At 41.1% G+C, this 109,858-nt stretch carries 103 protein-coding genes and 1 other RNA gene; 14 read left to right on the forward strand and 90 right to left on the reverse strand.

Annotation, left to right across the window (positions count from 1 at the left end; genetic code table 11):
- Positions 1-202 precede the first annotated feature (202 nt).
- Entirely contained in the window at positions 203-592 is a 390-nt protein-coding gene (locus Q3C15_RS02130; protein ID WP_064215337.1) for a CvfD/Ygs/GSP13 family RNA-binding post-transcriptional regulator, read from the reverse strand.
- 2 nt (positions 593-594) lie between these two features.
- Positions 595-1,179: a peptidylprolyl isomerase gene (locus Q3C15_RS02135; protein WP_283601343.1), complete on the reverse strand. Its 585-nt coding sequence runs from the start codon at positions 1,177-1,179 to the stop codon at positions 595-597.
- Between the two features lie 75 nt (positions 1,180-1,254).
- Between Q3C15_RS02135 and Q3C15_RS02140 the strand changes: the two genes are divergently transcribed.
- Positions 1,255-2,262: an NAD(P)/FAD-dependent oxidoreductase gene (locus Q3C15_RS02140; RefSeq protein WP_283601344.1), complete on the forward strand. Its 1,008-nt coding sequence runs from the start codon at positions 1,255-1,257 to the stop codon at positions 2,260-2,262.
- 76 nt (positions 2,263-2,338) lie between these two features.
- A complete protein-coding gene (locus Q3C15_RS02145; protein ID WP_302703935.1) occupies positions 2,339-2,986 on the forward strand; it encodes a DedA family protein in 648 nt (215 codons plus the stop codon).
- A 20-nt stretch (positions 2,987-3,006) separates the two neighbouring features.
- Here Q3C15_RS02145 and Q3C15_RS02150 read toward each other — a convergent pair whose 3' ends face one another.
- The 14 genes from Q3C15_RS02150 to ccpA form a co-directional block, all read right to left on the reverse strand.
- Entirely contained in the window at positions 3,007-3,642 is a 636-nt protein-coding gene (locus Q3C15_RS02150; protein ID WP_302703825.1) for a TIGR01906 family membrane protein, read from the reverse strand.
- Positions 3,629-4,420, reverse strand: coding sequence for a TIGR01457 family HAD-type hydrolase (locus Q3C15_RS02155; RefSeq protein WP_302703827.1), 792 nt, complete (start codon positions 4,418-4,420; stop codon positions 3,629-3,631). The genes Q3C15_RS02150 and Q3C15_RS02155 overlap by 14 nt, the downstream gene beginning before the upstream one ends.
- On the reverse strand, positions 4,410-5,009 hold the full coding sequence (locus tag Q3C15_RS02160; RefSeq protein ID WP_064208524.1) for a YutD family protein: 600 nt from the start codon (positions 5,007-5,009) through the stop codon (positions 4,410-4,412). The genes Q3C15_RS02155 and Q3C15_RS02160 overlap by 11 nt, the downstream gene beginning before the upstream one ends.
- 95 nt (positions 5,010-5,104) lie before the next feature.
- Entirely contained in the window at positions 5,105-6,109 is a 1,005-nt protein-coding gene (locus Q3C15_RS02165) for a class I SAM-dependent methyltransferase (protein WP_302703831.1), read from the reverse strand.
- Positions 6,110-6,178: 69 nt separating this feature from the next.
- Positions 6,179-6,466: a hypothetical protein gene (locus tag Q3C15_RS02170; RefSeq protein WP_283573253.1), complete on the reverse strand. Its 288-nt coding sequence runs from the start codon at positions 6,464-6,466 to the stop codon at positions 6,179-6,181.
- Entirely contained in the window at positions 6,456-6,905 is a 450-nt protein-coding gene (locus Q3C15_RS02175; RefSeq protein ID WP_204779020.1) for a competence type IV pilus minor pilin ComGF, read from the reverse strand. The genes Q3C15_RS02170 and Q3C15_RS02175 overlap by 11 nt, the downstream gene beginning before the upstream one ends.
- Entirely contained in the window at positions 6,892-7,155 is a 264-nt protein-coding gene (locus tag Q3C15_RS02180; RefSeq protein WP_064208521.1) for a hypothetical protein, read from the reverse strand. The genes Q3C15_RS02175 and Q3C15_RS02180 overlap by 14 nt, the downstream gene beginning before the upstream one ends.
- Positions 7,133-7,555, reverse strand: coding sequence for a hypothetical protein (locus tag Q3C15_RS02185; protein ID WP_204779019.1), 423 nt, complete (start codon positions 7,553-7,555; stop codon positions 7,133-7,135). Before Q3C15_RS02185 ends, Q3C15_RS02180 begins: the two co-directional genes overlap by 23 nt.
- Positions 7,545-7,859 carry a prepilin-type N-terminal cleavage/methylation domain-containing protein gene (locus Q3C15_RS02190; RefSeq protein ID WP_302703832.1) on the reverse strand — a complete coding sequence of 105 codons (315 nt, stop codon included), beginning with the start codon at positions 7,857-7,859 and terminating at the stop codon, positions 7,545-7,547. Before Q3C15_RS02190 ends, Q3C15_RS02185 begins: the two co-directional genes overlap by 11 nt.
- Positions 7,859-8,890, reverse strand: coding sequence for a competence type IV pilus assembly protein ComGB (gene comGB / locus Q3C15_RS02195; protein WP_302703833.1), 1,032 nt, complete (start codon positions 8,888-8,890; stop codon positions 7,859-7,861). The genes Q3C15_RS02190 and comGB overlap by 1 nt, the downstream gene beginning before the upstream one ends.
- Positions 8,883-9,866 carry a competence type IV pilus ATPase ComGA gene (gene comGA, locus Q3C15_RS02200; protein ID WP_278852656.1) on the reverse strand — a complete coding sequence of 328 codons (984 nt, stop codon included), beginning with the start codon at positions 9,864-9,866 and terminating at the stop codon, positions 8,883-8,885. The genes comGB and comGA overlap by 8 nt, the downstream gene beginning before the upstream one ends.
- A 107-nt stretch (positions 9,867-9,973) precedes the next feature.
- On the reverse strand, positions 9,974-10,897 hold the full coding sequence (gene rbsK, locus Q3C15_RS02205; protein ID WP_302703834.1) for a ribokinase: 924 nt from the start codon (positions 10,895-10,897) through the stop codon (positions 9,974-9,976).
- Between the two features lie 102 nt (positions 10,898-10,999).
- Positions 11,000-11,731, reverse strand: coding sequence for a YebC/PmpR family DNA-binding transcriptional regulator (locus Q3C15_RS02210; protein WP_057826895.1), 732 nt, complete (start codon positions 11,729-11,731; stop codon positions 11,000-11,002).
- A gap of 85 nt (positions 11,732-11,816) precedes the next feature.
- Positions 11,817-12,821: a catabolite control protein A gene (gene ccpA, locus Q3C15_RS02215; RefSeq protein WP_064215136.1), complete on the reverse strand. Its 1,005-nt coding sequence runs from the start codon at positions 12,819-12,821 to the stop codon at positions 11,817-11,819.
- Between the two features lie 282 nt (positions 12,822-13,103).
- Here ccpA and Q3C15_RS02220 point away from each other — a divergent pair, with 282 nt between their 5' ends.
- The gene (locus Q3C15_RS02220; RefSeq protein ID WP_302703836.1) at positions 13,104-14,207 is read left to right on the forward strand and encodes a Xaa-Pro peptidase family protein; all 1,104 of its coding nucleotides are present in this window, start codon (positions 13,104-13,106) and stop codon (positions 14,205-14,207) included.
- Positions 14,208-14,259: 52 nt separating this feature from the next.
- Here the strand turns inward: Q3C15_RS02220 and Q3C15_RS02225 are convergent, their stop codons facing one another.
- Both Q3C15_RS02225 and Q3C15_RS02230 read right to left on the reverse strand, forming a co-directional pair.
- Complete coding sequence (locus Q3C15_RS02225) at positions 14,260-14,748, reverse strand: hypothetical protein (protein ID WP_283573258.1); 489 nt, start codon at positions 14,746-14,748, stop codon at positions 14,260-14,262.
- A gap of 44 nt (positions 14,749-14,792) precedes the next feature.
- Positions 14,793-15,209, reverse strand: coding sequence for a DUF948 domain-containing protein (locus tag Q3C15_RS02230; protein WP_302703937.1), 417 nt, complete (start codon positions 15,207-15,209; stop codon positions 14,793-14,795).
- A 253-nt stretch (positions 15,210-15,462) separates the two neighbouring features.
- Between Q3C15_RS02230 and Q3C15_RS02235 the strand changes: the two genes are divergently transcribed.
- The gene (locus Q3C15_RS02235; protein WP_302703938.1) at positions 15,463-16,311 is read left to right on the forward strand and encodes a mechanosensitive ion channel family protein; all 849 of its coding nucleotides are present in this window, start codon (positions 15,463-15,465) and stop codon (positions 16,309-16,311) included.
- A 180-nt stretch (positions 16,312-16,491) separates the two neighbouring features.
- Here the strand turns inward: Q3C15_RS02235 and cbpB are convergent, their stop codons facing one another.
- From cbpB to Q3C15_RS02250, 3 genes are all read right to left on the reverse strand, one after another.
- A complete protein-coding gene (gene cbpB / locus Q3C15_RS02240) occupies positions 16,492-16,959 on the reverse strand; it encodes a cyclic-di-AMP-binding protein CbpB (RefSeq protein ID WP_057826889.1) in 468 nt (155 codons plus the stop codon).
- Positions 16,960-17,104: 145 nt separating this feature from the next.
- On the reverse strand, positions 17,105-18,457 hold the full coding sequence (locus Q3C15_RS02245) for a glucose-6-phosphate isomerase (protein ID WP_064208511.1): 1,353 nt from the start codon (positions 18,455-18,457) through the stop codon (positions 17,105-17,107).
- Positions 18,458-18,652: 195 nt separating this feature from the next.
- Complete coding sequence (locus Q3C15_RS02250; protein ID WP_302703838.1) at positions 18,653-19,522, reverse strand: GRP family sugar transporter; 870 nt, start codon at positions 19,520-19,522, stop codon at positions 18,653-18,655.
- Between the two features lie 264 nt (positions 19,523-19,786).
- On the opposite strand from Q3C15_RS02250, the gene Q3C15_RS02255 reads away from it, so the two are divergent.
- A complete protein-coding gene (locus Q3C15_RS02255) occupies positions 19,787-22,015 on the forward strand; it encodes an LTA synthase family protein (protein ID WP_302703839.1) in 2,229 nt (742 codons plus the stop codon).
- Positions 22,016-22,096: 81 nt separating this feature from the next.
- Here Q3C15_RS02255 and whiA read toward each other — a convergent pair whose 3' ends face one another.
- From whiA to Q3C15_RS02350, 19 genes are all read right to left on the reverse strand, one after another.
- The gene (gene whiA, locus Q3C15_RS02260) at positions 22,097-23,038 is read right to left on the reverse strand and encodes a DNA-binding protein WhiA (protein ID WP_057826885.1); all 942 of its coding nucleotides are present in this window, start codon (positions 23,036-23,038) and stop codon (positions 22,097-22,099) included.
- A 15-nt stretch (positions 23,039-23,053) separates the two neighbouring features.
- Positions 23,054-24,046 (reverse strand): YvcK family protein, encoded by a 993-nt coding sequence (gene yvcK / locus Q3C15_RS02265; RefSeq protein WP_064208508.1) that lies wholly within the window; start codon positions 24,044-24,046, stop codon positions 23,054-23,056.
- Positions 24,043-24,930: an RNase adapter RapZ gene (rapZ, locus tag Q3C15_RS02270; RefSeq protein ID WP_064215144.1), complete on the reverse strand. Its 888-nt coding sequence runs from the start codon at positions 24,928-24,930 to the stop codon at positions 24,043-24,045. The genes yvcK and rapZ overlap by 4 nt, the downstream gene beginning before the upstream one ends.
- Before the next feature lie 68 nt (positions 24,931-24,998).
- On the reverse strand, positions 24,999-27,827 hold the full coding sequence (gene uvrA / locus Q3C15_RS02275) for an excinuclease ABC subunit UvrA (protein ID WP_302703843.1): 2,829 nt from the start codon (positions 27,825-27,827) through the stop codon (positions 24,999-25,001).
- 15 nt (positions 27,828-27,842) lie between these two features.
- Entirely contained in the window at positions 27,843-29,846 is a 2,004-nt protein-coding gene (gene uvrB / locus Q3C15_RS02280; protein ID WP_064215146.1) for an excinuclease ABC subunit UvrB, read from the reverse strand.
- Positions 29,847-29,988: 142 nt separating this feature from the next.
- Positions 29,989-31,716 (reverse strand): phospho-sugar mutase, encoded by a 1,728-nt coding sequence (locus tag Q3C15_RS02285; protein ID WP_204779011.1) that lies wholly within the window; start codon positions 31,714-31,716, stop codon positions 29,989-29,991.
- Positions 31,717-31,790: 74 nt separating this feature from the next.
- A complete protein-coding gene (gene lgt, locus Q3C15_RS02290; protein ID WP_204779010.1) occupies positions 31,791-32,633 on the reverse strand; it encodes a prolipoprotein diacylglyceryl transferase in 843 nt (280 codons plus the stop codon).
- A 5-nt stretch (positions 32,634-32,638) separates the two neighbouring features.
- Positions 32,639-33,577: an HPr(Ser) kinase/phosphatase gene (gene hprK / locus Q3C15_RS02295; protein ID WP_057826880.1), complete on the reverse strand. Its 939-nt coding sequence runs from the start codon at positions 33,575-33,577 to the stop codon at positions 32,639-32,641.
- Between the two features lie 71 nt (positions 33,578-33,648).
- On the reverse strand, positions 33,649-33,993 hold the full coding sequence (locus tag Q3C15_RS02300; protein WP_057826879.1) for a phage holin family protein: 345 nt from the start codon (positions 33,991-33,993) through the stop codon (positions 33,649-33,651).
- Between the two features lie 14 nt (positions 33,994-34,007).
- Positions 34,008-34,334 carry a PspC domain-containing protein gene (locus tag Q3C15_RS02305; protein ID WP_302703852.1) on the reverse strand — a complete coding sequence of 109 codons (327 nt, stop codon included), beginning with the start codon at positions 34,332-34,334 and terminating at the stop codon, positions 34,008-34,010.
- A 15-nt stretch (positions 34,335-34,349) separates the two neighbouring features.
- Positions 34,350-35,450: a PDZ domain-containing protein gene (locus Q3C15_RS02310; RefSeq protein WP_302703853.1), complete on the reverse strand. Its 1,101-nt coding sequence runs from the start codon at positions 35,448-35,450 to the stop codon at positions 34,350-34,352.
- A gap of 12 nt (positions 35,451-35,462) precedes the next feature.
- A protein-coding gene (gene prfB / locus Q3C15_RS02315) for a peptide chain release factor 2 (RefSeq protein WP_283596661.1) occupies positions 35,463-36,582 on the reverse strand; the annotation gives its coding sequence in 2 pieces (ribosomal slippage) (positions 35,463-36,509 and positions 36,511-36,582; 1,119 coding nt in all).
- Between the two features lie 115 nt (positions 36,583-36,697).
- Positions 36,698-38,209, reverse strand: a complete 1,512-nt coding sequence (locus Q3C15_RS02320) for a HAMP domain-containing sensor histidine kinase (RefSeq protein WP_302703855.1) — start codon at positions 38,207-38,209, stop codon at positions 36,698-36,700.
- A gap of 1 nt (position 38,210) precedes the next feature.
- On the reverse strand, positions 38,211-38,927 hold the full coding sequence (locus Q3C15_RS02325; protein WP_057826874.1) for a response regulator transcription factor: 717 nt from the start codon (positions 38,925-38,927) through the stop codon (positions 38,211-38,213).
- Positions 38,928-39,006: 79 nt separating this feature from the next.
- Positions 39,007-39,375, reverse strand: a transfer-messenger RNA (tmRNA) gene (gene ssrA, locus Q3C15_RS02330).
- 81 nt (positions 39,376-39,456) lie between these two features.
- On the reverse strand, positions 39,457-40,854 hold the full coding sequence (locus Q3C15_RS02335) for a L,D-transpeptidase family protein (protein WP_302703857.1): 1,398 nt from the start codon (positions 40,852-40,854) through the stop codon (positions 39,457-39,459).
- 213 nt (positions 40,855-41,067) lie between these two features.
- Entirely contained in the window at positions 41,068-41,751 is a 684-nt protein-coding gene (locus Q3C15_RS02340) for a ribonuclease H family protein (RefSeq protein ID WP_302703859.1), read from the reverse strand.
- Positions 41,752-41,831: 80 nt separating this feature from the next.
- Entirely contained in the window at positions 41,832-42,167 is a 336-nt protein-coding gene (locus Q3C15_RS02345) for a metalloregulator ArsR/SmtB family transcription factor (protein WP_057826872.1), read from the reverse strand.
- A 95-nt stretch (positions 42,168-42,262) separates the two neighbouring features.
- Entirely contained in the window at positions 42,263-42,892 is a 630-nt protein-coding gene (locus tag Q3C15_RS02350) for a hemolysin III family protein (protein WP_302703869.1), read from the reverse strand.
- A gap of 168 nt (positions 42,893-43,060) precedes the next feature.
- On the opposite strand from Q3C15_RS02350, the gene Q3C15_RS02355 reads away from it, so the two are divergent.
- Positions 43,061-43,546, forward strand: coding sequence for a DUF1836 domain-containing protein (locus Q3C15_RS02355; RefSeq protein ID WP_283577343.1), 486 nt, complete (start codon positions 43,061-43,063; stop codon positions 43,544-43,546).
- Between the two features lie 88 nt (positions 43,547-43,634).
- Here the strand turns inward: Q3C15_RS02355 and Q3C15_RS02360 are convergent, their stop codons facing one another.
- The 3 genes from Q3C15_RS02360 to cdaA form a co-directional block, all read right to left on the reverse strand.
- Positions 43,635-55,916: a MucBP domain-containing protein gene (locus tag Q3C15_RS02360; RefSeq protein WP_302703872.1), complete on the reverse strand. Its 12,282-nt coding sequence runs from the start codon at positions 55,914-55,916 to the stop codon at positions 43,635-43,637.
- 158 nt (positions 55,917-56,074) lie between these two features.
- Entirely contained in the window at positions 56,075-57,112 is a 1,038-nt protein-coding gene (locus tag Q3C15_RS02365; protein WP_302703874.1) for a YbbR-like domain-containing protein, read from the reverse strand.
- On the reverse strand, positions 57,109-57,999 hold the full coding sequence (gene cdaA, locus Q3C15_RS02370) for a diadenylate cyclase CdaA (RefSeq protein WP_289554832.1): 891 nt from the start codon (positions 57,997-57,999) through the stop codon (positions 57,109-57,111). The genes Q3C15_RS02365 and cdaA overlap by 4 nt, the downstream gene beginning before the upstream one ends.
- Before the next feature lie 184 nt (positions 58,000-58,183).
- Here cdaA and Q3C15_RS02375 point away from each other — a divergent pair, with 184 nt between their 5' ends.
- Positions 58,184-58,849, forward strand: coding sequence for a DUF1361 domain-containing protein (locus Q3C15_RS02375; protein ID WP_289554833.1), 666 nt, complete (start codon positions 58,184-58,186; stop codon positions 58,847-58,849).
- A 35-nt stretch (positions 58,850-58,884) separates the two neighbouring features.
- On the opposite strand, the gene Q3C15_RS02380 is transcribed toward Q3C15_RS02375, so the two are convergent.
- The 21 genes from Q3C15_RS02380 to Q3C15_RS02480 all read right to left on the reverse strand — a co-directional run bounded on the left by Q3C15_RS02380 (position 58,885) and on the right by Q3C15_RS02480 (position 76,996).
- Positions 58,885-60,039 carry a D-alanine--D-alanine ligase family protein gene (locus Q3C15_RS02380; RefSeq protein ID WP_204778996.1) on the reverse strand — a complete coding sequence of 385 codons (1,155 nt, stop codon included), beginning with the start codon at positions 60,037-60,039 and terminating at the stop codon, positions 58,885-58,887.
- A gap of 91 nt (positions 60,040-60,130) precedes the next feature.
- On the reverse strand, positions 60,131-61,120 hold the full coding sequence (locus Q3C15_RS02385) for a DNA-processing protein DprA (RefSeq protein WP_283601319.1): 990 nt from the start codon (positions 61,118-61,120) through the stop codon (positions 60,131-60,133).
- 228 nt (positions 61,121-61,348) lie between these two features.
- Entirely contained in the window at positions 61,349-62,551 is a 1,203-nt protein-coding gene (locus Q3C15_RS02390; RefSeq protein WP_282458743.1) for an FtsW/RodA/SpoVE family cell cycle protein, read from the reverse strand.
- 26 nt (positions 62,552-62,577) lie between these two features.
- Positions 62,578-62,796, reverse strand: coding sequence for a DUF2969 domain-containing protein (locus tag Q3C15_RS02395; RefSeq protein WP_057826863.1), 219 nt, complete (start codon positions 62,794-62,796; stop codon positions 62,578-62,580).
- A gap of 18 nt (positions 62,797-62,814) precedes the next feature.
- Positions 62,815-63,111, reverse strand: coding sequence for a membrane protein insertion efficiency factor YidD (yidD, locus tag Q3C15_RS02400; RefSeq protein WP_057826862.1), 297 nt, complete (start codon positions 63,109-63,111; stop codon positions 62,815-62,817).
- Between the two features lie 5 nt (positions 63,112-63,116).
- On the reverse strand, positions 63,117-64,112 hold the full coding sequence (locus Q3C15_RS02405) for a rod shape-determining protein (RefSeq protein WP_057826861.1): 996 nt from the start codon (positions 64,110-64,112) through the stop codon (positions 63,117-63,119).
- A 156-nt stretch (positions 64,113-64,268) separates the two neighbouring features.
- Positions 64,269-65,573 (reverse strand): UDP-N-acetylglucosamine 1-carboxyvinyltransferase, encoded by a 1,305-nt coding sequence (murA, locus tag Q3C15_RS02410; protein ID WP_064207915.1) that lies wholly within the window; start codon positions 65,571-65,573, stop codon positions 64,269-64,271.
- A gap of 13 nt (positions 65,574-65,586) precedes the next feature.
- Entirely contained in the window at positions 65,587-65,817 is a 231-nt protein-coding gene (locus Q3C15_RS02415) for a DUF1146 family protein (protein WP_057826859.1), read from the reverse strand.
- Between the two features lie 225 nt (positions 65,818-66,042).
- Complete coding sequence (locus tag Q3C15_RS02420; RefSeq protein WP_064207914.1) at positions 66,043-66,462, reverse strand: F0F1 ATP synthase subunit epsilon; 420 nt, start codon at positions 66,460-66,462, stop codon at positions 66,043-66,045.
- A 14-nt stretch (positions 66,463-66,476) separates the two neighbouring features.
- Complete coding sequence (gene atpD / locus Q3C15_RS02425; RefSeq protein ID WP_057826857.1) at positions 66,477-67,883, reverse strand: F0F1 ATP synthase subunit beta; 1,407 nt, start codon at positions 67,881-67,883, stop codon at positions 66,477-66,479.
- 18 nt (positions 67,884-67,901) lie between these two features.
- Positions 67,902-68,858 carry a F0F1 ATP synthase subunit gamma gene (locus Q3C15_RS02430; protein WP_204778991.1) on the reverse strand — a complete coding sequence of 319 codons (957 nt, stop codon included), beginning with the start codon at positions 68,856-68,858 and terminating at the stop codon, positions 67,902-67,904.
- An 18-nt stretch (positions 68,859-68,876) separates the two neighbouring features.
- The gene (gene atpA / locus Q3C15_RS02435) at positions 68,877-70,388 is read right to left on the reverse strand and encodes a F0F1 ATP synthase subunit alpha (RefSeq protein WP_204778990.1); all 1,512 of its coding nucleotides are present in this window, start codon (positions 70,386-70,388) and stop codon (positions 68,877-68,879) included.
- Between the two features lie 15 nt (positions 70,389-70,403).
- Positions 70,404-70,949, reverse strand: coding sequence for an ATP synthase F1 subunit delta (gene atpH, locus Q3C15_RS02440; protein ID WP_302703886.1), 546 nt, complete (start codon positions 70,947-70,949; stop codon positions 70,404-70,406).
- The gene (atpF, locus tag Q3C15_RS02445) at positions 70,936-71,457 is read right to left on the reverse strand and encodes a F0F1 ATP synthase subunit B (RefSeq protein WP_302703892.1); all 522 of its coding nucleotides are present in this window, start codon (positions 71,455-71,457) and stop codon (positions 70,936-70,938) included. The genes atpH and atpF overlap by 14 nt, the downstream gene beginning before the upstream one ends.
- A 42-nt stretch (positions 71,458-71,499) precedes the next feature.
- A complete protein-coding gene (atpE, locus tag Q3C15_RS02450; RefSeq protein WP_057826852.1) occupies positions 71,500-71,721 on the reverse strand; it encodes a F0F1 ATP synthase subunit C in 222 nt (73 codons plus the stop codon).
- Between the two features lie 22 nt (positions 71,722-71,743).
- Positions 71,744-72,463, reverse strand: a complete 720-nt coding sequence (gene atpB / locus Q3C15_RS02455; RefSeq protein WP_302703896.1) for a F0F1 ATP synthase subunit A — start codon at positions 72,461-72,463, stop codon at positions 71,744-71,746.
- A 298-nt stretch (positions 72,464-72,761) separates the two neighbouring features.
- On the reverse strand, positions 72,762-73,391 hold the full coding sequence (gene upp / locus Q3C15_RS02460) for a uracil phosphoribosyltransferase (RefSeq protein WP_057826850.1): 630 nt from the start codon (positions 73,389-73,391) through the stop codon (positions 72,762-72,764).
- A gap of 59 nt (positions 73,392-73,450) precedes the next feature.
- Positions 73,451-74,449 carry an L-threonylcarbamoyladenylate synthase gene (locus Q3C15_RS02465; protein ID WP_057826849.1) on the reverse strand — a complete coding sequence of 333 codons (999 nt, stop codon included), beginning with the start codon at positions 74,447-74,449 and terminating at the stop codon, positions 73,451-73,453.
- A gap of 17 nt (positions 74,450-74,466) precedes the next feature.
- Positions 74,467-75,306: a peptide chain release factor N(5)-glutamine methyltransferase gene (prmC, locus tag Q3C15_RS02470; RefSeq protein WP_204778987.1), complete on the reverse strand. Its 840-nt coding sequence runs from the start codon at positions 75,304-75,306 to the stop codon at positions 74,467-74,469.
- Positions 75,299-76,384, reverse strand: coding sequence for a peptide chain release factor 1 (gene prfA, locus Q3C15_RS02475; RefSeq protein WP_057826847.1), 1,086 nt, complete (start codon positions 76,382-76,384; stop codon positions 75,299-75,301). Before prfA ends, prmC begins: the two co-directional genes overlap by 8 nt.
- Positions 76,385-76,402: 18 nt before the next feature.
- Positions 76,403-76,996: a thymidine kinase gene (locus Q3C15_RS02480; RefSeq protein WP_057826846.1), complete on the reverse strand. Its 594-nt coding sequence runs from the start codon at positions 76,994-76,996 to the stop codon at positions 76,403-76,405.
- A 220-nt stretch (positions 76,997-77,216) separates the two neighbouring features.
- Between Q3C15_RS02480 and ade the strand changes: the two genes are divergently transcribed.
- The 3 genes from ade to Q3C15_RS02495 all read left to right on the forward strand — a co-directional run bounded on the left by ade (position 77,217) and on the right by Q3C15_RS02495 (position 81,026).
- Positions 77,217-78,896 carry an adenine deaminase gene (gene ade, locus Q3C15_RS02485; protein ID WP_302703902.1) on the forward strand — a complete coding sequence of 560 codons (1,680 nt, stop codon included), beginning with the start codon at positions 77,217-77,219 and terminating at the stop codon, positions 78,894-78,896.
- Between the two features lie 73 nt (positions 78,897-78,969).
- Positions 78,970-80,322, forward strand: a complete 1,353-nt coding sequence (locus Q3C15_RS02490; protein WP_302703903.1) for a Mur ligase family protein — start codon at positions 78,970-78,972, stop codon at positions 80,320-80,322.
- Complete coding sequence (locus tag Q3C15_RS02495; protein ID WP_289554849.1) at positions 80,322-81,026, forward strand: type 1 glutamine amidotransferase; 705 nt, start codon at positions 80,322-80,324, stop codon at positions 81,024-81,026. The genes Q3C15_RS02490 and Q3C15_RS02495 overlap by 1 nt, the downstream gene beginning before the upstream one ends.
- Positions 81,027-81,195: 169 nt before the next feature.
- On the opposite strand, the gene Q3C15_RS02500 is transcribed toward Q3C15_RS02495, so the two are convergent.
- From Q3C15_RS02500 to Q3C15_RS02530, 7 genes are all read right to left on the reverse strand, one after another.
- Positions 81,196-82,056, reverse strand: a complete 861-nt coding sequence (locus Q3C15_RS02500) for a hypothetical protein (RefSeq protein ID WP_302703906.1) — start codon at positions 82,054-82,056, stop codon at positions 81,196-81,198.
- An 11-nt stretch (positions 82,057-82,067) separates the two neighbouring features.
- Positions 82,068-83,903 (reverse strand): ABC transporter ATP-binding protein, encoded by a 1,836-nt coding sequence (locus tag Q3C15_RS02505; protein WP_302703908.1) that lies wholly within the window; start codon positions 83,901-83,903, stop codon positions 82,068-82,070.
- Positions 83,896-85,635, reverse strand: a complete 1,740-nt coding sequence (locus Q3C15_RS02510; RefSeq protein ID WP_302703909.1) for an ABC transporter ATP-binding protein — start codon at positions 85,633-85,635, stop codon at positions 83,896-83,898. Before Q3C15_RS02510 ends, Q3C15_RS02505 begins: the two co-directional genes overlap by 8 nt.
- On the reverse strand, positions 85,628-86,269 hold the full coding sequence (locus Q3C15_RS02515) for a TetR/AcrR family transcriptional regulator (protein ID WP_302703910.1): 642 nt from the start codon (positions 86,267-86,269) through the stop codon (positions 85,628-85,630). The genes Q3C15_RS02510 and Q3C15_RS02515 overlap by 8 nt, the downstream gene beginning before the upstream one ends.
- 266 nt (positions 86,270-86,535) lie before the next feature.
- The gene (locus Q3C15_RS02520; RefSeq protein ID WP_057826838.1) at positions 86,536-86,763 is read right to left on the reverse strand and encodes a DUF2922 family protein; all 228 of its coding nucleotides are present in this window, start codon (positions 86,761-86,763) and stop codon (positions 86,536-86,538) included.
- A 36-nt stretch (positions 86,764-86,799) separates the two neighbouring features.
- Positions 86,800-87,024: a DUF1659 domain-containing protein gene (locus tag Q3C15_RS02525; RefSeq protein ID WP_057826837.1), complete on the reverse strand. Its 225-nt coding sequence runs from the start codon at positions 87,022-87,024 to the stop codon at positions 86,800-86,802.
- 120 nt (positions 87,025-87,144) lie between these two features.
- Positions 87,145-87,693, reverse strand: a complete 549-nt coding sequence (locus Q3C15_RS02530) for an RNA polymerase sigma factor (protein WP_302703912.1) — start codon at positions 87,691-87,693, stop codon at positions 87,145-87,147.
- Between the two features lie 254 nt (positions 87,694-87,947).
- Here Q3C15_RS02530 and Q3C15_RS02535 point away from each other — a divergent pair, with 254 nt between their 5' ends.
- Positions 87,948-88,628 carry a hypothetical protein gene (locus tag Q3C15_RS02535; protein WP_302703914.1) on the forward strand — a complete coding sequence of 227 codons (681 nt, stop codon included), beginning with the start codon at positions 87,948-87,950 and terminating at the stop codon, positions 88,626-88,628.
- A gap of 50 nt (positions 88,629-88,678) precedes the next feature.
- Here the strand turns inward: Q3C15_RS02535 and Q3C15_RS02540 are convergent, their stop codons facing one another.
- The 9 genes from Q3C15_RS02540 to murB form a co-directional block, all read right to left on the reverse strand.
- The gene (locus Q3C15_RS02540; RefSeq protein ID WP_302703915.1) at positions 88,679-89,068 is read right to left on the reverse strand and encodes a DUF805 domain-containing protein; all 390 of its coding nucleotides are present in this window, start codon (positions 89,066-89,068) and stop codon (positions 88,679-88,681) included.
- Between the two features lie 20 nt (positions 89,069-89,088).
- Entirely contained in the window at positions 89,089-89,784 is a 696-nt protein-coding gene (locus Q3C15_RS02545; RefSeq protein WP_289554858.1) for a hypothetical protein, read from the reverse strand.
- 25 nt (positions 89,785-89,809) lie between these two features.
- Positions 89,810-90,523: a DUF805 domain-containing protein gene (locus Q3C15_RS02550; protein ID WP_302703917.1), complete on the reverse strand. Its 714-nt coding sequence runs from the start codon at positions 90,521-90,523 to the stop codon at positions 89,810-89,812.
- Between the two features lie 33 nt (positions 90,524-90,556).
- A complete protein-coding gene (locus Q3C15_RS02555; protein ID WP_302703919.1) occupies positions 90,557-90,913 on the reverse strand; it encodes a hypothetical protein in 357 nt (118 codons plus the stop codon).
- Between the two features lie 171 nt (positions 90,914-91,084).
- The gene (locus tag Q3C15_RS02560) at positions 91,085-91,852 is read right to left on the reverse strand and encodes a DUF805 domain-containing protein (protein ID WP_302703921.1); all 768 of its coding nucleotides are present in this window, start codon (positions 91,850-91,852) and stop codon (positions 91,085-91,087) included.
- Between the two features lie 171 nt (positions 91,853-92,023).
- Positions 92,024-92,740, reverse strand: coding sequence for a B3/4 domain-containing protein (locus Q3C15_RS02565; protein ID WP_302703923.1), 717 nt, complete (start codon positions 92,738-92,740; stop codon positions 92,024-92,026).
- Between the two features lie 100 nt (positions 92,741-92,840).
- Positions 92,841-94,196: a phosphoglucosamine mutase gene (gene glmM / locus Q3C15_RS02570; protein WP_057826911.1), complete on the reverse strand. Its 1,356-nt coding sequence runs from the start codon at positions 94,194-94,196 to the stop codon at positions 92,841-92,843.
- A gap of 186 nt (positions 94,197-94,382) precedes the next feature.
- Positions 94,383-95,654, reverse strand: coding sequence for an ATP-binding protein (locus Q3C15_RS02575; RefSeq protein ID WP_302703925.1), 1,272 nt, complete (start codon positions 95,652-95,654; stop codon positions 94,383-94,385).
- 154 nt (positions 95,655-95,808) lie between these two features.
- Entirely contained in the window at positions 95,809-96,714 is a 906-nt protein-coding gene (gene murB, locus Q3C15_RS02580; protein WP_302703926.1) for a UDP-N-acetylmuramate dehydrogenase, read from the reverse strand.
- A gap of 149 nt (positions 96,715-96,863) precedes the next feature.
- On the opposite strand from murB, the gene Q3C15_RS02585 reads away from it, so the two are divergent.
- Positions 96,864-97,397, forward strand: coding sequence for a 3'-5' exonuclease (locus tag Q3C15_RS02585; RefSeq protein ID WP_057826828.1), 534 nt, complete (start codon positions 96,864-96,866; stop codon positions 97,395-97,397).
- 148 nt (positions 97,398-97,545) lie between these two features.
- Here the strand turns inward: Q3C15_RS02585 and tsaE are convergent, their stop codons facing one another.
- The 3 genes from tsaE to Q3C15_RS02600 are packed head-to-tail and all read right to left on the reverse strand — an operon-like array spanning position 97,546 to position 99,735.
- Entirely contained in the window at positions 97,546-98,025 is a 480-nt protein-coding gene (gene tsaE / locus Q3C15_RS02590; RefSeq protein ID WP_283573283.1) for a tRNA (adenosine(37)-N6)-threonylcarbamoyltransferase complex ATPase subunit type 1 TsaE, read from the reverse strand.
- Between the two features lie 4 nt (positions 98,026-98,029).
- Complete coding sequence (gene pta, locus Q3C15_RS02595) at positions 98,030-99,022, reverse strand: phosphate acetyltransferase (protein WP_278852321.1); 993 nt, start codon at positions 99,020-99,022, stop codon at positions 98,030-98,032.
- A gap of 17 nt (positions 99,023-99,039) precedes the next feature.
- Positions 99,040-99,735, reverse strand: coding sequence for a uracil-DNA glycosylase (locus Q3C15_RS02600; RefSeq protein ID WP_057826825.1), 696 nt, complete (start codon positions 99,733-99,735; stop codon positions 99,040-99,042).
- A 117-nt stretch (positions 99,736-99,852) separates the two neighbouring features.
- Between Q3C15_RS02600 and Q3C15_RS02605 the strand changes: the two genes are divergently transcribed.
- Complete coding sequence (locus tag Q3C15_RS02605) at positions 99,853-100,719, forward strand: Cof-type HAD-IIB family hydrolase (protein ID WP_204779641.1); 867 nt, start codon at positions 99,853-99,855, stop codon at positions 100,717-100,719.
- Positions 100,720-100,746: 27 nt separating this feature from the next.
- Positions 100,747-101,280 (forward strand): hypothetical protein, encoded by a 534-nt coding sequence (locus Q3C15_RS02610; RefSeq protein ID WP_302703927.1) that lies wholly within the window; start codon positions 100,747-100,749, stop codon positions 101,278-101,280.
- A gap of 35 nt (positions 101,281-101,315) precedes the next feature.
- Here Q3C15_RS02610 and smpB read toward each other — a convergent pair whose 3' ends face one another.
- From smpB to pgk, 7 genes are all read right to left on the reverse strand, one after another.
- The gene (gene smpB / locus Q3C15_RS02615) at positions 101,316-101,783 is read right to left on the reverse strand and encodes an SsrA-binding protein SmpB (RefSeq protein ID WP_278852326.1); all 468 of its coding nucleotides are present in this window, start codon (positions 101,781-101,783) and stop codon (positions 101,316-101,318) included.
- 27 nt (positions 101,784-101,810) lie between these two features.
- Positions 101,811-104,201 carry a ribonuclease R gene (gene rnr, locus Q3C15_RS02620; protein WP_302703929.1) on the reverse strand — a complete coding sequence of 797 codons (2,391 nt, stop codon included), beginning with the start codon at positions 104,199-104,201 and terminating at the stop codon, positions 101,811-101,813.
- Between the two features lie 86 nt (positions 104,202-104,287).
- The gene (gene secG, locus Q3C15_RS02625; RefSeq protein ID WP_064207792.1) at positions 104,288-104,524 is read right to left on the reverse strand and encodes a preprotein translocase subunit SecG; all 237 of its coding nucleotides are present in this window, start codon (positions 104,522-104,524) and stop codon (positions 104,288-104,290) included.
- Between the two features lie 60 nt (positions 104,525-104,584).
- The gene (locus Q3C15_RS02630) at positions 104,585-106,156 is read right to left on the reverse strand and encodes a ClC family H(+)/Cl(-) exchange transporter (RefSeq protein ID WP_283573285.1); all 1,572 of its coding nucleotides are present in this window, start codon (positions 106,154-106,156) and stop codon (positions 104,585-104,587) included.
- A gap of 112 nt (positions 106,157-106,268) precedes the next feature.
- The gene (gene eno, locus Q3C15_RS02635; protein ID WP_057826818.1) at positions 106,269-107,594 is read right to left on the reverse strand and encodes a phosphopyruvate hydratase; all 1,326 of its coding nucleotides are present in this window, start codon (positions 107,592-107,594) and stop codon (positions 106,269-106,271) included.
- Positions 107,595-107,697: 103 nt separating this feature from the next.
- Positions 107,698-108,453, reverse strand: a complete 756-nt coding sequence (gene tpiA, locus Q3C15_RS02640; protein WP_302703931.1) for a triose-phosphate isomerase — start codon at positions 108,451-108,453, stop codon at positions 107,698-107,700.
- 63 nt (positions 108,454-108,516) lie between these two features.
- The gene (gene pgk / locus Q3C15_RS02645) at positions 108,517-109,725 is read right to left on the reverse strand and encodes a phosphoglycerate kinase (RefSeq protein ID WP_064207794.1); all 1,209 of its coding nucleotides are present in this window, start codon (positions 109,723-109,725) and stop codon (positions 108,517-108,519) included.
- Between the last annotated feature and the right edge of the window lie 133 nt (positions 109,726-109,858).

The raw sequence follows: 109,858 nt of genomic DNA on the forward strand, positions 1-109,858 counted from the left end.
TTCATATCAATATCTTCTAACAGACAACATCTGATATTTTATCATGCAATCAGAAGATGTCAAGAACTTTTTTCTTAACAAAATCAATTGCCGACTTTTAATAGTTTATCAAAAAAATAAACATTGTCAAGAAGCGATAAGATCAAATCTCAACAACGTTTATTATATTATCTGAATTTATTCTAAAGGTCAAGAACTTTTTTTATTTTCCATTTTTTATATCTTCCAAAGCATCCTCAACCCAACCATCTAATCGCTCGGCGATTGGCTTAAATCCTTCTTCAACATGCCGATTACTCCAGTATTTTTTATACCGATGAGTGATTTCATCACGATTATATTTAAAATTAAATGGCTGTTCCAAGCACCGTAATGACAATGATATCTTTCCCGTATACTCATCAATATCAACAATCATTACCTTAACCATCTGACCAACTTTTAAATAATCGCTGACATCTGAAATAAAACCATGCTTTAACTCGGAAATATGAATCAACCCTTGAGTATTGTCATCCAATAAAACAAATGCTCCATAGGGTTGAATTCCAGTCACTCTTCCTGTCAGAACCATTCCAATTCGATAATCCATAACTATTCCTCAATTGTGATGTCTTCAATAACTACATCTTTTTCAGGCTTATCTCCAGGAAGGGTTTTTACATTTGCAATCTTATCAAGAACATCCCAACCTGAAATTAAATGACCGAAGACCGTGTGCCGGTGATCTAACCATGGGGTCCCACCTTCACGGTACTTTTCAATAATTTCATCCGGATAACTTGCAGCCTTCATTTCCTTGATCATCATCGGATCAAGATTTTCATTTTGAACAATAAAGAATTGACTTCCATTTGTTCCAGGGCCAGCATTGGCCATTGACAATGCTCCTCTTAAGTTAAAGGCTTGATTTGAAAATTCATCTTCAAATGGCTTTTCCCAGATACTGTTACCCCCCATTCCAGTTCCAGTTGGATCACCACCCTGGATCATAAAATCTTTAATGACCCGGTGAAACATTACCCCATCATAGTAGCCTTTTTTTGACAATCCAACGAAATTTTCAACTGCTTTCGGTGCAATTTCAGGAAAAAGTTGGAATTGCATCTCACCATAGTTTGTCTTGATCGTTGCCTTTGGTCCCTTTTCATTTTCAAGGTTCAACTGTGGATAATTCAATATGGACATCTCCTTCAAATTTTTCTAATATGTAGTATAACAAACTTAGAGAACAATTAAAGATGGATGGTGAGGATTTTGGAAAATGAAATTTACGACATTACAATCGTTGGCGCAGGTCCCGTCGGATTATTCACAGCAACATATGCATTAATGCGTCAGGCTAAAACTCAAGTTATTGAAAGTCTTTCTGAAGTTGGTGGCCAAGTGACTGCTTTATTTCCCGCAAAACAAATTTACGACATTCCTGGATACTTTAAAATTTCTGGAACTGATTTAATTTCAAACTTAAAAGAACAAACTGATTTCTTTAAGCCTGAAATTCACCTTAACGAAACCGTTGAAAAATTTGAAAAAGATGACGATGGAATTTTCCATATCCAAACGAATAAACGGACAACCCTTTCACGATCAATTATTCTTGCAACCGGAGTCGGCGCATTTGAACCGCGAAAACTTAAAGTTGAAAATGCCGCTGACTTTGAAAACGCTTCGCTCTTTTACAGTGTGCCTGACATCTTGATGTTTAAAGACAAAAGCGTAGTTATTGCCGGAGGTGGCGATTCAGCCGCCGACTGGACGATTGAACTAAGTAAAGTCGCTAAAAAAGTTACGCTTGTTCACCGGCGTGATCAATTCCGCGCCCTTGAAAGTTCAATCAGTAAAATCAAAGAACTCGCAAATGTTGAAATCTTAACTCCATATATGATCGATGGGCTCGAACATCAAGGTAACCAAACGCAAATTCGACTTAAGCGTTCACGGACAAAAGACGAATATCAAACGCTTCTTGCCGATGCATTGATTGTAAACTACGGTTTTAAAACGGACACTTCGGTTCAAAAAAAGTGGAATCTTGAAACGGCTCATAATCAAATTAAAGTTGACAGTACCCAGCAAACATCGATCAAGGGCGTTTATGCAATTGGTGATAACGCATATCAAGAAGGTTGCGTTGATTTAATTGCTTGTGGGTTTGGCCAAGCACCGGTCGCAATCAACCATGCCCTTGAAACAATTTATCCTGAAAAACGGCAGCCAACTCACAGTACTCAGCTAATGAAAAACTTTAACGTTGAATAAACTTAATTGTCATCCCTCCATTAAAAAGGTATACTTCTAGTATCACTAAAATTTTTGGAGGGATATTTTGCATTTAATTTCACAATTTATTGATTTTGTTTTACATATTGATTCACACCTTGTTGCCATCGTAAATCAATTTGGTGATTGGACATACTTAATTTTATTCGGAATTATCTTTATTGAAACTGGTGCAGTAATTCTCCCATTTCTTCCCGGAGATTCGCTGCTTTTTGCTGCAAGCGCTCTTGCAGCAAACCCGGAATATCACCTTAACATCTGGACATTCGTAATTTTATTCTTAATCGCTCCAATTGCAGGTGATTCGTTAAACTTTACGATTGGAAAAACAATTGGAAAACGCCTTACGAAGAATTCGTTTTTTGGCCGTTTCATTAAGGAAGACGATCTCAATCGAACCGAAGCCTTCTTTGAAAAACACGGCGGGATCGCAATTTCACTTGCCCGTTTCATGCCGATTATCCGAACATTTGCCCCATTTGTTGCTGGCGGAAGTGGAATGAAATATTCAACTTTTATTCGGTACAATGTCTTAGGTGCGATTGGCTGGGTCATCCTTTGTTGTGGTGGCGGCTACTTCTTCGGTAACTTCCCATTTGTAAAGGAACATTTCTCATTGATCGTGATTGCAGTCATTGTTGTGTCGGTTTTACCAGCAATTTTCAGTGCAATCAAAGCAAAATTATCAAAAAAGAAAGCCTAACAAAAAAGCAAGATGTTTGTTCATCTTGCTTTTTTTAATTCATGTTTACCATACCAAATTAGACCTAACCCCGCTAAAATCCAAATTAAAAATACTAAAAGAAAACACGCTTCAAAAAAGCTTTCTGGAAGAGCTTTAATAATTGGATCGGTTTGCGGGTTAAAGATCCAATCTCGATTTCGAAATAAGGCCTCATGAAACAAAATAAAAATCCGATCGAAGGCAATCACTAAAATAAATACAAATGTCCCTAATAAAGTCAGTCCCATCTTAACGGGTAAAATCAACTGCCACATCTGATGCTCTCTTACGCGGTTCCTAATTACGATTTCCGCTAAAATTCCAAAAATAATCAAAACGACATTATTAAATTCAATCAACTGTTTAACATTTGCAAAATGAGTCAATCCCTTTGAAGACGAAGGAAGACTTGTTTGCCAATGATGAATCCATCCACATTGAAGGTAATTAATTAAATGACGATAATTGATCATCAATTCATGATTGCTCAATCCTACGAGCCGTCCGAGGTGATCACGCACGACAAAGAAATGATATAATCCCGTAAAATTAACTGTTATAAAAATTGAAAGAGATATAACTGCAATTCCAATCACAATCATATCTCTTAGTAAAATCAAATTATTTTTCTTCATCAGATACTTGCCATTCATCTAACGAATCGATTTGATAAGTTGGTTGGGTCTTTTCACGGGCGACTTCTTCCTTGGTTGATAACCCAGTGTAAACGATAATTGTATCCATTCCAAAGTTGATTCCTGCCATAATATCCGTCCGGTAATTATCGCCAACCATCGCAACCTGATCCTCCGGAAGATTCATCTTTTCAAGCGCTTTTTCCATAATAATATTTTCAGGTTTCCCAACATATGTTGCCTTTTGTTGGGTAGCATATTCAATACATGCAACGATTGAGCCGGCACTTGGAATCATTCCCCGTTCACTTGGTAAATTTGAATCTGGGTTTGTCCCAATAAATTTTGCCCCATTCCGAACTGCAAGGGTTGCAAGTTCAAGTTTATGGTACGTAACATCAGTATCTAAACCAACGACAACATAGTCAGGATCCTGTTCATTAAACCGAAATCCCCGATCCAATAAGGCTTGTTGTAATCCTAATTGGCCAACTGCATAAACCTGCCGTTTGTGTTCGTCTAAATCAGCAATATAATCTGCCGTTGCAAGCGCAGAAGTATATACATTTCCCTTTTTGACATGGATATCATAGTTTTTACTTAAATTTTCAACAATCTGTTCTGGGGTCCGGGTACTATTATTTGTTACAAATAAGAATGGAATTTCGAACTTTTGCAACCGTTCAATAAACCGTTTAGCTGCCGGAATCCGTTCTTTTCCCCGATAAATTGTTCCGTCTAAATCAATCATGTATCCTTTGTATAATTTATTTGGCATTTTGATCTCTCCGCTTATTATTAGTATTATTTTTCTTCTTTCGAATTACAAAGTGACGGCTCCCCTGACGGCGATTCTTGGACTTAACCGTTTGAATCTTAGGTTTCCGATTATTATAATTCGACTTTTTATCTGAACGTTTATGATTTGTATTTGCTCGTGATCGTGAGTTTTTCCGTCGTCTTTTTTTGTGAGCTGCTGGAGCCGGAAAGCTATCATGAACCTCACAATTCTTTAAAATAAAATACGCACAACCAAAATTACAATATTCATATAGATAATCTTGCAAATGACTGATCTTTTGAGATGGTTGAACCTTACGCTTATCATCGTAAAATCCGCGTAACCGCAACTGATCATACCCCATATCACCGACAATATAATCAAACTTGGTTAAAATTGGGCTGAAACGTTCACGTAACTTATCAACCTGAAAACCTTCATGATAATTTTCAACCAATTGATACTTGCGCCCATCAATGATCACATCCGTATCATTTGGTGTAACGACCGTACTTGCATATTCTTCAATTGCCTTAGCTTTTTTTGCAAGCTGCTCTTCCATTTTTTCACGCCGTTTTTCGTTCACAATCTCACCTCCAACTTAAACTCTTCTTTTAAAATTATACACTAAAATGAATAACTAACAAAAAAGCCGTGGCACCTGCCACAACTTTTTCAAAATTATTGATTTTCTTTTACCCACGCGTTGATTTCATCAAGAAAACCGTTAAATTCTTTTTTATCCTTCAATGATGGAAAATCACCCAACAAGATTTGAGATGCTTGATGAGCCTGATCGCCCTTTTTCTGAACCATTAAAATTGCTTTGCGTGATTTTTCAAATACAAATAATTCACGCGGCAAATTCAGCAATCCTTGCAAATAACCATTCTTCTGAATCATCTTCAAGAGTGGTTGGGCTTCCTTAGTTTCAAAAATTCCACTTGGAACAACAAAAAGTCCCCAGCCGTTTTCGGCGAGCTTTTCAACTCCACGCTCAATCAATAAATAATGAGCAAATGAATGACCTTCCACAGCATGCGTCTCAAACTGCGCTGCACGATCGTCAAGCGGATAATATCCGACTGGCAGATCACTAACCACCAGATCAACTTGCGGAAGCATTAAATTATCCAGTGCATCCTGATGGAACAGCTCAACATTGCTGATTCGTTGGAGAGCAAGGGAAACATCTGCAATTGCTAATAACGTATCGTCATTATCGACCCCATACGCTTTTAAACTTTGATTTCCGAGAGACTTTAAATTGTTTAAAATTACAGCAAGCAAATTCCCCGTTCCAACTGTCAGATCTAACACCGAGTTTAATTTTTCTTTTGAGGTTATTTTTTCAATCAGAAAAGTTATCAAATATCCAATTGAATCCGGCGTCATTTGATGATTAGGCTGAACTCGTTCTTTTTTATATGACCCCAATAATAATAATTGGATAACTTGACGAATCTCTTCTGAAGAAAATTCACTCAAGTCTAAATGCCGGTATAACTTTTCCAACTCAGCAACCGTTGAAGCGTCAATTTCTTCCTTCCCATTAATCTGATTTTCAAGCAGGTCGCTTAACGCCTCAATCAATGCGTCAAAGTATGAAAGATCAAGTTGTTTTTGGAAAATTTCGATAATTTGACTCAGTGTTTGGTATGCTTGTTCAATATCTTTTAACTCCACGCTTTAACCCTCACGTTCTAATCAATATTCGTGTAACAGTTTAACGAGTTCCAATTCTGATTGCAAGCATTACTTAAAAGGTTCGAATGAATATCGATTTCCGTTTTTCAACGTAATTTCATACCGCTGTTCATGAAAACGGACTTTTCCAGTGTTAAACTTTAATTCCTGATTATCCTGAAGGTGATGAGTTTGCGCCATGTTTCGCATTGTTTGGGCTTCCTTTAAATTGATCTCTGAACGGTAAAAGCTCAAGTGGTTATTAAAAAATTCAAGTTGTCCCAAAAACAACGCACTAAAAAAGATTAAAAATAAAATTCCGCTTGCAAACAATGATCCCCTAACTTTAGTTTTCATTACTTTTCCTCTGCATTACAACTTTTCGATGATATTGATGGTTATGGACTTTGACCCAGATTTCCAAAAACGGCTCTGAATAACGGTAACGAAATCCATCAATATTCATCATTAATGGCATAAATCCCTGGCCATTTATTCCCTGTAAAATTAAATTTCGACGATTTTTTTTAAGCAAGTAATCATTATGCTGGGTTTGACAGTATAATACCGGCGTTCCATTATTTTGGCTTTCTTTCCATTGAAAACGCATTTGTTCTGATTCGAGCGTTGAAATTAATTTTTCCCATTGAATGCGTTCCTTACTTCCAAAATTCGAATTCAACTGCCGGTGAATTCCATAAACACTGCCACTGATCAGCAATAATCCCAAACTTGAAATGATTAACGCAATGATAACTTCAACCAATGAAAACGCCTTAATTCTATTTTTCAACATTGATTTGATACTCTCCCGCATCCGAATGAACTTTGATCTGGTTTAACGGCTTTCCCTGATTGATTCGCGATACGCTTTGCTGAAAAGCCTCTTGAACCTGAAGATTTTTTAAATACAATTCATCTTCATTTTTCATAAAACATGACTGGTTAAAGTAAAATGTTGCAATTGCCAATGAAATCAAGGTCAATCCAATAATCGCATCGCTAATCAAAAAGGCTGAAACTTTACCACTGCTGTTTGGTAACACGGTATACCCCTCCAAAGCTAAGTTCAAAAATTAAATTATATGAATAATGTCCTTTCTTTGAAACAAGCGGAATCGTTGTCGGACGGGTCACGCCTGAAGGTGAAATATAAACACTTTCAGCTCCGTATTTAATTAATGTTGGCGGATAATCTAGTTTCTCCGTTTTTCGCCCGACTAGAATTTGAACATCTTCCTTTCCAAAAAATGCACGCACAATTTGATGATGTTCTTTTCCTTGCATCGCCGCCTTATCAAGCTTACTTGTCAAATTCTGCATAAATTGTTCTTCTTTGAATTGAGCCGAACTTCGGGGTGCAAAGTAAAAACTTAATAATAAAAACAAGAAAGCTAATGCGAGAACGATGGTTGTTTCAAGTAACGTAAAGCCCCTACTTTTCATTTAAAACATCTTGAACCGTAATCTTTTGATCAGCTAATTTCTTTGCTTGCTGGTTCGTCAAGTAATGATCCGTTACCAGCATATTCGTCGTTAACGCTGAAGCCTCAGTATTGGGATGCTCCGACAAATATAGTTGGACCTGCGTTCGAAGTTCCGTTCGCATTGCATTTGAATTAACGTTGACCGCATTTTTACGTTGATGATTAATATTTGGAATAATAATTAAGATCAATAAACTGATAATAAATAAAACGATTGCCATTTCGATTAAAGTAAATCCTTTTACTTTCTTAACCTTGCTCATTAAGAAATCCCTCCTAAATTTGAATAAATTGGAATCAAAATTGACAGATAAATTCCGACAATGATGATTGCGATTATTAAAAATGCGATTGGCTGAATCAGATTAATTAATCGATCAACCTTCTTCAGTAATCTTTGATACATTGTATTGGCATAAATTAACAGATCTTCACTCAACTCTGCATTCGTCTGACCTTTATTTAAAAAGATATTTAATTCTGATGGAATAAATGCATAATGCTTAATAAATGTTTTGATTTCTCTGCCTGAAAGCAAATGCTGATTTAACCTCTCACCAAGTTGATAAAGTAACGTTTGCGGTTCAAACCGTAATAAAAAATTACAGATTTCATGAAATCCAAGGCCGCTTTTTAAAAGTAATGCCAAATTAAAAGATAGATAGTAATAAGCATAGCAGCGGTAAACATTTCCGATTAACGGCAACCGACTTAACCATTGATGCCGGGCAATTGCTGGCTGCTTTTTCAGCCAGTAAATTCCATATAACAAATAGATAATGATGATCAATCCCAACACCATTCCGCCAATTTTGCCACCGTCGATAAGCCATTGAGTGATTCCAGGAGATTGTTTTCCTTGTTCACTTAATGCCGTAATTGTCGGGCGCAACCATGTTAATAAAACCGTGATCATCATTATTAACAGTCCAAATAGAATACACGGATAAAATAAAGCTGCCCGGATCTTTTCACGCTGCTCGACCCGTTGCCGCATGTATTTCCCCAACTGCGAAACGCTCAATTCCAACTGACCGTGGCTTTCTGCAAGCATCAGTTGGTAGTAGATTTTTGAATTCAAAAACTGCTGAATACTTTCACTAAACGTTTTTCCGCTTTCTAGCTGTGCCAATGCCATCTCAAAATCGTTTTTTTGTACAGGATACAGGATTGCGAGGTTAATTAAACATTGTTTTAGTGAAAAACCACTTCGAAGCATGTCGGCAAGAGTTTCAAAAAATTCTGCTTGGATTTTTAATTTCCACTTTCGATTGTTGTTTATTTTTTTACCCATAAAGGTACCTTTCATAATCCTGATGTGTAATTTCTTGACGCTGGTAAATTTCCTTAAGATTTTGTTCCCATTCTGGAGTCATTCCGCGTTGCTCTAAAATCTCATAAGGGTCATTTTTCCGTAAATCCAGCTGATCAAATAATACTTTCGTTTCATGGCTGGTTGTTGGAATCAATCGCTGATAGTTAATTAACTGCAACGTTTGTTCAAGGTCTGTTAATGATATTTCAAGATTACATAACCGGGATACAACGCCATAACAGTTTGCAGCGTGGACGGTACTCAAAACTAAATGGCCACTCAATGCCGCTTGAATTGCAATTTTAGCAGTTTCCTGATCGCGAATTTCGCCAATAATTAAAATGTTCGGATGGTGCCGCAATGCAACCTTAATTAAATCTTGATAGGCCATTCCCGCCTTTTCATTTACCTGCAATTGCAAAATATCGGGATAAAAAATTTCAATTGGATCTTCAATGCTTAAGATCTGCTGATCGCCAAATTGCTCTGCAAGCTTATACATTGAAGTGGTCTTTCCTGAACCTGTTGGCCCTGAAAAAATAACTAAACCGCGCCGCCGGCATGCCGTCTTGATCACTTGCCACTGATCAGGAACAAAGTATCGCTGATGGGTAAGCTGCGCGATTGCATAAATTAACCGAACAACCAAACTTTCACTTCCCTGAAAATCACCGACACTTGATAACCGACAATCAACCACTGTCCTTTGAGATGAATACCGCCAAGCTCCCAGTTGCGGTCGTCGATGCTCACTGATATTCATATGCGCTTGAAATTTAAGGTAATTGATACATTCCAATGCAACCGTCGTTTTTAATTTTTGATAGCGAACATCCAACCCATCAACGTTAAAGTTAATTAGATATCCATCCCGGTGCGGTAAAAAATAAATATCACTCGCATGGCGCTGAATTGCATCATTCAGGACCTTAAGCACAATTTGCTGACTTTCCATTTACGATACACCTCCTTTCACTTATAAATACGCTAAAAGGAGATTTTTTTATAAAAAAACGAGGAAGTTCTAAACTTCCTCGTGATTGATAATTAGTTTTATTTAGTTTATTTTTCAACTTCTAAAGCAGCTTTAACCTGCGCTTCAGTTGGAATTGAAGGAATTGCGCCAACCTTTTGAACGGCAATTGAAGAAGCCTTGCTTGCGTAAATAATCGATTCTTCAAGATTACTGAAATCTTTGTTTAACCGTGAAACCAACGCTCCAAGGAACGTATCGCCCGCCGCAGTTGTATCAATTGCATGAACCTTGAAGGCCTTTACCAATTTTTCTTCCGTTGCAGTCTTAAAGTATGCTCCTTTACCGCCTAACGTGATAATTACATTTTTGGCACCTAACTCTTGAAGCCGGGTAGCAGCTTCATGCGCAGTGATTTGGTCAACAACCTTGATCTCCGTTAAAATTTCTGCTTCCGTTTCATTTGGCGTGATCAAATCAACGTTTTGCAATAATTCAGGATCAACATTCTTATGTGCAGGAGCAGGGTTCAAGACGGTTACAACTCCAGCTTCCTTCGCAATCTTGAACGCATGCGTTGCTTGATCAAATGGAGTTTCAAATTGAGTAACGATAAAATCAGACGATTGAATCATTTCACGGGCATTTTCAATATCTGCATCCTTGATTTCCTGATTAGCACCGCCATAAATAATAATACTATTTTCGCCGCTTTCTTGAAGCATAATAAAGGCTTGACCTGTTCCCTTGCTTGAAACGGTAACCTGTTCAGTATTAATTCCGGCATCCTTTAGGAAACTAAGCATCATTCGGCCATTCTCATCATCACCGATTTTACCGATAAATGAAGTTGCTGCTCCTGACCGGGCTGCTGAAATGGCTTGATTAGCTCCTTTGCCGCCGCCAGCACTCCGTTGGTCAGTCATTGCTAAAGTTTCACCGGGTTGCGGCAACCGGGGGATCTGAAGAATCGTATCAACGTTTAAACTTCCTAAAACAGTAACTTTGTTCAAAGTTATTTCCTCGCTTTTCCATTTAATTCTAAGTTATCAGTTAAAAATAAACTATCCTTTAATAAGAAAAAGCCGGACCAATTCCGACTTTCCATTTTCATATTAATCTTCGTCAGGGAATTCAGCTGTCGTGAAGACTTCTGAAACATCATCTTCGTCTTCAAGCTTGTCGATCAACCGTTGAAGTTGTTCAACCTTGTTAGCTGGAACTTCCGTTGTTGTTGTTGGTACCATTGTTAATTCAGCGGTATCTAAATCATAATCTTTTTGAAGTGCATCCCGAACACTGTCAAAGTCTTTTGGATCAGTATAGATTTCAAAGACTTCATCAGAAGTTTGAACGTCATCTGCACCTGCTTCGATTGCTGCTAATTCCATTGTATCTTCGTCAACATCTAAATCTTCACGTGAGATTGCAATGTAACCTTTCCGATTAAACATGAAACTAACTGAACCGGATTCACCTAAATTACCGCCATTACGGTTAAAGTCACCACGAACTGCTGAAGCTGTCCGATTCCGGTTATCAGTCAAGGCATGTACCAAAACAGCAACCCCCGCTGGGCCATAACCTTCATATGTGATTTCTTCGTAGTCTGCACCGCCAGCACCCGTTGCTTTATCAATCGCACGCTTGATGTTATCCTTCGGCATGTTAGCAGAACGAGCTTTATCCATAACTAGCCGTAATTGTGGGTTTCCGTCTGGATCAGGACCACCTGCCTTAGCAGCCATGTAAATTTCTCGTGAGATTTTTTGGAAAATTTTTCCACGCTTTGCATCCTGGGCGTTTTTCCGTCCTTGGATATTATGCCATTTTGAATGTCCTGACATTTCGAATACCTCTTTCCAGTTTTAGAATTTGACAATTACAGTCATCTTAGATGATACCAAAAAAGTTGCCACTTATCAATATCAATTAGCGAGTTGACCCGCGTTTAATGAATCCATATTGAAGTTCGATCGTCTTGTCTAAGTCTTCGTCTTCCTTATTCATCATCTTCGTTAGGCACCGCATTGCAACCGCACCAATATCGTAAAGTGGTTGGGTAATTGATGACAATTTTGGCCGAACGATTTGAGTTAATTTCGAATCATTTCCAGTGATCACTTCAAATTCAGTTGGAATTTGAGCACCGGCATCAACCGCACCGTTCAAAACCCCCGTTGCCAATTCATCATCGGCAACAAATGCAGCATCCGCGTGGGCAGCGGATAAAGCTGGCCATAACGTTTCGCCGGCCCGGTAACTGTCGTTTGTTTCAAAAACAAGATCCTGATCAAATTCGATTCCGTTCTCAGCAAGGGCTTCTTTATATCCCTTTAACCGGTATTCGCTATTGATTGGGTAATTCAGCGGTCCTGAAACAAATGCAACCCGTTTATCGCCATGCGCAAGCAAATTATTGACGGCTTCTTTAACAGCCTTTACGTAATCTACATGCACACTTACAAATTCATTTTTATGATCGATCGATCCGGCAAGGACAACCGGCGTCTTTGAACGCTTGATTTGTTCACGCAATTTTTCAGTCAAATGGGTTCCCATGTAAATAATTCCGTCAACCTGTTTAGCAAGTAATGTATTAAATACTTGGATTTCCTTTTCTTCATTTCCATCGGAGTTTGCAAGGATAATATTGTACTTGTACATTGTTGCAACGTCATCGATTCCACGCGCTAATGATGAGAAGTAGACATTCGTTACATCTGGAATAATAACCCCGACCGTTGTTGTCTTCTTACTTGCAAGTCCCCGTGCAACCGCATTTGGACGGTAATCAAGTTCATCAATGACTTCCATGACTTTTTTCCGGGTTCCCGGTTTAACATTCGGATTTCCGTTTACAACCCGTGAAACGGTTGCCATTGAAACGCCGGCCTTTTTTGCAACATCATAAATTGTAATTGATTGTTTTTCCATAACTGAATCCCTTCATTTAGTATTGTATATTTTCATTTTCAATAATCCATATATAAATCTATCAAGTTTTCATAAGAAATGCAAGCGTTTCATTTAATATTAAACCGTGGATTTGATTCCCCTCTTAGGGATTATTTTCTCCCTGAGATTTTCATTAATAACTCCTCGATTTTCTGAAAATAAGTTTAATTAAAATTTATCTTTCTTTTTTCTCATCAGATTCTTATTTTAGGCTTAAACTATGGTATACTTAAACTAATTTAAGATGAAAGGATGAGTTAAATGTCACATATTGATACTGTTCAACAATGGCTTGCTCAAAATAACTATGATATTGCGTATATCAGCAACTATAAAACAATTGCCTACTTCACCGGCTTTGAAAGTGATCCGATCGAACGGACCCTCGCCCTCTTCATTTTCCCGGATCATGAACCATTTATTTTTGCTCCTGCGCTTGAAGTCGGCTCTGTTAAGGAAGCTGGATGGAAATATCCGGTTTATGGATACCTTGATCACGAAGATCCATATGCGCTGATCAAAAATCACATTGATAAAATCAATCCTAATCCAGAAAAGTGGGCCATTGAAAAGGAAAACTTGACCGTTGAACGTTTTGAAGAAATTCAAAAACAGTATCCGAATGCTCAATTCGAAGGTGACTTAACTCCCCTTATTCAACACGAAAAGCTTTTCAAAACTCCTGAAGAAATTGAAAAATTGAACCAAGCCGGCAAATGGGCGGACTATGCATTCGAAGTTGGGTTCAACGCTTTACAAATGGGCCGAACTGAACAAGATATCGTTGCTGAAATCGAATATGCCTTGATGAAAAAAGGCATTATGCAAATGAGCTTTGACACCATTGTTCAAAGCGGGGCCAATGCAGCTGATCCCCATGGTGCTCCGAAAAAGGAAAAACTCCAACCAAACAAACTTTGCTTATTTGATCTGGGTGTGATGTATCAAAGCTTTGCTTCAGATGCTTCCCGGACAGTTGCCTTTGGAAAAATCGATGATCAACAACAAGAAATTTACAAGGTTTGCCTTGAAGCTCAATTAAAAGCTCAAGATGCCGCTAAACCTGGGGTGACCGCCGAAGAACTTGACCATATTGCCCGGAAAGTTATTAGTGATGCCGGTTATGGCGAATATTTCATTCATCGATTAGGTCACGGTCTCGGCCAAAGCGACCACGAATTTCCATCAATTATGGAAGGTAACAAGATGGAACTCCAACCTGGAATGTGCTTCTCAATTGAACCCGGAATCTATATTCCAGGCTTCGCAGGGGTCCGGATCGAAGATTGTGTCCACATTACCGAAAACGGCTGTGAACCGTTCACCCATACTTCAAAGAAATTAAAAGTTATTCCATTAAACTAAAGTAATAAAAAAAAGCTGGATTTAAAATCCAGCTTTTTTATTTATCTTCATTTTATAATTGAGGTTCGTTATTGTCATCTAAGCTCTTTTCGGGTTCTTCCCATCCTTCTGGGAAAAATGTGACCGTCTTTAATTCGTCTTCTTCACCGAAGTTCGGATCGTCAATGAAAATATCATCTTGCATTACTTCATCATGATCTTCAAATGGTCGTTCAATATCTTCTTTACTATCTTGAATGTAAGTCTTCAAATCTGAAGTTGCTTGTTTCAATGAAGAAAATGCGTCTGAAACAACTGATTCATCTTTTAAATGATTGAAACGATCAGAAATACTTTGCTTAAAGTTATTGATCGTATCCCGATTTTCGTCAAGGTAATCGTGGGCATACTTATCATACTTTACAGCTGTATCGCGTAAATTAAGCAATGTTTCGTCAATCTTCATTGCAATCCGATCTTTTTGTGATTCGGTTAACTTTTTCGAAATCACAAAAGCTGAAGCGGCTGCAGCACCTAAACCTAATAAAAAGCTCTTTTTCATTATAAGCTCCTCCATTCTTTTTCCAATTAATCAAACACTATTTCTTATCTTTTTTTTGACTTGGCTTTGCTAATTGCGTTGAATGCATGCTTGCCAACACTAAATAACGTTGAGGCCTGTTTCATCTTTGAAGTATCCTTAGCGGTTGCTGCAATTTTACTTGCCATCCCGCGACTTGCTTCATTTAAGTCAGAAACACTTTCACTTAAATCAACAATCGTATCGAATAACGGTTCTACCTTTTGTGATTTTTCATTAATATCCGCCATTAACGTATTGGTCTTATCTAATAACTGTTCGACTTGATCTGAAATATTATCAGCATCTTTTGTAAGTGAACTCATTGATTTTGTAAGTTGTGAAACCGTCTTTACAAGTCGTGATAATACCCGACACATAAACACAACTAAGACAAGGAATGCAATTGCGGCAATTATTCCAGCTAATTGTCCAAATGTCATTGTCACGCCTATCCCTCCTGTCCTAATAACTACGGTTTTAGAATAGCATTTAATAGGTTAAACCGCAATCATTATTAAATTGCCTAATAACGTTATTATACCAAATTTATCCGAAAAACGGACAGTTCTTTGATATAATACAAGCAGTTATTTAATTTTTGAAGGAGGAAATTTCGTGAACCACTTTATTCTAACTACAACTGCCGTAAGTGCCGTAAAGAATTCAAAGATTGCAAAAGAACCCGGCATTTGGATGCGGTTCATCGAAAAAATCAATTGGGATAAAATCATTTCGCTTGTGATCTCAAAAGCGATCATCTTAGTCTTGATCTGCTTTGCATTTGTGGTGATCAATTCGCTTGGTAAAAAATTGATTCGCAAATTGATCCTCCACACCACGAAAAAGGAAAAGAAAAACAGCTACATTGCTGATGGGCGGATTCGAACGATCTACACCCTTGTGAATAATATTTTTCACTACACAATGCTGTTCTTCTTGATTTACGCGTTATTATCCCTCTTTGGAATTCCGGTTGGAACGTTGATCGCTGGTGCTGGAATTGCGAGTGTTGCCCTTGGACTTGGAGCCAAAGGATTCGTTACGGACGTTGTGAACGGCTTTTTCATTTTACTTGAACAACAATTTGTGGTCGGGGATTCCGTTAAAATTGCCGGAATTGAAGGAACGGTCCACGCAATCGGGTTGCGAACAACTCAGCTGATCAGCAGCGATGGAACGCTTCATTTCATTCCTAACCGCGAAATCACAACGGTTGCTAATATGTCCCGCAACCCAATGCGGGCCGTTATCAACATTCGGATTCAACCGCAAACTGATATTCAAAAAATGACAACGATCATTGAACAGGTCAATCAAAAGCTTGACCCTGATGATAATCAAGACATCGTCAGCGGGCCGACTGTTCAAGGTCCGGTTGACGTTGGTAAAGGCGAATTAGTTTATCGCGTAGTCATCATTGCCAAGAACGGAGCCCAAGCAATTATTCAACGTGAATTCTTGCATGCTTACCTTGAAGCACTCACGAAGGCTGGAATTAAGGTTCCAACAAGTCCAATTGAATTATCAGCGGACCAAAAATAATGAAGGTGTGACAAAACATTAAAAACGAGCGTGGTGGAAGCAGAAAAACGAACGAATCGCGCCAGCATAGATTCGGAGATTTTCGAACTTCACTAGCTTCGCGTCGTAGCTCGTTTGTTTTGGAACCCGATTATGCAGATATAGCAAAGAGGCTGCGACTTATGTCACAACCTCTATTTTTTATTCACGTTTTTCAATTTGATACTGATGATCTAACTCATGAACCATATAATTGACCGCCTTCATGATCTCCCGGCGAGTAATAATTCCCTGAAAAACATTTTGCTGGTCAGTAACCACCAAAAATGGCTGGTCCACAAGCAGATGCAACAGCTCTTCAACACTTTCTGTATTCGTAACCGTTGGGACATCGCGTTGCATAACGTCCGCAACTGTTTGCTCGCTTAATCCAGTTGGATCAATTCCGTTTAATCCCAGCATTGAATCAGTAATCATTGCAAGTGAAATCAATCCCTTAAAATGCTGTTCATTATCTAAAACCGGAATTTTGGAATACCGTACTTTTGTCAAAACTAAAAAGGCATGGTTCAATGGATTACTTTCAAAAACATTTGCGACCTTATCCGCCGAAATCAGAAAATGTTCTCGTTGATTTTCAATTAGCGTTTCAGCTGCATTTGCAATCATCGCGTTTCTCCCTTCCACTCCTCTTTCTTTTATTTTACATGATTTTTCGTAACAATTACGAATTTTGTGAGGAAAAAATAAGAAACAGTTTTTACAAAAAAGGAGACGGAATCCAATTCCGTCTCCTTTTAATTTCAATTAACGATTATTTATTTAACCGTTCGTCTAATTCTTTTGTTTTTTCTTCATAACCTGGACGGCCTAAGAGAGCAAACATGTTTTGCTTGTATTCTTCAACTCCTGGTTGGTTGAATGGGTTAACCCCGTTCAAGTAACCTGAAATTGCAACGGCAATTTCGAAGAAGTACATTAAGTAACCTAATGTATATTCTGTTTGGTCAGGAATGTTGATAAGCATTTCTGGAACACCACCATCAGTGTGAGCAACGACAACCCCTTCACAAGCTTTCTTGTTAGCGTCGTCCATTGTCTTACCCTTCAAGTAGTTCAAGCCATCAAGATTCTTGTCATCCATTGGAACATCAATGTTGTGGTTTGGCTTTTCAACATTGATAACTGTTTCCATCAAAGCACGACGGCCTTCTTGGATGTATTGACCTAATGAGTGCAAGTCAGTTGTAAAGTTAGCTGATGATGGGTAAATGCCCTTGCCATCTTTACCTTCTGATTCGCCCATTAATTGCTTCCACCATTCTGTGAAGTACATCAATGATGGTTCGTAGTTTTCAAGTAATTCAATGTTGTAGCCCTTGCGGAATAAGATATTACGTAAAGCAGCGTATTGGTAAGCTTCGTTCTTTGATAAATCTGGATCTGAGTATGCTTCACGAGCATCTGCAGCACCCTTCATTAATTGATCAATGTCAACACCTGAAGCAGCGATTGGTAACAAACCAACTGGTGTTAATACTGAGAACCGACCACCAATGTCATCAGGAATGATGAATTCTTCATAACCTTCGTCGTCAGCTAATGTCTTCAATGCACCCCGAGCACGGTCTGTTGTTGCGTAGATCCGTTCACGAGCGCCTTCCTTACCATACTTTTCTTCCAACTTTTGTTTGAAGATCCGGAATGCCATGGCTGGTTCCAAAGTTGTTCCAGATTTTGAAATAACGTTAACTGAGAAGTCACGGTCGCCAATAACTTCTAATAAGTCATATAAGTATGATGATGAAAGTGAATCGCCGGCAAAGAAAATTTGAGGAGCATTACGTTTGTCAGCGCCAATTAAGTTGTAGAAGTTGTGGTTTAAGAATTCAATTGCAGCCCGAGCACCTAAGTATGAACCACCAATTCCTAAAACAACCAATACTTCTGAATCTGATTGAATCTTCTTAGCAGCTTTTTTGATTCGTTCGAATTCATCCTTATCGTAATCAACAGGTAAATTCAACCAACCTAAAAAGTCATTTCCTGCGCCTGTACCTTGACGCAATTCTTCATCTGCAGCATTAACCATTGCTTGCATTTGTCCAAGTTCATAGTCGTTAACGAACTTGCTTAAGTTTGAGCTATCAAATTTAATGTGAGCCATCGTAATATCTCCTTTTCCTAAAAATTATTACGCTTACATTATACAATATTTTTCACCGAATGACACAGAAAAAACACGATAAATTATTATTTATGCTTATAAATCCTTAAAAATAAATGATTTGATTTCAAAATCTTCTTTAATTAATTCCAAAAAAGACTGCAACCAAATTTGGCGCAGCCTTTCGATTATTTCCTATTTAAGAATTCCTAGTAAGAATCCACCTAAAATAACCATTAATGATCCAATCACAACGTAAACCCATTCACGCTTCGTCTTCTTTTCACCCAAGAAGAAGATTGAACCAAATGTTGAAATTACGATTCCCATTTGTGAGAATGAGAAACTGATTGCCAATCCAACCATTGTTGTGGCTTCAAACATGAACAGATTCCCTGTTCCCCATACTAAACCGGTAAGAATATTTTTGTAAGTTTCCTTCTTAAATGCGTTCTTTCCAAGCGCAAACATTGAAGCTCCTAAAACCATTCCGATGGCTTGCGGCAAAACCATCGCCCGGGTATCAACATTGGCCCAGTGAACAACAACGGTATAGCCTAAGTAGCCAAGCGTTGATAAGATCAATGCCCGAGCCCCGCCGTTCCAGTCTTCACTGACCCGCTCAGCATTTACGGCAGCATTCTTTTTATCATGTAAGGCAGTCAATGTTGCCCCAATAACAAGAATGATCAAGGCAAGTGAACCAATTGATAATTGACGCTTCGTTGTCCATTCATGGAACAAAATTACGCCGGCTAAAGCGTTCGTTACCAATTGAGCTCCAGTTGAAATTGGAATTGCTTTTGAAACCCCAATCGATTTCATTGCATGGAACTGTTGATTTTGTCCTAAACTCCAGAATAATCCTGAAATCAACCCAACGATCCATAATTTCCATGTACAGTTGGCCATAAAGTATCCCCAGCTGCACAGCGTCATCATAATTGCGAATAACAAGGCACCCCAAGTCATTCCAAGAGTTTGTTGGTTAGCAGTTCCTCCCAACTTTCCACTAATTAATCCAATACTCCCCCATGCTAATGCGGGAATTAAGGCAATTAACATTGTAAAAATTCCTTCCTTCTAAATGTAATCTCTTCCAGTCAGTATTTACCCAATATACACGAGTTTTAATTTTCACGCAAGGGCTTTCAAGAATTAAATATTCACTAAATCTCAAAATTCACTTAACTAAATAGTTCAATCTGGGGTATTATGTAATAAGTATGATGAGGAGAGTTAGGTATTTTTCCTATCTCTCCTCTTTATCCATTTTTAAATCTAAATTTGTATATTTGGTTTAAATTCAAAGGAAAGGACGCTTTAATCGTGCGTTTTAAAAAGTTTCATCAATTTTTAAACACTCGATGGGGTTATTTCACGTTACTTGCCTCACTATTTTGGCTAAAAACAATTTTAGTTTACCTCATTGATTTCCGTTTAGGTGTCAAAGGAATATATGAATACTTTGTTTTACTGATCAACCCGATTGCAACCACGTTGCTTCTGCTTGGATTGGCTCTTTACGTTAAACGGGGAGTTCCCGCGTATATATTCATGACGTTAATTGACATTGCCAACACCGCGTTGCTGATGTTCAACGTTATTTATTACCGTGAATTTACTGACTTTATGACGATCAATGTCATCCTCGGTTATTCTTCCGTTTCTGAAGGATTGAGTACAAGTTCGCTTGCCCTCCTGAAGCCGCAGGATCTGATCATTGTAGCCGATTTAATTTTGATTGCAATTGGATTTATCACCCGTTTCTTAAAGGTTGATCCTAATCCAATTCCGAAAAAGCAGGCCGTCGCAATGACTTCATTTTCAGTTTTCATGTTACTTTTTAACATTGTATTAGGTGAAATCAGCCGGCCGCAATTGCTTACCCGGACATTTGACCGTGAATACCTGGTTAAGTTTCTTGGGCTAGACTCATTTACTGTATATGATGCCATTAAAACAGCAAAGAACAATCACGCGCGCAATAGCGCCACGAGTTCAGATTTAAATAAGATTCTAGAATTCAATAAGGAAAACTATGCCAAACCAAATCCAAAAATGTTTGGGATTGCCAAAGGGAAAAACGTTATTATTATTCACCTGGAAAGTTTCCAACAATTCTTGATCAACTATAAATTGAACGGTCAAGAAGTTACCCCGTTCTTAAATAGTTTATATAACAGCAAGCAGTTTTATAGCTTCGCCAACTTCTTTAACCAAGTTGGTCAAGGAAAAACGTCTGACGCTGAAAACATGTTGGAAACCGGGACGTTTGGTTTACCACAAGGTTCCCTCTTCTCGGCAATTGGAACTGGAAATACCTTTGAGGCTGCTCCGGCAATCTTAAACCAAACTGAAGGATATACAAGTGCTGTTTTCCATGGAAACAACGGCTCATTCTGGAACCGAGACAACGTATACAAGAACATGGGTTACCAATATTTCTTTGATTCAAGTTATTACAACACTAATTCAAATAACTTAACTGAATATGGATTAAAGGATAAATTGATTTTCCATGATTCGATCAAATATCTTGAACATTTGCAACAGCCGTTCTATGTAAAATACATTACGCTGTCAAACCACTTCCCGTTCACGATCGACCAAAAGAATCAATCGATTCAACCGGCCAATACGGGAGATGCCTCAGTTAATAATTACTTTGTAACGGCCCATTATTTGGATCAAGCGTTGCAACAGTTCTTCGATTATCTGCATAAATCAGGATTGTACGATAATTCAGTGATCGTCCTTTATGGTGACCACTATGGAATTTCAGATACCCGGAACTTGAAGCTTGCCCCATTACTTGGAAAATCAGCTTCAACCTGGAACAACTTTGACAATGCGCAAATGCAGCGGGTTCCGTTAATGATCCACATTCCAGGTGATAATAATGGTGGCGTCCAATATCAATACGGTGGTGAAATTGATTTCTTGCCAACACTGCTTCACCTTCTTGGAATCAATACACAAAAGTACATTCAATTCGGAACGGACCTGTTCTCACCGCAACATAATCAAGTAGTTGCATTCCGGAATGATAACTTTGTAACACCAAAGTATACAGTCGTTGGAAATACAATTTACGAAAACAGTACCGGTGATGTGATCACGCATCCATCTGAAAGCGTCAAGAAACAAATCGCTAAGGATCGAAAACATGTCAATGAACAGTTGACCTTATCAGACTCATTGAATAACAAGAATCTTTTACGGTATTATGTTCCAAAAGGATTCAAACCGGTTGATCCAAAAGATTATAACTACCATAATGACTTTGCTAAGGTTTTAGCACGTGAAGCTCAGCTTGGAAACAAATCAGATAGTCTGTGGACGTTGAACCATGATAAGACAACGATCAACGATTACAATAGTGATGCTCCTGAACTTCAAACAACAGATAAGAACACGCCAAACGTTGAAAGTGCCGACTCATCTGCTTCGAAGTACTTCAGTAAAATGCACGAGTATACTGGATTAATGTCGAAGATCGAACAGGGCCAAGGATTAGATTCTTCTTCATCTTCAACATCGAATTCATCAAACTAAAAAAGAAAATCGGATTGGAAAAGTCCCAATCCGGTTTTTTGATATCAAAAAAGACCTCAGGAATCATCCTGAGGTCTTTTATTAGACCTTTTCACCTTTTTGCAGCTTAGCCGCCATTTCATTGATTTTTCGCAGCCGGTGATTAACCCCCGACTTTGAAATCGGGCCGCCGGGAACAAGTTCTCCGAGTTCTTTCAAACTTAATTCTGGGTGAGCCACCCGAACATATGCAACTTCCCGAAGCTTATCAGGCAACTTATCAAGGCCCAAATGTTCATCCAGGTACTTAATATTTTCAATCTGCCGGTTGGCTGCATCCGCAACTTTATTCAAATTTGCGGTTTCACAGTTAACGATTCGGTTAACTGAATTACGCATATCGCGAACGATTCGAATATCTTCAAACTTCAGCATTGAATTGGTTGCTCCAATCAATGAAAGAAAGTCCGCGATCTTTTCGGCTTCCTTCAAATAAGTAATATACCCGCTGCGCCGCTCAGTTTTCCGCGCATTCAAATGATACCGATTCATCATTTCACAGATCGTATCATTATGCTCTTCATAAAGCGAATAAATTTCTAAATGGTAACGCCCAGTCTCCGGGTTATTAACCGATCCGGTCGCCAAGAAGGCTCCCCGTAAGTATGAGCGCACCTTCAAATCATTATCAAGAAATTTAACCGGAACCGTTTGTTTGATTTGAAATCCATCTAAAATATTCAAATCATTCAAAACACGTTCACTATTGTTACGCAGCTTAACAATGTATAAATTGTTCTTTTTAAGTTTCATTTTTCGCCGAACGATCAATTCACTTTCAATTTGATAAAATTGTTTCAACAGTGAATAAATTCGCCGGGCCGTTGCCGGATTTTCCGTTTGAACAGCTAACACAAAATGGTGATTTTCAATGCTCAATGATCCGTTCATCCGAATCAAAGCCATTAATTCAGCTTTACCGTTCCCCTCTTCATGAATCTCAAGTGTTGTGAGTTCCTTTTTTACATCACTTGCGTAGGACAAATGAAATCATCCTTTCTAATTAATCCATGAATTTGGTCGCCCGATCAGTTGCATTAACTCTTCAACCACCTGCGTTCCATTGTGGAATACCCCATGATCGCGCAGTTCAAGGAAATTATCCGAAATTACCCGGCATCCCTGAGCACGCAATCCTTTGAAGTCATGTTTAACTTGATCCAAATATTCGTCATACTTTTGCCGGTCCATGTAATTTTGCGGCACTGGTTCCGTATTGACTAAAACCGTATTAATAAAATTATGGTGCAAATGATCATGCAATACGCGAACGTGCTGCGCATCCGTAAAGTGTTCGGTCTCACCCTTCTGCGTCATGATATTGCAAATGTAAACAACTTCAGCCTTGCTTTTAAGAACCGCTTCACCGACATTACTAATCATCAAATTCGGCAAGATACTTGTAAAAAGACTTCCTGGTCCTAAGACGATTTGATCAGCATTCAAAATTGCATCGATCACTTCAGGAACGGCTTGCGGTTCAGTATCATCAATGGCAGTGACCCAAACCTTTTCAATTGTCTTTCCAGCCGCTGAAATTTCAGACTCGCCGGCTAAGTGCGTTCCATCCTTAAACTTAGCATTCAATGTTAACGGCGTATTTGACGCCGGATAAACATGCCCATCAACTTGCATCATCTTTGAAAGTTGCTGAACAGCTTCAAAGATATCGTCATTGTCCATTTCGGATAACGCCGCAATAATCAAATTTCCAATCGCATGTCCTGAAAAAAATTGATCATCCGTTTTAAACCGATATTGAAAAATCTTTTTGTATAACTCGGGAACGTCTGACAATGCAACCATTGCATTGCGAATATCTCCCGGTGGAACCACGTTAATGTAGTTCCGAATCACTCCCGAAGAACCGCCGTCGTCCGCAACGGTTACAACCGCGGTAATATCGACATCTTTTTTACGCAATCCCTTTAAAATTACTGGTAGACCGGTCCCCCCGCCAATCATTACAATTTTTGGTTTTACCTTACTCATGAGCGGTTTACAGTCTCCTTTCTGCGATTAACATCCCGATGAGCGATCGTTACGTGATAGTCCTTTTTTAGAAATTCACCCGTACGGCGAGCTAAAGCAACTGAACGGTGTTGACCGCCAGTACAGCCAATGGCAATGACAACATTAGTCTTGCCTTCTTTAATGTATCCCGGAATGACGGTTTGCAATAGTGCTTCAAAATGGTTCACAAATTCCGTTGTCTTATCAGAATTCATAACATAGTCATAAACTTCTTGATCAAGACCGGTCTTGTCCCGAAGTTCAGGAACATAATATGGATTTGGTAAGAAACGAACGTCCATTACAATATCCGCATCAATTGGCAATCCATATTTAAACCCAAATGACATTACATCAATGTGGAATGGATACTGGCCTTCATCCGTTTGAAAACTGTGAAAAATTTCTTCCCGTAACTGCCGCGGCGAAAGTTTGCTTGTATCAACGACCAACTGCGCCTGGGTTTTAATTCCTGAAAGCAATTCCCGTTCCCGCCGGATGCCGTCTAACGGCCGGCTATCGCGTGATAACGGATGTGAGCGCCGGGTTTCCTTATACCGCGCAACCAATTCTTCGTTGGAAGCATCGAGGAATAAGATCCGAATATCAATTCCTAAATTGTGCTTTAATTCTGATAAAACCTCATTGATCTCATCATAAAAATTCCGGGCCCGCAAATCGATTACAAGAGCCACCTTATGGATTTTCCCGGTTTCCTTGATCAGTTCCCAGAATTTAGGAAGCAATTCAGGGGGCATGTTATCAACACAAAAATACCCCAAATCTTCGAAACTTTGCATTGCAACTGTTTTACCAGCCCCGCTCATTCCCGTAACAATTACCAGTTCATCTGATTCGCTCATCATGATTTCCTCCCTTGTTCATTCACCACAATCCTTAATTTAGTTATTATAATACATTTAACATTAATTTACCGCTTCTTTAAAAGATCTTTTAAATATTTTCCCGTGTAGCTTTGCGGATTAGTAGCAACTTCTTCCGGCGTTCCCGTTGCAACAACCGTTCCGCCACCTTCACCGCCTTCAGGGCCAAGATCAATCAAATAATCGGCACTCTTAATGACGTCCAAATTATGCTCGATCACTAATACCGTATTGCCCTTATCAACCAAACGTTGTAATACTTTCAACAATCGATTGATATCATCCGAATGCAACCCGGTCGTTGGTTCATCAAGAATGTAAAGCGTCTTTCCCGTGGCTTTCTTATGCAATTCTGAAGCCAACTTCATCCGTTGTGCTTCACCGCCAGAAAGCGTCGTTGCTGACTGTCCTAATTGAACGTATCCTAAACCAACATCTGAAATCGTCTGCAATTTCCGTTTGATTTTCGGAATCGCATCAAAAAATTCAAGGGCTTCGTCAACCGTCATGTTCAAAACTTCCGCAATATTCTTCCCTTTATACTCAACTTCAAGGGTTTCTGAATTAAACCGGGAGCCATGACATACCTCACAGTCAACATAAACGTCGGGAAGAAAGTTCATTTCAATCTTAATGATTCCATCGCCCTTGCACGTTTCACAACGTCCGCCCTTAACGTTAAAACTAAAGCGTCCTTTATTGTATCCGCGCATTTTAGCCTGATTTGTTTGGGCAAAAAGGCCGCGAATATCGTCAAATACTCCAGTATACGTTGCGGGGTTGCTTCGTGGCGTCCGGCCAATCGGCGACTGGTCAATGTTAATTACCTTATCAAGATTTTCAACTCCGGTAATTTTCGAGTACTTTCCTGGTTTATCGGTTGAATTATGACTGATTTTTTGAGCCAAGACCCGTTCAAAAATTTGATTGACTAATGTTGATTTTCCTGAGCCAGAAACGCCGGTTACAGCGATAAACTTTCCCAGCGGAAATTCGACGTCAATGTTCTTCAAATTATTTTCCGCAGCCCCGTATAACTTAATTGATTTTCCATTTCCTTCACGCCGGGTTTCAGGAACGGGAATATATTTCTTCCCTGATAAATATTGGCCGGTCAATGAATTTTTGACCTTCATTACCTCTTGCGGCGTTCCGGCAGCCATTACCTGACCGCCGTTTGCACCTGCACCAGGACCAATATCAATTAAGTAATCGGCCGCCCGCATTGTATCTTCATCGTGTTCAACAACGATCAGCGTATTACCGAGATCACGCATCGATTTTAACGACGCGATCAACCGATCATTGTCCCGCTGATGCAGTCCGATGGATGGTTCATCAAGCACATAGATGACTCCTGACAAGTTTGATCCGATCTGAGTTGCCAACCGGATCCGCTGCGCTTCACCTCCGGAAAGGGTTCGAGCTGACCGGCTAAGAGTCAAGTAGTCTAATCCGACATTTTTCAAAAATGTTAAGCGGTCATGCAACTCTTTCAAAATTGGCCGGGCAATCATTTCCTTTTGTTCACTGAACTTTTGCTTATCAAAAAATTCAAGGGCCTGATCAACCGGCAGATCTGAAACCTCGCCAATATGCATTCCATCGATTTTAACTGCCAATGCTTGCGGATTCAGCCGATAGCCGTGACATGCCTTACATTCTTGACTAGTCATGTAACGGCGCAAAATATTGCGGTTAAACATGCTATTTGTATCCCGGTACCGGCGTTCAATGTTCGGAATGACCCCTTCAAACGTCATATCAACATCGCGTTTGCTGCCAAAGTCATTTTCAAAGTGAAAGTGGAACTGTTTCGTTCCGGCACCATACAATAATGTCTCCTTCTGCTTGGCCGTCAACTTGCTGAATGGTTTATCCATCTTAATTTTCTTTGCTTTACAAAATTGGCTAAGCAATGAGTAATAATACTTTGAACTATCCGGAGCCCACGGTGCAATCGCCCCTTCTTCAAGGGTTTTGCTTTTGTCCGGAACAACTAAATCAGGATCAACTTCAATTTTTTCACCAAGGCCGTCACATTCTGGACAAGCTCCAAACGGCGCATTAAATGAAAATAGTCGCGGTTCAAGTTCCTTAATTGAAAAGCCACAATACGGACATGCCAACTTTTCGGAAAATTGTAATACCTGGTCGCCAATCACATCAACGGCAACATAACCATCCGTGAGTTTTAACGCCGCTTCAACCGAATCAAAAAGCCGTGACCGGATTCCGTCCTTGACAATGATCCGGTCAACAACAACTGAAATCGAATGCTTTTTATTTTTATCAAGTTCAATTTCATCACCGATTTCATGCATTTCGCCATCAATAATGACCCGCACAAAACCAGCCCGTTGAATTTTTTTCAAAACTTCCTTATGCTGGCCCTTTTTATCCTGGACGACTGGCGCCAAAATTTGAATCTTTGACCGTTCAGGGAGAGCCAAAATTTGATCAACGATTTGTTGTGGTGATTGACTGGTAATTTGATGACCGTCATTCGGGCAAATCGGTGTTCCAACCCGCGCCCACAAAAGCCGCAGGTAGTCAGTAATCTCAGTAACCGTTCCAACCGTTGACCGTGGATTTTTCGACGTTGTTTTCTGGTTAATTGAAATTGCCGGTGACAGTCCATCAATCGAATCGACATCCGGTTTCTCCATCTGACCTAAAAATTGCCGTGCGTATGATGATAAGCTTTCAACATACCGTCGTTGACCTTCAGCATACAACGTATCAAATGCCAGCGAACTCTTTCCGGAGCCAGATAAACCAGTAATAACAACTAGTTTATTTTTGGGAATTGTCACATCAATGTTTTTCAAATTATGCGCGCGTGCGCCATGAATTTCAATTTGATCCTTTGCCACGTCAATTCCTCCTTCTTACCCAATTTCAGCTTCTAATTCGAGAATCGTATCCCGAAGCGAAGCTGCTTCTTCAAATTTCAAGTCTTTGGCCGCTTGCTTCATTTGAGTCTTCAGCCGGTCGATCATTTCCTTTTGTTCTGCTTTAGTCATCTTGCTGAATTCAACTTCGTCACTTGCCAAATCTTCAGTTTCCTTATCTGGATTATCAAGCACTGAGATCTGATCCCGAATATCTTTTTTGATCGTTTTCGGTGTAATGTGGTGCTTCCGGTTATATTCTTCTTGGATGTGGCGCCGCCGTTTCGTTTCATCGATTGCCGCCTGCATTGAATCCGTAATTTCATCGGCATACATAATTACATGCCCGTTAACATTCCGGGCAGCCCGTCCGATCGTTTGGATCAATGACCGTTCATTGCGCAAAAAGCCTTCCTTATCCGCGTCCAAAATCGCAACCAATGACACTTCCGGCACATCGATTCCTTCCCGCAAAAGATTGATCCCGACAAGCACATCAAACTTTCCAAGCCGCAAGTCACGAATAATTTTCGTCCGTTCAAGCGTTTTAATGTCGGAGTGCAGGTATTTAACCTTAATTCCAAGTTCCTTGAAATAATCCGTGAGATCCTCCGCCATCTTTTTCGTCAACGTCGTCACAAAGACCCGTTCGTTTCGTTCGACCCGTTTATTAATTTCGCCAACAAGATCATCCATTTGGCCCATGACTGGGCGGACTTCGATTTCAGGATCAAGCAACCCGGTTGGCCGAATGATCTGTTCAACGACGTGATCGGTTTGTTCCTTTTCATACGGTCCCGGAGTCGCTGACATGTAAATGATTTGATGAACATGCTTTTCAAATTCTTCAAGCTTTAGCGGACGGTTGTCAAGCGCACTTGGAAGCCGAAAACCATAATCGATCAGCATTTGTTTCCGCGAAATATCCGCATGATACATTCCCCGAACCTGCGGCATTGTAACGTGTGATTCATCAACGACGATCAGAAAGTCTTTCGGGAAGAAATCCAACAACGTATATGGCGGTTCACCTGGTTTACGCCCATCCATATGCCGGGAATAATTTTCAATTCCTGACGTATAACCCATTTCCTTTAGCATTTCAATGTCATACGTTGTCCGTTGCTTTAACCGTTCTTCTTCAAGCAATTTTCCTTGAGAATGCAATTCCTTTAACCGGTCGTCAAGTTCATGCTGAATCCCGTCAATTGCTCGTTCAAGCTGGTCATCATTCGTCATGAAGTGGGTTGCTGGGAAAATTGCAACGTGATTCCGGTCACCAAAAACTTCACCAGTCAACGGATCGATTTCCCGAATTCGGTCAATTTCATCCCCGAAAAATTCAACCCGCAGTGCCCGCTCATCATGTGAAGCGGGAAAAATTTCAACGACATCACCATGAACACGGAACCGACCCCGTTGGAAGTCAATATCATTGCGTTCGTATTGAATATCAACCAACGATTGTAATAACTTGTCACGTTCGATTTCTTGGCCAACTCGAAGTGAAATCGTGTGCTTTTGATATTCAAACGGGCTCCCTAATCCAAAAATCGATGAGACTGATGCAACAACGATCACGTCGTTACGTTCCAACAAAGCACTTGTTGCCGAGTGCCGCAATTTATCAATTTCGTCATTAATGCTTGAATCCTTTTCAATATACGTGTCACTAGAGGGTACATATGCTTCTGGTTGATAAAAATCATAATAACTAACAAAGTATTCAACCGCATTATGCGGGAAAAACTCTTTTAACTCGCCGTAAAGCTGTCCCGCTAATGTTTTATTGTGAGCAAGAACCAACGTTGGCTTGTTATTATTTTTAATTACATTCGCAATCGTAAATGTTTTCCCTGTTCCAGTCGCTCCAAGCAAAATTTGAGATTTTTCACCCTTTTTCAATCCTTCTGTAAGTTCTTGGATTGCTTGCGGTTGGTCGCCAGTTGGTTTATATGGGGCAACCAAATCAAATTTTCGATCTGCTTGTCGTTCGATCATTTTCATTCTCCTTTCTCAATCAGATTGTTATCAATATTTTATCATAACGAACATATTTTCGCATTTTCAAAAACTTAATTTCGGCAAGCAAAAAGGCTGGAAATCCCCCAGCCTTAAATGCTTTTCTATTCAATTGATTCGATTAGCCTTTAACAAATGCCATCACTGTATCTTCAAATTGTTGCCGTTTAGCAAACGCTTCATCTTGTGAATCAGCTTGCGTTCCAATGTAGAACTTGATCTTCGGTTCCGTTCCTGAAGGCCGAACAGCGATCCATGTTCCATCTTCAAGCAAGTACTTCAATACGTTTGACTTTGGAATCTTGATTTCTTCAACCGTTCCGTCAGCATTCGTCTTCGTTGACTTTTCAAAGTCTTCTAAGGCAACGACCTTGTAACCAGCAAATTCCTTTGGTGATTCTTCACGGAACTTCGTCATTAAGTCTTCAATTTCCTTAGCGCCTTCAACCCCATCAAAGGTCAATGCAATTGTCTTTTCAGCGAAGTAACCATACTTCTTAAAGAGTTCTTGCAAACCATCATAAAGGTTCATGCCTTGCTTCTTGTAGAAGGCAGCAACTTCAGCAAGCATTACCAATGATTGGATGGCATCTTTATCACGCACGAATGGCCGAATCAAGTAACCGTAACTTTCTTCGAACCCAAACATAAATGTGTGTGAACCGTCAGCTTCAAAGTTCTTGATTTGTTCAGCAATAAACTTGAATCCAGTCAAAACGTTGATCATCTTAACGTTGAAGTTGGCAGCGACTTTCGTTGCAAATTCACTTGAGACGATTGATTTTACAGCTACCGCATTGGCTGGCAATGTGCCGGCATCTTTCCGCGCAGTCAAAATGTAGTTTAAGAGAATGGCTGCAATTTGATTTCCGGTCAATAACTTGTATTCCCCGTCTGGTTGACGAACAGCAGCTCCTAAACGGTCAGCATCTGGATCAACCCCAATTAATAAGTCAGCGCCTTCTTTTTTACCAAGTTCAATTGCCAAATCAAAGGCAGCTGGATCTTCAGGGTTCGGCTTCTTAACGGTTGAAAATTCTGGATCTGGTTCAGCTTGTTGAGGAACCATCGTAAAGTTTTCAAAACCAGCTTGTTTCAAAGCCTTTTCCCCTAACATTGCTCCTGTTCCGTGAAGTGGTGTAAAGATCAACTTCATTGTTTTGCCTTCTTCAGCAACTAATTCATGGTTGATCGTTACTTGGTTAACTTCTTCTAAGTATGCCTTATCAACTTCGTCACCGATGATCTTAAGGGTGCCGTCTTCGATCAAGGCATCCTTATCAGCAACCTTAACGCCAAAGATATCCTTGACTTGACGGATATACTTGGTGATCATATCTGATTCCTTCGGCGGCATTTGAGCCCCGTCTTCACCGTAGATCTTGTATCCATTGTATTGCTTTGGATTATGACTTGCAGTGATCATAATTCCAGCATATGTATGTAAATGACGAACTGTAAATGAAAGTTCTGGAGTTGGACGTAAACTTTCAAAAACAAATGTTGGAATTCCATGAGCCCCTAAAACCCGGGCAGCATCAAACGCAAATTCTTGTGAATGGTGCCGTGAATCATAACTGATTGCAACCCCGCGTTGCTTAGTTTCATCATCAAGGGTGTCCATGAAGGTTGCAAGGCCTTCAGTTGCTTGCCGAACCGTATAAATGTTCATCCGGTTGATTCCAACCCCTAAAACGCCCCGCATTCCAGCAGTTCCAAATGAAAGAGGTTCGTAAAACGCATCTTCTAATGCTTCTTGATTATCTGCTAATTGATCTAATTCAGCCTTTAAATCAGCTGCTAATTCAGGATTATCTTTCCATGTTTGATAGTTTTCTTCCCAACTCATTAATATCACCTTTCTAAATATCACTTTAATTTTACTATAAAAGCGTTTTTATCGTAACTATTTTTGATTAAATTTTATCTTTTAATTGCATCTTGGTCTAAATACCATGGCTGATCAGCTTTCCGCCGCCGCACGATCCAGATCGCCAATGCACTAAAGAAGAAAATAAATGATAGCCATTGTGAAACCCGAAGCGGCCCAAGCATCAAACTATCAGTCCGCATTCCTTCAATAAAGAACCGGCCGAATGAGTACCACATCACGTACGTTAAAAAGACTTCGCCGCGTTTAAACAGCTGTTTCCGATGACGCAATGCCATCAATAAAATAAATCCAGCAATATCCCATACAGATTCATATAAGAATGTCGGTTGGTAATATGTTCCGTTAATGCACATTTGCTGAACAATAAAATGCGGTAAGTGCAATGTATTTTGCAAAAACGCAAGCGACGTCGCAACCCCATGAGCTTCTTGATTAACAAAGTTGCCCCACCGACCAATTCCTTGAGCCATGATTACGGTTGGCGCAACAATGTCTAAGAACTCCCATGCTGAGATTCCCCGGTGCTTGCAAAAGATGATCAACGTAATTGCCGCGCCGATCAATCCGCCATAAATCGCAATTCCGCCATCCCAAATCCGGTAAATCATTTCGGGGTTCGCTGAATAGTATTGCCATTGAAAAACAACGTAATAGATTCGGGCACAAATAATTGAAATCGGTAACCCAATAATCAAATAATCATAAATGTTTTCTTCATCAAGTCCCCGGCGATTTCCTTCCCGAACTGATAAAATAACCGCAAGTAAAACGCCGGTTGCGATAATAATTCCATACCAGTGAACCATGATCGGTCCAATTGTAAATGCAATTCGATTAATAATCGCTGTTGCTGCAATATTCAAAATTTTCATCTCTCTTATTTATTCTGAGTTGAATTTTCCTTAATTAAGTTATTTAAGTTTTCATCAAAAGTCTTCGTTGCATCGTAACCCATTGTCTTTGCCCGGTAATTCATTGCCGCTGCTTCAACAATAATGGCCATGTTCCGTCCAACTTTAACTGGAATCGTGATCTTTGGAATCTTGATTCCGAGCAACTCTTGTTCTTCTTCGCCGCTGCCTAAACGATCGAATTGTTTATCCTTACTCCAATTTTCAAGGTGAACGATCAGTGAAATATGGGCATGCGTCCGAACAGCTCCTGCACCATATAAATTCATGACGTCGATGATCCCAACCCCACGAATCTCAAGTAAGTGGGCCAAGATTTTCGGCGGTTCACCGTAAACCGTAAATTCATCCTTCTTATAAACTTCAACCCGATCATCGGCAATCAACCGGTGACCGCGTTTGATCAAGTCAAGGGCCGTTTCAGATTTTCCGACCCCGGAATCCCCGGTGATCAGAACTCCTAACCCATAAATATCAACTAAAACGCCATGAAGCGATTGCCGTTCTGCAAGTTGGCCTTGCAAATAATACGTGATCCGTGAAGCAATCCGCGAAGTTGACGACTTTGTTCCCAAAATCGGGATATTCTTTTCCGCCGCTGCGGTTGCCATACTTTCGGGAACCGGTAATGAACGTGAAACAACCAGGCATGGTGTTTCATCAGTACATAACTGCCGCATAACTTTAAGTTGATTTTCAGGAGTCAACCGTTGTGAAAATGAAATTTCCGTCATTCCGAAAAGCTGAACCCGTTCAGCCGGGTAGTAATCAAAGTATCCTGTCAATTCCAATCCTGGACGAGACATATCATCGGTTTTAATTAGCCGTTTATCGAGGTATTCTTGTCCTGAATACACGGTCAATCCGCATGCATCAGCTAACTGTTTGACTGTTACACTTCGCATCCTCATTCCTCATTTCTGAAAGCCTTTTTATCATTAATATTTTACCATTAAATCTAATCAGTGCCGATTAATTATTCAATAAAATGGTCGGAAACGATCATATTAACCACACTGATAATGATCGCCGTTACCAACGTTGCACCAAAACTGCTGAAGGCAAAATCCGGTTTAAGTGCCCATGATGCAAGTTCAAGCATAAACGCGTTGATCACCACGTAAAACAAGCCAAATGTCAGTGCAGTGATCGGCAATGACAGCAATACAATGATTGGTTTAACAAAACGATTCAGCAATCCGACAACAACTGCCGCCACAAATGCCATCCAAAGGCTTGAAACGTGGAACATTGATGGAAAAAATCCGGCAATCGCAATAAAAATCAACGTATCAAGAATTGCTTTTTTCCAGAATCCCATGAATGATTTCCCTTCTACTTCTTAATATCTTTTTCCTTAACGTCCCGAATAACTTTCCGTCCTTGATTATTCGGCCGTACAGGACGATTTGATGTTTGATTTCCAAAAAAGGAACTAAAGCTGTTGGCCGATTGGTTCGGATTAAGCGGCATTGCCAGGACTAAAATAACATAAATGCCGACCGGCAAAATCGAAAGCCGGGCAAACATTGAACAAATCAAGCCAAAAATCAAGTAACCAATTCGAATGTACTTCGGATCAATTCCGAAATAATCCGCAAAACCGCCGCATACTCCAAATAAAATCCGATGATCGTTTGAACGGTAAAGTTTCTTTTTCATTCAAATCCTCCCACTTTAATTCATCTTCCGAAACTGAACGATTCCAAGTTCATACGGTGAATCGTTATAAATTGCTCCTTCAGTGATCTTTAAATCACCACTCATTGTCTTGACTTTCAAATGACAATATGCCGAATCAAGTTGTAATGCTTCATAAAATTGATTTTCATTCGTTACTGGTTGATTGTTGCATGTCAAAATCACGTCGCCAGGATTAAGGCTCATTTTTGCAGCCGGGGTTCCCGGACGAATGGCAATCACCCGAATCCCCTCGCTCACTTCAATGTATTGAGCCCGATTTTTGTTTACCTGTAAATAATGGTAAAGGTGGATACCAACCGTCATCGCCAGCATGATCATGATCCATAAAATTCCCAAATGCGGTAACAGCCATGCTCCCACCGCGAGAATGAATGCTGCAGCCATTAAAATCAGATTTTGCTTTTGCACCGTTTGCATTCGGGCTTCAATTTGTTCGCCGCGAATCCGGCCTGCACTGCCGACAAAAAACGGCAGAATAAACAAACTGAAATGAACTTCGCCAAAATGGATCAACGGCAAAAAATGGAATAGCTTTTCCATTAAAGTCCCTGGAATATAAATCATTAATGGCAAAACCGTAAACTCGCTCCAACGATAAACCGCCAAGCGCCGTTTCCGCCGATTCTGCTTGATCTGCGGCGTAAACCAGACTGCATTTTCGTCGTGGGTCAATCGGCCTTTAACAAGGTAATTGAATCCCAATAACAATAAAACTACCGGTAAAATTGCTGGTTGCCGAAGAACTGCTAGAATTCCTAAAATGTAAAGCGGAACGGCACTTAGATCAATGCGGGATATGCAAAGAACGGCCACCGCCGCTAAAATTTCGTATAGAACGATTGCTTTCAGCGGTAAGTAACAGCCAATGATCAAACTGATCAGCGAACCGCTAACTCCCCATAAAATTCCCTTCTTAATAAAATGGCGAATTTCAAAGCAATCCTTATTCAACGCAATTTTAAAGTTCCGCCGGTCACTGCGAATTCGAAGCGCGTAACAAACACCCGTCCATAAAATTCCCAGCCACAATAATGGTTGAATCAAAAATGTTCCAATTAATTTTAAAAATTCCATTCATATCCCTCTTTATTGCGGATTTTCCTGTTGTAACTTCCATTGAAGATAAGCATTAATAAAGCCGTCAAGGTCGCCATCCATTACGGCCTGATTGTTGGCCGTTTCATATCCAGTCCGGTGATCCTTCACCATTGAATACGGGTGGAAAACGTAAGACCGAATCTGTGAACCCCAGCCGATATCCATCTGTTCACCTTGAATTTCGGCTTTTTGCCGCTGCTTTTCTTCTAATTCGCGCTGGTAAAGCTTGGCCCTCAACATACTTTCTGCCGTTGCCCGGTTTTGAAATTGCGACCGCTGGGCCTGACTCGAAACCACGATCCCAGTCGGAATGTGAATCAACCGGACCGCCGATGACGTTTTATTAATATGCTGTCCGCCGGCACCACTTGACCGGAAAACTTCCATTTTGATATCTTCTGGCCGTAAATCGACTTCAACACTGTCATCCAGTTCCGGCATTACGTTAACGGACGCAAATGATGTGTGGCGTCTGCCAGCCGCATCAAACGGTGAAATCCGTACCAGCCGGTGAACACCCTTTTCACTGCGAAGATAGCCATACGCATTCGTACCCTTGATCATTAAGGTTACACTTTTAATTCCGGCTTCTTCACCAACTTGATAGTCCGCAACTTCAACCTTAAAGTTATGCTGTTCTGCCCACCGCATGTACATCCGCATCAACATCGAACCCCAGTCTTGGGATTCGGTTCCGCCAGCGCCAGGATGAATTTCAAGAATTGCATTATCCTTGTCATACTTGCCATTTAACAGCAAGGATAATTGATACTTTTCAAGTTGCGCTTGCGTATCATTGAGCTGCGTCTCCAATTCCGTCCGAAGCTCCGTATCCGTTTCATCTTCCTGCACTAATTCAAATAAAACATCCAAATCATCAATCGATTGTGAAAGTTGATGAAAGTTATCAAACTTATTTTTTAATTCATTATTTTCATTAATTAACTTTTGAGCAGCCGTGCCATCATCCCAAAATCCAGGTTCAGCCATCTTCGATTCATTTTCAGCAATTTGCTCTTCAAGACTTTCTAAGTCAAAGAGACCTCCCGAACTCAGAGATCTGATGGTTCATTGCTTCGATTTGATTTCGATAATCCGCAATTTCCATTTTGATTCTCCTTTGATATTAATTCTCTTTCATTATACATGAATCGCTTTTGAACGAAAACTACCATAAAATACAGAAAAGGGATTGCAGCTCTCGCCACAATCTCTTCCTTTTCCTATTTCTTCTTTGCGGTTGCAATCTTCTGATCAGGGAAGAACAGCGTAAACGTTGTCCCTTCCCCTTCAGTACTTGTAACCTTGATCTTTCCTTTATGCTGTTGGATCAACTGGTGAACGATTGCAAGCCCCAATCCGGATTCGCCTTTCGTCCGCGCCCGTGATTGATCTGCTTTGTAATACCGTTCCCAAATATTATCCAACTGCTCCTGACTCATTCCAATTCCGGTATCTGAAACCTTAATTTCTGTTCCAGCTTGTTTTTCACGCCGTTTGACGGCCACCGTGATCGTTCCATCCGTTGTAAACTGGATCGCATTTTGCATGATGTTATAGAAAATCTGCGTAAACCGGTCATAGTCAGCACATACCGGAATGTCTTCCTGCGTTTGCATTTCGAAATGGTCGTTTGCTTCATCGGCTTTCGGCGTGAGTTGCCGCATGATCTTGTTCAATGTTTCGGTTGCACTAAACTTTGTTAAGTTAAGCTGCATCGAACCGGACCGAATCCGTTCGTAGTCCAAGTTATCATTAACAAGTCGAATCAACCGTTTGGTTTCGTTGCTCATTAAATCGATACTTTCGCCGACCTTGTTTTCAGGAATTGCGTTATACTTCATTCCTTCAAGCAAGCCGTTAATGGTCGTTAACGGCGTCCGCATTTCATGCGCGGCATTCGCAAAGAATTCCTTGCGCCGCTGTTCCTGCCGCTGAATTTCTTCTGACGATGCCTTCAGTGACGCGGCCATTTGATTAAAATCAATCGCGAGTTCATCAAGCTCATCCTGATTTCCGTGTTCAATCTGAACATCAAAGTTACCCTCTGCGACTTGACGAGTAGCAACCTGCATCTTTTTGATCCGCTTCGTAATGTAACGGGCAATCAGGTAACTGATAATGAATCCCAAAATCGTACAGATCATTAACGCAAACGTCAGATTTTGCTGAACCTTGCGGAAATCGTTATGAATGTTTGAAACGGCAGATGCAACTGAAATGACGGCAACAAGCTGACCGTTAACATCAAAGCACGGCATGAAAATATCCGTCATCCGTTGTTTCGGCATCATCTTCGGGTGTTCACCATGGTGATCCTTAAATAGCCGTCCCTTCCCTGCGAGGTCATCCCGCCGTTTTAAGATTTTACCATTTTGCAATTCTTTCCAATCATTTTTAGAGATCGTTGACTTAAACCCATACTGCGGATAAAGGACCTGATCCGGACCGGTGTAAATCGTAAAATGCACATCATTGTTCTTCAAAATCATTTCACTATCCCGCAACTCTTGCGCATTCAACGTAATTTGCGTTTCGCCCTGGTCATTCGTCGTTAATTGCAATGCATTGTTGCGAATACTTTGAGCATAGCCTTCCATCCGTGTCCATGCATCCTGGTAAACATTTTCCTTTGTCAGGTGAAATAAGGAAACCCCGACAATTACAAGGAAACACACGATCATTGTAAAAAACAGCAGCATTTGCTGATAAAGAAGTTTGAACTTAAACTTCATTTTACTTTACCTCAGAATCATCAAACTTGTAACCGACGCCCCAAACCGTTTGAATCACTTGGGGGCCAACCTTTTCGATCTTTTGCCGAATCTTCTTGATGTGAGCATCAACGGTCCGTTCATCACCGTAGTATTCATAGTCCCAAACCAGTTGCAATAATTGTTCACGTGAAAAGACTTGCCGCGGTTTTTGAGCAAGGGTCTTTAAAAGATCAAATTCCTTGGGAGTCAAATTATTTAACGGTTTATCATCCAAAAAGACTTCCCGCGTGGTCGTACTCAATTTCAAATGATCAGTAACCACATCAAATTTTTCAGCGGTATTATCTTGGTTGGGAGTTCCGCCGCCAATCGTTGCCCGCCGGTGAAGAGCTTTGATCCGGGCAATCAACGTAATTGGTGAAAACGGCTTAACAACGTAATCATCGGCTCCCATTTCAAGACCTAAAACCTGGTCGCTTTCTGAATCTCGTGCTGTCAGAATGATGATCGGAACGGTTTTTGAAATTTTCCGAATTTCAGCGTTAACTTGCATTCCATCCATTTTTGGAAGATTCAAATCCAACGTGATCATATCCCAACTATTAGGAGCGGCCTTGAACTTTTCAATGGCTTCTTCACCATCGTAGGCATACGTGGCATCCCAATTTTCCTTTTCAAAAAACATCGACATCATTTCACATACTGATTTGTTATCTTCAATCATTAAAATCTTCATTAAAATCTCTCCTACCTAATTATCGAGCTGAATTTAACAAAAAAGACTGAAGAAGGATCATTCCCTAGCTTCAGCCCTCTTATGGAGATGGCGGGAGTCGAACCCGCGTCCAAGCATATCGCCACCTAAACATCTACGTTCATAGTCACACTATTTGAATTTCATTGATAACCCCGCCGTGTAACATGGCCACCGTTATCAACTAGCCTGATCGATCTCTTTTGCCAATTTCAGACGGGAACTGACAACGTAGTCCACTGCATATAAAACCTTAATTAGAACGTGGACGATCCTAATCAAGATTTACGCTATACCGCGATTAGGCAGCTAAGGCGTATGAATTATTGTTATTTTTTGCAGTTATATTTAACTGAGCGTTTTATAGTAGTCGCAACCTACTAAGCGCAGTTTAAGCTCGACCTATACCTGTCGAATCCTAAACATCCCCAAAATCTGTTACACTAGTATTTTATCATAATCATACCAAAAAACAAATTTTGTGCTTGCCATCCCTTTATCTTTTCTTATATTAGTATACAATTACTGGTTCATTAACTGAAAGTGAGTTGTAAACTTGGCCGGCTTGGTCTGGACGAATATTTGCACACCCGTCTGATCCTTGAGTCAAGTATGCATCCTTGGCCCAGTTTGTCCGCCACCATGCATCGTGGAAGCCGCAACCATCGTTTGTAAATTGAGCCCAGTATTGAACCTTGCAGCTGTAAGCTTGACCGTTATAGCCAACCCCCTTCAAGGTTGAAGGTGATTGTTTGTACATAATGTAGTAAACCCCTTTAGGCGTATCATTATGTGATTGGACGTTCCCGGTTACAACGTCAACTTGATCAACTAACTTTCCATCACGGTAGAACCATGCGTGCTGATCAGCGATTGAAAGTTCAGCGTAGGTATCACCGATACCATCGTTTGATGTTACACCGTAACCCGTTCCGTTTTCATTGTAGCCAATGCCATAAATATTATTCTTGGCATCAACGGTCTTCGTTCCATTTTCGTAAGCCTTTAAGATGCTTGCAACCGCACTCTTCGTATCAATTGCCCAGCCATACGTCTTGCCTTGGACTTGAATGGTATTGCCATTTGAAGTCTTAAAGTTGAACTTCTTGCCAAGAGTTGACTGACTCTTGTTGATTTGATCGATCTTATCTGCAAGGGCCTTTGAATTAATTTGATACTTGCCGTTGACATATTTAGCCGACGTGATCATTTGTTTAGCTGGTAAATTATAATCTTGATTTTCAACCTTATAATCAACCGTTGCATTCGCCAAATCTTGCAACTTCGTCTTTTCATTTTCAACTTGTTGACTTGATTCGGTTACTGGCTTAGCAATGATGGCTTTCAAATCAATGTGGTCATCGTTGACTTGATTATCATATTCCTTCATCATTGCCTTGACGTTGTATTGATTCCCGTCTTTTGCCTTTTCAACTGAAACCGTTCCGTCCTTTAAAACTGCACAGGCATCCCGTGCTGGTGTCCGGTCAGCGTTCATTGCGGTTAACTTCTGTTGCACCGCATTGCGCAAATCAGTTGTCCGGTATTGATTATTTTGATTTGATGAAACGTTGTAATTTTTTGCTTTACTTGTTGGAATCAAAGTAAATTGTTTCTTCAAAATTGCTTTGACTTCTGGTTCGTCTTGAGCGGTAACTCCGGAAACGGTTTGCTTTCCTTGGTAAATTACTTGATTACCAACTTTAACCGTATTATCCAGTTTCCCGTTCTCGAGTTTTGACATTGCTTGACTTGCAGTCAATCCCCCAACATTAACTCCATTAATGGCAACTCCTTTATTAAAATGGTTTGCTTGATAAGCTGCCATTCCACCGAATGCAATGGCAATTACTGCGACCACAACGATCGTAATAATTGCTCCTTTCTTTTTCGCTTTGATACCTATCAATCCCTCCATTAGTTTACTTACCTAATTATAGCTTTTAAAATTAAGTTTTCAATCCTTAATTTAACTAAATTCATTGAATTAAAAATGGGGAATTTATGACCGTTTTCTGATAAATTGATAAATCCTAATAAACCGCGATTTGACCTTGCTAACCAATTTTCGCTGGTCAAAATATTTTTTATTACCTATTGTAAATTTCTTATCCTATTAAAATTACATTTGATCCATTTTGGCATTCAGCATTTGGTCAACAATTACATTTCCCTTATTGTCCGCATGGCCTTTAGTCCAAATAAACTTAATTTGCGGGAAATATGGTAAAAGACGGTCAATTTCCTGCCATAATTCTTGATTGGCAACCGTTTCGCCGGATGATTTGCGCCAGCCGTTCCGTTTCCACGACTGCAGCCATTTCTTTTGAATCGCCTGCAAAACATACCGCGAATCCAAAGTGGCATTGATTTTTTCGTGATTCCATCCGCGCTGTCCCAGAACTTTCAACGCATTTTTTAAAGCCATCAATTCCATGCGGTTATTGGTTGCGCCGTATTCACCGCCCGTTCCGCGCACATTATGACCGTCCCGCCGGATCAAGAACGCCCAGGCCGCCTTATCATCAGCATGGACATGATCGCCCGCATGGTTGCCATGGTTGCGGGATCCGCCGTCAGTAAATAAGAGAATATCCGGATTCTTCCAGCCGTTTTGGACTGCCGAAGACGAAGCCTTCTTTTTGGAATTTGAAACTTCATTTCCTTGAAGATAACTTTCAGCATCAGCTCGTTGGCGAAAACTTTTATATTCTGCTTTGGGAAATCCCTTAACTTGGGCTTCGCATTCACTCCAAGTTGAATAGATTCCTGGTTTGCGTCCTTTGCGCACAGCGTAAAATTTCATTGTAATTCCTTTCTAAAATAAAAAATGAGGCTGCGCTCATCGCTCAGTCTCGCATCCGTCTTTAACTTTTTACCTTTTAATTACTTTTCGAATTTCGTCCGTAACCCATTTAAAGATTGTTCTAATCCTTTTAACGGTTCTTTGAGTGTCAAATAGTAGACACTTTGAAGTCCTTTTTTATGAAACGAAACAATCCCTGCATCCCGCAAAATCTTGAGATGATGCGAAACAGCGGGTTGAGTAATTGCCATTCTCTCCGTAATTGAAGTTACCGTCAACCCATCATCTAAGTGGTGAGCAAGGAGTACGATAATTTTTTGCCGATTTCGATCTGCCAATGCATGCATTACATTAAAGTCTTTTTCAAACGATTTAATCGCAGCTTCTTGCTGTTGATTTAACTTGCTAACTGCCATCCTTCCCCACTTCTTTCATAAACCAATTTCAATTATAGAGTACCATTATGATTTGATAACAGCAAGCGTTTACACCACAATTTTATAAATTTAAATTAAATAAACAGATAAATTGATAAAAACATGCACGCCGTCCCGCCCATGACCAGCAAATGCCAGATCACGTGGGCAAACCGTAAATTGCGAATGCTGTAGATCAATGCTCCAAGGGTAAAAATCACCCCGCCAGCAATCAATAACCATGATGAGGTGATCCCTAAACTTGTTAACAGCGGCTTAGCTCCCAGTAAACACATCCACCCCATTAAAACGTACAGAAGAGTTTCAACCTTTTGCTGCCGGTTCTTGGCAAATAAATGATAGGCCATTCCGCCAAGCGCAAGTGCCCAAATCACAATCAACATTCCAGTTCCTAACCAGCCGCGAATTGCCAGTAAACAATACGGGGTGTAAGTCCCGGCAATCAATAAGTTGATCCCGCAATGATCAAAACATTGGAAAATTCGACTAAGCTTTGTAAAGTACAATGAATGGAAAAGGGTTGAAAACAAATATAACCCAATTAACGTTATTCCATAAATGATCACTGTAACTGCAACCAGAATCGAATTCGTTCTAATGCCTTTTAAGATTAATAACACTAATCCCCAAATACTTAAGCCGATTCCAATTGCGTGGGTGACTGCACTTAAGATTTCATTGATAATCTGTTCTTTATGTGTCATGTTCTCGCTCCTTCATCTTTGGTATCTTAATTATACTACATCTAGATTTAAATTCTAGATATAATCAATTTAGATCTTTAAATAAATTGAAAATCCAATTTTATTTTCAATTCAAATTCCAAAGCATGCTATAATTAAATCAGATTAATTAAAGAAGGATTTAACACAATGAAGATCGATGAATTACTTGCAAACGCGCCGCAACTGCCGCAATGGAAAGAGCTGCCTGATCTGGCCCTCTATATGGATCAGGTCGTCAGCCTTGGGAATCGGTACCTTGAACCAATTATTTCGGGTCCAATTACCGCATCGATGGTGAACAGCTACGTCAAAAAAGGATTAATGCCGAAGCCGATCAAAAAGAAATATTCACAGGAACACGTTGCTTCGCTGATTCTGATCACCATCATGAAACAGGTCTATTCGCTTGATGACATCCATGAATGGTTGCTCACCAACGTTCAAGATAATTACCAGGAAAATTACAATTCATTTTGCAAAGCTTTCAACACTGCGTTTGCCGATCTTGATTTACAGCACTTTAACCTTGACTTGCATTTTGATGAATCAAGCCGAGCTGAATTAGCCTTGAACCTTATTATTCAAACCGTGATTTGTAAAATCATTAGTGAACATTTGATTAATGAGCATTAAAAATTCCGTTAAGCATTAATTGCTTAGCGGAATTTTTATTCTTTACAAAAAACGCCCTCCATCATTGGAGAGCGTTTTTCATTTACTATTATTCTTCTTTATCTTTTTTCCGTTTTCCGATTCCGAAGAATCCAAGTAATCCTGAAAGAGCGATCAACAGTTCACCGAACAACGAATGATTTGCTGAATCTTCACCGGTTTGCGGCAAAGTATTCTTACTTTCATTTGGTTGCGCAGCTGAATTTTTTGGTGTTTGCTTTTCAATCGCGGTTGATTGTTCTGCAACGCGAACCGTTCCTTCATTGGATGACTTCTTAGCTGGTAATCGCTTGCTTACCTTTTGTGAGCCTGAAGCCTTCTTACCTTTTTGGCTATGGTTCTTTGAAGGTACAGTATTAGCTGTATATTTTACATTAATACTTTGATCACTCGTATCAGCTGAGACGTTAGTTTGAGCTTCAACAACATTTGGCGTTGCCGTATATCCTTTGATAAATGGTGAGTTAACTGCATTATAACTGTCACTACCAATTGGTTGCCAATTACTATATGTTACTTCGCCTGTAACTTCGTTGACCGTCGCATTCCGCGTAAACGTTACCTTTTGCGTTACGCTTGGAGCCAATTGTTTACCGTTAGCATCCACATAGTTGATCGTCCGGGTGACTGTCTTCGTTAGATCGAGGTTCTTCGGATTATTATCCGGCGTATAGTTCATCGTCTTTTCCTTCAATTGGATAATGTAATGATGAACAATCCCGTCTTGACTAAAGACTCTTCCATCTGTCGGATAATCACTCTTTATAAATTGATAACCTTCACTTTCATACTTATCAATCATCGCTTGTGGATTATAATTTGAAACTGAGTCCAAATCACCTGTTAAATCATCAGTTGATAAGACTTTTCCAGTCGTAATATCAATATATGAAACGGTTGCTTTTTCCTTATCCAAATCATACGTAACGGTTTGTGTGATATTTGGATGATTTTCAGCAACGTTATCCATTGCACTGATTGTCTGGATGTTCGGTGTATAATCCCGAACTTTTGGTGAAACAACCGGTGCAAAATCGTCAGAACCTTGAGCTTTCCATGGAGAATAAGTAATTTGATGTGTGACTTCATCAATCATTCCTGTTCGACCAAACGTAATTGTTTCAATCTTGCTTGGTGCAGCTTGTTTTCCATTTTCGAACTGATATTTGATTGTCCGCGTAATCTTATGACTTAACGTTAAGCCCATTGGGTTATTATCTGAAGTTATAGTTTTAACTCTATGTTTTAATCCAATGGTGTAATTCTTAACCTTTCCGTCCTGATTAAAGACTGCTCCGCCCTGTGGATAATCATCGCTAACAACTTCATATCCTTGACTTTCAAGTTCTTTGATTTTTGCGGTTGGACTATAATTTGCCGTTGAACCATATGGGCCCGTCAAATCAGTAACTGAAATCGTCTTCCCCGTCGTTTCATCCACAAATGTAACCGTTACTTTTTCTTCGTTTGGTGTATAAACAACGTTCTTCACAGTGTTACTTGCATTGGCAGCCACGTTATTCACAGCTCCAACTTGAGCAACACTTGGTGTATACCCCGTAATTGTTGGTGAATCAACGGCTGGGAAGTCGTCATTGCCAGCTGGAGTCCATGCGCCGTAAGTTACTTTGCCGGTAACTTGGTCTTTTGTTGCTGTCCGGGTAAACGTTACTTTATTTGTTACGCTTTGAGCGGCCGTTTTACCGTTTGCATAAGTGTACGTAATCGTTTCACTGACAGTCTTCGTTAAGTCCGCAACGTTATCCGGGTTGCTTGTTGTTGAATCGCTTGTCACTTTGTGTTTCAAGTGAACAACATACTTATTCACATGTCCTGGGTTGTTGAAGACTTCACCGTTTGCCGGATAGTCATCGCTGACTAATTGGTAACCGTGATTTTCAAAGTTCTTGATTTGACCTTGAATATCATAGTTGGCTCTTGAGCCGTATGCTCCCGTCAATGTTTGAGTACTTAACACTTCACCTGTTGTATCGTCAATATAAACCACAGTTGCTTTTTCTTGGTTTGCATTATACGTTACAACAATATTTTGATCATTACTTGTTGGGTCAACTTTTACCGGACCAACAACGGATTGACTTGGCGTATATCCCGCAATTGCTGGTGAATCGACTGCTGGGAAATCATTGTTAGCGGTTGTCCAGTCGCTGTATGTTACATTGCCCGTAACATCATCTTTCGTTGCCGTCCGGGTGTACGTAATTTGAGCCGTATGCGTCTTACTTGCGGTTGTACCGTTTGTGTACTGGTACTTAATTGTTTGAGTAATCGTATGACTCAAATCTAAGTGATCTGGATTATTCGTTACGGTTTCCGTGGTTGTCTTGTGCTTCAAATGGATCGTGAAGGTTTGCACTTTCCCATCTTGATTGAAGACCACTCCACCTTGTGGATAGTTATCGTTGACTAACTCGTATCCTTCACTTTCAAGCTTTTTAATAGTTGTATCAGGACTATAATTTGAAGTCGTTCCATATGCTCCAGTCAAGTTAGCAACCGTAATTGTTTTATCAGTTGTATCATCAATAAACGTTACCGTTGCCTTTTCTTGATTTGGTGTATATGTCACCGTCGTTGTGTAATCTGGTGTTACCTCACTAACATTACTGATTACACTTACAACTTTTTGACTCGGAGTGTACCCAGTAATCACCGGGCTATCAACTGCTGGGAAGGTTGTCCCGGCAACTGGTTTCCACGCAGTGTAAGTTACTTGACCTGTTACATCATCTTTCGTTGCGTCCCGATGGAATGTTAACGTCAAAGTCTTAGCTGAAGCTGCTTGTTTACCATTACTGTAAACGTATTTAATCGTCTCTGTAACAGTATGATTCAAGTCTAAGCCAGTTGGATTATTATCATCCTTGTGCTTCAAGTAAATATTATAATTTGCAACCGTTCCATCTTCATTAAACGTTGCCCCTGCTTGTGGGTAAGTGTTATTAACAAGCTCATATCCTTGATTCTCATAAGTTTGAATCTGGGTTTGAGGATTATAATTGGCCTTTGAGCCGTATGTTCCCGTTAATGTTACCACTTTCAACGTTTTACCTGTTGTTTGGTCAATATACGTCACCGTAATCTTTTCTTGATTTGGTGTGTAAACAACAGTCTGGGTCGAATTTTGAGCACCTGGTTTAACTGCAATTGCTGCTGTTTTGGCAACACTTGGAGTATAGCCCGTAATCGTTGGTGAAACTTCTTGTGGGAAGTTACTGATCGCTGGTGTCCACGGCGTATACGTGATTGCACCGGTTACATTGTTCTTCGTTGCATTTCGCGTAAATGTTACGCTTGCTATCTTCGAATCTGCCGCTGTTGTTCCATTTTGATATTGATATTTAACAGTATGCGTCACTGTGTCTGTCAAATCAAGATTTGTAGGATTATTACTTGGGGTATATTGCGTTGTTGTTTCTGTCAAATGAATTTGGTAAACCTGCTGCTTACCGTCTTCATTAAAGATTTCACCATTAGCTGGGAAATTATTACTTACTAACTTATATCCTTCTTTTTCATAACTTTGAATTTGACTAGTAGGGTCGTAAGTTGATTTCGAATTATATGCCCCAGTTAATGGAACATTCTTAATAACTTGACCAGTTGTATCGTCAATATACTGAACATCTGCTGTTTCTTGATTTGGAGTATACGTTACCGTGACATTGTCCGCGGGAGTATTGGCATTTACTCCTGTAACTGCAGCAACTGTCTTTTTATCCGGGGTATATCCTGGAATAACTGGTGAAACCACTTCTGGGAATGTCGTTGTTGCGCTTGTCCATGGTGAATATGTGATTACACCTGTTACTTGGTCTTTCGTTGCAATCTGTGTAAAGGTAATTGAAGTCTTCTTTGGTGAAGCTGCTTGTTTACCATTGCTATATACATAATTAATCGTCTGGGTTACCGTCTTTGATTCAACTGACTGTGAAGTTGTATGTGTGAGCCCAATTACAAACTTTTGAACAACTCCATCTTCATCAAAGTTCACCCCATTAGTTGGATAATTATCACTAGCAACTTCATAGCCTTTTGCTTCATATTGTTGAATAACACTTTGCGGGTTATATGAATCCGTTGTTCCATATGCACCCGTCAAAGTTACAGTTTGCAATGTCTTGCCGGTTGTTTCATCAACAAATGTAACTGTCGCCGTTTCCTTATTTGGTGAATAAGTTACAGTTTGAACATTATTCGGTGATGTTCCCGTTAAATTATCCACCGCAGTTGTTGCCGTCGGATTTGGAGTATAACCCGTGATCGTTGGTGAAACAACTGATGGGAATGAATTGCTTCCCGTTGTGGTCCAGTTTGAATAGCCCACAATCTTGCCCGTTACGTTATCCTTCGTTGCGGTCCGGGTAAACGTAATTGAAGTTACCTTTGGAGATGCAGCTTGCTTATTAGTATTACTGTATACATACTTAATCGTTTGCGTTACCGTGTTGCTAAGGTCAAGTCCATCCGGATTACTTGTTGGCGTTTCGGTTGTATAAGTGTGCTTCAAATGAACCGTAAAGTGTTGCACTTCACCGTTTTCATCGAACTTAACTCCGCCGTCTGGATAATTACTGCTTACCAATTGATAACCAGCCTTTTCTAAAGCACTAATCTCATCAGCGGTTGAATAACTTGATGTTGAATTGAATGCTCCTGTTAAGTTTACCGTCTTAATTGTTTGGTTCGTTGTATCATCAACATACGTTACCGTTGCTGACTCTTGGTCAGGAGTATACGTAATCGTCTGTGAACTATTAGCACTTGTTGCTGTTACGTTTGAAACCGGTGTACTTGAAGCTGCGCTTGCAGTATAACCGACCATTGTTGGTGTCGTCACTGAACTAAAGGTTCCAGATGCTGGACCCCAGTTGCTGTATGTGATTGTTCCCGTAACGTTATCCTTGGTTGCGGTCCGCGTAAAGGTGATCTTTTGCGTATTATCCGGTTGAGCTTGACCACCCGTGCTGTATACATAGTGGACTGTATGCGTTACTGTATTACTCAAATCAAGGTTATTTGGATTATTTGTTGAAGTATACGTTGTTGTCCCATGCTTCAATGTAACGGTATACGTTGGGGTTACCCCATCTTGACTAAACGTAATTCCGCTAGTTGGAACACCATTGTTTACAAGAACGTATCCTTTCTTTTCATAGCCTTGGATTACGGATGTCGGATCGTATGCGGTTGTACCGTCATATACCCCGTTAACTGCAACGGTTTGAAGTGTTTTACCCGTTGTTTGATCAACATACTTCACCGTTGCTGTTTCCTTATTTGGTGTATACGTAATCGTTTGAACATTGTCTGGCGTGCTTTCTGTAACATTATCAACCGGCGTTGATTCTGCTGCATTTGGCGTATATCCAGTAATCGCTGGTGATTTGACTGCTGGAAAATCATCAGTTGAACTTGCATTAGTCCAAGGTGTATACGTAATTACTCCTGTTACTTCATCCTTTGTTGCTGTCCGACTAAAGGTAATTGAAGCCGTTGCATCCGGTTCGGCAGTTTTACCATCACTATATACATAATGAATTGTTTGCGTTACCGTGTGCTTCAAATCAAGTCCATTTGGATTTGAAGGTGTAAAAGTCTCCGTTCCTTCTTTCAAATGAATTTGATAATTTTGAGTAACTCCATCCTTGCCAAAGACTGCTCCGTTAGTTGGGTAATTATCACTTACTAATTGATAACCCTGCTTTTCATATGCAGTGATTGTTGCTTGGGGACTATAACTTGAGTTTGTGTTGTATGCTCCAGTTAAAGTCTTCGTTGATAACTGTTTACCAGTTGTGTCATCAATAAACGTTACGGTTGCCGTTTCTGAATTTGGAGTATAGGTAACTGTGACCGTTGAATCAGAATCATCGGCCGTAACGGTTGCACCTGCAACTTGTGTTTGGTTTGCAGTATATCCCGTAATCTTTGGTGAAGTTACAGTTGGATATGACGCAGTTGTTGTACTTGTCCACGGAGTATATGTGATATCACCAGTAACATCATCCTTTGTTGCTGTTCGCGTAAAGGTTACTGAGTTAGTTACTGATTTAGCCGCCTGAGCTCCGCCTTGATATTGATAGTTAATTGTCCGCGTAATCGTCTTTGTCAAATCAAGTTTATCTGGATTACTTGATGGAGTTTCTTCCGTTGTTCCATGCTTTAAAACAATCTGATATACCTGATTTGTGCCATTTGTAAACGTAATTTGGTTATTCTTAACGCTATCTGAAACTAACTGATATCCCTTTGCTTCAAGTGCTTTGATTTCATCAGTTGGATCGTAACTGACGGTTTGACCAAATACACCATCAACTGTATCAGTCTTAATAACTGAATTATCGTTTGTTTGATCGATATATTCAATCTTAGCTGATTCGGCATTGGCGTTATACGTAATTGTTTGAGTATTGTTCTTATCATTTGGTTCAACAGTGACCGCCGTTGATGAGGCTGCACTTGGTGTATATCCCGTAATTGTTGGCGAGGTTACTGATGGAAATTCACTACTTGCTGGGGTCCATGACCCGTAAGTTGTTTGTTTAGTTACATGGTCATATGAAGCATTTCGGGTAAACGTTACAGAGGTTGTCTTTGATTTGGCAGCCGTCTGTCCAGATTTTCCAGTATTTGAACCAAAAACATAATTAATTGTTTGGTTAACTGTGCTTGACAATCCAGTAACCCCATCTGGATTATTCGTTGGTGTATCCTGAGTAATATCATGCTTCAAAGTAATCGTAAAGACCGGATCCATTCCATCCTGATTGAAGGTATAGCCGCCCGTTGGGTACTTATTAGAAACTAATACGTATCCTTGACTTTCATATGATTCAATTTCACTTTCAGGAGAGTACGTTGAAGTAGTATCATAAGCTCCTGTTTCAATAACTGTATCCAATACCTTGTTATTTTCAGTCTGGTCAACAAATTGAACCGTAAACTTTTCTTGGTTTGGATGGTACGTTACTGTAACTGTCGAATTACTTGAATTTGGAGTAATGTTATCCACTGCAGCAACCGTTGATTGATCCGGTGTATAACCCGTTACTTCTGGAGACGATACTTCTGGATATTCTCCAGTTGCTGGGGTCCATGACCCGTAAGAAATTACTTTATGGGTTACCTGATCCACCGTTGCTGAGCGGGTAAATGTAACCGTCTTCGTAACTGAATCAGCTGCTTGCTTGCCCGCAAGTGATCCTGCATCCTTACCATAAACGTAATTAATCGTTTCACTAACAGTCTTCTGCAAATCATCTGATGGTAAACTATCTGGGTTACTTGTTGGAGTATCCGTCCGCGTTGCGTGCTTTAAGACAATCTGATATACCTGGTTTGTTCCATCAGTTAATGTAATTTGATCATTCTTTACGCCGTCAGAAACCAATTGATACCCTTCAGATTCAAGCGTCTTAATCTCATCCGTTGCATCATAAGATACAGTTTGCCCATATACTCCATTAACCGTATCAGTCTTAATAACTGAATTGTTATCGGTTTGATCAATGTATTGAACAGTTGCTGACTCCTTATTAGCGTTATACGTAATTGTTTGCGCATTATTTGCTCCCATTGGCGTAACTGTTACCGCTGTTGATGAGGCTGCACTTGGTGTATATCCTGCAATTTTTGGTGAAGCAACTGCTGGGAATGTCCCACTTTCAGGATTCCATGAACTATATGTTGTTTGTCCCGTTACGTGATCATATGAAGCACTCCGAGTAAATGTAACCGTATTCGTCTTCGTCTGAGCCGCTGTTTGACCTGCCTTACCCGTATTTAATCCATAAATATAGGTAATTGTTTGGGTTACAGTGTCTGACAAGTTGGCAATATTATCCGGATTATCTGATGGTGTATCCTGAGTAATATTGTGTTTCAACGTAACTGTGTACACTTGTGGTGTTCCATCTTGAGTAAACGTAATTCCGTCTGCGGGAACGCCATTCTTTACAAGGACGTATCCTTGCTTTTCATAACCTTGAATTACTGAAGTTGGGTCATATGCCGTTGTTCCGTTATAAACGCCATTAACCGTTACTGTATTTAAGACCTTATTAGTTGTTTGGTCAACATATTGAATCGTTGCCGTTTCTTGATTTGGAGTATAAGTTACCCCCACCGTAATATTCTTTGAACCAGCCGTTACATTCGTTACTGCCGAAACAACTTGTGGATTTGCAGTATAACCCGTAATCTTTGGTGAAGTTACAGCATTAAATCCGTTCTGTGAAGCGGTCCAATCTGAATATGAAAGGACTTTATGCGTAACCATGTCCACTGTTGCAGAACGCGTAAACGTAATTGTTTGTGTATTTGGAGATTCCGCTTGCTTTCCAGAATCTGCATACGTATAAGTGATTGTTTCTGTGACACTATCGCTTAGTTGGTCTGTTGGAATATTGTCAGGGTTACTTGTAACCGTGTCAGTTCTCGTATTGTGAGCTAAAACGATCTTATATACCGGAACAACTCCATCTTGAGTAAACGTAATTCCTCCAATTGGGAAGCTACTTGATACCAACTTATAACCTTCGTTGATATACTGAAGCATCGTCTTCATTGGTGAATAATTTGATCTTGTTCCATAATCACCAGTTGCGTATTCAGTTGTTAAAACATCCCCCGTTGTTTGGTCGATAAATTGAATCTCAACCTTTTCCTTGTTCAGAGTATACGTAATGTTTTGCGTAATGTTTTGCGGAGTAGATGTCGCCGTTGGCGCATTAACCGTTACTGAATCACTTTCAGCCTTTTCGGGAGTGTAACCGGTTACCTTAGGCGATGCTACTGGAGCAAACGTTTGGGTTGCAGGTGTCCATGTCCCTAAAGTTTGTTGTCCAGTAACCTTATCAGTTACAACTGGCTGAGTAAACGTAACCGTTGAAACATGGGCAGATGCTACTGGATTACCATTTTGATCAACATAATTGATGGTTTCTGTAACTGTTTGAGTATTTTCACTTGATACCATTTGGTCTTTCATGTGAACAACGTAGTTACTTTCACTCTTTCCAAAAATGATTCCACTTGATGGGAACCCATCTGATACTAAATCATATCCTTTAGATTCCAGTTTGCTAATATCAGCTGAAGTTGAATAATCCGATTTTGTACCATATCCGCCAGAAATTGTAACCGTTGTAATTACACTATTTGACGTATCATCCACATACGTAATTGTTACTGATTCCTCAATCGGAGTATAAATGACCGTCCTAATAATGCTGGCAGTACTTCCATCAACATTGTCAATTTCATTAACAACTTTTTGACTTGCATTATACCCAGTAATTTCAGGACTTGTAACCGATGGGAAGGAACCGGTTGTTGGTGACCACGGACCATAGGTATTTTCACCATTAACATTATCTGTTGTTTGTTGACGAGTAAAGGTCAACGATTTGGTATACGAATTGGCAGCTTTTGTCCCATTTTGATATTGATAATTAATGGTTTCAGTAACCGTTTGAACTTGCTGGCTTATCTTATACGTGTGTACAAAGGTAATCGTATACGTTTGATTATTTTTAAAAGTGAAACTTGTTGCTGTTGGATCTGGTAATCCATTATTTTCAAGTTGATACCCTTCACTTTCCAATTTCTTAATTTCGGCTTGGGATGGATTATCAGCTGTTGAACCGTATGAACCCGTTAATGTGTCTTGATGGATAACTTGCCCATTTTCAGTTTGATCAACATAATTAATCGTAATCGTATCTTGAACTGGAGTGTAAACGATTGTCTTAACAATGTTACCTGTTGTGGCCGTAATCCCTGTAACTGCAGGAATTTGCGTCATACTTGGAGTATACCCAGTAATTTGTGGTGCAGTAACTGCTGAGAAAGTCGTTCCATCTTTAGTTGTCCATGAACTATGGCTGTTATTTCGTGTAAACGTTTTTGTAACAACCGTATCTGGCAACAATGTTACCCCTGTATTACTAATATAGTGAATCGTTTCTGTAACCGTTGTCTTCGTTGGTGACTGCGGCTTTTGAGGTGTTGAATTCTTTTCATAAATAACCGTTACGATAACGTTACTGCTTCCTTGAGATACTGCTTGTTCTGGGACACTTGCCTGGTTCGGCGTATAACCTGAGATGGCCGGTGACTGAACTGCTGGAAAATCAGGATTATCTTTCGTTGACCAATCTGTATAGATAATATTGCCAGTAACATTATCTTTCTTGGCTCCACGAGTATACGTAACCGTTTGAACAACATCTGGTTTAGCAGTTGATCCATCTGGGTATACGTAGTGAATCGTCCGCTTAATTACATTAACCAGATTTTTAGCTCCTGCAGGTAAAACAGTATATGTGTGGGTCAGGTCAACTTCGTAGTTTTGATTATTATTATCAGTAAACGTTAAACCAGTTGAAGGAATTGTATCTAAAGCCACATGGTACCCATCTTTTTCGTAACTTTGGATAACACTTTGATAATCAAAATTAGGTGTTGAGCCATAAGTCCCTATAAATGTTTTTTGCTGTAGAATCTTTCCTTCATCCATATCATAGAAGGTTAACGTAATTTGTTCTTGTTTTGCTTGATATACAATTGTTTGAACATTGTCAGAACTGTCGGCATTTACTCCGACAACGGCTGACGTTTCAGCAGGTGAAGCCGTATACCCTACAATCGTTGGCGCCGTTACTGATGGAAAGGTCGTCGAACTAGACGTTTGCCATGTGCCAAACGTCTGCTGTCCTGTAACATCATCGGTTGTAACTGTCCGGGTAAAAGTAATCTTTGTTACTTTTGGAGCTAATGCCCGTTTCCCGTTTTCATATTGATAGTTAATTGTTTGTGTAACTGTCTTTGTCTGGGTTGTAGTTGTTAATTTATGTTTTAAAACAACTTGATATGGAGCCTGTGACGAACTATCTGCTCCCAAAAGAACCCCTGTTGTTGGCCAATTACTTGAGACAACTTCGTATCCTTTAAGATGTTGACTAACATAACTATTCACATCAAAGTTAGCAGTTGTATCATAATTACCTGAAACATGAACTTGTTTAACCAAAGAATCACCGTCACTTTGGTCAACAAAGTTAATTGTTACTGTTTCAGTATCTGCCTGATAAATATACGTTACTGTTTGGGGACTTGCCGTAACTTCCCCATAAGCGTTACTAGGGATCTCTGCAATATGATATCCCTTAAACTGCTTGATTACAGAAGTATAGATATCGTTAACGTGTGGTTCTGGGTCCGTTTCACCGCCTTGAGTTTGATAAGAAGCGGTCGTACTCCCCAAAAGTTTACCATCCTGAGTTTCGTAATTAACAGTAACCTTTCCACCTGGTTGTGGTGGGAGTCTTTTAAAGATCAAGGTAACAAACATCATGTAATATCCATCAATTGTTTCAAAAGATATCGACTGTTTAGGATCCATTTCAATATATTCGTAACCTGAGTAAATCAATTCATTTATAATTTTGGTAATTTGACTTTGAACATAGTTTGGTCCTGCATAGCTATAGCCCTGAACTGGATAAATTTCATTCCCATTTTCATCTTGAAAATAGATTGACCAGCTTCCAAAATGATCAAAGTTTTCGTAATCATCAAACATTCCCCGTGCGTTATCCCCAGCTTTATTCGATAAAGCTGCAAGATCTTTATCATCGTTTTTACGATTTACAATTGCAGGCATGTTTTTTAATTTATTGACTAAATCTTGATTATTTAAAAGTTTTTCTTTGTCTGGTAATTTTAAGCTATTTAAAGCATTTTTTCCTTTTTCACCAATCACTTGAGGAACTTTCGTTTTATTAACCGAACTGCCTGTTTTTGGGTACACTTGTCTCTCACTCGAAATTGATGAAGAATTTTGAACTAAACTTTCCTGAGAGTGCGAAGAAGCACTACCTGTTAAACTTCCACTATTCTTTACAGTAGTAGCTGTTGCTGAGCTCTTCTGATTATTATTGTCGTCTTGACTACTTGAGCTCGAATTAATTCGTTGAGCATTACTACTGCTTGCTTTTAAGCTTGAGCCTTGTGAATTAGAAGTGTTAACCGGTTGCTTAACTTTTACTGTCGCACTTAAGTTTGTATTCTCTCGTTTTGAAGGTGCACTAGCCCTTAAAATTAAACTTGATTTACTTGAAATCTTCGTTGACTTCTGTGATGCCGTACTGTCTGTTGATACACTAGAGTTTAAACTATCAGCATGAGCTACAGTTCCAGTTATTCCCAATGAAAATACTGTAATTGAAGCTGCAACCCACATCTTACCTTTTTTATATAATTTGATTCGATTGAATCGCTTTCCAATGTAACTCTTACTTCTCATTTTTTGTCTCCTATATATCTATTTACTGTGGTAAGTATAGTCGCTCAATTATCTTAAGTCATCTAATAAGCCTTTTTCTTTACTACATCTTAAGTTTTTAGCGTAAATAGCTTAATAATCTTTACAAAGCATGGAAATATCATGTAAAAAATTATAAATTATTGGTCATGACTTTGAACACTATCCATTTCTGATGTCATATTTTGACTACTTTGCGTTGAATTTTGATTTTCTTGACCTGAAACCGTGATCTGAACATTAATCGAACTTGGGCTAACTGCGATGATTCCATTTTGAATGGTGTCAATCGGAACCGTCTTCGTTGTATTCGATGTTACCCCGCTAACGGGAACAGCCACGTTCAAACTTTGCAACCGGCTTAACGCCTGCTTCGTTCCCGTTACCGTAACGGTCTTCGTATCTGTTGACAAACTGTAATTTTTCGTATTATCGCCGCCGCCACTAGCAACTAAGTGGACATTGACCTTCTTGGTTGTGGTTGCCGCATAAATCGGAACCGTCGCCTTGATCGTTGTCGGTTCAATTACAACGTTCAACGGCTTGCCGTTTTCATCAAGCGCTTCAAGCGTTACGTTTTGCGTAACTGAATGTTGAACGCCCTCTGGCAAACTGACATTGGCGACTACGTTTGTTACCGCGTTGATCGAGCTGCGCGAGCCAATCACTTTGGCCCGTGAATAGTTGCTTGAAGCAATCCCCGCCGCATACCCATTCCCAATCAAAGTCGAATCAAAACGAACTTGAATTGGGAAGGTTGCTGTTGCCTTCTTACTGATCGTAACCGTTACTTTTGCCGGTTGCACGTTAGCGCTTAATTCATGACTAACTCCTGAAACCTTTAATTTAACGGTGTGTTTCCCGGGTTTCAACCCTTCCAAATCAGCATATGCCTGAAAGTTCTTCGTATTTTCCGCAGTTTGAACAAGGGCTGCCGGTCCGTTGATCTTGACCTTAACGTTTTCCGGATAACCTTCAACAAAATATTTGGAACTGACATTTACCTTTAACGGCACCGTAACCGTTGCTGATTTCTGAGTCGATAAAGTTGTTTTATTGGCGGCGCCACTTGTATTTGCGCCCGTATCAGTCGTCACATACCCAAAGAGGAAGCATGCAAAAATCAAGGAAATAATGGAATATACAAATTTTGTGTTTGACAATTTACTGAATTTCAATGTTTCCGCCCCCTCTTATGAGATGTATGCCCTGCTGCGTGACTATTCCGGTTTTCTTTCCGGACTTTCATCTTGTTAAAGAACCGCCCAAAAATATTCTTCTGTTTCTTCTCTTCTGCCGGAACTAATTCGTTATGCAGCAGTTTTAAATAATCCTGCCGGGTCAAATTCCGAATCAATTCATTGTTCTTAGTGATCGTAACCGCGCCGGTTTCTTCTGAAATAACGATCGTCAACGCATCCGTTACTTCACTGATTCCGACAGCCGCCCGGTGCCGCGTCCCCAATTCTTTCGGAATCAAATTACTTTCTGAAAGCGGCAAATATGCCGCTGCAACGGCAATCCGGTTATTTTTGATAATTACTGCACCATCGTGCAACGGCGTGTTTGGAATGAAAATATTAATCAGCAATTCACCGCTAACATCTGCATCTAACGGAATCCCAGTCTCAATGTAATCTTCAAGTCCGGTATTCATTTCGATCGTCATCAAAGCCCCGATCCGTCGTTTTGACATGTATTGAATCGCCTTATCAAGGGCTTGAATCATTTTTTCTTGGGCTTCATTCTGCTTCTTTTTATTATTAAAAAACAGTGACCCACGTCCCAGGTGCTCAAGGCCGCGCCGAATTTCCGGTTGAAAAATTACGATGATCGCAATGATTCCCCAATTGATAATTTGGTCTGTGATCCATGAAACCGTTCGCAGTCCTAAATACCAACTGATTAATTTAATAACGATGATCACCAAAACGCCTTTGAAAAGTTGAACCGCCTTCGTTCCGCGTAAAAGCATCATCAATTTGTAAATTGCATACCAAACAACCGCAATATCCAACAAATTAATAAAGTGCTGCCAGGTAAAAATACTGCTTAAGAATCCCATTTTATCCTCCTCGTTCAGCATATATATTATAATTGTATCATGAAAATACTTTTAAGAAACCGCAACAAACAGTTAATTCTCATTAACTATTCATTAAATTGATTTTTTTACCTGCAAAGCCATTCCAAAATTGGTACAATGGTAATAATACTTTTTGAACTTTCTTCAAGCCGAGGTGTTTTCAATGAATAAAAAAGTTCAATGGATCGTACGGTTACTATTTATCTTCTACATGCTGTACATTGGCGGCGTAATCGCATCGGAAAAAGCAGTCTATAGTTTTCTGTTGCTGAATACTTTCCTGGCATACATTCCGATCGAAATTGGAATGCACATCAACGAAAAGCAGCCCCGCTGGTTGTTTGTAATTCTGTTTATTTTATGGTTGTTATTCTATCCGAACGCCCCATACGTTTTAACTGACCTCTTCCACTTGGCAAAAATCAATCCTTACAATGCCGTTACCGGATTGATGGTCTTTAAGCTTCGCATTTGGTGGCACTATGGCAACTTAGTATTCAGTGCTTTAATGTCCAGTCTTTTTGGCGTTTGGAGTCTTTCATGTGTCAGCAAGGTGATCGCCAAGCGGTTCAAAAAGAACAGTCCGTTTTTTGAAATTTCGATCGTTGGGATTTTGATCCTTGCTTCTTCGATTGGGGTTTACATTGGCCGGTTCTTACGGCTTCACACCGTTTACCTGTTCATGGATCCGCACGGCGTGATCAACGACTTGATCCAAATGTGGAATATCCGCATGCTGGTTTTTGTCATCTTGATTGCCGTCTTCCAAGCATTGATCTGGTTAGTGATGAATATTTACCGCTCAACGTTTAATAAATTTGAAGAATAAAAAATAAGCTGTGATGTAAAATCACAGCTTATTTTTTAATCACGGTGCTTTCCGTTCTTGTCTAATAATCCTTTACCTAATTTTTCTGAACCTAATTCAGTAAAGTCATAGTGAAGTTTAGCATTGTCGTTGAATTCGTCGATTGCGAGTTGAATCAACTTATCAATTAAATCTGAATAACTGATTCCTGAAACTTCCCATAATTGAGGGTAAAGTGAAATGTTAGTAAAGCCTGGCAAAGTATTTACTTCACCTAAGTATGGAACACCATTTTCATCAACTAAGAAGTCCATCCGGGCTAAACCACGGTTATCCAAGGCTTTAAATGCCTTAACTGACATTTCTTGGATTTCTTTTGTTAATTTTTCTGGTAAATCAACTGGAATCTTGAAGACAACGCCTGAAGCATCAACGAACTTGTTGTTGTAGTCGTAGAATTCATCCCCATTGACGTCAACCGCACCAAGCTTTGAGTACTTCGGATTGCGGTTTCCAAGGACTGAACATTCAACTTCCCGCGGATTCTTGATGGCTTCTTCGACCATTACCTTGTAGTCGTAACGGAAGGCTTCTTGAATCGCATCGTTGTATTCTTGTTCAGTCTTGACCTTGTTGATTCCGACTGAAGAACCTTGACGAGCAGGTTTAACAAACATTACGTCGCCTAATTCTTCCTTAGCCTTGCTATATGGATGTTCATCAACCGTTTCAGGTGTAACGACAAAGTACTTTGTGTTCCGAACTCCGTGCAACGTTAATAATTGCTTGGTTAAATCCTTATCAAATGAATTAGCTGATGAAGCAATTCCACTTCCGATCCATGGCTTATTCAATAAGCGGAAAAGACCTTGGATCGTTCCGTCTTCCCCCATGTTTCCGTGAATTACCGGATAGAAGACATCAACATCCTTTACTTCAGATAAGTTTTGGATGTTTGCTAACGGATTTGAAAAGTCAACGTCCTTCGTTGCTTCTGCAACCACTTCATCCTCTGGTTCGCCATTGAAAATCCGAAGAGAGTCTTTGTTACCAAGTAAGAAACCTTGCTTCGTAAACATGAAGACTGAAACTTCGTATTTGTCTTTGTCTAAAGCGTCATAAATGTTGTGAGCCGAACGCTTTGAAACGTCATGTTCAGATGAGTTTCCGCCAAAGAATAATGCAATATGTAATTTCTTTTTGCTATCCATTTACTTAATCACCTTTTGTTTAAAATTTTGTTCGTACATAACTTGAAACCTAAGTATAGCATAATTTATTATCATCTGCACCCAATTGCCCTTAAAAAAGACGAATTTCAGCCAGGCGTTTGTGCCGCTTGCTCTTCTTTAAAAATTCTTCGCGGGATTTTGCCATGGTAGCTTCAAACCGGTGAAGGCTATCAATATCCCATAACGGCATTGCCCGTTTTTTCCGGATAAATTCCTGATTTCCGATTGCCTGTTCGATTTTCATAACATCATCGATTTTCGGACATTGACTGTGATCAAGCATTCCGACCGGTCGTCCCTGTTTGAACGCGTGTTGCAAAGCGGATTCCGTCTTCCCGTTTTGATCGGTTTCAACAACTACTAAACCATCCGCAAGACCGCTTTCCCATTCATCACGGGCTGCTAAGAATTGCCGCCGGACGATTGCCCCCAGGCTGTAGGTTGACATTAATGCACCGCCGTTATCAATGATTTCTTGAGCAAAATCCTTATTTTCTTTCGGATAGATCGGCTGCTCCAAACTGTGACCTAAAATCGCAACCGTTGTTCCGCCAGCTTTCAATGCGCCGGTGTGCGCCGCCGTATTCGTTCCAACCGATAACCCGCTGACAACGGTCAGGCCATCCTTCGCAAATTGGTATGCCATCCGTTCTGCCATTTTATAACCGAGTTCCGTTGGCCGCCGGGTTCCAATAAATCCTACTGACGGTCCTTGAAGAGCCTTAACGTTTCCCTTGACGTAAATGATCAACGGGTAATGGTTCAAGCTCCGCAAGTTGTCCGGATAATCTGCATCTTGATAGTTTAAAATTTGGATTCCGTAACTGCGGGTCTTTTCCATTAATTTCCGGGCATCCGCAAGCATGTTTTTCCATTTTTGATAATCCAAAGATCCTTCGTTGATCCGCCGATTGATTGTCGAATTACGATGCATATTCCGGAAGTTTTCCAAAATCAGCCGCGGCTTAACGGTGTCAAAAAACTTCAACACCGTCTTCGGACCAACGCCCTTGATCATTTGCAAAGCTAAAATTAATTCTGTAAGTTGATCGCTATCCATTTTAATTCCTCTTATTCCATAAATTACTATTCTAAGTATAAAGGTTATCGAAATATTTTAGAAATTAAACGCATTAAAAAAGGTTGCGACCGAAGCCGCAACCTTCTTTATAATCGGGTTCCAAAACAAACGAGCTACTTGGAAGTTCGAAAACCTCCTAATCGACGCTGACGCGATTCGTTCGCTTTTCTACTTCCACCACGCTCGTTTTGAACGTTTTGTCACACCTTAATTAAAATCTGAATTATTACTAAACATGTAACTCTTATGGTGATACCTCATCGACATGATCAGGCCGATCCCAATCATGTTCCCGATCAACGAAGACCCCCCTTGACTAATAAATGGTAATGGAATCCCCGTTAACGGAAGTAATCCGATACTCATTCCAATGTTTTCAAATACGTGGAATAAAATCATCATAATAACCCCGGTTGAAATGTATGCGTAAAATTCATTCCGGGTTTCAAATGTTACTTGAACCATTTGGAAAATCAATAACAGATAGATGAAAATCAAGACACATCCACCAATAAAACCAAAGTTTTCCCCGATAACCGAGAAAATCATATCAGATTCCCGAACAGGAACGTAAACGTTTGAAACGTTGAACCCTTTTCCAAATAACTGACCAGAACCAATGGCTTCAATACTCCGCCATAACTGGTAACTTGAACCGGTCGTGTTATCTTCGGGGTGCAACCAAGCATCAATCCGTTGGAACTGGTAGTTTTGGAATCCTAAGTGCAACAGCACTCCCCGGTTAAAGACCGCAAAGTAAATTGCGATTGCTCCAATAACGAAGAATGCCCCAAAGATTGGAACAATGATGCGCCATGAAATCCCGGAAATTAAAACCATTCCGCCGAAAATTGCTAAGAAAACCAACGTTGTCCCAAAGTCATTTTGAAGTTTTAACAAAATAACGATCGGCAACGTCCAGAGAAACATTTTACCAAGCAGCTTCCAATCCGTTTCAATCGTATGCTCCGGATACAAGGAATTATGCTCGGCAATTACCCGCGCCAGCATCAGAATATACGCGGGTTTCATCACTTCAGACGGCTGGAAAGTCAATGATCCGATTGCAAACCAACTTTTCGCCCCTGTTTGAGCCGCATACGAACGACTATACAGGAAAAGCAACAGGAACATCAGTGTGATTCCGATGCCGTAAGCAACCGGAGCCACTTTCCATAACTGCTCGGCGTCAAACTGCATGATGATCACGACCGCGATGATTCCGAAGACATACCACATTGCTTGTGAGACTAATGTTTTAGTTACACTCGCATTACTTGTATCGTGCTTAACAGCAACGTAAATTGAAAGCATCCCGATTACGGCTAAAACAAGAACTGAGAAAATGATTCCCCAGTCGATCCGGTCATCATTACTTTTTACCCGCCGGTTATTTTTCGTATTACCCAATTTAAAAGCTCCTTTGCGTAATCATCCTATGAGTGTAAATGGTAATGACTGATCAAAATATTAACTGCTTCTGAATGGCTTTTCACACTGAACTTTTCACCATCTGGAAGACTGGCAGTAAACTTATCATCTTCAGGTTTGACCGTTCCCAAAGACTTTTCACCTAATTTTAATTCAGCAACCGTTACCCCATTGATTACCTTTTCATCTTCAACTAATTCAATCGTTTTAGTTTTTTTTGACACACGCTTACCTCCTTAAAGTTATTTATTTAAATGTTCTTCATTGTAAAAGAAATTTTCATTGGGATCATCTTTCCAGCTTTCATTTCGCTGCAAGCTGAAATGATCTGGAACGGGATCATATCCACCCTTTACAAACGGATTACACCGTAAAATGCGCGCTGCAGCCATCAAGCCGCCTTTCAATGCTCCAAACTTTTGAATTGCCTGCAAAGCATAGTTCGAACATGTCGGGTAATACCGACAACTTGGCGGAAACAACGGTGAAATAAACCGTTGATACTGATGGATGATCCACGTAAAAATACGTTTAAACATTTCGATTATCTCTTTTGATTTTCGCTGCCAAGAATTTTTTCAAGCAAAATTCCCGTTCCGACAGCAACATCATCTAACGGTGTATCTGAAATATTAACCGGAATGTTTAAATTATCCATCAGTAATTGGTCCATGCCGTCAAGCAATGCACCGCCACCCGTCATCATGATTCCATGATCGATGATATCGGCTGCAAGTTCAGGCGGAATTACTCCTAAGACATCCTTTGCTGCTTCAACAACGTTCATCATGGTTTCATTCAACGTTGGTTCAACATCGTCAGACTTCAAGGTAATTGTCCGGGGCAGTCCTGAAACTGTATCCCGGCCACGAACATCGATTTCTTCATTCCGGTGTCCTGGAACAACCGTCCCAATTTCGATTTTTACCTTTTCAGCAGTCCGTTCACCAATTTGTAAATTATACTTCTTCTTTACAAAGTTTAAAATATCCATGTTCAACCGGTCACCGGCAATCTTCAATGATCGGCTGGCAACAATATCACCTAATGAAAGGAACGCAATATCACTTGTTCCCCCACCAATATCGATGACCATGTTTCCAAACGGTTTGAAGATATCTAAGCCAGCTCCAACAGCCGAAACTTTTGGTTCAAGTTCCAAATAAACCTGTCCGCCGCCAATTTTTTCAGCAACTTGGCGAATTGCCTTATGTTCAACGTCCGTTGTATTCGTTGGGCAGCAGATCATAATATTTGGTTTTGACATGAACCCCTTAACATTCAGCTTCTTAATGAAGTATGAAAGCATTTGTTCCGTAATATCAAAATCTGCGATCACTCCGTCTTTTAACGGACGGATTGCCCGGATACTTCCCGGTGTTCGGCCAACCATTTGATAAGCTTCTGATCCAACAGCCAGAACCTTATTTGATTTTGAATTGACAGCTACTACTGAAGGTTCGTTTAATACAATTCCTTCACCTTGGATATTGATCAGCACATTGGCTGTACCCAAGTCAATCCCAATGTCTTTTGCCATAGCAATTCTCCTTTAATAATCATTACTCAAAATTAAGGATATATCTCGATTATTATACCATAGAATCATTTTTGAATTCACGTAAAATCAAGATAATTGTTAGTACCAAAAAAGGGACTGTTCCAAAATCCAGCCCCTTATTACTTAATAATTTGATTAATTTTTAACTTCGCTGTTGATTTTCATTTCGTTTCCGGTAATATCATTGACCCGCTTGATTTCTGCACCCAATGAAGCAAGCTTTTGATTAAAGTGCCAGTATCCCCGATCAAGATATTCCAAATGGGTTACTTGCGTGATGCCCTTTGCGATTAACCCAGCAAGGATCAACGCAGCAGCGGCCCGCAAGTCAGTTGCAGCAACTTCAGACCCGCTAAAGTTTGTTGGACCGTTCAAGACAGCGGCATTGCCTTCAACCTTAAAGTCGGCATTCATTCGCCGTAATTCTTCCAGGTGCATGAACCGGTTTTCAAAGACCGTTTCCGTTAATGTGCTTGTCCCATCAGCTGCTAACTGCGCAACACTGATTTGCGGTTGCATATCAGTTGGGAAACCGGGGTGCGGCATTGTCTTCACGTCTGCCGGTTTAAGTTTTTCCGGTCCGATTACCCGAATACCGTCATCTTCCCGAATTACTTGCGCACCCATTTCTTCAAGCTTAGAAATCAATGGTTTGTTGTGTTCTTCAACGGCATCTTTGATCAAAACATTCCCATTGGTGATTGCAGCGGCAACCATAAATGTTCCGGCTTCGATCCGATCTTGAACGACCGTGTGTTCAACCCCGTGAAGGTGATCAACACCAACAACCTTGATTGTTTCTGTTCCAGCACCTGTTACGTGGGCCCCCATCTTATTTAAGAAGTTGGCAAGATCAACGATTTCAGGTTCCCGGGCAACGTTTTCAATAATCGTTGTTCCCTTGGCTAAGGTTGCGGCCATCATAATGTTTTGGGTTGCACCAACACTTGGAAAATCAAGGTAAATATTTGCTCCCTTTAATCCATCGGTCGTTGCTTCAATGTAACCATCGTTGCGGATGATCTTGGCCCCCATTGCTTCCAATCCCTTTAAATGTAAATCAATCGGCCGGGAACCAATTGCACATCCGCCCGGCATTGCAACCTTCGCATGTTTAACCCGGGCCAAGAGCGGACCTAAAACAACGATTGAAGCCCGCATCTTTGAAACATATTTGAATGGTGCTTCATATGATAATTCATCGGTTGAATCAACCGTAATTTCTTTTTGATCTTCATCAAATCCAACTTTAACATTTAAAAAGCGGATCACATTATTCATTGTAAATACATCTGATAAAATCGGGACGTTATGTAAAACCGTGCGGCCTTCAGTTGGAAGAATTGATGCAGCTAAAATTGGTAATACCGCGTTCTTTGCGCCTTCAATTTCAACCGTTCCGTTTAACTTGTTTCCGCCGCGAACAATAATTTTTTCCAAGTCGAATCCTCCATTACAATAGATATCCTAAATTTCGTACACTATCGATGAAGTTTAGGAAAAATTGACTTACTAAGAAGCCTAGAGCTGTTGAAACTAAAATCAGAAACAGCCGAAAAGTCCGTTGCCGTTCCTTATTAACATAGTAATCCAAGCGCAAATCGCGCAAGATTTTAAATGTGATCAGGATAAAAGTAAAGTTGCTGATGATCGTCAGTAACGCGTTTAATCCAATTTGTCTCATTAACCCCTCACCTCTCAGTTCGCAATTATAATATCATAACTGTCTTTTAAATAACAATATTAATGATAAGTATATCTTGCATACCTAATTAATATACACCCTTTTATATCAAATAACATTAATTTTTAGATTAACTTAATATTCGTAATTAAATTAATTAAATTATAGAAAAAGAGGCTATGACTTTCGTCATAACCTCTATGTTTAGTTAAAAGCTTAATTTCACTAATGACCTGAAACCTTGATCCGGTTTAAAGCCCGCTTCAATGAAATTTCAGCCCGCTTTAATTCTTTTGCATCATGTTCATTTTGTGCCTTTTCGATCCGTTCTTTTGCCCGGTCACGCGCACGTTCTGCCCGTGATGTATCAATATTTTCTTTTCTTTCAGCTGCTGAAGCAACGATTGAAAGGACGTTATTTGAAAATTCTAAGAATCCACCGCCAATGGCAATTTCATCGTATTGATCTTCTCCAGTCTTGACCCGTACTTCATCGATTGCCAATGAAGCTAACACAGGAGTATGGTTCGGCATAATTCCAAGTTCACCTTCAGCAGTCTTACAGATCGCCAAAGTAGTCTTGTTTTCATAAACTTCACCATCTGGAGTTACAACAGATACTGTTAATTCAGGTTTGTCACTCATTTGACGTTCCCTCCTTAAGCATTAGCTGCCAATTTCTTAGCTTTCTTTACAACATCTTCAATTGTTCCGACACTCCGAAATGCTTCTTCTGGAAGATCATCATACTTCCCTTCAAGAATTTCCTTGAATCCTTGAACTGTTTGTTCAACTGTTACGTATGATCCCGGGAATCCATTGAACTTAGCAGCAACGTGGAAGTTTTGTGATAAGAACAATTGGATTCGCCGTGCACGTGCAACCGTTAATTTTTCTTCATCAGATAATTCATCCATTCCAAGAATTGAAATGATATCTTGCAATTCACGATAACGTTGCAATACGTGTTGAACTTCGGTTGCTACTTGATAGTGTTCTTCACCAACAATTTCAGGAGCCAACGCACTTGAAGTTGAAGCAAGCGGGTCTACGGCTGGGTAAATCCCTTGTTGTGTCAATGAACGTTCCAAGTTAGTTGTGGCATCCAAGTGAGCGAAAGTTGTTGCTGGAGCAGGGTCAGTATAGTCATCGGCAGGAACATAAACCGCTTGAATTGAAGTGATTGAACCCTTCTTGGTTGAAGTGATCCGTTCCTGTAATTGACCCATTTCAGTAGCCAACGTTGGTTGGTAACCTACGGCTGAAGGAATCCGTCCAAGCAAGGCTGAAACTTCTGAACCAGCCTGAGTGAACCGGAAAATGTTATCGATGAAGAGCAAAACATCTTGACCTTCAACGTCACGGAAGTATTCAGCAATTGTTAAACCAGTCAAAGCAACCCGCATCCGGGCACCAGGTGGTTCGTTCATTTGACCGAATACCATGGCTGTTTTATCCAAAACGCCTGATTCCTTCATTTCAAAGTAAAGGTCGTTCCCTTCACGTGTCCGTTCACCAACACCGGTAAATACTGAGATCCCACTGTGTTCTTCAGCAATGTTGTGGATTAATTCCTGAATCAAAACAGTCTTCCCAACACCGGCACCACCGAACAAACCAATCTTTCCACCTCTGATGTATGGAGCAAGCAAATCAATAACCTTGATCCCTGTTTCCAAAACTTCAGTCCCTGGATTCAATTGATCGTATGCTGGAGCATTGCGGTGAATTGGATCACGACGATGATCTTCACTAAATTTAGGACCGTTATCGATCGTGTCACCTAAAACGTTAAATACCCGTCCTAAAGTATCTTTACCAACTGGAACAGAAATTGATGAACCTGAGTCAATAACTTCTGCGCCACGCTTCAACCCATCAGTTGAATCCATGGCAACCGTCCGCATAACTCCGTCCCCTAATTCAAGGGCAACTTCAAGAACCAAGTCTGAACCATCTTCACGTTTTACGTGAAGCGCGTTGTCAATTTCAGGTAAAGATTCATTTAGAGGAAATTCAACGTCAACAACAGGTCCGATAACTTGTACTACTTTACCAGAACTCATTCGTAATTCCTCCTAATTTTATTCTAAGGCAGCTTGAGCACCTGTAATTTCAGTAATTTCAGTTGTAATTGCACTCTGCCGTGCACGGTTGTATTGCAATTGCAAGGTTGAAATAATGTCATCTGCATTATCTGAAGCAGATTTCATTGCTGTTGAACTTGAAGCATGTTCTGATGTCTTGGCATCCAAGATTGCGCCATATACCAAGCTTTCAGCATATTGCGGCAAAACAACTTCCAAAATTGCATTTTGGGATGGTTCGGCATCGTATGCTGGAGCTAATTGACCTTCCTTGGCATCTTCAAGTCCGTCATTTTCCAAATCACCAACGTTTTCAGCGGTAATTGGAAGCATCTGTTCAGCACGAAATTCTGACGTTAAGGTGTTTACGAAGTGGTTGTAGCAAACGTACAACTTATCGAATGCTCCGCTTGTAAACATCGTAACGATTGCTTGAACAATTGGCCGAACTTCTTTAAACTTCGGCACATCATTAACACCTTGATATTCGTATCCAATGTTAAATCCGCGTTGCTTAAAGAAATCTGCACCAGTTGAACCAATTGCTAAGATCACAATGTCATCTTTCTTGTTGTCAGCTTGACTTACGTTATCAATCAACGTCATTGTTTGTTTTAATACCGTACTATTGTAGCTTCCAACTAAGCCCCGGTCTGATGTGATTACAACAATTCCGACCTTTTTGACCGGCCGTTGTTGCAACATTCCCAATGAACTCATCGGATCGTCGCTCTTCTTTGATGAGTTGCTTACTGAAATGCTATCCAGTAAGTGTGATTTAGCAAGGTGAGTGATTACACTCCGAATCTTGGCGGCATAGACTTGATAACTTGCTGTATGTCTTTGAATTTGATTCAACTTTACAGTTGATACCATTTGCATGGCATTTGTGATTTGCTGTGTTTTCTTGGTCGAATTGATCCGACGCTTAACACTTTGTAATGAACCAGCCATCAGCCTTCACCACCCTTTCTATTTGTTGCTTGCTTGGAAAGTATCAGCATAGTCCTTGATGGCAGCATCAAGTTTTGCTGTATCTGGTAATTGACCAGTCTTCTTAATTTCGTCAAGCAAGTCTTTGTGATTATTGTCGAAGTAGTCAAACAATCCGTCTTGGAACTTCGTAATATCATCGATCACAACTGAGTCTAAGAAGCCGTGAGTCAATGCATAAAGGATCACAACTTGTTTTTCAACAGGAAGTGGTTTATGTAATGGTTGCTTCAAAACTTCAATTGTCCGACGACCACGATTCAACTTAGCTTGCGTAGCTTCGTCCAAGTCTGAACCGAATTGAGTAAATGATTCCAATTCAGCGTATGAAGCTAAGTCCAAACGTAATGTTCCGGCAACTTTCTTCATGGCTTTGATCTGAGCGTCACCACCAACACGTGAAACCGAAGTCCCGGCATCGATAGCAGGACGAACCCCAGCATAGAACTTATCACTGTCCAAGAAAATCTGTCCATCAGTGATCGAAATAACGTTAGTTGGAATGTATGCTGAAACGTCCCCGGCTTTTGTTTCAATGAATGGCAAAGCAGTCATTGATCCGCCACCAAGTTCATCACTTAACTTAGCAGCCCGTTCAAGCAAACGTGAGTGCAGGTAGAAAACGTCACCTGGGTAAGCTTCACGGCCAGGAGGTCTTCTCAAAATCAATGAAAGTTCACGGTAAGCATCAGCCTGCTTTGTTAAGTCATCATAAACGATCAAAACGTGTTTGCCGTTGAACATGAACTCTTCACCCATTGCGGCTCCGGCATATGGAGCGATGTAAAGCATTGGAGCAGGTTCTGAAGGACCAGCTGAAACAACGATCGTGTAGTCCATTGCGCCAAACTTACGTAATGTTTCAACTTGTTCACGAACAGTTGATTCCTTCTGTCCAATCGCAACGTAGATACAAATCATATTTTGATCCTTTTGGTTCAAGATCGTATCGATTGCCAATGATGTCTTCCCAGTCTTCCGGTCACCGATAATCAATTCACGCTGGCCCCGACCAATCGGAACTAAAGCATCGATCGCTTTGATCCCAGTTTGAAGTGGTTCTGAAACAGATTGCCGTTCCATAACCCCCGGAGCTTTTCGTTCTACTGGACGTGTCTTATCGGTTTTAATTTCGCCTAATCCATCAATTGGTTGTCCTAATGGGTTTACGACCCGACCGATCAATGCGTCCCCAACAGGAACTTCCATGATCCGGCCAGTCCGCTTAACAGTATCACCTTCGCGAATTCCCTTGTAGTCACCCAAAACAACGATCCCAACATCTGTTGATTCCAAGTTTTGAGCCATACCAAATACTCCATTTTGGAACTCTACCAATTCACCAGACAAGGCATTATCGAGACCGTTAGCACGAGCAATACCATCACCAACATAAGTAACAGTACCAACTTCATCAACAGATAATTCATCTTTATAATCTGCTAATTGTTTCTTAATAAGAGCACTGATTTCCTCAGCCTTAATGCTCATAAAAGTCTCACCTCTTTAACGTTTTAGTAACAGACGCTTGATCTTTTCAAGCTTCGTCTTAATCGAACCATCATAAATATGACTTTCAGATTGCATGACAACCCCGCCAATGATCGATGGATCAACCTTTGCATCCAAGATAACTTGGTTTGCACCTTCAACCTCAGCAAACTTCTTTGCAAGAGTATTCTTTTGTTGATTATCTAATTCAACGGCTGTCCGTACAACGGCCCGAACGACTTTGCGGTCTTGATCATAAAATCTGTTAAATTCATCAATGATTGCTTCTAAGTTACTGATCCGCCGGTAGTCAAATAACATGTTGAGCAGATTAGAAACCAATGCTGAAGCATTTGCAGTTAACGCAGAAAGAGTATCTTTCTTTGCTTTTTCATCGATTTGCGGACTTGTCATAAAGTTAACAAATCCAGGTTCTTGATTTAAAGCTGCTTTCAATCCATTTAATTCAGCTGCCGTTTCAGCAAGTGAATTTTGATCTTGAGCAACTTCAAAAAGGGCATTGCCATAACGACGTGCAATTGTTGCATTATCTATTGCCATTTTGCTTTCCCAACCCTTCAATATATGAATCAACTAATTCCTTTTGACTTTCAGGTGTTAGTTCTTTTTGAATAATCTTCGAAGCAATTTCAATAGATAATTCAGCGACATCGTTCTTTACACTTGATAAAGCATCTTGCTTTTCTTGTTGAATATCTTTCTTGGCATTGGCCTTCATTGTTTTAACTTCTTCATTTGCAGCATTTACAATTGAAGCTTCTTGTTGTTCACCGTTTTGTTTTGCGCGGTCAATGATTCCAGCGGCTTCTGTCCGTGAGTTTTCCAAAGCCGTTTGCCGTTTTGCAGCAAGGTCTTCAGCTTCTTTCCGGGCCTTTTCAGCAGAATCAATGTCGTTTGAAATCTTCGTTGCACGTTTATCCATCATCTTTGTGACAGGACCCCATGCAAAGTGCTTAACGATCAGCAACATGATAATGAACATAATAAGGTAGAAGAGGAAATCCCCCCATTGTACCCCTGCATCACCAAGTAAAAATGTCGAATACATCTATTGACACCTCCTATCCGTTATGGATTTCATGAAAGATCGTTATTTAACTAACAACATGAACGCAATAACGATTGCAATGATCGGGACAGCTTCGATCAAACCAACACCAATGAACATGTTTGTCCGTAATTGACCACTTAATTCTGGCTGACGAGCCATTGATTCCAACATCTTTGAAATAACCATTCCGTTACCAACACCAGTACCAATCGCAGCAAGTCCCGCAGCAATCCCTGCACCTAATAATGCTAAACCTGTCATAATATAATTCCTCCTTAAAATATCAGGCCTCTTTTTCGACCTTTTGTGAAATGTAAACCATTGCCAATGTTACAAAGACATAGGCTTGAATTGCTCCAATAAAGACGGAGAATCCTTGCCAAATCATTTCTAATGGCATTGCTGGGATAAATGTTAAAATCCCATGAGATTGAGCCATTTGGAAAACTAACTTAAGTAATACTTCACCAGCGTAGATGTTACCATAAAGACGAAGAGCAAGAGTAATGAAGTTTGTAAATTGCTCTAAAATCTTAATTGGAAACAATACCGGCATTGGACTTAAAAATGTATTTTTGACATACCCTTTAAATCCAAAGCGGTTAACCCCAGCAATATGTGAAATAACAAGAACCATAAATGCCAACGTTAATGTCGTCATTGGCGAAGCAGTTGGACTCTTTATATATGTAACATCCCCAATTACAAACTGGATGATCAATCCTAATTGGTTAGCAACGAAAATAAATACGAAAAGTACGAATGCGAACAATCCGTAATTACTTCCTTGGGCATCGGGAATCGCTGATTTTACAATTCCATTTGTAAAGTCAACGATCCATTCGAGAATATTCTGCTTGCCGGTCGGCTTCATCTGCAAGTTGCGTGAAAGCCAAATTAAAACGGCACATACAATAATTGCTGTAACAAGTCCAGCGACACAGTTCCCGACGTTAAATGAGAGCCCGAATAGCTTGACAATTTTACTTCCGTCATCAAACACCAAGTCTCACCTCTTTTCAATTGTAATAAGGTTGAAAACATTACGGTCGAACCATAAAATGATTTCGATCCAAAGATGGACAATCTCTGAATACATTTTTCATCATACCACCATTTTTATTAAATACAAAACCAATTTAAAGGCGTAGCACCACCATTTAAACGTATTTTAAAAATTTGATGTAAACGCTTTATAAGCATAAAACGTCACAAAAAAATCGCGGTATAATCACATTTTGATTTTCTTAAACTTTATTAATAGAATTTATAGATTAATTAACAACTATAATATTCGGCTATTATTTTGTTCCAAAGAGCCGGTCACCGGCATCGCCTAATCCGGGAACAATGTAACCATTTTCGTTTAAGTGATCATCCAATGCAGCAGCGTAAACATCGATGTCCGGGTGAGCTTCCCGCAAAGCCTTGACTCCTTCTGGAGCAGCGACTAAGCAAACAAACCGAATCGATTTGGCGCCCCGCTTCTTCAATGCATCAACGGCTGCAATGGCTGAGCCGCCAGTTGCCAACATTGGATCAACGATGATCATTTCCCGTTTATCAAGGTGATCTGGCATCTTGACAAAGTATTCGTGCGGTTGAAGGGTTTCTTCATCCCGGTACATTCCGATGTGACCGACCTTTGCGGCTGGCAATAATTCAAGGACGCCATCGACCATTCCGAGTCCTGCCCGCAAAATTGGAACGACAACGACCTTTTTCCCAGCCAGCCGTTTTTCAACGGCCGTTGCAACTGGGGTTTCAACCTCAATATCTTCAAGCGGCATATCACGGCAAACTTCGTAAACCATCAATTCGGCAATTTCGTTGACAACTTCCCGAAATTCCCGTGTTCCGCAATCCTTGTTTCGAATAATCGTTAATTTGTGTTGAATTAATGGGTGATCTAAAACTTCAAACTTTCCCATTTCAAACATCTCCTTTAATTTTTATTCAGTCCTATTTTATCGGATATTAAATAATTTTGCTACTCTAAACCCCAAGTTTGATTTCCGCTGGCTTTTTCCAAGCGGTTCATGTAGGCTTCCCCTAAACCGGTTGTTGGAAACTTTTGAACGAGGATCATTTTGGCATGTTCATCATTGTCTAAATGCCGGATCCCTGCAAAGAATTCTTTGCTTGCCGATTGCACATCTTGCCCTAAACTGAATTGAAGTTCAGCATTTGAAAGCGAAGCTAACACCTTATCCGTTGCCATTACCGCTACCTTTTGATCCTGATCTTTAAGCCATTGGTCAACTTGATCCCAATCTTGATCATTGACCATCAAAACTTGAGCATCCGGATTATAATGCTTGTATTTGGCTGCGGGAGCGGCATCCTTGCTGTCCTTCAGTAAAACCCTGGTTCCAAGAACATCTTCAATTTCTTTCGTGCTGATTGCTCCTGGGCGAATAATAACCGGCGTGTCCCCGCTTAAATCAATGATCGTTGATTCTACGCCGACTGCGGTTGGTCCGTCATCAACGATGCCCGCAATCTTGCCTTCCATATCATGAAAAACATGCTCAGCGGTCGTCGGGCTTGGCTTGCCCGATGAATTAGCAGACGGTCCAACGATTGGGGTTCCTGCTAGTTCGATCATTTTCAGCGTTACTTGATTATCCGGCATCCGAAAGGCAGCGGTTGGTAATCCGCCCGTAACAACTGGAGCTAACGCATGCGGCAAGGTTTTAAAGATCAGCGTCAACGGTCCTGGCCAAAATTGCTTGATCAGCTTTTGCCCCCATTCATTGATCTCCCCAACAAACCGTTCAACCATTGCCGTTGAACACACCGTAACGTTTAACGGGTTATCGGCTGGCCGGCCCTTAGCTTGGAAAACCCGTCGAACAGCCTTTTCATTGGTTGCATCTGCCCCCAATCCATAGACGGTTTCAGTTGGAAACGCAATTAATTCTCCAAGTTGAATTTCTTTTGCTGCTTGCGCAACTTCATCTGGTTTATAAATTTTAGTAATTTCCATTCGTTTGATTTCCTTTCTTAAAATTTGACCCGCACCATCCGGTCATGATGATTGATATCTTGGCGCACTTCAACGCTTGCTTGCGGAAACTGCTTTTCAAAAATTTGTTTGACCGCTTGTCCCTGATGAAACCCGATTTCAAAATACATTCGGGTATGCGGTTTTAAATACGAGGAACATTCCGCAGCAATTCGCTGATAAATTGCCAAACCGTGATGCGGTGCAAATAACGCAAGTTCCGGTTCGTGTTCTAAAACACTGCGGTCCATGTACTTCCGTTCGTCTTCAGCAATATACGGGGGATTCGAAACGATCACATCGTATTTTCCATCCACGTCATTTAAAAGATCACTTTGGACAAATTTGACAGATTCATTTAGCACCGTCGCATTCTGTTTGGCAACGGCCAACGCATCAGTCGAAATATCGCTTAACGTTACGTCCCAGGTTGGGCGTTGAGCTTTAAGCGCCAAGCCGATTGCGCCCGTTCCGGTACCAACATCCAGCAAGTTGATCGGCTGCTCATCATAATCCGCTAAGATCCAATCAACCAGTTCCTCCGTTTCCGGGCGCGGAATCAAGGTTGCTTCAGTTACTTTAAGCTGCAGACCGTAAAAAAATGCCTTGCCCGTAAGGTATTGGGCTGGCCAACCGTCAACAAACTTTTGAACGTTTGTCTGATACTGCTGCCATTCCTCATCCGGCATTGGATCGCGAAAATGCATCAACAGTTGGGCTTCATTCCATCCCATCTGATCGCACAACAGTAAATCAGCGGCATCCGCTTCCAATCCGTGCGCTTCAATAAAAGAAAAAGCCCATTGACGGGCCTTAAAATAATTTACTGCATTATTCATTTTGCAATTTCTCCAATGCCTTAGTTTGATCATACAATACTAACGCATCAATAATGTCATCTAAATCACCGTTCATGATCTTATCCAACTTATTCAATGTCAATCCGATCCGGTGATCCGTAACCCGGTTTTGCGGGTAATTATATGTCCGAATTCGTTCTGACCGGTCTCCAGTTCCAATGGCTGACTTCCGGTTTTCGTCGTATTCACTTTGTTCTTGGGTCTTGTAGTAATCGTAAACCCGGGCTTTCAAAATCTGCATTGCCTTTTCCCGGTTTTGTTGCTGTGAACGTTGGTCTTGCATTGAAACTACGATTCCAGTCGGCAAGTGCGTCATTCGAACAGCTGATGAAGTCTTGTTAATATGCTGACCACCGGCACCTGACGACCGGAAAACATCGACCCGAATATCCTTAGGATCAATTTCGATTTCAACGTCCTCTTCTTCCGGCATTACCCCGACCGTTGCGGTTGAAGTGTGGACCCGGCCAGCTGATTCAGTAACGGGAACCCGTTGAACCCGGTGAGCGCCGCTTTCATATTTTAATTTCGAATAAACATTTTTCCCGTTGATCAGCAATACGACTTGTTTGAATCCGCCGACTTCGGTTGGAGTTTTATCAACGATTTGCACTGACCAACCTTGTTTTTCGGCATAGCGGGTGTACATGTTGTATAAATCTGCTGCAAACAAACTTGCTTCGTCCCCGCCGGCAGCTCCCCGGATTTCCATGATGATGTTCTTTTCATCATTCGGGTCTTTGGGAATCAAAAGAATCTTAATTTCTTCTTCAAGTTTTTCCTTTTCAGCCTTTGAATCTGCCAGTTCATCCTTGACCATTGATGCCATTTCTTCATCATCTAAACCGGCATTCAACATTTCCTCATCATCTTTGATCTGCTGCGTAACCTTCTTATACTGGTTGTACTTTTCAACGGTTTCGCGCAAATCGGCCATTTCCTTTGAAAGCTTAGTGAACCGTTGCGTATCAGCAATTACATCCGGATCAGAAAGCAATTCGCCCAGCTCTTCGTAACGGTCTTCGAGCATTTGTAAACGATCAAATAACTTATCCATCTTGTCCTCCATTAAATATTATTCTTCAATATCTTTGCGGATCTCTTCCAGCGGCGGGTTAACGTAGTGTTTCCGGCAAACTGGGAAATATGCCTCGTTGCCGCCGATCATGATCTGCTCGCCGTCATAAACCGGCTTGCCATCATGTATTCGAAGGTTCATGGTTGCTTTTTTGGCACAGAACCAGCAAATGGTCTTCATTTCTTCGATTTTGTCAGCATATAGCAAAAGATATTCGGAACCTTCAAACAACTGATTCCGAAAGTCGTTCTTTAAACCGAACGTCATTACTGGAATTCCTAATTCATCAACGATTCGCGTCAATTCAATCACGTGATGTTTTTTCAAAAATTGGGCTTCATCAACTAACACACAGTCGATGTTCTGTTTTGAAGCCACAATTTCATACACATCCGTTTCATCAAAAATCGGAATTGCCGGCCGCCGTAACCCGATCCGGCTTGAAACATATCCGACTTCATCCCGGTTATCCAGCCCGCTTGTTAAAATCACAACGTGCTTGTGCTGTTCCTCATAGTTGTGAGCAACTTTAAGGATTTCAATCGTTTTACCGCTGTTCATTGCGCCATAACGGAAAAAAAGCTGTGCCATAAACCCATCTCCATAAAAAAAGTCTTTCTAAATAAGTATATACGATTTAAAGGCAAAATTCATTCCCTCACTTAAAATTTTCGGTGCTTTAATTATTAATTCGGACATTTATTTCGAGTTCGCTCAAAATAATTAACAAATTTCATTGTCTTTTAGTCCTTTAAGGTTAAAATAGATTAACAATATCATCAAAACACAAATAATTATTGGAGGATCAGTAATGACGACCATCGATTTATGTATTAAAAGCAACCACGTTTTAAATGTCTTCTCCCGGTTATTCGAACCGAATGTCCTCTGGATCAATGACGGGCAAATCATTGCCACCGGCGAATCATCGACCTTCCATGCCCGGCGGACTCTTGATTATGCTGACCAATACATCGTTCCCGGATTTATCGACGCTCACGTTCACATTGAAAGTTCCCTTTTAACGCCAAGTGAATTGGCCAAGGTAATTCTGCCGCAAGGAACGACCAGCATCTTCACCGATCCGCATGAAATTGCTAATGTTGCTGGGGCAAACGGCATTCAATACATGATCGATGACGCACGGCAATCGCTGCTGGACGTTTACACGATGCTGCCTTCCAGTGTTCCATGCACTCCGTTTGAAGACAGCGGCGCAACTTTGACCGCCAAAGAACTGAAACCATTTTACCAGAATCCAACTGTCCGCGGCTTAGCTGAAGTGATGGATTATCCAGCAGTTTCGTCGAATCAACCTGATATGATTGCTAAACTGAACGATTGTCTTCAAGCCGGCCGGCAAATCGATGGCCACGGATCCGGCCTTTCACGACACCAGCTCGATGTTTACCGGCAACACCAAATTTCGACTGACCATGAAGCAACTACGATCCAGCAAATTCAAGAACGGATTAATGAAGGTTTTTACGTTTTCCTGCGCGAAGGAACCGTTGAACGCGACCTTGAAAATACCGTCGGCGCAGTCAATGAATCCAATGCCAGTCGGTTCGCATTTTGTACTGACGATAAATTAGTTGACTCCCTTTTAAATGAAGGCGGGATCAACGACTGCATTCGCAAAGCAATTCAACACGGTTTGCGGCCCGAAACAGCGTATACGATGGCAAGTTTTAATGCTGCCCAAGCTCACCAAATCCCTTTCATCGGCGCCCTCAATCCGAATTACCAAGCAGACATCGTTGTCTTAGACGACCCGTATGATGTTAAGATCCACCAAGTTATCAAAAAAGGCCACTTAATTTCAAATCATGATTTTAATACCCACCCATTATCGTTTGCGAAAAACACAATGAACTTTGCGCTTTCGCCAGCTGATCTCCAACTTCCGCTGAATTCAGCTACCGCAAACATCATTCAGGTAATTCCGAACCACATCGAAACTGAACACTTAGTCGAACCCGTTTCAATTCATAACGGAAACTTCTGTCCTGATCCTTCCAACAATCAACTTAAAATGGTCGTCGTTGAACGCCACCATCATACTGGCAAAATCGGCAAAGCGATCGTAAAGGGCTTCAATCTAACTCATGGAGCCGTTGCATCCTCAATTGCCCACGATTCCCACAATATTATTGCCGTTGGAACAAATGACGCGGATTTATTTGCTGCCATTCAGCATCTTCAAAAAGTTGGCGGCGGAATCACTGTCTTTGCAAATCACCATGAACTGGCAACCCTGCCGCTTCAAATCGGCGGGTTGATGTCAAATCTTTCATATAAAGAGACTGCTCAAAAATTGAACGCGATCACCGCAGCTTACCAACCGATCAGCCGGCCGATCGCCTTTAACCCATTTATTACCTTATCGTTCTTAGCGTTGCCGGTCATCCCAACCTTAAAATTAACGGCGCGCGGCCTTTACAACTTTGACCAGCAAAAATTTATCCCGATTGAAGCTTCTATTAATTAAAGGACGGAAAAGTGAATTTCAGATTCTATTATGATAAAATGCGAATAGTATTTTAATTTTAGGAGATAGATCAATGGCACTTAAAAGTAAATTGGCAATTGCTGCCGGAAAATCTTCTTACTGGTTTTTGCATAATGTAATGCATGGCGGAACATCGCTTCCAGGCAAGATCACCCTTGCAATTGATCCAGACGTTTTAAAGGAACTTGCAAAGGATTATGAAATCGTGATCGTTACCGGAACCAACGGGAAGACCCTGACAACGGCCCTTACGGTTAAAGTTCTTAAACAAAAATACCCAGAAATTTTGACTAACCCGAGCGGTTCAAACATGAAGCAGGGAATCGTCAGCACATTTTTATCTGCTAAAAAAGTCAAGAACGGTAAAAAAATCGCTGTTTTGGAAACGGATGAAGCCAACGTCCCGATTATTTCACAGTACGTTGCCCCAACTGCTTTTGTTTTAACCAACATTTTCCGGGATCAGCTCGACCGGTTCGGCGAAATCTACACCACATATAATAAGATCCTTCAAGGAATCAAGATGCACCCGCAAGCTAAGACCATTGCCAACGGGGACGAACCGCTATTCCACAATTTGCAGGATCTGCCGAACCAAGTTGTTTACTTTGGCTTTGACAACCAACCGGATCACGATCAAAAAGCTCCGGCTAATACGGATGGAGTTTTGTGTCCAAAGTGCGACCACATCCTTCATTATTACAGCCGCAGCTATGGCAATTTGGGAAAATATTTCTGCCCGCATTGCGGATTTGAACGGCCAGAATTGACTTACCGGATGAACGCGATCGTGGATCAAACACCGCAATCATCAACCGTTAAGATCGATGACCATGAATTTACGCTTCACATCGGCGGAACGTATAATATCTATAACGCGCTTGCTGCATATTCTGTTGGCGTTGAATTTGGTTTGCTGCCGCACGAAATCACGAAAGCCCTTGGTGCGGATGATAAAAACATCTTCGGGCGGCAAGAAGTTGTCCATGTTGGGGATAAAGATGTAACGATCATCCTTGTTAAAAACCCGGTTGGTCTTGACCAGGTATTGCAAATGATCAAAACGGACAAGAACCCGTTCTCGTTGGCATTCCTGTTAAATGCAAACTATGCTGACGGAATCGACACCAGTTGGATCTGGGACGGCAGTTTTGAAGAATTACCATTTGACCATATTCCATCAGTGTTGACCGGTGGTGAACGGTATAAAGACATCACTTTCCGGATGCGCGTTGCCGGCGTTCAGAAAGAACATTTTGCCCAACGGCCGGACTTAAAGGAAGCCGTCAACTATATCAAACAAATGCCAACAAAGCATGTTTATGTTTTGGCAACCTACACCGCAATGTTGCAATTACGGAAGATGCTTGCTGACGAAGGTTACATCAAAGGAGGAATGGAATAATGCAATATCATTTGAATTTAGCCCACCTCTATGGTGATTTGCTTAATACTTATAGTGACATTGGCAATATTTTGGTTTTGAAATACTATGCCAAACAAATGGATACCGATATTGATGTTCAAATCGTTTCTTTAGATGATGACTTTGATCCGGATAAATTCGACTTCGCCCTTTTCGGCGGTGGTCAAGATTATGAACAAACAATCGTTTCAAAGGATCTGCCAAATAAAGCAGCAGCCATTAAAAAGTTCATTAACGATGACAAACCAATGCTTGCAGTTTGCGGTGGTTATCAACTGCTTGGGCAATATTACATTGGCGCAGACGGTAAAAAGATTCCGGGCGTCGGTGCATTGCCACACCGGACTGAAACTCAAATCAATAACCGGTTCATCGGCGATATCCGAATCAAAAACGAAGAAACCGGCGAAGAATACCACGGCTTTGAAAATCACAACGGGGTAACGTTCCTGGGCGAAGGCGAACGTCCTCTTGGAAAAGTGATCGAAGGTCATGGAAATAACGGTCAAGATGGTTCTGAAGGTGCAATTTACAAAAATGTCTTTGGAACATACTTCCACGGACCAGTTCTCGCCCGGAACGGAAACCTTGCAAAGCGTTTCTTATTACTGGCACTAAAAAAGAAATATCCTGATGCTGACTTTAGTCAACAAGAAGCATTGGAAATTAAACCAACATATTAAAAAGAACAGAGGTTGAGACATAAAAATCTCAATCTCTGTTTTTTCTGCCATAATCAGGTTCCAAAACAAACGAGCTATGTGGATTCGAAAATCTCTGAATCTATGCTGGCGCGATTCATTCGCTTTTCTGCTTCCACCACGCTCGTTTTTACTGTTTTGTCACACCTTCCTATCCTTTCGTAATATACACATATAATTCAGTTGTTGAAAACCCGATCGAATACTTGATTCCATGGTTGATAATCGTCTTCGACGTTGTCTGGGTTTTATCCTGATTCTTCGTTTTGCTTTCAAATTCATGCATGACCTGCTTGCCGTTGGCGCCAAGGGCTTGACTGAAAAGTGCAAACGCCGTGCCGAATTGTTGAGCTTGGGTCTTGTCCTTAAAACTTTTGACCGGGATCATCATTGTAGCCCCCATCAAGTTGCCGTTTTGCACATTCAACCGCAACGTATAAGCTGAATTATCCACGACATTGTGAATCCCGCTTAACTGCGCCGGAAGTTGTTCACTCTTCGTTGTGAATTGCAACTGCTGAACCTTTTGTTCAACCTGTTGCGCCTGCTTCATTTGCTGCATCAGTTGCGGATTTGGTACGCTTGGCGCCTTCTTCAAGGTCGACGCTGCCTTTAGCGTTTGAACTTCTTGCGGGGATAACTTGCTCATGACGACCATTTGATTGTACTTTTGCACAATTTGCTGGTAGTTACCCAATTTTTTCGCCGCGTTCACCGTTACGGTTTGCTGCTGTTGCTGACCAGCGTGAGCGACCGTGATCTTCACTTTTTGTTGCTGATCACTTGCTGGAACCTGAATCACAAAGGTTTTATCATGAACCTTAACGCTGTGTTTCGTTCCATTATCAATTTGATAAGTAACCGTATTGTGATTAACAGTATGACCTTTCACAACCGCAACCATTTCATCTGGTGAATAAGTTTTCGACGTGGTTGATAAACTGACCTTGCTGCAGCCGGTTAGAAGCAATGAAAGCCCCGCGGTTAAAATTATTCCTAATTTTTTGTGCATGTTCATTCCTCCTAATCCATCTGAATATTGCCTTCAAATTGTGAATTATACAAGTCCGCGTAGAAACCGTTCTTCGCCAATAACTGGTTATGTGTTCCGGTTTCCACAATCGAGCCGTGATTCATCACAATAATGTTATCCGCATCCTGAATTGTGGATAACCGGTGGGCAACCACAAAACTCGTCCGGCCCTCAAGCAGCTTGTTCATGGCGTGTTGAATCTGCAATTCAGTTCGTGTATCGACACTTGAGGTTGCTTCATCCAAAATCAAAATTTCCGGATCAGCCACAAATGCCCGCGCAATTGTCAACAACTGCCGCTGCCCTTGCGAAATGTTCGAGGCTGATTCATCCAAAACGGTTTTGTAACCATTGGGTAATTGTTCCACAAAATCATCCACATGCGCCGCCTTCGCAGCCGCAAGAATTTCTTCATCCGTTGCATCCTGGCGCCCGTACTTCAAGTTATCCCAAATCGTGCCTGAGAATAACCATGTATCCTGCAAAACCATCGCAAAGTGGAACCGCAGTTCTTCCCGCGACATATCCCGCGTATCGACCCCGTTTAACCGAATCGAACCACCTTTAATATCATAGAACCGTTCAAGCAGGTTGATGATCGTTGTTTTCCCGGCTCCAGTTGGCCCGACGATCGCAGTCATATGCCCTTGCTTGACCGTCAAATTATAATTTTCCATCAAAATCGGGGCATTATCATAACCGAATTTCACGTGTTCAAATTCGATTAACCCGGCCGGATCTTTTTCAACCGGTAACCCGGATTTTGTTTCCTGCATATCCGGTTCATCCAAGACGCCGAAGACCCGTTCAGCCGAGGCGATCGTTAATTGAATCGTGTTTGCCAGGTTGGCCAATTGGGAAATTGGTTGCGAGAAGTTGGTCGTATATTGCAACATCGCCTGGACATTTCCCAATGAAATCTGTCCGCTGGTAACCTGAATTCCACCGACAATCGCAACGCAAACGTAAGTCAGGTTGCTGATAAATGACATAATCGGCATCATAATTCCGGAAGCCATTTGCGCCCGCCATGATGCTTGGTATAAGGCTTCGTTTTCCTTTTCAAAGTCATCGATCGTCTTTTGTTCCCGGTTGAAGCTCTTGATCACGTTTTGACCAGCGTAGTTTTCTTCGATTGCGCCGTTCAAAATTCCGAGATGCTTTTGTTGCGCGCCGAAATTTTTCTGCGATTGAGGGGCAATGATTCCGATACAGATCATGCTTAACGGCACTGAACAAACAATAATCAATGTAAGTTTCCAGCTGATCGTCAACATCAGCCATAATGTCCCGACAAGCTGAACAACGGAAGTTACCAGCTGCATCAAACTTTGCTGCAAAGTCGATGAAATGTTATCCATATCATTAATGGCCGTACTGATAATATCCCCGTTCGAGTGCATGTCGTAAAAGTTGACCGGCACCGTCATCATTTTATGCTTCAACTGTTTCCGCATGCTGTAAACGGTATGTTGCGACATGTAGTTCATGATGACCCGTTGGATAAACGTTAATACGGCTGAACCGACGTACATTGCCATGACGATCATTAAAATGTGGCCGATTTTGTGAAAATCAATTGGCCAGTGATGCATCGCAATGCCGGCTTTTTGCATTGCCGTTCCTTTCATCACGCCTTCAAAAATCGTCGTCGTTGCCTGACCCAAAATTTTCGGCGTGCGAATCTGCAATACTTGCGCGGTGATTGCCAACGCCATCGTAACTAAAATAGCCGCAATCTGATTCTTCATGTACTTTAATAACCGCCATGTTGTCTTCCAAAAGTGCTGCGGTTTTTCAATTGGACCGCGATTTCGTTTAGGCATTTTGCTCACCCTCCTTTGATTCCCGAATTTGGGAGTTCACAATTGACTGGTAAACCTTGTTCGTTGCGAGTAATTCCTGGTGGGTCCCCTGACCGACGACCTTGCCTTTATCCAATACTAAAATCAAATCAGCATCGGCAATCGTTGAAACCCGCTGACCAACAATAACCACAACGTGTTTTTGAATTTCTTCATCGGTTTTTAAGGCTGCGCGTAACTTTGCATCCGTCTTAAAGTCCAATGCTGAAAATGAGTCATCGAAAACGTAAACGGAAGCTTGTTTGACCAAGACACGGGCAATCGCTAACCGTTGCCGCTGCCCACCAGAAAAGTTAGCGCCGCCCTGTTCAACGTGCGCATCAAGCTGGCCGTCCAGTTCCTTTACAAAATCACTGGCTTGCGCAATCTCAAGGGCGTGCCAAATCTGTTCATCAGTTGCTTTGGCATCCCCGAACTGCATGTTTTCGCGCAATGTTCCTTCAAACAAGTTCGCCTTTTGCGGGACAAATGATACGGCTTGGTGAATGGCCTGCAGCGTCGTGTCCCGAACATCAACGCCATTGACCTTGACTTCACCTTGAGTCGCGTCATAGAACCGCGGAATCATGTTGATCAAGGTTGATTTCCCTGACCCGGTTCCACCGATGATCGCCAACGTTTGTCCGGCATGCAGCTTAAAGTTGACCCCTTCAAGCGCATCCTTTTGGGCATCCGCATACTTGAACGCCACGTTGTCAAATTCAAGCGCAGATGGCTTATCCAATGATTGCGGATCCTTGGCGTCCGTGATCGGCGTCGTCATGTTCAAAACTTGGTTCAACCGTTTAGCTGACGCTTGCGCCCGCGGAACCATTACGAATACCATTGACAGCATCGCAAAACTCATCAAAATTTGGGCTGCATATGTAATAAAGGCAATCATGTTTCCGACTTCCGTGACTTGAAAGGCGATCAAATGGCTGCCCCAGTAAGTGATCACGACGTTGGTTGCACTCATGATCAAGGTCATTAACGGCATCATCAACCCGGTAATGTTGTAGACCTTGATCGCGTTATGCGTATAGTCCTTATTGACTTCATCAAAGCGTTGCTGTTCCAGTTCATCTTGGCGGAATGCCCGGATGACCCGGACACCGGTTAATCCTTCGCGGAAAACCTGGTTGACCCGGTCAGTCTTTTTCTGCATCGCAAAGAATAACGGTCCGGCAAAGCGAATCACCAGTGCCATGATGACCGCGATCAACGGCAAAATGACAATAAAGATCGTCGTCAACGTTGCACTCCGCCGGTAAGCTAAAATGCTTGCCCCGATCAGCATTAACGGCGCCATCAACATCATCCGCAGAAACATCAACGTTACGTTTTGAATCTGCATAATGTCGTTCGTTGTCCGCGTAACCAAGGATGACGTCCCGATCTGCTTCATTTCATCGTGCGAATAGTTGATCACTTTCCGGTAGACGTCGCTGCGCAACCGCTGGCCTAACTTTTGCGAACCTTTTGCTGAAAAATAAACGTTAAACGCTGCGGCCGCAACACTGATCAGCGAGAAAATCATCATCTGAATACCGACCATCCAAATGTAATGAACATTGCCCTTCGCAACTCCATTATTGACGATGTTCGAAGTCAGCGTCGGCAAGTACAGCGTCGTTATGACTTGAATCGCCATGAAAATCGTTGCTCCGATAACCTTCGACTTCGGCAATCGTTTCTTCAATAGATTAATCATCCGCATTTCCTCCTTGATCTTGAATTCCGAATTGTAACCAATTCAATAAGGTATTAAAATTTTGAATCGCTTCCTGATACGGATCATCAACGTTGAAGCGGTCCGCCATAAAATACATGCTGATCGACTGGATCATCATCGTTGTGATCTGCCGGTTAAGCAAAACATAATTATGCGCGGTCAATTCGATTCGTAATTTCTGCTGATTAATCAACTCACGGTCATCATCGTGTTTTGACCGCCGTTGCTGATGAAGTGCCTTGCGCATTTCCTTAGAATTACGGAACTGGAAAAAGGTATTCTTCCAAAAAGCGTGATTCTTTTCATTCCGCATCATATCAAGAATATCCTTGAACAAAAGCGGTACTGCCGCAAAGAAATCACCCTGGTGTTCCTGCAAAAGCTGATGCCAAGTTCGATACCACTCTTGCGAAAACTGCATCACTAAGTAGGCCTGCAGATCATATTTATCTTCAAAATACTGGTAAAAACTTCCGCGCGGAATCTCAGCAAGTTTAATAATATTGCTGATGGAAGCGTCAATCGCCGGCACCCGAGAAAACTCTTCAAAACCCGCCTTCAATAGCCGCCGCTGCTTCTCCTGCGGAAGATTTAGAAATGTTTGCTTCGGCATTTTTTCATTCCTTTCTAACAATATGACACACTGTCATATGACAATATGTCATATTAGTGCTTTAAGAACCAAATGTCAAATTAATTTGAATCATTTCCATTTCAATTCGCTTCCTAATTTAAAATTTAATTGGAAATCAACACCTTAAATGTACGAAAGTATCCCCTTGGTATAAACCCAAATTATAGATGATTACTATCCAAAAGATATCTTTTAGATATAAAAAGATCCTGCCAAAAAGCAGGATCTCTGAACCTTATATCAACCTATTTTTCCGCAAACACCACTTTTTCTTCCGTGTCAATGTAGCTTGCGGAAGCCGGTGTTGCGAACACCATTTCACCGTTCTTGTCGCTGAAGATTCCTAATGCTGCAATCTGCGCCATGTACTTCTTCAACGGTTCAGCTTCAAGTTCCGTTTTCACATAATTGAGCTGTAAGTGGTGCATTGTGTTCTTGGTTGCTGAACGAAAACCTAAGTTTAATTTCTTCATTTAAATTCCCTCTTTCGTAATTAATTCGCTGACTGATTATTCACTAACTGCTGGTGAAGCTGAAAGCTCTTCGGTCCGGGTAACCTTGATGTTAACAACATTTTCGCCGGTCAACTTGCCGATAATTTCAGCAAATTCCGCGATCTTGTCGTCAGTTGCGCTGGCATTCACGCCGTTAAATGTCCGGCGGCGGGTCTTGCCTTCGCCTAAATCATGTTCAAGGTAAATTCCGGTCTTCTTCCATTCTGCTTTAACTGTCATTTTAAATTCCTCCAATTTCTAAATGGCTGAAAATCAAGTTCGATCACGAACTGTCATCGGATCAAAACCGATTTTCAAGTTCATCGTGGTGGTGTAAGTCGCGCGCCCCTTACATCTTTATTAACGAATTGACCCGCGATTTTTCCCACCCTCAAAATTGATTTTTTTCAAAAAAGATTCAACTTTCTTTCGCAACCGAGCTTTGCGGCGATAAATCGCATTCGGATGAACCCCGATTTGCGCGGCAATTTCCGCCACCTTTTTGCCTTGAAGCCGTTGTTCAACGTACAGCCATTCCTTAGCGGTACAGATTGCGCGAACGGCTGCCAATAACTCTGCATCTTCAATGCCGGCATGCACATCGACCCGGTCATCCACAATATCCCAATCTTCATTGGCAGTTGAAATGATCGGCGCTTCAACTTCATGATTGCGCTGCTGCTTGCGTAAATAGTCCAGCAAGCCCCAGTAAATCTTGGTGAAAAAGTAATTAAACCGGCGTTTCCCGGTATACTGATTCGTCGCATACGCCTTTAAGTACAGCAGGCGCCCTTCCGAAACCAAATCATCATAGTCGTTATGCACCTTGGTAATATGCAGCTTCTTCAACACCGCATAAATTACGGTGTCATCGGCTAATAGTTCCTTAAATCCATCTTGATTTTCCACATTCGAGTCCTGTCATGACGTTTCCTTTACTTTGATTTCAACCTGGCCAAATTGATACTTCAATCATAGAAAATTCTGCTAATTCTTAATAGATAGCAGTCAATTTCAAAGACTTAGAAATGAATCGAATTCTAAAATTCAGAATGGTTAAAGAAAGCGTTGACAGAATATCGAACCGTTAAGTAAAATTTATAAATATAATAAAATATTATCGTTTTTAATAAAAATTAATAATCCAGTCAGGAGTTTTGCCCATGCTGATTACATATTACGCTAATACGAACCAGCTTTCCCCTTCATCCCGGATCGTGATCGATTATGATGCCACCCTTGACCCCGCAACGACGGTCATGTTTTGTAAAATCAATGAACAAAAGCTGCGCACCATGATCTTTCGCAATGACGGCACGATCATTAAGACGCCGCAAACTCCCAAAACACTGATCAAAAAGCTGCTTGCGCCGCATGGCAATCTTGGAGCAGTTCTGATCGACGGGATCATCAACCATCTCTATCAAACTTCGCATCCCGGAACGCGGCAGCTGCCGATCATGGGCAAGGACTGCCTGATTTTCCCCGCAGTTGGGATGACGCGGCATCCGGGCTGCTGGGTCTTCTTAAACAAATACCCGATTCGCAAGGAAAGCCCGTACCGCTTCACGGTCGATATTCCGGAACACGACATTGAACTGCGCTTGGAAGTCGACCGCAAAGTTTTTCAAGCCAATAAAAATACCGCGTACCAGTGTTACGGCGTGGCTCAAGCCATCTTTCCGCAGCGGTTCACGGTTAAACTGCCGCCGCATTATGAAACGACACTTACTAATCAAGAAGTCGCCAACATTATGAGTGCGCTGGGAACGTCGCGGATCGTTAAAATCTTGAAAGAAAAATTCGGGATGAGTTTGTGGGATATTAAACGGATAATTAAGTAAAAAAAGAAGACTTGTTATAAAAGCAAGTCTTCTTTACCTATGTATAAATTTTAAGCTTTCTTTTTGAAACAATCAGTTGGTAAAAGTACTCCAAAAAGCGGGCATATTCCAATTGCGAAAAATAACATCAAAATCGTTATAATGATATTAAACCCAATGTCTCGAAAACGTCGAACTGTTACAGGAATGATCAATAAATTTGCGACAATAAAATTTATCGCAATGATGATTTCAAAAATCGTTATTGCCAATCCATTAATATTCATCAATGTAAATATAAAAAGCAAATTACATCCAGTAAATAAGATTGCGTAAAAGTAAATCATTGGAAATAAATATCTTCTGCGAGTAGTAATTCCCTTGAAATCTATCAATCCATGAATAAAATCAGAAATGCTTTCTTTAAAACTTACATATCCTTGTTCATTAATTTTATGCATTTTTAATAACTTTTCCTTTCTTAATCATTGTCATCATCACTTGGTGGAAAAAGTATTGCCAGTATTGTAAAAACAAATGTTATAAAGGTTAAACTCATATCAGTTGCCGTACTGATTATATCCGTCCACTTTTCTATCCCAGAATTAAAACTTTTTTCAATCTTTAAATCGTTAAATTGTTTAACGGAATAAACACAACATAAGAAAGCAATAAATATCAATGCTAGACTAAAAAGATAACTACCAGATTTTGTAATTATTGTAAAAATAATAATCATAACGTTTAGGCATGTTCCTAAAATAAAATTTCTTTTTTTAGCAATTTTTATATTTTTAGAAAATAAACCTATAAGCAAACATATAATTGTAACTAAAATAGCAAAAGCATATACAGATAAAACTACTATAATTATAAAATTTTCATCTATTAAAAACGTTAGTACGCCTAAAAATAATCCTATAGCTCCCCAGAATAAAAAATACGATATTATTTGACAACAAAGCCAAATTACTTTGTTATATTTTTCACAAAATAAATTAAATGTTACTTCTAAAATATAACTAACTACCCAAAAAAACGTTAAATAATATCCTGAATGAGACGAAACAGTAATTCTTTTGAGATTAAATTTCATTATTAACATTATAAAAATGGGGATTAACATTCCTATAGCTAAGCAAGACAAAACCTGTCCAATATATTTTTTATTCTTCATTTAATCTTCCCTTTTATCTACACAGCTATTCTTTCTGAAACTTTCCCGTCGGCATGCACAGCAAAACAAGCAAAACGGCCCGATAAATCATTCCGATAATCGAAACTATCGGTGAAATAAACCCAATTATATTTAACGTGTAGTTCAGCCCGTTTTTCATTCCCGTATCACGAAGCCGGCGGACATTAAGAGCTAACAGCGGAATCATTAGGCCGAGTAAAACCAGCCCGGAAACTACCATCAACAGCCACGAAACGTTGGGCAAACATCCGCTGATCACTCCCATTATAAAGCACCAGATAAAATTAATAATCACATATGATAACAGGCCCCAGCCAAACATTTGTAAGTTAGCCCGGCCATTAAAATTAACCGCATTGCGGAAAAAGGATTTCCACCCTTGAATAAAGGTAACTTTTAACTTTCCCTCAGTTCCGTCCGGGTTAAAAACAATCACTGAGCTGCCCGTGTTTTCGTGACTTGCCCTTGTGATGGTTACAATTAACAAGATCAAACTGACAATCACGCCGATGAAACCGCCGTACAGCCACAACACTGGGAACCATTCAACTGATTGAGAAGCGACTCCCAAATCGCCTAAAAAGCCAATGATTGCTCCCACAAACGGGAGGGCAATGATCGCGATGATTTTACCCGTAAGCCCGAAATGCGAAGAATGAGCCATCCAGAGCATAAATATCACGATCACAATTAATGCTAAAACTAATCCAAATACCATTTCTTACTCCTTAAATTCTTTTATTATGATTTATCAATTATTCTGCGAGCGCCTTCGATACTTACATATAGTTCCCCAAATAATAACCATAATTCCCAGAATCAAAGCTAAAATTATCCCCAATGCAACTCCAATCGCAATTCCAGCAGCTCCTCCAAGCATCCATAGCATTGGAAACCATTCAGTCGCTTTTGAAGCCACCGTTAAATCACATTTAAATCCAACTATCACTCCAACAATTGGAAGGACGCCGGAAGTCACTCCCGTTACAATCGCGATTACGATTGCAACCACAGTACAAACTTTTTTACCTCGCGGTGATAGATATTTTGCTATATATACCGCATACACAATTAACGCAATGAGGATAATTGAAATTAATAATTTCATCGCTTACTCCTAGAATCCTTTTATTAAATTCATCTCGTGATTCACTCACATCTCTTAAAATAATAGCAATATTTAAGTTACGATTACGATTCACTTTAAAAAATTAATCTTTTCTTAAACTTTGACATTAAAAAACACCAACTGCTTTCACAGTTGGTGTCAGATTGATTTTTATTTCATTCTTAGCCTAATAAGAATTATTCTTCTTTCGCTGCAATTTACCAGTTGGTTGCAAAGCAAAATAACCAAAAAAATTCTATAAATTGAACCAATTATTGGGACTAAAAACAAAATAAATCCAATTACATTCAAGATGTAATTCAACCAATTCTTCACTCCCGTGTCGCGAAGCCGGCGAACATTAAGGGTCAACAACGGAATTGCTAATCCAAGTATTAAGCATAGCCAAATTCCACTCACAGCCTCCGTTACAAATTCTTCTAATTGATAATTGGAAAATGGAATAAGGTTAATCAACCTTCTAAATAGTTCCAATATCAAATTAACAATTACATAAGCCAACACGCCCCAGCCAAACAGTTGTAAATTAGCCCGGCCGCCAAAATTAAATGCGTTATGAAAAAAAAACTTCCATCCTTGAACAAAAGTTACCCTTTGTGGTTTCTCAGTTCCGTCGGGGTTAAAGACCACTACGGATTGACTTAAGTTTTCCTGAGGTGTTTGGGTAGTAGTTTTGATACAGATCGCTACACTTGCAATCAAACCAATAATTCCCCCTACTATCCACAACCATGGAAACCAATCAGGCGACTGTATTCTGGAAGCTACAATGCAATCTCCAACGTAACCGCCAACCATTCCCACATATGGAAGAAGGATCATTGCAATAATTTTTCCAATCGAACAAGTCCGCAAAGAATGTTTCATCCAAATTGCAAGTCCAATTACACCTAAAATTACCGTTAATACTAATAACATTCCTTACTCCTTAAATCCTTTTATTAAATTCATTCCGTGATTCACTCACATCTCTTAAAATAATAGCAATATTTAAGTTACGATTACGATCCACTTTAAAAAATTAATCTTTTCTTAAACTTTGGCATTAAAAAACACCAACTGCTTTCACAGGTGGTGTCAGTTTGATTTTTATTTCATTTCGCCGCTTGGATTATCATGATTTAACGTGATGATCTCACTTGGTTCGACCTTGAAGAAGTCGCCCACTAATTTCCGTAAGTCTTCCATTGCAGCTTCCATGTTTGCTGCCTGTTCTTTGGTTGCGGCTTCGGTTACCAAAACGGCATGCGTCGTCTCTTCCGTCAGCATTGTTCGTTTCGCTTCGCGCCAGTTCCAGCAACGGCAGATTGCTCCGCCTTGATCGTAGTAGCAGACTTCGCCCGGAAGTGTCGGTTCGCTGTCATCGGCTCCCAACGGCCAAAATTCATCGCCGCCGGCAGTTACGCCTAAGTGCATGTCGCCATCCATTTGGTCAAGGTCTTCACCGCCGCACGGAACGCCATACCGTAATGAGATGCTGTTGTATAAATCAACTAACGGAATGATCGGCTTAAAGTCGCGGTCCTGACTGACCCGTTTCAACATTGCTTCAATTGATGACCGGGCGCCTTTTTTCTTTTTGAACTGTTGATAAACTTTGCGCCAACTAGCAACGACCGGATTGTTGCGGAAAGTTTCGTCTTGAATGTACTTCTTGGACTCTTCCTTCGCACCCGCAAGCAGCTTTTCAAAGTACGAATCGTCCTTTTCATCAACGTGATTGTTGATTCCGTCGACCGTAAAATATCTGATTTCGGCTTCCGGGAACTTTTCAAACAATGATTCATCTAAGATAAATTTTTTCATTTCTTTTTCCTCCTCACCTTAATTTTAAGGCAGTTAAAAAAGTGTGACAAGAGAAGAAAAACACCAGCCGTTTCCACAGCCAGTGTTTCATTCATTTCGGTTATTCAACACCCATTTGTTGTTTAACAACGTTCACGATTTCCATGACGTAATCATGAACCAATTCAGGGGTTTTAGCTTCACACATTACCCGCAATAAGTCTTCGGTTCCTGAAGGGCGAACCAAAACGCGACCCTCGCCGTCCATCTTTGCTTCAACTTCCTTGATGACCTTTTGGATTGCGGAATTGTTCAATGCAGCCTTCTTATCCGTTACGCGAACATTTACAAGTTCTTGCGGATACTTTTCAACTTCGGCTGCTAATTCAGACAACTTCTTGCCAGTTTGTTTCATGACGTTCAATAATTGAAGCGCCGTCAACATGCCGTCCCCCGTTGTATTGAAGTCTAAGAAGACAACGTGCCCTGATTGTTCACCACCGAGGTTGTAGCCGTCCTTCAACATTTCTTCAACAACGTACCGGTCGCCGACTTGCGTCTTAACTGAATTCATTTCAGCCTTTTCCATTGCCTTGTACATTCCAAGGTTACTCATCACCGTTGTTACGATCGTACTTTTCTTCAACCGGCCGCGTTCGTTCATGTACTTCCCGCAAATGTACATGATCTTGTCGCCGTCAACAATGTTTCCTAATTCATCAACGGCGATACAGCGGTCGCCGTCCCCGTCAAAGGCAACGCCGGCTTGGGCGCCTTGTTCAACAACGAATTTAGCTAAGGCTTCAGGGTGTGTTGAACCAACACCATTGTTGATGTTCAAGCCATCTGGATTCGTTGCCATCGTTGTGAAATCAGCGCCTAAATCTGCGAATAAGCGTGAAACCAACGTACTTGTTGATCCGTTTGCCCCGTCAACGCAGATGTGCATTCCTGACAAATCATCCGGAATTGTTTGTTCAAGGAATTGAGTATACTTCAAGGCACCTTCCTTAAAGTCGCTCATTGTTCCTAAGCCTTCTGCTGATGGCCGTGGCAATGTGTCTTCATCCTTATCAAGCAAAGCTTCAATTTCGGCTTCCTTTTCGTCAGACAACTTGTAGCCGTCGCCGCCGAAGAACTTGATTCCGTTATCTTGAACCGGATTGTGTGAAGCTGAAATCATGACCCCGGCGTCAGCATCTTGCAGACGAACCAAGTATGCTACCCCAGGAGTTGTGATTACGCCCAAGTCGAACACTTCAATTCCAACTGAAAGTAATCCGGCAATCAATGCGTGTTCAAGCATTTGGCCTGAAATCCGAGTATCACGTGCCACTAAAACCCGTGGTGCCCGTTCTTTATTTGTAGCATGTTGCGTCAATACATACCCACCGCAACGGCCCAATTTAAATGCTAATTCAGGGCTCAATGATTCATTCGCAATGCCCCGAACGCCATCTGTTCCGAAATACTTCAATTTCATCGTATTTTCCTCATTTCATATTAGTAACTAATATAGCTATTATATCATTTTGGCATCCATTGTTTCTTATAAATTGTTAAAACAAAAGAGCTCACAATAGTGATATTTTACCATAAACCCCGCTGAATGATTAGTCTTATCTTGAACAAACGCGGTTCGATACCACGATTCTGGTCATGATTAGGCACCTAGCAACGCCAGCGGAATAACATGAACATGATCTTCTCGACGCGTATACGCATATCGACCCGTATTCAAAAGAACCTTCGTAACCTTAAATTCATCGCCAATTTTATCCTCAAACCAGTTTAAATGGCGGACATACGAATCTTTGACATCCGGATTGGTCTTAACTTCAAATAAAATCAGTCGGTGGCTCTTTTGAAGAATAAAGTCGATTTCACGAGTTCCCCGGCTGTTGCGGTAATACGAAAGTTGCGCATCATTAACATCCGCATATACAACCAAGCTTTGATAAACAAACGCTTCAATTAATTGTCCTGTCAGCGTTTGATGGAACCTACTTACGTATTTTGGAACTTGATAATCGATCAACTCGTCTTTTTCAACCCCTAACAATAAAAGTGCAATTGCCGGGTCAAGCATAAAGTGCTTCGTTCCCTTTGCTAAATTGCCGTAAATCTTTCCCATCGGCAAAAATGGCTGGACTTCATCGTTAATATCCAAAATCTCAAGGGCTTCCCGGTATTTGCTGACGGTTGGCGCTGACGGGATCGCATCACTTGCCGTTGCCGCATTGATCAACGTACTTTGCTTGGTTTCCGTTCCAATTGATGCTGCATAGATTCTCATCCATGCCAGCAAACTATGTGGATTAAGAATTTTAAATCCATTTTCTTCAAATTCATGTTCTGCGATATTAGTAACATAACTTTTCAGCAAAACTTTTCGAATTCGTTCAGACTTATTTCGAATTCCAGGGAAACCTGAGCGGTAAATTTCATCAAGATAATCAACCAGTGTTTTATCAGTCTCGCCATTCACCGTTGCTTTTGAGTCAAAATTGAATAAATCTTCAATTCGAATATAACTATCACTCAAATTCCGTTCTTCAATTGAATACGGCCTCAATTTCAACCGAATAATTCTCCCGGCACCACTATGAATGCGTGAATTAACCCGAATACTGCTTCCAGTAAACAGTACACTGCCATTCGGCAATCCATCATCAACCGCATGGCGCACATACGACCATAATGAAGGCGCTAATTGCCATTCATCAATTAAGACCGGTTTGGAATTTTGCAAGATAATCTCCGGATTGTTCTGCAACAGTTCACGTTGAGCCGCGTTATCCATCCTGTATTCCGTTGAAGCAAGCTGTTTACATGTTTCAGTTTTTCCCACCGCTTTTGCCCCTTCCAGCAAAATCGCTGGCAACTCATCAACATATTCTTTTAAAATTGAATCGATCAACCGCTTTTCGTACATTGAGCTTTTCACCTCTTGAATTTTATCATTTTTACACTCTAGATTTTATCATTTTTACACTCTAGATTTTATCATTTTTACACTTTTCTTTTTTCGGCGCGAAAAAAGAGACCGTGACAACTGTCACAGTCCCGTAAAATCAATTTTTTTGTTATTAATCTTCACCGATGATCCGCACTTCGGTTTCAAGGTCAACATCAAATTTTTCCTTGATTGTTTGTTGAATGTGATGGATCACATCCATGTAATCCGTTGCGGTCGCATGATCAACGTTGACGATAAAGCCGGCGTGTTTCTTTGAAACTTGCGCACCGCCGATTTGGAACCCTTGAAGTCCCGCATCGTGAATCAATTTTCCAGTATAGTGTCCTACTGGCCGTTTGAAAACACTGCCGCATGACGGGTATTCAAGGGGTTGCTTAGAAGCCCGCAAGAAACTGTATTCGCGCATGGCGTTGATGATTTCTTCCTGATTACCGGCCTTCAATGAAAAGGTTGCCTGCAAAACAATTTCATCTTCATCCTGCAACCGACTGTGGCGGTAACCAAAACGCAGTTCATTACCGCGGTAAGTCTTTAATTCACCTTGACGGGTGATCACTTCGACTGACTTGACAACCTGTGAAATTTCACCACCGTATGCGCCAGCGTTCATGAAGACCGCCCCACCGACACTGCCTGGAATTCCTGACAAAGGTTCCATACCGCTTAAACTGGCTTCGCTTGCTTTTTGCGCAACATCGATCAGCAATGCGCCAGACTGTGCAATAATTTGGTTCGCTAATAACTTGATCCGATCTAACTTGGTCAAAATCATGACCATGCCGCGAATCCCGCCGTTTTTAACGATCAGGTTGCTGGCGTTGCCGATGACTGTCAGCGACACATTTTTTTGATTCGTCCAGTCAATTACACGCTTGACTTCCTGAATTGAAGCCGGCAACGCTAAAATATCAGCTGGACCTCCCGTACAGGTATTGGTGTAATTTGCGAGCGGTTCATCAAACTGAACTTCGATTCCCTGTAATTCTTTTTTAACTGTTAACTTTTCAAAATCCATATTAAAACCCTCAAACCTCAATTTGATTCAAATCAAATCTTCACAATTCTGCTCGAATTTGCTTGCTTTTTCATTTTAACATTTTTATTATAAATATTCCGCAATAAAATGATACAATAATGGCAATAAATCTTTGAAGGAGCAAACCAATGGACTTTGTGGCAATTGACTTTGAAACGGCCAACGGCAAACGGGACAGTGCCTGCTCGTTAGCGCTGACCGTCGTTCAAAATAACCAAATCGTTGATGAATTATATTCACTGATCAAACCGGAATCAGACTTTTTCTGGCGCAACATTCAGATTCACGGCATCAAACCGGAAATGGTTGCTGATTCGCCGAAATTCAATGAACTTTGGCCGCACATTCAGCAATTCTTCGGTCCGGATCAAATTGTGGTCGCCCACAATGCGCGGTTCGATAACAGCGTTCTCAAGAAAACATTGGAACATTATCAATTACCGGAACCGCATTATCTCTCCCTTGATACGCTGGCAACCAGCCGCGCATTCTACAAGGGATTACCAAATTACCGGTTGAATACCGTTTGCGATGCGCTCGACATTAACCTTGAGCATCACCACAACGCGCTTGATGACTGCGAGGCCTGTGCTAATATTTTACTTGAACAGATCAATCATTTTGGTACGCCAGCGCTGAAACCGTATGTGCAAAGTGTATAGAAAAAAGGAGGCCGCGACATAAATCGCGGCCTCCTTACTATATCTGTATAATCGGGTTCCAAAACAAACGAGCTACTTGGAAGTTCGAAAACCTCTGAATCTATGCTGACGCGATTCGTTCGCTTTTCTGCTTCCACCACGCTCGTTTTTAGCGTTTTGTCACACCTTCCTTTTCCAATTCACTCACCAATTCTTCATACCGCTTTCCGTGCGGTTCAAATTCAAGGTAGCGAACATCGTCATTGTCATCATCTTTTTTCAAATGAATGATTAACTTGTCAGCCGGAATTTCATCACCGACAAATTGTGACCATTCAACAACTGAAACCCCATCGCCTTCAAAATATTCTTCAAGGCCAAGGTCATCGCCGCCGGTTTCTTCAAGCCGGTAAACGTCCATGTGATACAACGGCAAGCGGCCTTGCTGGTATTCACGGATAATCGTGAATGTTGGACTCTTAATGTTACGGTGAATTCCGAGACCTTCTGCAAGGCCTTTTGTGAAAGTCGTCTTGCCGGCTCCCAGATCACCGTCAAGCAAAAGAATATCGCGGGCCTGCAACAATGGGCCCATTTTCTTCGCAATTGCTTGCGTTTGTTCTGCTGATTCAACTTTGATTTTTAACATTTTCTTACTCCATTAAAGTTTGAGCTGCGGTAATAATTCCCACTTGGTATGCGTCATCTTCTGAAGCGCCCCGGGATAAGTCTGAAACGGGTTGGTTCAAGCCTTGCAAGATCGGACCGATCGCCGTGAAGTTGCCCAACCGTTGGGCAATCTTGTAGCCGATATTTCCAGATTGCAAGTCAGGGAAAACAAAGACATTGGCTTGCCCTGCAACTTCTGAACCCGGAGCCTTGCTTGCGCCAACACTTGGAATCAAGGCGGCATCGAATTGCAATTCGCCGTCGATCATTTCATTCGGAGCCTTCTTTTGGGCAATTTGTGTTGCTTCCATTACCTTCGCAACTTCCATTGAGTGGGCGGAACCCTTCGTTGAGAAGCTCAACATGGCAACCTTCGGATCAATGTCAAATAACCGGGCCGTCTTAATACTTTCAACGGCAATTTCAGCTAATTCTTCCGCTGACGGGTTAATGTTGATCGCACAGTCGGCAAAGACATACGTTTCCTTGCCGTCGTTGCGGGTCATGATAAATGAACCGCTTGTCCGGGAAACGCCCGGCTTCGTTTTAATGATTTGAAGCGCTGGCCGGACCGTATCGCCGGTTGGACTGATTGCCCCTGAAACCATGCAGTCCGCTTTGTGCATGTAAACTAACATGATTCCGAAGTAGTTATTAACATTACGCAACCATTCACGGCCTTCATCAGGCGTATTCTTCCCTTTCCGCCGTTCAACGAAGGCGTTTAACATTTCGTCGAATTGGTCATCCGGATACGTCTTCGGGTCAATGATTTCTGCGTTTGACGGCAACGTAATTTGGCTGGCATCCAGCACGGCATTGACTTCCGCTTCCGTTCCTAAAATAATCGGATCGGCCAAACCGTCTTGAGCTAACCGGCAAGCCGCCTTCACGATTCGTTCATCGCTGCCTTCTGGGAAAACGACTTTAATGCCTTTGCCCTTGATCTTTTGCTTTAAGTTTTCAATTAAATCCATTCAACTTTCCTCCTATGTTACATCTCCGATTCATCAACGTGTTCAGGAAGCTGCCAGTCGATCGGCTGCTCGCCCATTGCTTCCAGCGCCGCATTGGCTTTTGAAAACGGCCGCGATCCGAAAAAGCCGCGATTGGCTGAAAGCGGACTCGGATGTGCTGACTTGATGATGATGTTACGTGATTGATCGATAAATTTCTCTTTTGATTGGGCTGCTTTGCCCCATAAAATAAAGACAACTGGTTGCGGGCGTTCCGATAACTTTTGAATCGCAACGTCAGTCAACTGTTCCCAGCCTTTGCCGCGATGCGAAAACGCCTGTCCATTCCGCACCGTTAATACGGAATTCAACAACAGGACTCCTTGCTGCGCCCACTTCTTTAAGTAACCGTGATTGACCGGCTTAATGCCAAGATCACTTTGAAGTTCCTTATAGATATTTTGCAGCGATGGCGGAACGGGAACTCCCGGCAAAACCGAAAAGCTTAACCCGTGAGCCTGATGCGGTTCATGGTACGGATCCTGTCCCAAAATTACAACTTTAACCTTTGAAAACGGCGTCCATTCAAATGCCTGGAAAATGTGGTACATATCTGGATGGATCTGATAGTGTTGATATTCGCTTTTCAAAAAGTTATGTAATTGCTGGTAATACGGCTTTTCAAATTCCGGTTCTAAAACCTGCTGCCAGTCATTATGAATCAACGTTTTCATCATCGTCACCTCTTCCGCCATTTTACCATATTTAAAATCATGCTAAAAATAAAATATTCATTTTGCCATTTGCAATATGTTAAAATATTGGTAATCAAACAAAGGAAGGTATATTTTATGATTCAAATCATTGCATCCGACATGGACGGAACATTACTGAACGGCGAAATGACAATCTCAAAGTTTAACGCTGACGCGATCAAGGAAGCCCAGAAAAAGGGCGTTCACTTTATCGTTTCATCAGGGCGTTGCTGGTACGAAGTCAAGCCTTTGCTTGATAAGTTCGGCATCAAGTGTCCGATGATCTCGATCAACGGCGGTTTAGTGCTTGACGAAAACGGAAAGACCGTTGTTTCAACGCCGGTTCCGCCGTCAATTGCCCGACAGATCATGGCCCGGTTAAAACGTGCCGGGCTTTACTTTGAAGTCGTTACGAAAAACGGAGTATGCTCAGACGACAAGTCCAAACGGATCGAAAATTTTGCTGAACTGCTTGCATCCATCCAACCGGATACCCCGTTTAAACTGGCGGTCAGCTTAGCTTCGGCCCGAATGGAATTAGTTAATATCCAATACGTAAAAGACTATAATGACATTTTGGAAGATCCCCATAATCCGATTTATAAAATCGTGGCATTCAGTCAAGACGGTCCCAAAGTTCTTGACCCATTACGCGCCGAATTTGACGCTAACCCAGAATTAGTTGTTACTTCGTCCGGCGAACGCAACATTGAAATCAACCACGTGAATGCCCAAAAAGGAATTGCCCTTCAACGGTATGCGGATTCCTTAAACATTCCGATGGATAACGTGATGGCGATCGGGGATAACAACAACGACGTTTCAATGCTGAAAGTTGCCGGTGTCAGTTATGCCATGGCCAACGGAACCGACGAAGTCAAGGCCATCGCCAATCACTTAGCTGAATCCAACGTTGATGATGGGGTCGGCAAAGCCATCCTGACAGAATTAAATCGGAAATAAAGATGCTTTAGAAGTTTGGTGGTGAAAATGCGGTCACTTTATATTAATTACGAAACCCTTCGGCGCAATGATTCTGCACTGATCGTTCGCAACGGTAATCATCAGGTTAAATATCTCGTTAATGGCCGGTGGGGAAACCAATTAGGCAAAATCACTGTCAATTCCCTTTACGGCGATGAACTGCTTGCAATCAATCAACTGACAGCCGGCAAGATCCAACGCTTTGAGATCACTTGCGATCATCATCAAATCAGCACTTTCAGGCGCGTTCTTAATAATTATGATCATCCACTGTATCTCAAAAAACTTCACTGGTTGATCTGGGGAAATCAACGGCAATTGAAATACCGGGCATTTGAACTTCACCGTCCGGTAATGAAAACGCAAATTACAACGACAATTCCTAAACTGCTTGAAGTCAAAGTTAACCGCCAAGCAGATGAACCAATCGTATGCGGCATCATCGTCCTATTAAATTATTGGGCTTTGCTTGATGAACAACTGTTAAATCCGGATTTAACAACGTTGTTTGGGCAAAATCATCAAAATGAATTAGCATAAAAAAACGCTGTGACCTTTTCGTCACAGCGTTTTTGCTATCGATAATTTTTCAGTGTTCGGCGAATTTCGCGTTCCTGATCACGCTTCTTGATCGTTTCCCGTTTATCATAATCATGTTTCCCTTTGGCAATTCCTAAAAGAACCTTCGCAAAGCCATGTTTCAAATAAACCTTCAGCGGAACGATCGTGATTCCCTTTTCACTTGTTTGTCCCGTTAACTTTTGGATCTCCTTTTTGTGCAAAAGCAATTTCCGGGCCCGCAACGGATCGTGATTGAACCGGTTTCCTTGCGTATACTCTGAAATGTGAACGTTCATTAACCATGCTTCGCCGTTGTGAATTTGGGCAAAGCCGTCTTTCAGGTTAATGCGGCGCTCCCGCACTGATTTGATCTCCGTTCCGGTTAAAACCAATCCAGCTTCCAGGGTTTCAAGAATCTGGTAGTCATGCCGTGCTTTCTTATTTTGAGCTAACGGTGCATCCTTCATTTTTGTCTTTTTCATCGCTAACCACCCTTTCAAATCAATTAATTAATGGCGGTATCGATTGTCCTGATTGCGTTTATGCTGATTATTCCGACGCCGATTGTTATTCCGATTACCGCGATAGCCGTTCTTCCGGTTATCCTTATGGCGATCATTTCGGCTACCGTTATTGCGGTGGTTATTCTTGCCTTTGCCATCCCGCCGGTTCCGGTTGAATGGTTTCTTCAATTCAGGCAAATCAACCCCATCCAATAAATCAGTCTTTGGTGCATCCTTCGGGTTAAGCAACTTAAAGTTAACTTCGTGCAATTCAACGTTGACGTCCATCAACTTCACGCGTAATGGTTGTCCAATCCGATATGTCCGCTTGTAGCGCCGACCAACCAATGCCATTTGTTTTTCAACGTAAACATAGTAATCGTCCTTCATTTCGCTGATGTGGATCAATCCTTCAACGGTGTTCGGTAAGGCGATAAACATTCCAAACTTCGTTACTGAGCTGACAACCGCATCAAATTCTTCACCGATGTGATCAGCCATGTATTCAGCCTTCTTCAAATCATCCGTTTCCCGTTCAGCATCAATTGCGCGCCGTTCCATTTCTGAACTGTGCTTCGTTAATTCAGGGAGTTTATCCTTATATTTGGCTTGGGCAGCTTCACTTATCCCGTTTTCAGCATAGTAGCGGATCAACCGGTGCACGGTCAAGTCTGGGTACCGCCGAATTGGTGAAGTAAAGTGCGTGTAGTCGCTTGCGGCTAAGCCAAAGTGGCCGATTGGATGATCATCATACTTCGCCTGTTGCATTGACCGTAAAAGCATGGTTGAAACCATCGCTTCTTCTGGCTTGCCGGCAACCTTCTTCAAGATTCCCTGCAGCATCTTTGGTTGAATATCCTTCTTCGTTCCCGTTACTTCAACGCCTAAAGCTGATAAGAATTCAAAGAACGCCGTGATTTTTTCTTCCTTCGGCTTTTCATGGATCCGGTATACAAACGGAACGTTGAGGTTGTTGTAGTGAGCTGCAACCGTTTCGTTGGCAGCCAGCATGAATGATTCAACCATCCGTTCACTGGTTCCCCGGTTCCGCAATTGAATGTCGATTGGGTGACCATCGTCATCCAAAATAATTTTGGCTTCGTCATCTTCAAATTCGATTGCGCCTCGCCGTTTCCGCATCTTCAGCAAAATCTTATGCAATTCAGCCATGTCTTCAAACATTGGAACTAATTCCTTATAACGTTCCATGGTTTGTTCATCATGGGCTTCCAGGATCTTGTTGACTGCCACGTACGTCATCCGTTCCGTTGACTTGATCACACTTGGGAAAATCTTGTGGTTAACAACTTTCCCTTCCGGATTGATTTCCATTTCACACGTCATTGCTAACCGTTCAACGTGCGGATTAAGGGAACAAATTCCGTTTGACAGCTTATGCGGCAGCATTGGAATTACCCGGTCAGTCAAGTAAACTGACGTTCCGCGTTCATATGCTTCCTTATCGAGCGGACTACCGGGAGTTACGTAGTGCGAAACATCGGCAATGTGAACTCCTAAGTGGAAGTTACCGTTTGGAAGTTTCCACGCATTGACTGCATCGTCAAGGTCCTTTGATTCGATACTATCGATCGTGACCAGCTTTTGATCAGTTAAATCAACGCGGCCTTCTTTTTCTTCTTCCGTGACATAATCCGGAATATGGCTGATTTCTTCAAGCACATCATCTGGGAATTCAGTTGGAATGTCATGCTTATAAACAACCTGTAAAATGTCGACTCCGGGATCGTTAACGTTCCCAATTACCTTAATTGGAACAACCTTTAACATTCCTGGAAGCGCCGTACTTGGGTAAGCCGTAATATCAGCCAGCACAACTTGGCCTGGGACCGGATGCAAGCCTTTATCTTCAACAAAGACTTGCAAGTTCGTCATTTTCTTATCGGTTAAGTGAATTGTTCCTAAAATTCCTTGCGGTAAGTTTTGGTCTTCATCGCTGCGGAATTCACCAACAACCTGCGTTAAAGCATGGTCTTTGATTGCAACGACTTTTCCTTCCGGTCGGACTTCATGTTCGGGATCGCCCGGCGTAACCATTTCAATTTCAACTTCATCACCGTTCAAGGCTGACAAAGTGTTTAACGGGTTAATGAAGAAATCCGGTTCGTCCGGATCAATCGTTACAAACCCAAAACCACGGTCGTTAGCATGAAAGACCCCTTCATAATGCGGCATTGGCTTTTTCAAATAGAACCGGTTATCATCGTCGAACCCCAGTTGATCGTCATGTTCCATCTGTGTCAATGCTTGAACAACGAACTTAAATTGGGCTCCATGGTTCATGTCAAGATAATCTGCCAATTCCTGCACCGTGAAGTGCCGGTCGGATTCTTCATTAAACTTTTTATACAATGCATTAATGATTTCTTGTTTTTCCATTCGTTTCCTCGTTTATTAAAGATTAACTATTTGCTTTTTTATGTAAAAAGGGCCGCGACAAACGTCACAGCCCACCTTCTTTTTGACTAATGTGAAGAAATATATACTAAGCCTAAAGCAATCGCAAAGAATAAGATACCTAAAACAACAGTTACCTTCTGCATAAAGGCTTCAAATCCTCTTGGCTTTTGCTTACTGAAAAGATCAGCTGCACCACCTGATAAAGCAGTTGAAGCATTATCAGTCTTTGCAGGTTGCATCATTACTGAAATAATAATTAAGATCGCGATAATTACAAGTAACGTTAAGAGCGTATTATACAATTCACTTATCCTCCTCACTCTTCCGTTATAAAACCAATTTATATTTTATCATTTATTCAATTATTTTGCCAACTGTTTCTTCTCATGTACCGCCTGGGCAAGCTGATCGATTCGATGCCGAATCCATGCCCGGTTTTCATGCGAGGTCAAAATGATCAACGTATCGCCGCTTCGAATGACCGTATCACCATGCGGAATCAGTTCGCGTTCGCCCCGTCGAATTGCCATCAATAAGCATTCCTTCGGCCATTGGAAATCACGCACTGATTTATCCTGTAAGAATGAACCAGCAAATACCGGAATTTCGATTCGGTCTTGGAAAGTTGACGTTTCGGCCTCTTCTTCCTTTTCCGGAAGCAAAGCATCCAGCATGGCTTCGTAAATTGGCCGTTCCCGCATAATATCCGTAACGGTGTAAGCAATCAATGAAACAACCGCTAATGGCATTAAGTGGCTTAATGAACCAACCATTTCGGTAATCAACAGAATCGCCGTAAACGGAGCTTTTCCGATGCAGGCAAAGTAGCCCGCCATTGAATAGATCACGCAGTTGATCACTAATTTTTCCGGCATTAAGCCCATTGCGACGCATACTTTTCCAAAAAGCGCCCCCACAATGGCTCCAAGGGTCAAAATCGGCAAGAAAATTCCACCAGGAAGGCCGGAACCGTATGAAATCGTTGAGAAAATCAACCGAACCGCAAACAATGCAATTAAAATCGCAATGCTTGACCAAAAATGACTGATTCCTAAAACAACCGAATTTCCGCCTCCAAGAACTTGCGGCCAAACTAATCCAAGAGGAATAACCATCAGTAACGGGACAACGGAATCCCAGTTCCGCGGCAGCCACTTGATTTTGGCATACACCTTATCGATATTTAATGTCATGTATGAATAAAGTTTTCCTAAAAAGCCTAAAAAGATTCCTAAGAAAATCAATAAGAAATAGTACTTGATTGGGAATGATTCAAAGTAGTGCAAATGCAAAACCGGCGTCAAGCCAAAGAAATTCATCGAAATAAAATCCGATGCAATTGCTGAACTCAACGCCGTTGTCCAAATCAACGGCGAAAAGTTATGGTAAACTTCCTCCAAAACGAATAGTGACGACGCAATCGGCGCATTGAAGGCAGCTGAAAGCCCGGCAGCGGCCCCACCGGCGATCAATACTCGCCGACCAACGCCTTTGTGATTCGTCTTTTCAGCAAATCCTTGGCCAACTGCAGCGCCAAGTTGAATTGAAGGACCTTCCCGTCCAAGAAATAAACCGGAAGCAATCGCAAGGACGCCGCCGACCCATTTCCGCCAAAGAACGCTCCACCAGTTCATTTCCATTTCACCGGCTAACTGCCCTTCAACTTGCGGAATCCCGGATCCCATAATGTCCGGATCTTTTTTGATCAGTCGCGAGTTGATCAATGCAATCAACAGCATCAATAAAGCCCACGGAATAATATATATTGGGTGACTTCGCATATAATGATAAGCAATTAAAGCATAATGCAATCCAATCTCAATGAAAAACCGAAACAAGCTGACGACAAACCCGACGATCAATCCCACGCCAAGGCCCTTAACAATAAACTTGAATCGGGTTAAATCAATCCGTTGATCTTTATTTTTTGACACGATAATCCCTCTTCACGTAAAAGTGTTACTTAAAAAAATATAACATTATCCGCAACTAAAAAAAAGAGGAAAACCGAAATTCGGTCTTCCTCTTCAAGCTTGAAATCAAGCATTATTTGTTCATAATGTCTTGACGAGCTTGTTCGCTCAAGTTGTAGAATGAGTGGATACCCTTGTATTCTGCAACGTTGCTTGTTAATTGATCTTCGATCCGCATTAATTGGTTGTACTTAGCAATCCGATCTGTCCGGCTCATTGAACCAGTCTTGATTTGACCTGCGTTTGTAGCAACAACCAAGTCAGCGATTGTTGTGTCTTCTGTTTCACCTGAACGGTGTGAAACGATAGCTGTGTAACCAGCTTCCTTAGCCATTTCGATAGCTTCCATTGTTTCTGTCAATGTACCGATTTGGTTAACCTTGATTAAGATTGAGTTTGCGCAACCCATCTTGATACCCTTACGTAAGTATTCTGTGTTTGTAACGAAGAAGTCGTCACCAACCAATTGAACTTTCTTGCCAAGTTCGCTTGTGATTGTTGCCCAGTCATCCCAGTTGTTTTCGTCGATTGGGTCTTCAACAGATACGATTGGGTACTTGTCTACTAAGTTTTCGATGTACTTGATGAATTCTGGTGTTGTGAATTCTTCACCTGTTGACCAACGTAACTTGTAAACTTTCTTTTCGTCATCCCATAATTCTGATGCAGCAACGTCCATTGCAATTGCAACGTCCTTGCCTGGCTTGTAGCCGGCATCTTCAATGGCACGTACAAGGTATTGTAATGGTTCTTCGTTGTTAGCAAAGTCAGGAGCGAAGCCACCTTCATCACCAACAGCAGTTGCCTTGCCAGCATCCTTTAAGATTGCTTGTAAGTGGTGGAATGTTTCTGAACCCATACGAACAGCTTCCTTCATTGAAGGAGCACCTACAGGCATGATCATGAATTCTTGGAAGTCAACCTTGTTTGTTGAGTGAGCACCACCGTTGATAACGTTCATCATTGGTGTTGGCATAACGTGAGCGTTGAATCCGCCGATGTAGTTGTACAAAGGAACTTCTAATTCATCTGCAGCAGCATGTGCAACAGCGATTGATACAGCTAAGATTGCGTTAGCACCTAACTTACCTTTGTTTGGTGTACCGTCTAAAGCGATCATTGCTTTATCGATAGCAACTTGATCTGTAACTTCGTAACCAACGATTTCTTTTGCGATAACGTCGTTTACGTTAGCAACGGCTTTTGAAACACCCTTGCCCATGTAACGTGACTTGTCACCATCACGTAATTCAACAGCTTCGTGTTCACCTGTTGAAGCACCTGAAGGAACGATTCCACGACCAAAAGCACCTGCTTCTGTGTAAACTTCAGCTTCAACTGTTGGGTTACCACGTGAGTCTAAGACTTCGCGAGCATAAATTTCTGTAATTGCAGACATATGTTATAATCTCCTTTAACTTTGATAAACAATCTTAGAAATTGTTTTCATGTATTATTTTACTGGTTTTACTTTAAACTTTCAACGTAAATCCATTCAAAAATTAGTCTTTGTAGTGAGCTAATTGTAAGAATGAGTCTGGTTGTAAAGCAGCACCGCCGATTAAACCACCGTCAATGTCTTCCTTTGACATGATTTCCTTAACGTTTGCAGGCTTTACAGAACCACCGTATTGGATGCGAACTTTGTCAGCAACAGTTTCATCGTATAAGTCAGCAACTGTCTTGCGGATTGCAGCGCACATTTCTTCAGCTTGGTCAGCTGTCGCTGTCTTACCTGTTCCGATTGCCCAGATTGGTTCGTAAGCAATTACCATGTTTGAAACTTGGTCTGCTGATAAACCTTCTAAGTCAGCCTTGATTTGGCCTTCAACGAATTCTTCTGCTTTGCCAGCTTCACGAGTTTCAAGTGATTCACCGCAGCAAAGAATTGGCTTCATGTTGTTTGCAAAGATTGCCTTTGCCTTCTTGTTGATGTCTTCATCTGTTTCGTGGAAGTATCCGCGCCGTTCTGAGTGGCCGATGATAACATAGTCGATGCCCATTTCGCTTAATACTTTTGGTGATGTTTCACCTGTGTAAGCACCTTCGTCTTCAAAGTAGCAGTTTTCAGCACCAACGTGTAATTCTGAACCCTTAGCTGCTTCGATCAATGCTGGTAAATCAACTGCTGGAGCACAGATCAATGTTTCAACATCTATGTTCTTTGGTAATTCACTCTTAACAGCATTTACAAATTCGGTTGTTTCTTGTGGGTTTTTGTTTAATTTCCAGTTACCTGCAATAATTGGAGTACGCATAATCTTCATCCTTTCTTTCAATAAAAATAGGGAGGTTTGCCCTCCCTATCTGAATCAAATTAATTATTTGTCTGATACAGCGGCAATACCTGGTAATGTCTTACCTTCAAGATATTCAAGTGATGCGCCACCACCAGTTGAGATGTGTGTTAACTTGTCAGCTACACCTAACTTCTTAACAGCAGCTGTTGAGTCACCACCACCGACAATTGTTGTAGCATCTTTCAATGTACCTAAGAACTTACCAATTTCAAGTGTACCCTTTGCGAAGTTAGGCATTTCGAATACGCCCATTGGTCCGTTCCATACAACTGTCTTAGCGTCTTTCAAAACGTTTTCGAATTCTTCAACTGATTTTGGTCCGATATCTAATGCCATGTAACCATCAGGAATATCGCCTTCGATAACCTTGCTTGGAGCATCGTTATCAAATTTTTCAGCACATACGTTGTCGATTGGAAGAACTAACTTGTCGCCAGCTTTTTCCATGATTTCCTTAGCTAATTCGATCTTGTCTTTTTCAACTAATGAGTTACCGATCTTGATACCCTTAGCTGCGTAGAATGTGTATGCCATTCCACCACCAACGATGATCTTGTCAGCCTTGTCGATCAAGTGGTTGATAACACCGATCTTATCTGAAACCTTTGCACCACCTAAGATAGCAACAAATGGGTGTTCTGGATTGTCAACAGCGTTACCTAAGAACTTGATTTCCTTTTCAAGTAAGAAACCAGCAGCAGCTTTCTTGCCGGCAGCCTTCATGTTTGAAGCGATACCAACGTTTGAAGCGTGTTCACGGTGAGCTGTGCCAAAGGCATCGTTTACGTAAACATCGCCAAGTGATGCCCAGTACTTGCCTAATTCAGGATCGTTGCCTGATTCTTTCTTACCGTCTAAGTCTTCGAAACGTGTATTTTCAACAAGTAAAACGTCGCCGTCTTTCATGTTGTTGATTGCGTCTTCTAATTGAGCACCGCGAGTTACAGGAACAAATGTAACTGGCTTGTTCAATAATTCTGCTAAGTGCTTAGCAACTGGCTTCAATGTCAAAGCCTTCTTGTCTTCTTCAGTCTTTACACGACCAAGGTGTGAGAACAAGATTGCCTTTCCACCGTTGTCGATAATGTAGTTGATTGTTGGTAAAGCAGCTGTCATCCGGTTGTCGTCACCAATAACGCCGTCTTTAATCGGAACATTAAAGTCAACACGAACTAAAACTTTTTTACCTTTAAGGTCATCTTTTAAATCAGATACCATAAGTTTAGCCATAGTGCCTAACCTCCATAAATATAAATTTGGTAGTTAAATCGGTTTTTGAAGCCAATTTCACTATAAAATAAAGGCGGATAGAGGCTATACCTCCACCCGCCTCTATAAAAATCTTTCGATTTTCACACTTAAA

This window comes from Ligilactobacillus sp. 110_WCHN, assembly GCF_030518115.1.
Lineage (GTDB): Bacteria > Bacillota > Bacilli > Lactobacillales > Lactobacillaceae > Ligilactobacillus > Ligilactobacillus aviarius_C.

What these genes read in the sequence shown, in the direction of transcription:
- Q3C15_RS02525 (WP_057826837.1), bottom strand. Translation starts at nt 87,024, where the DNA reads ATGACAGTTAAAGCAGAATGGAAGAAGACCGGAATTTACCTTGAACAT.
- Q3C15_RS02415 (WP_057826859.1), bottom strand. Translation starts at nt 65,817, where the DNA reads ATGAGACAAATTGGATTAAACGCGTTACTGACGATCATCAGCAACTTT.
- Q3C15_RS02550 (WP_302703917.1), bottom strand. Translation starts at nt 90,523, where the DNA reads ATGGTATTTGGATTAGTTTTAGCATTAATTGTGATCGTGATATTTATG.
- comGA (WP_278852656.1), bottom strand. Translation starts at nt 9,866, where the DNA reads ATGGAAAGTCAGCAAATTGTGCTTAAGGTCCTGAATGATGCAATTCAG.
- Q3C15_RS02320 (WP_302703855.1), bottom strand. Translation starts at nt 38,209, where the DNA reads ATGAAGTTTAAGTTCAAACTTCTTTATCAGCAAATGCTGCTGTTTTTT.
- Q3C15_RS02210 (WP_057826895.1), bottom strand. Translation starts at nt 11,731, where the DNA reads ATGTCAGGACATTCAAAATGGCATAATATCCAAGGACGGAAAAACGCC.
- Q3C15_RS02345 (WP_057826872.1), bottom strand. Translation starts at nt 42,167, where the DNA reads ATGGCAGTTAGCAAGTTAAATCAACAGCAAGAAGCTGCGATTAAATCG.
- atpH (WP_302703886.1), bottom strand. Translation starts at nt 70,949, where the DNA reads ATGGCAATAGATAATGCAACAATTGCACGTCGTTATGGCAATGCCCTT.
- atpA (WP_204778990.1), bottom strand. Translation starts at nt 70,388, where the DNA reads ATGAGCATTAAGGCTGAGGAAATCAGTGCTCTTATTAAGAAACAATTA.
- Q3C15_RS02490 (WP_302703903.1), top strand. Translation starts at nt 78,970, where the DNA reads ATGGCACTTAAAAGTAAATTGGCAATTGCTGCCGGAAAATCTTCTTAC.
- yidD (WP_057826862.1), bottom strand. Translation starts at nt 63,111, where the DNA reads ATGTTTAAACGTATTTTTACGTGGATCATCCATCAGTATCAACGGTTT.
- murB (WP_302703926.1), bottom strand. Translation starts at nt 96,714, where the DNA reads ATGGATTTTGAAAAGTTAACAGTTAAAAAAGAATTACAGGGAATCGAA.
- Q3C15_RS02465 (WP_057826849.1), bottom strand. Translation starts at nt 74,449, where the DNA reads ATGGAAATTACTAAAATTTATAAACCAGATGAAGTTGCGCAAGCAGCA.
- Q3C15_RS02565 (WP_302703923.1), bottom strand. Translation starts at nt 92,740, where the DNA reads ATGAAAAAATTTATCTTAGATGAATCATTGTTTGAAAAGTTCCCGGAA.
- Q3C15_RS02285 (WP_204779011.1), bottom strand. Translation starts at nt 31,716, where the DNA reads ATGAGTTGGGAAGAAAACTATCAAACATGGAAAGATAATCCTGAATTA.
- Q3C15_RS02350 (WP_302703869.1), bottom strand. Translation starts at nt 42,892, where the DNA reads ATGACACATAAAGAACAGATTATCAATGAAATCTTAAGTGCAGTCACC.
- ade (WP_302703902.1), top strand. Translation starts at nt 77,217, where the DNA reads ATGACGACCATCGATTTATGTATTAAAAGCAACCACGTTTTAAATGTC.
- Q3C15_RS02560 (WP_302703921.1), bottom strand. Translation starts at nt 91,852, where the DNA reads ATGTTATTAGTATTAACGGTAATTTTAGGTGTAATTGGACTTGCAATT.
- Q3C15_RS02575 (WP_302703925.1), bottom strand. Translation starts at nt 95,654, where the DNA reads ATGTACGAAAAGCGGTTGATCGATTCAATTTTAAAAGAATATGTTGAT.
- Q3C15_RS02355 (WP_283577343.1), top strand. Translation starts at nt 43,061, where the DNA reads ATGAAGATCGATGAATTACTTGCAAACGCGCCGCAACTGCCGCAATGG.
- Q3C15_RS02235 (WP_302703938.1), top strand. Translation starts at nt 15,463, where the DNA reads ATGCGGTTCATCGAAAAAATCAATTGGGATAAAATCATTTCGCTTGTG.
- rapZ (WP_064215144.1), bottom strand. Translation starts at nt 24,930, where the DNA reads ATGAGCGAATCAGATGAACTGGTAATTGTTACGGGAATGAGCGGGGCT.
- Q3C15_RS02605 (WP_204779641.1), top strand. Translation starts at nt 99,853, where the DNA reads ATGATTCAAATCATTGCATCCGACATGGACGGAACATTACTGAACGGC.
- prmC (WP_204778987.1), bottom strand. Translation starts at nt 75,306, where the DNA reads ATGAATAATGCAGTAAATTATTTTAAGGCCCGTCAATGGGCTTTTTCT.
- Q3C15_RS02430 (WP_204778991.1), bottom strand. Translation starts at nt 68,858, where the DNA reads ATGGCTGGTTCATTACAAAGTGTTAAGCGTCGGATCAATTCGACCAAG.
- Q3C15_RS02225 (WP_283573258.1), bottom strand. Translation starts at nt 14,748, where the DNA reads ATGAAAAAGAGCTTTTTATTAGGTTTAGGTGCTGCAGCCGCTTCAGCT.
- Q3C15_RS02300 (WP_057826879.1), bottom strand. Translation starts at nt 33,993, where the DNA reads ATGGGATTCTGGAAAAAAGCAATTCTTGATACGTTGATTTTTATTGCG.
- tpiA (WP_302703931.1), bottom strand. Translation starts at nt 108,453, where the DNA reads ATGCGTACTCCAATTATTGCAGGTAACTGGAAATTAAACAAAAACCCA.
- Q3C15_RS02150 (WP_302703825.1), bottom strand. Translation starts at nt 3,642, where the DNA reads ATGAAGAAAAATAATTTGATTTTACTAAGAGATATGATTGTGATTGGA.
- atpE (WP_057826852.1), bottom strand. Translation starts at nt 71,721, where the DNA reads ATGACAGGTTTAGCATTATTAGGTGCAGGGATTGCTGCGGGACTTGCT.
- Q3C15_RS02385 (WP_283601319.1), bottom strand. Translation starts at nt 61,120, where the DNA reads ATGGATAGCGATCAACTTACAGAATTAATTTTAGCTTTGCAAATGATC.
- Q3C15_RS02325 (WP_057826874.1), bottom strand. Translation starts at nt 38,927, where the DNA reads ATGAAGATTTTAATGATTGAAGATAACAAATCAGTATGTGAAATGATG.
- Q3C15_RS02305 (WP_302703852.1), bottom strand. Translation starts at nt 34,334, where the DNA reads ATGAAAAAGAAACTTTACCGTTCAAACGATCATCGGATTTTATTTGGA.
- Q3C15_RS02245 (WP_064208511.1), bottom strand. Translation starts at nt 18,457, where the DNA reads ATGGCTCACATTAAATTTGATAGCTCAAACTTAAGCAAGTTCGTTAAC.
- prfA (WP_057826847.1), bottom strand. Translation starts at nt 76,384, where the DNA reads ATGGATAAGTTATTTGATCGTTTACAAATGCTCGAAGACCGTTACGAA.
- tsaE (WP_283573283.1), bottom strand. Translation starts at nt 98,025, where the DNA reads ATGTTAAAAATCAAAGTTGAATCAGCAGAACAAACGCAAGCAATTGCG.
- Q3C15_RS02175 (WP_204779020.1), bottom strand. Translation starts at nt 6,905, where the DNA reads ATGTTGAAAAATAGAATTAAGGCGTTTTCATTGGTTGAAGTTATCATT.
- Q3C15_RS02185 (WP_204779019.1), bottom strand. Translation starts at nt 7,555, where the DNA reads ATGAAAAGTAGGGGCTTTACGTTACTTGAAACAACCATCGTTCTCGCA.
- Q3C15_RS02480 (WP_057826846.1), bottom strand. Translation starts at nt 76,996, where the DNA reads ATGGCACAGCTTTTTTTCCGTTATGGCGCAATGAACAGCGGTAAAACG.
- yvcK (WP_064208508.1), bottom strand. Translation starts at nt 24,046, where the DNA reads ATGAGTAAGGTAAAACCAAAAATTGTAATGATTGGCGGGGGGACCGGT.
- Q3C15_RS02360 (WP_302703872.1), bottom strand. Translation starts at nt 55,916, where the DNA reads ATGAGAAGTAAGAGTTACATTGGAAAGCGATTCAATCGAATCAAATTA.
- atpF (WP_302703892.1), bottom strand. Translation starts at nt 71,457, where the DNA reads ATGTATTCGACATTTTTACTTGGTGATGCAGGGGTACAATGGGGGGAT.
- uvrB (WP_064215146.1), bottom strand. Translation starts at nt 29,846, where the DNA reads ATGATCGAACGACAAGCAGATCGAAAATTTGATTTGGTTGCCCCATAT.
- ccpA (WP_064215136.1), bottom strand. Translation starts at nt 12,821, where the DNA reads ATGGAAAAACAATCAATTACAATTTATGATGTTGCAAAAAAGGCCGGC.
- pta (WP_278852321.1), bottom strand. Translation starts at nt 99,022, where the DNA reads ATGGATTTAATTGAAAACTTAAAGCAAAAGATCAAGGGCAAAGGCATT.
- lgt (WP_204779010.1), bottom strand. Translation starts at nt 32,633, where the DNA reads ATGAAAATTTTGAATATTGCAGCAACAGCGATTATTAATCGAATTGCA.
- upp (WP_057826850.1), bottom strand. Translation starts at nt 73,391, where the DNA reads ATGGGAAAGTTTGAAGTTTTAGATCACCCATTAATTCAACACAAATTA.
- atpD (WP_057826857.1), bottom strand. Translation starts at nt 67,883, where the DNA reads ATGAGTTCTGGTAAAGTAGTACAAGTTATCGGACCTGTTGTTGACGTT.
- Q3C15_RS02545 (WP_289554858.1), bottom strand. Translation starts at nt 89,784, where the DNA reads ATGAAGAATAAAAAATATATTGGACAGGTTTTGTCTTGCTTAGCTATA.
- pgk (WP_064207794.1), bottom strand. Translation starts at nt 109,725, where the DNA reads ATGGCTAAACTTATGGTATCTGATTTAAAAGATGACCTTAAAGGTAAA.
- Q3C15_RS02420 (WP_064207914.1), bottom strand. Translation starts at nt 66,462, where the DNA reads ATGAGTGACAAACCTGAATTAACAGTATCTGTTGTAACTCCAGATGGT.
- Q3C15_RS02505 (WP_302703908.1), bottom strand. Translation starts at nt 83,903, where the DNA reads ATGCCTAAACGAAATCGCGGTCCAATTGAAAAACCGCAGCACTTTTGG.
- rnr (WP_302703929.1), bottom strand. Translation starts at nt 104,201, where the DNA reads ATGGAAAAACAAGAAATCATTAATGCATTGTATAAAAAGTTTAATGAA.
- hprK (WP_057826880.1), bottom strand. Translation starts at nt 33,577, where the DNA reads ATGCGAAGTGTAACAGTCAAACAGTTAGCTGATGCATGCGGATTGACC.
- Q3C15_RS02230 (WP_302703937.1), bottom strand. Translation starts at nt 15,209, where the DNA reads ATGACATTTGGACAATTAGCTGGAATAATTGCCGCAATTGCATTCCTT.
- Q3C15_RS02535 (WP_302703914.1), top strand. Translation starts at nt 87,948, where the DNA reads ATGCTGATTACATATTACGCTAATACGAACCAGCTTTCCCCTTCATCC.
- Q3C15_RS02495 (WP_289554849.1), top strand. Translation starts at nt 80,322, where the DNA reads ATGCAATATCATTTGAATTTAGCCCACCTCTATGGTGATTTGCTTAAT.
- Q3C15_RS02190 (WP_302703832.1), bottom strand. Translation starts at nt 7,859, where the DNA reads ATGAGCAAGGTTAAGAAAGTAAAAGGATTTACTTTAATCGAAATGGCA.
- eno (WP_057826818.1), bottom strand. Translation starts at nt 107,594, where the DNA reads ATGTCTGCAATTACAGAAATTTATGCTCGCGAAGTCTTAGACTCACGT.
- cdaA (WP_289554832.1), bottom strand. Translation starts at nt 57,999, where the DNA reads ATGGGATTCTTAAGCAGTATTTTTACCTGGCAGCACTTTATTAATTTG.
- Q3C15_RS02220 (WP_302703836.1), top strand. Translation starts at nt 13,104, where the DNA reads ATGTCACATATTGATACTGTTCAACAATGGCTTGCTCAAAATAACTAT.
- Q3C15_RS02310 (WP_302703853.1), bottom strand. Translation starts at nt 35,450, where the DNA reads ATGGAATTTTTAAAATTAATTGGAACATTTTTGATTCAACCATTATTG.
- smpB (WP_278852326.1), bottom strand. Translation starts at nt 101,783, where the DNA reads ATGAAAAAGACAAAAATGAAGGATGCACCGTTAGCTCAAAATAAGAAA.
- Q3C15_RS02340 (WP_302703859.1), bottom strand. Translation starts at nt 41,751, where the DNA reads ATGAAATTTTACGCTGTGCGCAAAGGACGCAAACCAGGAATCTATTCA.
- Q3C15_RS02555 (WP_302703919.1), bottom strand. Translation starts at nt 90,913, where the DNA reads ATGAAATTATTAATTTCAATTATCCTCATTGCGTTAATTGTGTATGCG.
- Q3C15_RS02540 (WP_302703915.1), bottom strand. Translation starts at nt 89,068, where the DNA reads ATGCATAAAATTAATGAACAAGGATATGTAAGTTTTAAAGAAAGCATT.
- Q3C15_RS02375 (WP_289554833.1), top strand. Translation starts at nt 58,184, where the DNA reads ATGAATAAAAAAGTTCAATGGATCGTACGGTTACTATTTATCTTCTAC.
- Q3C15_RS02515 (WP_302703910.1), bottom strand. Translation starts at nt 86,269, where the DNA reads ATGCCGAAGCAAACATTTCTAAATCTTCCGCAGGAGAAGCAGCGGCGG.
- Q3C15_RS02405 (WP_057826861.1), bottom strand. Translation starts at nt 64,112, where the DNA reads ATGGCAAAAGACATTGGGATTGACTTGGGTACAGCCAATGTGCTGATC.
- Q3C15_RS02520 (WP_057826838.1), bottom strand. Translation starts at nt 86,763, where the DNA reads ATGAAGAAATTAAACTTAGGTTTTCGTTCAGCAACCAAGAACACAATG.
- Q3C15_RS02585 (WP_057826828.1), top strand. Translation starts at nt 96,864, where the DNA reads ATGGACTTTGTGGCAATTGACTTTGAAACGGCCAACGGCAAACGGGAC.
- Q3C15_RS02600 (WP_057826825.1), bottom strand. Translation starts at nt 99,735, where the DNA reads ATGAAAACGTTGATTCATAATGACTGGCAGCAGGTTTTAGAACCGGAA.
- Q3C15_RS02155 (WP_302703827.1), bottom strand. Translation starts at nt 4,420, where the DNA reads ATGCCAAATAAATTATACAAAGGATACATGATTGATTTAGACGGAACA.
- Q3C15_RS02250 (WP_302703838.1), bottom strand. Translation starts at nt 19,522, where the DNA reads ATGTTAATTGCCTTAATTCCCGCATTAGCATGGGGGAGTATTGGATTA.
- Q3C15_RS02610 (WP_302703927.1), top strand. Translation starts at nt 100,747, where the DNA reads ATGCGGTCACTTTATATTAATTACGAAACCCTTCGGCGCAATGATTCT.
- Q3C15_RS02130 (WP_064215337.1), bottom strand. Translation starts at nt 592, where the DNA reads ATGGATTATCGAATTGGAATGGTTCTGACAGGAAGAGTGACTGGAATT.
- Q3C15_RS02510 (WP_302703909.1), bottom strand. Translation starts at nt 85,635, where the DNA reads ATGATTAATCTATTGAAGAAACGATTGCCGAAGTCGAAGGTTATCGGA.
- Q3C15_RS02500 (WP_302703906.1), bottom strand. Translation starts at nt 82,056, where the DNA reads ATGCACAAAAAATTAGGAATAATTTTAACCGCGGGGCTTTCATTGCTT.
- Q3C15_RS02380 (WP_204778996.1), bottom strand. Translation starts at nt 60,039, where the DNA reads ATGGATAGCAAAAAGAAATTACATATTGCATTATTCTTTGGCGGAAAC.
- Q3C15_RS02170 (WP_283573253.1), bottom strand. Translation starts at nt 6,466, where the DNA reads ATGAAAACTAAAGTTAGGGGATCATTGTTTGCAAGCGGAATTTTATTT.
- cbpB (WP_057826889.1), bottom strand. Translation starts at nt 16,959, where the DNA reads ATGATTGCAAATGCAGCTGAAACGCTAATTGAAAATCAACGAGAACAT.
- comGB (WP_302703833.1), bottom strand. Translation starts at nt 8,890, where the DNA reads ATGGGTAAAAAAATAAACAACAATCGAAAGTGGAAATTAAAAATCCAA.